Source organism: Arthrobacter sp. Y3221160 (genome assembly GCF_059092585.1).
The window spans coordinates 172,020-283,686 of record NZ_JBNHHU010000001.1; the positions used below are offsets into that span (position 1 = coordinate 172,020).

Annotated in this window: 107 protein-coding genes, 7 tRNA genes and 1 riboswitch (2 of these 115 only partly in view); of the genes, 72 read left to right on the forward strand and 42 right to left on the reverse strand. The window is 68.0% G+C overall.

Features of this window, described 5'->3' with window-relative positions:
- Nucleotides 1-158, forward strand: the 3' portion of a protein-coding gene (locus tag AC5RWG_RS00755; protein ID WP_494166230.1) for a DUF2867 domain-containing protein. Its footprint begins 361 nt before the window's first position; 158 of the gene's 519 nt are visible here — the last part of the coding sequence; its start codon lies beyond the left edge, outside the window; the stop codon is at nt 156-158.
- Between the two features lie 155 nt (nt 159-313).
- Here the strand turns inward: AC5RWG_RS00755 and AC5RWG_RS00760 are convergent, their stop codons facing one another.
- On the reverse strand, nt 314-580 hold the full coding sequence (locus tag AC5RWG_RS00760) for a hypothetical protein (protein ID WP_494166231.1): 267 nt from the start codon (nt 578-580) through the stop codon (nt 314-316).
- A 72-nt stretch (nt 581-652) separates the two neighbouring features.
- Between AC5RWG_RS00760 and AC5RWG_RS00765 the strand changes: the two genes are divergently transcribed.
- Nucleotides 653-1,123: a DUF2975 domain-containing protein gene (locus AC5RWG_RS00765; protein WP_494166232.1), complete on the forward strand. Its 471-nt coding sequence runs from the start codon at nt 653-655 to the stop codon at nt 1,121-1,123.
- A 116-nt stretch (nt 1,124-1,239) separates the two neighbouring features.
- Here the strand turns inward: AC5RWG_RS00765 and AC5RWG_RS00770 are convergent, their stop codons facing one another.
- Both AC5RWG_RS00770 and AC5RWG_RS00775 read right to left on the reverse strand, forming a co-directional pair.
- Complete coding sequence (locus AC5RWG_RS00770; RefSeq protein WP_494166233.1) at nt 1,240-3,363, reverse strand: 3-hydroxyacyl-CoA dehydrogenase NAD-binding domain-containing protein; 2,124 nt, start codon at nt 3,361-3,363, stop codon at nt 1,240-1,242.
- A complete protein-coding gene (locus AC5RWG_RS00775; protein ID WP_494166234.1) occupies nt 3,360-4,655 on the reverse strand; it encodes a thiolase family protein in 1,296 nt (431 codons plus the stop codon). Before AC5RWG_RS00775 ends, AC5RWG_RS00770 begins: the two co-directional genes overlap by 4 nt.
- A 151-nt stretch (nt 4,656-4,806) precedes the next feature.
- Between AC5RWG_RS00775 and AC5RWG_RS00780 the strand changes: the two genes are divergently transcribed.
- Nucleotides 4,807-5,835, forward strand: coding sequence for a DMT family transporter (locus tag AC5RWG_RS00780; protein WP_494166235.1), 1,029 nt, complete (start codon nt 4,807-4,809; stop codon nt 5,833-5,835).
- Here the strand turns inward: AC5RWG_RS00780 and AC5RWG_RS00785 are convergent.
- The 3 genes from AC5RWG_RS00785 to AC5RWG_RS00795 all read right to left on the reverse strand — a co-directional run bounded on the left by AC5RWG_RS00785 (nt 5,773) and on the right by AC5RWG_RS00795 (nt 8,688).
- Entirely contained in the window at nt 5,773-7,227 is a 1,455-nt protein-coding gene (locus AC5RWG_RS00785; RefSeq protein WP_494166236.1) for an HRDC domain-containing protein, read from the reverse strand. The genes AC5RWG_RS00780 and AC5RWG_RS00785 overlap by 63 nt on opposite strands.
- 380 nt (nt 7,228-7,607) lie before the next feature.
- A complete protein-coding gene (locus AC5RWG_RS00790; RefSeq protein ID WP_493999557.1) occupies nt 7,608-7,961 on the reverse strand; it encodes a hypothetical protein in 354 nt (117 codons plus the stop codon).
- Nucleotides 7,962-8,232: 271 nt separating this feature from the next.
- Entirely contained in the window at nt 8,233-8,688 is a 456-nt protein-coding gene (locus AC5RWG_RS00795) for a hypothetical protein (protein WP_493999558.1), read from the reverse strand.
- 361 nt (nt 8,689-9,049) lie between these two features.
- On the opposite strand from AC5RWG_RS00795, the gene AC5RWG_RS00800 reads away from it, so the two are divergent.
- From AC5RWG_RS00800 to AC5RWG_RS00815, 4 genes are all read left to right on the forward strand, one after another.
- On the forward strand, nt 9,050-10,477 hold the full coding sequence (locus AC5RWG_RS00800) for a sensor histidine kinase (RefSeq protein WP_494166237.1): 1,428 nt from the start codon (nt 9,050-9,052) through the stop codon (nt 10,475-10,477).
- Between the two features lie 19 nt (nt 10,478-10,496).
- Nucleotides 10,497-11,153, forward strand: coding sequence for a response regulator (locus tag AC5RWG_RS00805; RefSeq protein ID WP_493999560.1), 657 nt, complete (start codon nt 10,497-10,499; stop codon nt 11,151-11,153).
- Nucleotides 11,154-11,295: 142 nt separating this feature from the next.
- A complete protein-coding gene (locus AC5RWG_RS00810; protein ID WP_494166238.1) occupies nt 11,296-11,703 on the forward strand; it encodes a nucleoside/nucleotide kinase family protein in 408 nt (135 codons plus the stop codon).
- Between the two features lie 263 nt (nt 11,704-11,966).
- Nucleotides 11,967-12,470 (forward strand): class I SAM-dependent methyltransferase, encoded by a 504-nt coding sequence (locus AC5RWG_RS00815; protein WP_494166239.1) that lies wholly within the window; start codon nt 11,967-11,969, stop codon nt 12,468-12,470.
- A 225-nt stretch (nt 12,471-12,695) separates the two neighbouring features.
- Here the strand turns inward: AC5RWG_RS00815 and AC5RWG_RS00820 are convergent, their stop codons facing one another.
- The 6 genes from AC5RWG_RS00820 to AC5RWG_RS00845 all read right to left on the reverse strand — a co-directional run bounded on the left by AC5RWG_RS00820 (nt 12,696) and on the right by AC5RWG_RS00845 (nt 17,872).
- Complete coding sequence (locus tag AC5RWG_RS00820) at nt 12,696-13,286, reverse strand: DUF3000 domain-containing protein (protein WP_494001247.1); 591 nt, start codon at nt 13,284-13,286, stop codon at nt 12,696-12,698.
- A gap of 114 nt (nt 13,287-13,400) precedes the next feature.
- Nucleotides 13,401-14,468 (reverse strand): threonine aldolase family protein, encoded by a 1,068-nt coding sequence (locus tag AC5RWG_RS00825; protein WP_493999563.1) that lies wholly within the window; start codon nt 14,466-14,468, stop codon nt 13,401-13,403.
- Between the two features lie 49 nt (nt 14,469-14,517).
- Nucleotides 14,518-15,321 (reverse strand): SDR family NAD(P)-dependent oxidoreductase, encoded by an 804-nt coding sequence (locus tag AC5RWG_RS00830; protein WP_494023183.1) that lies wholly within the window; start codon nt 15,319-15,321, stop codon nt 14,518-14,520.
- Nucleotide 15,322: 1 nt separating this feature from the next.
- Complete coding sequence (locus tag AC5RWG_RS00835; RefSeq protein WP_494166240.1) at nt 15,323-16,702, reverse strand: DUF6421 family protein; 1,380 nt, start codon at nt 16,700-16,702, stop codon at nt 15,323-15,325.
- Nucleotides 16,703-16,931: 229 nt separating this feature from the next.
- Nucleotides 16,932-17,354, reverse strand: a complete 423-nt coding sequence (gene msrB, locus AC5RWG_RS00840; protein WP_494166241.1) for a peptide-methionine (R)-S-oxide reductase MsrB — start codon at nt 17,352-17,354, stop codon at nt 16,932-16,934.
- A 14-nt stretch (nt 17,355-17,368) separates the two neighbouring features.
- Complete coding sequence (locus AC5RWG_RS00845; protein ID WP_493999567.1) at nt 17,369-17,872, reverse strand: hypothetical protein; 504 nt, start codon at nt 17,870-17,872, stop codon at nt 17,369-17,371.
- Between the two features lie 100 nt (nt 17,873-17,972).
- Between AC5RWG_RS00845 and AC5RWG_RS00850 the strand changes: the two genes are divergently transcribed.
- Nucleotides 17,973-19,211 carry an alpha/beta hydrolase family protein gene (locus AC5RWG_RS00850; protein ID WP_494025837.1) on the forward strand — a complete coding sequence of 413 codons (1,239 nt, stop codon included), beginning with the start codon at nt 17,973-17,975 and terminating at the stop codon, nt 19,209-19,211.
- A gap of 56 nt (nt 19,212-19,267) precedes the next feature.
- Here AC5RWG_RS00850 and ybaK read toward each other — a convergent pair whose 3' ends face one another.
- The 3 genes from ybaK to AC5RWG_RS00865 form a co-directional block, all read right to left on the reverse strand.
- On the reverse strand, nt 19,268-19,759 hold the full coding sequence (gene ybaK / locus AC5RWG_RS00855) for a Cys-tRNA(Pro) deacylase (protein WP_494025838.1): 492 nt from the start codon (nt 19,757-19,759) through the stop codon (nt 19,268-19,270).
- Between the two features lie 2 nt (nt 19,760-19,761).
- The gene (locus AC5RWG_RS00860; protein ID WP_494166242.1) at nt 19,762-20,229 is read right to left on the reverse strand and encodes a SufE family protein; all 468 of its coding nucleotides are present in this window, start codon (nt 20,227-20,229) and stop codon (nt 19,762-19,764) included.
- Nucleotides 20,230-20,293: 64 nt separating this feature from the next.
- Nucleotides 20,294-21,199: a sulfurtransferase gene (locus AC5RWG_RS00865; RefSeq protein WP_494166243.1), complete on the reverse strand. Its 906-nt coding sequence runs from the start codon at nt 21,197-21,199 to the stop codon at nt 20,294-20,296.
- Between the two features lie 403 nt (nt 21,200-21,602).
- Between AC5RWG_RS00865 and zapE the strand changes: the two genes are divergently transcribed.
- A complete protein-coding gene (gene zapE, locus AC5RWG_RS00870) occupies nt 21,603-22,640 on the forward strand; it encodes a cell division protein ZapE (RefSeq protein ID WP_493999572.1) in 1,038 nt (345 codons plus the stop codon).
- 139 nt (nt 22,641-22,779) lie between these two features.
- Here the strand turns inward: zapE and AC5RWG_RS00875 are convergent, their stop codons facing one another.
- On the reverse strand, nt 22,780-23,436 hold the full coding sequence (locus AC5RWG_RS00875) for a hypothetical protein (protein WP_494025841.1): 657 nt from the start codon (nt 23,434-23,436) through the stop codon (nt 22,780-22,782).
- A gap of 120 nt (nt 23,437-23,556) precedes the next feature.
- On the opposite strand from AC5RWG_RS00875, the gene AC5RWG_RS00880 reads away from it, so the two are divergent.
- On the forward strand, nt 23,557-24,174 hold the full coding sequence (locus tag AC5RWG_RS00880) for a hypothetical protein (protein ID WP_494166244.1): 618 nt from the start codon (nt 23,557-23,559) through the stop codon (nt 24,172-24,174).
- A 148-nt stretch (nt 24,175-24,322) separates the two neighbouring features.
- Here the strand turns inward: AC5RWG_RS00880 and AC5RWG_RS00885 are convergent, their stop codons facing one another.
- The 6 genes from AC5RWG_RS00885 to AC5RWG_RS00910 all read right to left on the reverse strand — a co-directional run bounded on the left by AC5RWG_RS00885 (nt 24,323) and on the right by AC5RWG_RS00910 (nt 25,245).
- Nucleotides 24,323-24,571, reverse strand: a complete 249-nt coding sequence (locus AC5RWG_RS00885; RefSeq protein ID WP_494025843.1) for an antitoxin — start codon at nt 24,569-24,571, stop codon at nt 24,323-24,325.
- Between the two features lie 126 nt (nt 24,572-24,697).
- Nucleotides 24,698-24,772: transfer RNA gene (locus AC5RWG_RS00890), tRNA-Val, on the reverse strand.
- Nucleotides 24,773-24,816: 44 nt separating this feature from the next.
- Nucleotides 24,817-24,890 (reverse strand) — tRNA-Gly (locus AC5RWG_RS00895).
- 38 nt (nt 24,891-24,928) lie between these two features.
- A tRNA-Val gene (locus tag AC5RWG_RS00900) sits at nt 24,929-25,000 on the reverse strand.
- 39 nt (nt 25,001-25,039) lie between these two features.
- A tRNA-Cys gene (locus tag AC5RWG_RS00905) sits at nt 25,040-25,110 on the reverse strand.
- A 61-nt stretch (nt 25,111-25,171) separates the two neighbouring features.
- Nucleotides 25,172-25,245: transfer RNA gene (locus tag AC5RWG_RS00910), tRNA-Gly, on the reverse strand.
- 342 nt (nt 25,246-25,587) lie between these two features.
- Between AC5RWG_RS00910 and AC5RWG_RS00915 the strand changes: the two genes are divergently transcribed.
- From AC5RWG_RS00915 to hisF, 15 genes are all read left to right on the forward strand, one after another.
- A tRNA-Val gene (locus AC5RWG_RS00915) sits at nt 25,588-25,662 on the forward strand.
- A 135-nt stretch (nt 25,663-25,797) separates the two neighbouring features.
- Nucleotides 25,798-26,670 (forward strand): cytochrome, encoded by an 873-nt coding sequence (locus tag AC5RWG_RS00920; protein ID WP_494025844.1) that lies wholly within the window; start codon nt 25,798-25,800, stop codon nt 26,668-26,670.
- 58 nt (nt 26,671-26,728) lie between these two features.
- The gene (def, locus tag AC5RWG_RS00925; RefSeq protein WP_494025845.1) at nt 26,729-27,325 is read left to right on the forward strand and encodes a peptide deformylase; all 597 of its coding nucleotides are present in this window, start codon (nt 26,729-26,731) and stop codon (nt 27,323-27,325) included.
- Nucleotides 27,326-27,342: 17 nt separating this feature from the next.
- Nucleotides 27,343-28,272: a methionyl-tRNA formyltransferase gene (fmt, locus tag AC5RWG_RS00930; RefSeq protein ID WP_494026056.1), complete on the forward strand. Its 930-nt coding sequence runs from the start codon at nt 27,343-27,345 to the stop codon at nt 28,270-28,272.
- Complete coding sequence (locus tag AC5RWG_RS00935; RefSeq protein ID WP_494166245.1) at nt 28,269-29,819, forward strand: RsmB/NOP family class I SAM-dependent RNA methyltransferase; 1,551 nt, start codon at nt 28,269-28,271, stop codon at nt 29,817-29,819. The genes fmt and AC5RWG_RS00935 overlap by 4 nt, the downstream gene beginning before the upstream one ends.
- A gap of 59 nt (nt 29,820-29,878) precedes the next feature.
- The gene (gene rpe, locus AC5RWG_RS00940; protein ID WP_494166246.1) at nt 29,879-30,547 is read left to right on the forward strand and encodes a ribulose-phosphate 3-epimerase; all 669 of its coding nucleotides are present in this window, start codon (nt 29,879-29,881) and stop codon (nt 30,545-30,547) included.
- A gap of 83 nt (nt 30,548-30,630) precedes the next feature.
- Nucleotides 30,631-30,775, forward strand: a riboswitch (FMN riboswitch).
- A 108-nt stretch (nt 30,776-30,883) separates the two neighbouring features.
- Nucleotides 30,884-31,594, forward strand: a complete 711-nt coding sequence (gene pnuC, locus AC5RWG_RS00945) for a nicotinamide riboside transporter PnuC (protein WP_494076002.1) — start codon at nt 30,884-30,886, stop codon at nt 31,592-31,594.
- On the forward strand, nt 31,594-32,682 hold the full coding sequence (ribD, locus tag AC5RWG_RS00950) for a bifunctional diaminohydroxyphosphoribosylaminopyrimidine deaminase/5-amino-6-(5-phosphoribosylamino)uracil reductase RibD (protein WP_494166247.1): 1,089 nt from the start codon (nt 31,594-31,596) through the stop codon (nt 32,680-32,682). Before pnuC ends, ribD begins: the two co-directional genes overlap by 1 nt.
- Nucleotides 32,683-33,309 (forward strand): riboflavin synthase, encoded by a 627-nt coding sequence (locus tag AC5RWG_RS00955; protein WP_493999582.1) that lies wholly within the window; start codon nt 32,683-32,685, stop codon nt 33,307-33,309. It abuts the gene before it with no gap.
- Nucleotides 33,306-33,980 (forward strand): 3,4-dihydroxy-2-butanone-4-phosphate synthase, encoded by a 675-nt coding sequence (ribB, locus tag AC5RWG_RS00960; protein WP_493999583.1) that lies wholly within the window; start codon nt 33,306-33,308, stop codon nt 33,978-33,980. Before AC5RWG_RS00955 ends, ribB begins: the two co-directional genes overlap by 4 nt.
- Nucleotides 33,970-34,620: a GTP cyclohydrolase II gene (ribA, locus tag AC5RWG_RS00965; RefSeq protein WP_493999584.1), complete on the forward strand. Its 651-nt coding sequence runs from the start codon at nt 33,970-33,972 to the stop codon at nt 34,618-34,620. Before ribB ends, ribA begins: the two co-directional genes overlap by 11 nt.
- A gap of 57 nt (nt 34,621-34,677) precedes the next feature.
- The gene (gene ribH, locus AC5RWG_RS00970; RefSeq protein WP_493999585.1) at nt 34,678-35,163 is read left to right on the forward strand and encodes a 6,7-dimethyl-8-ribityllumazine synthase; all 486 of its coding nucleotides are present in this window, start codon (nt 34,678-34,680) and stop codon (nt 35,161-35,163) included.
- Between the two features lie 158 nt (nt 35,164-35,321).
- Nucleotides 35,322-35,585, forward strand: coding sequence for a phosphoribosyl-ATP diphosphatase (locus AC5RWG_RS00975; protein ID WP_493977843.1), 264 nt, complete (start codon nt 35,322-35,324; stop codon nt 35,583-35,585).
- A 98-nt stretch (nt 35,586-35,683) separates the two neighbouring features.
- Nucleotides 35,684-36,529 (forward strand): ATP phosphoribosyltransferase, encoded by an 846-nt coding sequence (gene hisG, locus AC5RWG_RS00980; protein ID WP_493999586.1) that lies wholly within the window; start codon nt 35,684-35,686, stop codon nt 36,527-36,529.
- Nucleotides 36,530-36,546: 17 nt separating this feature from the next.
- Nucleotides 36,547-37,317 (forward strand): imidazole glycerol phosphate synthase subunit HisF, encoded by a 771-nt coding sequence (gene hisF, locus AC5RWG_RS00985; RefSeq protein ID WP_493999587.1) that lies wholly within the window; start codon nt 36,547-36,549, stop codon nt 37,315-37,317.
- Nucleotides 37,318-37,343: 26 nt separating this feature from the next.
- Here the strand turns inward: hisF and AC5RWG_RS00990 are convergent, their stop codons facing one another.
- Nucleotides 37,344-37,988: a TIGR03085 family metal-binding protein gene (locus AC5RWG_RS00990; RefSeq protein WP_493999588.1), complete on the reverse strand. Its 645-nt coding sequence runs from the start codon at nt 37,986-37,988 to the stop codon at nt 37,344-37,346.
- A gap of 107 nt (nt 37,989-38,095) precedes the next feature.
- On the opposite strand from AC5RWG_RS00990, the gene hisI reads away from it, so the two are divergent.
- The 11 genes from hisI (at nt 38,096) to pyk (ending at nt 53,678) form a co-directional block, all read left to right on the forward strand.
- Nucleotides 38,096-38,536: a phosphoribosyl-AMP cyclohydrolase gene (gene hisI / locus AC5RWG_RS00995; RefSeq protein ID WP_494013880.1), complete on the forward strand. Its 441-nt coding sequence runs from the start codon at nt 38,096-38,098 to the stop codon at nt 38,534-38,536.
- 54 nt (nt 38,537-38,590) lie between these two features.
- On the forward strand, nt 38,591-40,162 hold the full coding sequence (locus AC5RWG_RS01000; RefSeq protein ID WP_494013881.1) for an anthranilate synthase component I: 1,572 nt from the start codon (nt 38,591-38,593) through the stop codon (nt 40,160-40,162).
- Nucleotides 40,159-40,803, forward strand: coding sequence for a Trp biosynthesis-associated membrane protein (locus tag AC5RWG_RS01005; protein ID WP_494013882.1), 645 nt, complete (start codon nt 40,159-40,161; stop codon nt 40,801-40,803). The genes AC5RWG_RS01000 and AC5RWG_RS01005 overlap by 4 nt, the downstream gene beginning before the upstream one ends.
- A gap of 120 nt (nt 40,804-40,923) precedes the next feature.
- Entirely contained in the window at nt 40,924-41,205 is a 282-nt protein-coding gene (locus tag AC5RWG_RS01010) for an HGxxPAAW family protein (protein WP_493999592.1), read from the forward strand.
- A 2-nt stretch (nt 41,206-41,207) separates the two neighbouring features.
- Nucleotides 41,208-42,026: an indole-3-glycerol phosphate synthase TrpC gene (gene trpC / locus AC5RWG_RS01015; RefSeq protein ID WP_494013883.1), complete on the forward strand. Its 819-nt coding sequence runs from the start codon at nt 41,208-41,210 to the stop codon at nt 42,024-42,026.
- Nucleotides 42,027-42,117: 91 nt separating this feature from the next.
- Nucleotides 42,118-43,446 (forward strand): tryptophan synthase subunit beta, encoded by a 1,329-nt coding sequence (gene trpB / locus AC5RWG_RS01020; protein WP_494023169.1) that lies wholly within the window; start codon nt 42,118-42,120, stop codon nt 43,444-43,446.
- Entirely contained in the window at nt 43,443-44,246 is an 804-nt protein-coding gene (gene trpA, locus AC5RWG_RS01025) for a tryptophan synthase subunit alpha (protein ID WP_494025854.1), read from the forward strand. The genes trpB and trpA overlap by 4 nt, the downstream gene beginning before the upstream one ends.
- 74 nt (nt 44,247-44,320) lie before the next feature.
- Nucleotides 44,321-45,571 carry a prolipoprotein diacylglyceryl transferase gene (gene lgt, locus AC5RWG_RS01030; RefSeq protein WP_494166248.1) on the forward strand — a complete coding sequence of 417 codons (1,251 nt, stop codon included), beginning with the start codon at nt 44,321-44,323 and terminating at the stop codon, nt 45,569-45,571.
- Nucleotides 45,572-46,062: 491 nt separating this feature from the next.
- Nucleotides 46,063-50,694 (forward strand): glutamate synthase large subunit, encoded by a 4,632-nt coding sequence (gene gltB, locus AC5RWG_RS01035; RefSeq protein ID WP_494166249.1) that lies wholly within the window; start codon nt 46,063-46,065, stop codon nt 50,692-50,694.
- A complete protein-coding gene (locus AC5RWG_RS01040; RefSeq protein WP_494139288.1) occupies nt 50,687-52,147 on the forward strand; it encodes a glutamate synthase subunit beta in 1,461 nt (486 codons plus the stop codon). The genes gltB and AC5RWG_RS01040 overlap by 8 nt, the downstream gene beginning before the upstream one ends.
- Before the next feature lie 46 nt (nt 52,148-52,193).
- Nucleotides 52,194-53,678 carry a pyruvate kinase gene (pyk, locus tag AC5RWG_RS01045; protein WP_494109193.1) on the forward strand — a complete coding sequence of 495 codons (1,485 nt, stop codon included), beginning with the start codon at nt 52,194-52,196 and terminating at the stop codon, nt 53,676-53,678.
- 105 nt (nt 53,679-53,783) lie between these two features.
- On the opposite strand, the gene AC5RWG_RS01050 is transcribed toward pyk, so the two are convergent.
- Complete coding sequence (locus tag AC5RWG_RS01050; protein ID WP_493977830.1) at nt 53,784-54,377, reverse strand: ANTAR domain-containing response regulator; 594 nt, start codon at nt 54,375-54,377, stop codon at nt 53,784-53,786.
- 137 nt (nt 54,378-54,514) lie between these two features.
- On the opposite strand from AC5RWG_RS01050, the gene AC5RWG_RS01055 reads away from it, so the two are divergent.
- Nucleotides 54,515-54,595: transfer RNA gene (locus AC5RWG_RS01055), tRNA-Leu, on the forward strand.
- A 265-nt stretch (nt 54,596-54,860) separates the two neighbouring features.
- On the opposite strand, the gene ligD (AC5RWG_RS01060) is transcribed toward AC5RWG_RS01055, so the two are convergent.
- On the reverse strand, nt 54,861-56,105 hold the full coding sequence (gene ligD / locus AC5RWG_RS01060; protein ID WP_494109194.1) for a non-homologous end-joining DNA ligase: 1,245 nt from the start codon (nt 56,103-56,105) through the stop codon (nt 54,861-54,863).
- 180 nt (nt 56,106-56,285) lie between these two features.
- Between ligD (AC5RWG_RS01060) and AC5RWG_RS01065 the strand changes: the two genes are divergently transcribed.
- Complete coding sequence (locus tag AC5RWG_RS01065) at nt 56,286-58,463, forward strand: elongation factor G-like protein EF-G2 (RefSeq protein ID WP_494139287.1); 2,178 nt, start codon at nt 56,286-56,288, stop codon at nt 58,461-58,463.
- Nucleotides 58,464-58,487: 24 nt separating this feature from the next.
- Here AC5RWG_RS01065 and AC5RWG_RS01070 read toward each other — a convergent pair whose 3' ends face one another.
- Nucleotides 58,488-58,940 (reverse strand): SRPBCC family protein, encoded by a 453-nt coding sequence (locus AC5RWG_RS01070; RefSeq protein ID WP_494013892.1) that lies wholly within the window; start codon nt 58,938-58,940, stop codon nt 58,488-58,490.
- Nucleotides 58,941-59,175: 235 nt separating this feature from the next.
- On the opposite strand from AC5RWG_RS01070, the gene AC5RWG_RS01075 reads away from it, so the two are divergent.
- A complete protein-coding gene (locus AC5RWG_RS01075; protein WP_494013893.1) occupies nt 59,176-59,607 on the forward strand; it encodes a YybH family protein in 432 nt (143 codons plus the stop codon).
- 75 nt (nt 59,608-59,682) lie between these two features.
- Here AC5RWG_RS01075 and AC5RWG_RS01080 read toward each other — a convergent pair whose 3' ends face one another.
- Nucleotides 59,683-60,357, reverse strand: coding sequence for an alpha/beta hydrolase family protein (locus AC5RWG_RS01080; RefSeq protein WP_494013894.1), 675 nt, complete (start codon nt 60,355-60,357; stop codon nt 59,683-59,685).
- A 50-nt stretch (nt 60,358-60,407) separates the two neighbouring features.
- Here AC5RWG_RS01080 and ligD (AC5RWG_RS01085) point away from each other — a divergent pair, with 50 nt between their 5' ends.
- Nucleotides 60,408-61,430, forward strand: a complete 1,023-nt coding sequence (gene ligD / locus AC5RWG_RS01085) for a non-homologous end-joining DNA ligase (protein ID WP_494013895.1) — start codon at nt 60,408-60,410, stop codon at nt 61,428-61,430.
- 52 nt (nt 61,431-61,482) lie between these two features.
- Here ligD (AC5RWG_RS01085) and AC5RWG_RS01090 read toward each other — a convergent pair whose 3' ends face one another.
- Nucleotides 61,483-62,103, reverse strand: a complete 621-nt coding sequence (locus AC5RWG_RS01090; protein WP_494109200.1) for an L-threonylcarbamoyladenylate synthase — start codon at nt 62,101-62,103, stop codon at nt 61,483-61,485.
- A gap of 65 nt (nt 62,104-62,168) precedes the next feature.
- Nucleotides 62,169-62,531, reverse strand: a complete 363-nt coding sequence (locus AC5RWG_RS01095) for a nuclear transport factor 2 family protein (RefSeq protein WP_494013897.1) — start codon at nt 62,529-62,531, stop codon at nt 62,169-62,171.
- 138 nt (nt 62,532-62,669) lie between these two features.
- Between AC5RWG_RS01095 and AC5RWG_RS01100 the strand changes: the two genes are divergently transcribed.
- Entirely contained in the window at nt 62,670-63,218 is a 549-nt protein-coding gene (locus tag AC5RWG_RS01100) for a dihydrofolate reductase family protein (RefSeq protein WP_494025862.1), read from the forward strand.
- A gap of 706 nt (nt 63,219-63,924) precedes the next feature.
- Nucleotides 63,925-65,505 carry an HNH endonuclease gene (locus AC5RWG_RS01105; protein ID WP_494109201.1) on the forward strand — a complete coding sequence of 527 codons (1,581 nt, stop codon included), beginning with the start codon at nt 63,925-63,927 and terminating at the stop codon, nt 65,503-65,505.
- 117 nt (nt 65,506-65,622) lie between these two features.
- On the opposite strand, the gene AC5RWG_RS01110 is transcribed toward AC5RWG_RS01105, so the two are convergent.
- Nucleotides 65,623-66,132 carry a hotdog fold thioesterase gene (locus AC5RWG_RS01110; RefSeq protein WP_493999610.1) on the reverse strand — a complete coding sequence of 170 codons (510 nt, stop codon included), beginning with the start codon at nt 66,130-66,132 and terminating at the stop codon, nt 65,623-65,625.
- Here AC5RWG_RS01110 and polA point away from each other — a divergent pair.
- From polA to AC5RWG_RS01130, 4 genes are all read left to right on the forward strand, one after another.
- Nucleotides 66,131-68,905 (forward strand): DNA polymerase I, encoded by a 2,775-nt coding sequence (gene polA / locus AC5RWG_RS01115; protein ID WP_494109202.1) that lies wholly within the window; start codon nt 66,131-66,133, stop codon nt 68,903-68,905. The two genes, AC5RWG_RS01110 and polA, sit on opposite strands and share 2 nt — an antisense overlap.
- 108 nt (nt 68,906-69,013) lie before the next feature.
- On the forward strand, nt 69,014-70,324 hold the full coding sequence (locus tag AC5RWG_RS01120) for a GNAT family N-acetyltransferase (protein ID WP_494166250.1): 1,311 nt from the start codon (nt 69,014-69,016) through the stop codon (nt 70,322-70,324).
- Between the two features lie 287 nt (nt 70,325-70,611).
- On the forward strand, nt 70,612-72,084 hold the full coding sequence (rpsA, locus tag AC5RWG_RS01125; protein WP_493980210.1) for a 30S ribosomal protein S1: 1,473 nt from the start codon (nt 70,612-70,614) through the stop codon (nt 72,082-72,084).
- Nucleotides 72,085-72,315: 231 nt separating this feature from the next.
- A complete protein-coding gene (locus tag AC5RWG_RS01130; RefSeq protein ID WP_494013903.1) occupies nt 72,316-72,624 on the forward strand; it encodes a PRC-barrel domain-containing protein in 309 nt (102 codons plus the stop codon).
- 54 nt (nt 72,625-72,678) lie between these two features.
- On the opposite strand, the gene AC5RWG_RS01135 is transcribed toward AC5RWG_RS01130, so the two are convergent.
- On the reverse strand, nt 72,679-73,812 hold the full coding sequence (locus AC5RWG_RS01135; RefSeq protein WP_494023154.1) for a class I SAM-dependent methyltransferase: 1,134 nt from the start codon (nt 73,810-73,812) through the stop codon (nt 72,679-72,681).
- Entirely contained in the window at nt 73,805-74,479 is a 675-nt protein-coding gene (locus tag AC5RWG_RS01140) for an IMPACT family protein (RefSeq protein WP_494023153.1), read from the reverse strand. The genes AC5RWG_RS01135 and AC5RWG_RS01140 overlap by 8 nt, the downstream gene beginning before the upstream one ends.
- Before the next feature lie 117 nt (nt 74,480-74,596).
- Here AC5RWG_RS01140 and AC5RWG_RS01145 point away from each other — a divergent pair, with 117 nt between their 5' ends.
- A complete protein-coding gene (locus AC5RWG_RS01145) occupies nt 74,597-74,830 on the forward strand; it encodes a DUF6480 family protein (protein ID WP_493999616.1) in 234 nt (77 codons plus the stop codon).
- Nucleotides 74,831-75,028: 198 nt separating this feature from the next.
- The gene (gene coaE / locus AC5RWG_RS01150; RefSeq protein WP_494166251.1) at nt 75,029-76,240 is read left to right on the forward strand and encodes a dephospho-CoA kinase; all 1,212 of its coding nucleotides are present in this window, start codon (nt 75,029-75,031) and stop codon (nt 76,238-76,240) included.
- A gap of 11 nt (nt 76,241-76,251) precedes the next feature.
- Here the strand turns inward: coaE and AC5RWG_RS01155 are convergent, their stop codons facing one another.
- On the reverse strand, nt 76,252-77,085 hold the full coding sequence (locus AC5RWG_RS01155) for a VOC family protein (protein WP_494023151.1): 834 nt from the start codon (nt 77,083-77,085) through the stop codon (nt 76,252-76,254).
- A gap of 162 nt (nt 77,086-77,247) precedes the next feature.
- On the opposite strand from AC5RWG_RS01155, the gene uvrB reads away from it, so the two are divergent.
- From uvrB to AC5RWG_RS01170, 3 genes are all read left to right on the forward strand, one after another.
- Complete coding sequence (uvrB, locus tag AC5RWG_RS01160; protein WP_494074523.1) at nt 77,248-79,344, forward strand: excinuclease ABC subunit UvrB; 2,097 nt, start codon at nt 77,248-77,250, stop codon at nt 79,342-79,344.
- 260 nt (nt 79,345-79,604) lie between these two features.
- A complete protein-coding gene (locus AC5RWG_RS01165; RefSeq protein WP_493999620.1) occupies nt 79,605-80,744 on the forward strand; it encodes a TerC/Alx family metal homeostasis membrane protein in 1,140 nt (379 codons plus the stop codon).
- A gap of 39 nt (nt 80,745-80,783) precedes the next feature.
- On the forward strand, nt 80,784-82,112 hold the full coding sequence (locus AC5RWG_RS01170) for an MFS transporter (protein WP_494074522.1): 1,329 nt from the start codon (nt 80,784-80,786) through the stop codon (nt 82,110-82,112).
- Nucleotides 82,113-82,166: 54 nt separating this feature from the next.
- Here AC5RWG_RS01170 and AC5RWG_RS01175 read toward each other — a convergent pair whose 3' ends face one another.
- The 4 genes from AC5RWG_RS01175 to AC5RWG_RS01190 form a co-directional block, all read right to left on the reverse strand.
- Nucleotides 82,167-83,423, reverse strand: a complete 1,257-nt coding sequence (locus AC5RWG_RS01175) for an alpha/beta fold hydrolase (protein WP_494001249.1) — start codon at nt 83,421-83,423, stop codon at nt 82,167-82,169.
- Between the two features lie 38 nt (nt 83,424-83,461).
- Complete coding sequence (locus AC5RWG_RS01180; RefSeq protein WP_493999622.1) at nt 83,462-83,956, reverse strand: GNAT family N-acetyltransferase; 495 nt, start codon at nt 83,954-83,956, stop codon at nt 83,462-83,464.
- Between the two features lie 29 nt (nt 83,957-83,985).
- Complete coding sequence (locus AC5RWG_RS01185) at nt 83,986-85,164, reverse strand: zinc-dependent alcohol dehydrogenase (RefSeq protein WP_493999623.1); 1,179 nt, start codon at nt 85,162-85,164, stop codon at nt 83,986-83,988.
- Between the two features lie 135 nt (nt 85,165-85,299).
- Nucleotides 85,300-87,849: a DEAD/DEAH box helicase gene (locus AC5RWG_RS01190; RefSeq protein WP_494074521.1), complete on the reverse strand. Its 2,550-nt coding sequence runs from the start codon at nt 87,847-87,849 to the stop codon at nt 85,300-85,302.
- 91 nt (nt 87,850-87,940) lie between these two features.
- Here AC5RWG_RS01190 and AC5RWG_RS01195 point away from each other — a divergent pair, with 91 nt between their 5' ends.
- Nucleotides 87,941-88,717, forward strand: coding sequence for a trans-aconitate 2-methyltransferase (locus tag AC5RWG_RS01195; RefSeq protein ID WP_493999625.1), 777 nt, complete (start codon nt 87,941-87,943; stop codon nt 88,715-88,717).
- Nucleotides 88,718-88,806: 89 nt separating this feature from the next.
- Here AC5RWG_RS01195 and AC5RWG_RS01200 read toward each other — a convergent pair whose 3' ends face one another.
- Nucleotides 88,807-89,700 (reverse strand): glucose 1-dehydrogenase, encoded by an 894-nt coding sequence (locus AC5RWG_RS01200; protein ID WP_493999626.1) that lies wholly within the window; start codon nt 89,698-89,700, stop codon nt 88,807-88,809.
- Between the two features lie 301 nt (nt 89,701-90,001).
- Between AC5RWG_RS01200 and AC5RWG_RS01205 the strand changes: the two genes are divergently transcribed.
- The 6 genes from AC5RWG_RS01205 (at nt 90,002) to AC5RWG_RS01230 (ending at nt 93,165) form a co-directional block, all read left to right on the forward strand.
- Nucleotides 90,002-90,220 carry a CsbD family protein gene (locus AC5RWG_RS01205; protein ID WP_493999627.1) on the forward strand — a complete coding sequence of 73 codons (219 nt, stop codon included), beginning with the start codon at nt 90,002-90,004 and terminating at the stop codon, nt 90,218-90,220.
- A gap of 195 nt (nt 90,221-90,415) precedes the next feature.
- Complete coding sequence (locus AC5RWG_RS01210; RefSeq protein WP_493999628.1) at nt 90,416-90,829, forward strand: CBS domain-containing protein; 414 nt, start codon at nt 90,416-90,418, stop codon at nt 90,827-90,829.
- Nucleotides 90,830-90,843: 14 nt separating this feature from the next.
- A complete protein-coding gene (locus AC5RWG_RS01215; protein ID WP_494166252.1) occupies nt 90,844-91,050 on the forward strand; it encodes a hypothetical protein in 207 nt (68 codons plus the stop codon).
- Nucleotides 91,051-91,340: 290 nt separating this feature from the next.
- Nucleotides 91,341-91,592: a hypothetical protein gene (locus tag AC5RWG_RS01220; RefSeq protein ID WP_493999630.1), complete on the forward strand. Its 252-nt coding sequence runs from the start codon at nt 91,341-91,343 to the stop codon at nt 91,590-91,592.
- 158 nt (nt 91,593-91,750) lie between these two features.
- Entirely contained in the window at nt 91,751-92,206 is a 456-nt protein-coding gene (locus tag AC5RWG_RS01225; protein ID WP_493999631.1) for a hypothetical protein, read from the forward strand.
- Nucleotides 92,207-92,238: 32 nt separating this feature from the next.
- A complete protein-coding gene (locus AC5RWG_RS01230; protein ID WP_494001250.1) occupies nt 92,239-93,165 on the forward strand; it encodes a DNA topoisomerase IB in 927 nt (308 codons plus the stop codon).
- 125 nt (nt 93,166-93,290) lie between these two features.
- Here AC5RWG_RS01230 and AC5RWG_RS01235 read toward each other — a convergent pair whose 3' ends face one another.
- Entirely contained in the window at nt 93,291-93,935 is a 645-nt protein-coding gene (locus AC5RWG_RS01235; protein WP_493999632.1) for an MBL fold metallo-hydrolase, read from the reverse strand.
- Nucleotides 93,936-94,044: 109 nt separating this feature from the next.
- Between AC5RWG_RS01235 and AC5RWG_RS01240 the strand changes: the two genes are divergently transcribed.
- The 14 genes from AC5RWG_RS01240 (at nt 94,045) to AC5RWG_RS01305 (ending at nt 108,388) form a co-directional block, all read left to right on the forward strand.
- Nucleotides 94,045-94,428: a GntR family transcriptional regulator gene (locus AC5RWG_RS01240; protein ID WP_493978542.1), complete on the forward strand. Its 384-nt coding sequence runs from the start codon at nt 94,045-94,047 to the stop codon at nt 94,426-94,428.
- Nucleotides 94,429-94,630: 202 nt separating this feature from the next.
- Nucleotides 94,631-97,477 carry an excinuclease ABC subunit UvrA gene (gene uvrA / locus AC5RWG_RS01245; protein ID WP_494001251.1) on the forward strand — a complete coding sequence of 949 codons (2,847 nt, stop codon included), beginning with the start codon at nt 94,631-94,633 and terminating at the stop codon, nt 97,475-97,477.
- A 77-nt stretch (nt 97,478-97,554) separates the two neighbouring features.
- Nucleotides 97,555-98,274, forward strand: a complete 720-nt coding sequence (locus tag AC5RWG_RS01250; protein WP_493999633.1) for an HAD hydrolase-like protein — start codon at nt 97,555-97,557, stop codon at nt 98,272-98,274.
- Nucleotides 98,271-98,936: a lysophospholipid acyltransferase family protein gene (locus AC5RWG_RS01255; protein WP_493999634.1), complete on the forward strand. Its 666-nt coding sequence runs from the start codon at nt 98,271-98,273 to the stop codon at nt 98,934-98,936. Before AC5RWG_RS01250 ends, AC5RWG_RS01255 begins: the two co-directional genes overlap by 4 nt.
- Before the next feature lie 48 nt (nt 98,937-98,984).
- Entirely contained in the window at nt 98,985-100,994 is a 2,010-nt protein-coding gene (gene uvrC / locus AC5RWG_RS01260) for an excinuclease ABC subunit UvrC (protein WP_493999635.1), read from the forward strand.
- A gap of 36 nt (nt 100,995-101,030) precedes the next feature.
- Nucleotides 101,031-101,945, forward strand: a complete 915-nt coding sequence (rapZ, locus tag AC5RWG_RS01265; RefSeq protein ID WP_493978538.1) for an RNase adapter RapZ — start codon at nt 101,031-101,033, stop codon at nt 101,943-101,945.
- Nucleotides 101,945-102,985: a gluconeogenesis factor YvcK family protein gene (locus AC5RWG_RS01270; protein WP_493999636.1), complete on the forward strand. Its 1,041-nt coding sequence runs from the start codon at nt 101,945-101,947 to the stop codon at nt 102,983-102,985. Before rapZ ends, AC5RWG_RS01270 begins: the two co-directional genes overlap by 1 nt.
- Before the next feature lie 15 nt (nt 102,986-103,000).
- Entirely contained in the window at nt 103,001-103,981 is a 981-nt protein-coding gene (whiA, locus tag AC5RWG_RS01275) for a DNA-binding protein WhiA (protein WP_493987300.1), read from the forward strand.
- A 27-nt stretch (nt 103,982-104,008) separates the two neighbouring features.
- Nucleotides 104,009-104,203, forward strand: a complete 195-nt coding sequence (locus tag AC5RWG_RS01280; RefSeq protein ID WP_494166253.1) for a hypothetical protein — start codon at nt 104,009-104,011, stop codon at nt 104,201-104,203.
- Between the two features lie 80 nt (nt 104,204-104,283).
- Entirely contained in the window at nt 104,284-105,294 is a 1,011-nt protein-coding gene (gap, locus tag AC5RWG_RS01285) for a type I glyceraldehyde-3-phosphate dehydrogenase (RefSeq protein WP_494127900.1), read from the forward strand.
- A gap of 35 nt (nt 105,295-105,329) precedes the next feature.
- Complete coding sequence (locus AC5RWG_RS01290; RefSeq protein WP_494166254.1) at nt 105,330-106,568, forward strand: phosphoglycerate kinase; 1,239 nt, start codon at nt 105,330-105,332, stop codon at nt 106,566-106,568.
- A gap of 143 nt (nt 106,569-106,711) precedes the next feature.
- A complete protein-coding gene (gene tpiA / locus AC5RWG_RS01295) occupies nt 106,712-107,527 on the forward strand; it encodes a triose-phosphate isomerase (protein WP_493999640.1) in 816 nt (271 codons plus the stop codon).
- Between the two features lie 46 nt (nt 107,528-107,573).
- On the forward strand, nt 107,574-107,825 hold the full coding sequence (secG, locus tag AC5RWG_RS01300) for a preprotein translocase subunit SecG (protein WP_127515609.1): 252 nt from the start codon (nt 107,574-107,576) through the stop codon (nt 107,823-107,825).
- A gap of 176 nt (nt 107,826-108,001) precedes the next feature.
- Nucleotides 108,002-108,388 (forward strand): RNA polymerase-binding protein RbpA, encoded by a 387-nt coding sequence (locus tag AC5RWG_RS01305; RefSeq protein ID WP_493999641.1) that lies wholly within the window; start codon nt 108,002-108,004, stop codon nt 108,386-108,388.
- Nucleotides 108,389-108,431: 43 nt separating this feature from the next.
- Here the strand turns inward: AC5RWG_RS01305 and pgl are convergent, their stop codons facing one another.
- The 3 genes in view from pgl to zwf are tightly spaced (at most 53 nt apart) and all read right to left on the reverse strand, a layout consistent with a single transcriptional unit that may run on beyond the window.
- Nucleotides 108,432-109,223 (reverse strand): 6-phosphogluconolactonase, encoded by a 792-nt coding sequence (gene pgl, locus AC5RWG_RS01310; protein WP_494025879.1) that lies wholly within the window; start codon nt 109,221-109,223, stop codon nt 108,432-108,434.
- The gene (locus tag AC5RWG_RS01315) at nt 109,213-110,097 is read right to left on the reverse strand and encodes a glucose-6-phosphate dehydrogenase assembly protein OpcA (RefSeq protein ID WP_494001252.1); all 885 of its coding nucleotides are present in this window, start codon (nt 110,095-110,097) and stop codon (nt 109,213-109,215) included. Before AC5RWG_RS01315 ends, pgl begins: the two co-directional genes overlap by 11 nt.
- Nucleotides 110,098-110,150: 53 nt before the next feature.
- Nucleotides 110,151-111,667, reverse strand: the 3' portion of a protein-coding gene (zwf, locus tag AC5RWG_RS01320) for a glucose-6-phosphate dehydrogenase (protein ID WP_494166255.1). 43 nt of this gene lie beyond the right edge of the window; 1,517 of the gene's 1,560 nt are visible here — the last part of the coding sequence; its start codon lies off the right edge, out of view; the stop codon is at nt 110,151-110,153.

Genomic DNA, 111,667 nt, shown 5'->3' on the forward strand with positions numbered 1-111,667 from the left:
ACAATTTCCAGATCACTACCGTCGTCCATTACCGCCGTTGGACGGGGCGGCTCTACTTCAACTTGATTTGGCCTTTTCACAACTTCATCATGCGCCGCATGATCACTGCAGCACTGGTGCATCCCCCGGGTTTTCTGAAGAACTTCCCAAGCCGATGACCGTCTAAATGCCAGGCAGGTGTATCGATACAGAATTCTCAACCGGAACATTCACGAGCGCACAACTGCATTTAGGCAATTGTTCTGCTATCGGCGTCCGCGGAGGCAGGGACGTAGGGTTGTAAACCCTGTTTGGGGTTCCCAACCTCGACCATTTAGCCTCCAGTCAACAGGGGAATCATGAGCGCAAGCAGCAAGAGCAGCAGCAATGCGCCGAGGGTAGACGGGATCCAGTACCACTTGGACATCTGTAGTCCGAATAGTGAGAACACCACGGCACCGGCTACGGCGACAACCACCAGCGCGTTGTCGGTGACGAAAAAGAGGACCAGCGAAACCAAAAGCACAACCGTCGCCGCTATTGGTCCGGCAGTAGGTAGCCGCTCTGGGGTAACGACTGCCGCCATGGCCTCACCTTTCATTTACTGGCATTATGCCTGTTCACTTGCGCCTAGCGCTTCCGCCATTCAGTCCACGTCGGTGATGATTGCCCTATGATCAGCCAGCGAGCCACACCCTTCCGCATCATCCTCGGAGCCCTTGCTGTTGGGGCACTGCTGGCTCAGCTGCTGATTGTTCCGCAGGTCGCCGCAGAGCACGCCGGCGCCTACCCCGAGGTTGCGTACCTGGCGCCCCCGTACGTCACGGCAATCGTGATTGCCATCGGCGGTTTCGAGGTGGCCTTGCTGGCGTCCTGGCAGCTGCTTTCGGCCGCGGTGGCGGGCAACGTGTCGACCAGTCGGTCAAAGCGATGGGCCACCGTCATGGCGGCTTCGCTATGCTTCATGTCGCTGATCTTTGCAGGCGTTTTTGTCCACGCTGGAAGCGTCGCAAACGTCGGCGGACCACCGATGTTGTTCGGACTGCTGGTCTCTCTCGCCCTTGTGCCCGTTGCGTTCAGTGTGAGAGCCAAGGCACTGGGGTTTCTAATGGGAAACGACGTCCACGAACGTGCTGTCGCGTGACTGGAATGCCCCGGGCCTGCGCTCCCGGGTAACGACGTCTTTTCCTCCGGTGAGCCGGCACCGCCGTCGTCCTGAAGGCGCGGTACGACGGCGGTGCGCGGCTTCGGCGGCTGCGGTTACCGCTCCGGGTGGAACTTTCGGCCGTTGACCCGTTCGGAGGCGCCGACCCGGTCCAGGTACGGGGTGATGCCGCCCAAATGCAGCGGCCACCCCGCACCCATGATCATGCACAGGTCGATGTCTTCCGGCGCGGCCACCACGCCCTCTTCCAGCATGAGTCCGATCTCCTCGGCCAGTGCGTCCTGGGTGCGCCGCAGCAGCTGCTCGGAGCTGCTGGGGGAGTCTCCGAACTCCAGCAGCGCCAGGGTCGACTCGGGAATCACCTGCCGGCCGTCGTCGTCGGTGATCCAGAGGGAGGTGATGCCGTTGTCGATGAGACGCTGCTGGTTGGCGGAGACCCGGAAGCGGTCGCCGAAGGCCGCATTCAGCGACTCGGTGACATGTTGGGCTACCGGGATGCCGACCATGGCCAGCAGGGTGAACGGGGTCATCGGCAGGCCCATGGGTTTGAGCGCGTTGTCGGCGATGTCGGCGGGCGTGCCCTCGTCGAAGGCGTTGGACACTTCCCCCATCAGCCGCAGCAGCACGCGGTTCACGACGAAGGCGGCGGCGTCCTGGACCAGCACGGTGGTCTTCTTGAGTGCCTTGCCCAGCACGAACGCGGTGGAGAGCACTTCGTCGCTGGTCTTCGGCGCCCGGACGATCTCCAGCAGGGGCATGACGGCCACCGGGTTGAAGAAGTGAAAGCCGACCACGCGTTCGGGATGCAGCAGGTCCGCTGCCATCTCCGTGACCGACAGGGATGAGGTGTTGGTGGCGAGGATGCAGTCCTCGGAGACCACTGCCTCGACCTCGGCGAAGACCTGCTTCTTGACCGCCAGTTCTTCGAACACGGCCTCGATCACAAAGTCGGCGTCCGAGAACGCTTCCTTGGAGACCGAGCCGGTGACCAGGGCCTTGGTGCGGTTGGCCGCGTCGGCCGAGATACGCTTCCTGGCCAGCAGCTTGTCCACTTCGGCGTGGACGTACCCCACGCCCTTGTCCACCCGGGCCTGGTCGATGTCCGTCAGGACGACCGGGACCTTCAGCTGGCGGGCGAACAGCAACGCCAGTTGGCTGGCCATCAGGCCGGCGCCGACCACGCCCACCTTGGTGACGGGCCGGGCGAGCTTGGGGTCCGGCGCGCCGGCCGGCCGCTTGGAACGCTTCTGCACCAGCTCCAGGAAGGCGTACACCGTGTCGCGGAAGTGCGGGGTCTGCATCAATTCCGCCAGCGCTTCGACTTCCAGCCCCGCAGATTCCGGCTGGCTCCTGCCCCGGCCGGCGTCCATCACGTCCAGCACCTTGGCGGGCGCGGGCGCGGCGTTGGACGTCTTGGCTTCCACGAACTTCCGACCGGCCGCGAGGGCCTTGTCCCAGTCCGCCTCGGTGGCGGCGGAGGTTCCGGCGCGGCGATCCGCGACCAGCCGGCGGGCCTCGTCGTCGGTGAGGATCCGCGCGGCCCAAACCAGCGACTGCTCCAGGAAATCGGCCGGTTCGAACAGGACGTCGGCGACGCCCAGCCGGTAGGCGGCCGCGCCGTCGAGCGCCTTGTTGTTGCTCAACGGGTTCTCGACCATGACCTTGACGGCATTCGCCGGGCCGATCAGGCGCGGGAGCCGGTAGACCCCGCCCCAGCCGGGGATCAGGCCCAAGAAGGCTTCCGGCAGCGAGATGGCGCCGGCGCCGGTGGAGATGGTGCGGTAGTCGGCGGCGAGCGCGATCTCCAGCCCGCCGCCCATCGCCGCTCCGTTGATGAAGGCGAACGTCGGGACGCCCAGGGAGGCGAGCGTGGCATAGGCATCGTGGCCCAGCCTGGCCATGGTCCGTCCGTCTTCGGGGCCGGTGAGCCTGCCCACGGCGCTCAAGTCGGCCCCGGCCACCAGGTAGTACGGCTTGCCGGTGATGGCGACGGCGGAGATCCTGCCCGCCGCGGCCCGCGCCTTGAGCCCTTCGAGTGCCGTGCCGAGTTCCACCAGGCTGTTGGGGCCCAGGGTGGTCGGCTTACGGTGGTCCAGGTCGTTGTCCAGGGTCAGCAGCGCCAAGGTGCCGGCACCGGGCAGTTCCACATCCTGCACGTAGGAATGGGTGACGGTCTCGTCCGGGAACTTCGCGGCCAGGGCCGTGTACTCGGCGTTCATGCGTGGTCCTCTCGTGCCTGTGCTGCCGCGGGGGCGGCGGTTCCGACAATTGCGGCGGCCGTATCGGCGGTGCCGCCCGAATAATCTGCATGGTGCGGATTCTCCCAGATCACCGTTCCTCCCATGCCCAGCCCGATGCACATCGTGGTCAGTCCGTAGCGGACCGACGGGTCGTCTTCGAATTGGCGGGCCAGTTGGGTCATGAGGCGCACGCCGGAGGCGGCCAGGGGATGGCCGACGGCGATGGCCCCGCCGTAGCGGTTGACGCGGGGATCGTCATCGGCGATCCCGTAGTAGTCCAGGAAGGACAGCACCTGCACGGCGAAGGCCTCGTTGATCTCGAACAAGCCGATGTCCGCGATGTCCAGGCCCGCCATCTTCAGGGCCTTTTCGGTGGCAGGGACGGGCCCGATGCCCATGACCTCGGGCTCGACTCCGGCGAAGGCGTAGGAGACCAGGCGCATCTTCACCGGCAGGCCAAGCTCGCCGGCTGCCTCCGCAGAGGCCAGCAGCGAGACGGTAGCGCCGTCGTTGAGGCCGGCGGCATTGCCGGCGGTGACCCGGCCGTGCGGGCGGAACGGGGTCCGCAGCCCGGCCAGGTCTTCCACGGTGGTGTCCGGCCGCGGGGGTTCGTCCGCACTGTGCAACGACCAGCCTTCGCTCGGTTTGCGGCCGGTCACCGGCACCAGGTCGGGCTGGATGCTGCCGTTCCGGTAGGCCGCGGCTAACTTGGCCTGGCTGGCCGCGGCATAGGCGTCCGCGCGTTCCCTGGTGATTGCGGGGAAGCGGTCGTGCAGGTTTTCGGCGGTGTTGCCCATGTTCAGCGCCGCAGGGTCCACCAGCCGCTCGCTGGCGAACCGCGGATTCGGATCCGCCCCCTGGCCCATCGGGTGGTTGCCCATGTGTTCCACGCCGCCGGCCACCACCACGTCGTACGCGCCGAAGGCGATGCCCCCGGCCGTCGTCGTCACGGCGGTCATGGCGCCTGCGCACATCCGGTCAATGGCGAAGCCGGGGACGGAACGGGGCAAGCCGGCAAGAAGCGCGGCGGTGCGGCCGATGGTCAGGCCCTGGTCGCCGGTTTGCGTGGTGGCGGCAATGGCCACGTCGTCGATGCGGCCGGGCGGCAGCGTCGGATTGCGGCGCAGGAGTTCCCGGATGCACTTGACCACCAGGTCGTCGGCCCGGGTGCCGGCGTGGATCCCCTTCTCACCCGCCTTCCCGAACGGGGTGCGCACGCCGTCAACGAAGACGACATCGCGCAGGGTGCGGGGCGGGGACGTGGGGCTCACCTGATACCTCCATGAGATGCGGAACACAGTGCTGACCATGATGTTACCCGCCGGTAACTTAAGCAGCAAGCACGCCGTAGTGGTGCCCCGGAACAATGCAGCGGGTGCGGTCCGGCGGCTACGCTGGGCGGCAGGCAAGCGGCGAGGAGACATGAAAGCGGAAGAACAGCGGTATCGTCCGGCGGAGGCCCCTGCCGGCGCCTTCCTGGTGCTGGCGGCGTCGGTGCTGTGGGGAACCACCGGAACGGCCGCCACCTTCGCGCCCGGCGTCGGACCGCTTGCCATCGGCGCGGTGGCCATGGGAGTGGGCGGGCTTTTTCAGGCGCTGACCGCGCTGTGGCCGATGAATCGTGCCCGGCCGCAACTGCGGGTGCAGTGGAAGCTGGTACTTCTGGGGGCGGGGGCCGTTGCCGTGTACCCGTTGGCCTTTTACAGTTCCATGCGCCTGGCCGGCGTTGCCGTCGGCACGGTGGTGAGCATCGGCTCCGCTCCCTTGGCCTCCGCGCTCATCGAACGGGCTGCCGACCGGCACATCCTGGGGGCCCGCTGGGCCGGCGCCGCCGTGCTGGGGCTCTCCGGAACCGCACTGCTGTGTTTCGCGGCCGCGGGCGGCGGCGGCAACGGTGCCGCGGACGGCGACGCTGCCGGGGGTGCGGGCGGCACGATTGCGGGCATTGCCCTGGGCCTGCTGGCGGGACTGACCTACGCCCTCTACTCCTGGGCGGCGCATCGGATCATCGGCGGCGGTGTGTCCGCCCGCGCCGCCATGGGCGCCATGTTCGGCCTGGGCGGACTGTTGCTGATGCCGGTGCTGCTGGCCACGGGCGCTCCGCTGCTGGCCTCGTGGGGCAACGCGGTCGTGGGGGCCTACATGGCACTGGTCCCGATGTTCGCCGGCTACGTGTTGTTCGGCCTCGGCCTCGCGCGGGTCCGCGCGAGCACGGCCACAACGCTTTCGCTGGCGGAGCCTGTCGTGGCCGCCGTGCTGGCCGTGCTGGTGGTGGGCGAGCGGCTGCCGCCCGCGGGCTGGATTGGCGTCGCCCTGGTCATCGCGAGCCTCGCCGTCCTGACGGTGCCCGGCCGCCGCCCGGCTCCCGCGCCGGCGCGGCAGGGGCGGTCAGGCAGGGGAATGCCGTTCACGCCGGCGCCGCCGGATGGAGCCGGACACCGCCCCCGCTGAAGAATCGGCGGGCCCTGCAACAGTTGCCGTGGAAGTCCGCCGGCGCGCGGAGGTGCCGACGGCGCCGCCGCCGGTGGCGGCCTCGGGCTCAGGGTTCTCCTTGAGTGCCAGCGGCTCCGGGTTGGCGTACGCTTCGGCAAGCAGCCCGGCCGTCAGTTTCCGCTGCCAGGGGCGGGCGCCGAGTTCGGCCAGGGCGGCGTCTACCGACTGTTCCGTGGCGGGTTCCGGCGGACGCCATGCGGTGCGGCGCAGGTAGTCGGGGGTGAGCAGGTTCTCCACCGGCATGTCCAACTGCTCGGCGAGGGTTGCCAGCCGGGGGCGTGCGGTCTGCAGCCGGGCCGCGGCGGCCGGGTCCTTGTCGGCCCAGGAGCGCGGCGGCGGGGGAGCGTTGGTGGGCAGGTGCAGGGGAGGCAGGTCCGTCTCGCCCCGGGCCGTGGCGACACAACGCAGCCAGCGCGGTGCTTCACGCTGCGCGGCCCGGCCGTGGAACCCGTGCGTCTCCAGCAGTTGCGGGACGGTGGCGGGCATTGCCTTGGCCGCGGCGACGATGGCCGAGTCCGGGATCAGCCGGCCCGGTGCAACATCGCGCTTGGCGGCCAGGGCTTCGCGTTCGTTCCAGAGTTCGCGCACGGCGGCCAGCTGCCGCCGGTCGCGGATCTGGTGCAGTCCGGAGGTGCGGCGCCAGGGGTCGATGCGCGGCGGCGAAGGCGGGGCGGCGCGCACCGCCTCGAATTCCTCCAGCGCGTACTCGAGCTTGCCCGCGTCGCGCAGCCTGTCGATCAGGGCCTCGCGGAGCTCGATGAGCACCTCGACGTCCAGTGCGGCGTAGCGCAGCCACGGCTCGGGCAGGGGACGCGTGGACCAGTCCGCCGCGGAGTGCTCCTTGGCCAACGTGAAGCCGAGCAGGGATTCGATCACGGCGGCCAGGCCCACCCGGGGCAGGCCGGCCAGCCGGGCCGCGAGTTCGGTGTCGAACAATTTGTCGGGCCACATGCCCAGCTCGGACAGGCAGGGCAAATCCTGGCTGGCGGCGTGCAGGATCCACTCGACGCCGCGCACGGAGTCATTGAGCAGCTTCAGGTCCTCAAACGGCTCGGGGTCGATCAGCCAGGTGCCGGCACCCTCGCGCCGCAACTGGACCAGGAAGGCGCGCTGCCCGTAGCGGAAGCCCGAGGCCCGCTCGGCGTCGATGGCGACCGGACCGGTGCCGGCCGCCAGCGCAGCGGCGGCCCGCTGCAACCCCGACTCGCTGGCGACGACCAGCGGAACGCCGTCGCGAGGCGCGTCGAGGTGGATCAGCTGGGGGGTCTGCTCCCGGTGTTCTGCGGCGTCGTTGGAAGTGCTCTGGTCAGGGCTGTTCTGCCCGGACGTGTCCGAAGTCAAGGAGCTCATGATCCGTTCAGTTTAGGCCAGCAGCATGCGCCCGGCCGAATGGGGGGACGCGCCATGCCGTAATCGGAGGCGATGAAGCGCCGCACGCCGACATCCTGGCAGCCCACAGCCATTTCTGATGCATCCGCAGCTCCCGGGTGATTACAAACTTGCAATTGACTTCGCTAGCGGATGGGTTCCTGCGGATGAGCCCTCATCTGGGTTGCGCCAGGACGACGGGGCAGGATGTGTTCGCACATTTCTCGGCCAGCGCCTCCAGCGGCGTCGTCGCAGGGATCTTGGTACTTGTTGCATCCTTGCCGGCCCGATGGACTTTCGGTCAGGCTATGTTCAGCCCGGCGCAGGAACGGATACTTTCGGTTGAAAGGGCCCGCTCTGCGTTATTGAGTGCTGGCCGGGTTCTGTTGCGCTGCACGGCACAACTGCTCTTCACGTTCTTCCGGGGAAAGCTCGTTCCATTTCGCTGTCTGGGCTTGGATCTGGGCTTCGGAGAAACCCAGAACCTTCATTTCTTCGGGGGAAATGATGACACTGTTCTCCGCGCCGATCATATTCTTCCGGTCCAGTTCTGCGCCTGCACCGTCCGCGTAGTCAGCTGAGCATTCGACGAAGGGCTGGTGGGCATCCGGCGTGTCAATTGCAGGGCTCTGGCTGGGAAGGGTGCTGATGCCAAGGATTAGGCCGGCAGTCAGAAAGAAGACTGTAGTCAACAGGATGGACGGTTTCTTAGCCATTTGTTCCCCCTCGCATCAACCCCGGTTTGTGCGAGCGGGGACGAATCGATTTTCGCCCAGCCTACCCGGTGCGGACGGTGTTGCCGGACACTTGGCCTAAGAGCGGTGTGCCCCAGTAGTAAGGTTCCCCAGCCATTAGCCTTGCATCAAAGTAATGGCGGGGAAGTTTGGCTAGGAAAAGCTTCCAAAGAGTGCGCAAGACAAGCGGCTAAGCCCTACCGGCTCCGCTGGCGCGGGCCGGAGGGTGGACCACTCCGAGCCTGTCGTTGCCTCATCTGGAACCGGAAATGATTTCGGTTACTAGTAGCAGGGTGGCCGCAAAGAAGGGGGCCGCGCCGAGTGTAAACCCGATCCACGGCCATCGTCCGTGTTCAGGTTCGGCTGTCATCCGTTGTGCCAGTGCAGTGCAAGTGACGATAAGTGTCACCGGGGCGTACATGTGAGGCACGTTGAAAACTCCTATGCCCAGGAGCGTCACGAGCCAAATGTCAGCCAGCATAATCAGCACCAAGATTCCGAGTGACCAGGCAGGGACGACGAGACGTTTGTTGGGGAAGTAGATCGTGACGAGGATCCCGAGCAATCCGAAACCTGCCAATGCAACCGCGCCCCATAGAACAGCGTCACCCACCTCGGCCCCAATTTCTTGGGAGGGGGTCTGGACAGCGTCCGAGGAGAGGTAGACAAAATGATGCAGGATGTGCACATACGCGGGAGGCAGGGCCAAGCCGATTAGCGTTCTCGCCCAGATGGATGACCACCAGGGAGAGTTGCCCCTTGAAATATCTGCTGCGGATGATTGCACGGTTTGGAAACCTACTTCTTTACCTGAGACTGAACCCACTTTGTGCGAGCACGCCAATGGCTCCGTCCATCTGTTCCTCGAAACACTACGGCCACCAGACTTCTGTACATAAAGGGTTCCCTTATGCTGGCTCTACGCTCCGGGAAGCGTTTGCATGCTTTCTGTGCAGACCAAGGATCATCATCGGGCTGTGCGGGTCGATCGGGGGGGGTCTGACCAGACCAGAAGTGCGGTGCGGACCAAATCTGGCTCAAAGAATGATTCATGCGGCTAATAGGTTGATTTGCAGCATTTCGGCGGGATCTGTGTGATTGCCGTGGATATGGTGACTGGCATGGAACCGGTTTTGAAATTTGTGCGGAATTGGGGCGCCCCTGTGGCGGCCGTCCTTTTCTTTACACTGTGGTGTATTGCGGAGGCAGGAAGGATGGGAGGATCCTGGCAGTCATGGCCAGGGAACTGGCCGCTGGTGCTGATGACACTGGCGGTTGCCACTGCCGCTTGGAAGCCTTTGGTCTCTCTTGGGTTCACGGTTGCACTTCTTACCGGACAGATAAGTCATATTTTGCCGCCGATGGAAGCCAATCACTGGGCCATTTACCTTGGCTCGTTTGTCGCTCTGGGCTTTATCGTGTGGATTGCCCCGGCCCGGCAGCGGTACATGGCTGTGGGCGTGAACGTGGCCGCCGCTGCCGTCATGGCGTTCCTGATGCTTTCGTGGCGATACGGCGACGGTGTCGGCTGGTTCCCCCCGGCGCAGGCCGGCGACCGGTGGATGCTGCAGGACTATGGCTGGCAGTTGTTCGCGCTCCTCCTGTTGATAGCCGGGGCGTGCGCCGCCGTCGGCGGACTGGCGGCGCTGTATCAGGAACGGGGAGGTTTGTTCCGGGCCCGCGAACTGGCGCAAAACAGTCTGCAGGAGACCGAGATCGACCTGATCGTGGAGCAGGAACGGACACGCATCGCCAGGGATTTGCACGACGTCCTCGCTCATTCGCTGGCAGTCGTCGCCGCGCAGGCCGATGGATCCCGCTACCTGAGCAAGGACCAGCCCCAAGCCGTCCTAAGCGCCCTGGACACGATCGCCCGATCCGCCCGGAGCGCCTTGGTGGATGCGCAACGCGTGATCGAGGGCGTCCACGATAACGGTATGGTGGCGCCCCAGCCGCTGCTGAGTGACATCCCGGAACTCATCGAAGGCATGCAGCGCGGAAGTTTGAAGATTCACCCGACCGAGTCCGGGACACCGGTGGAACTGTCTGCCGGGCAGGAGATGGCCGTCTTCCGAATCGTTCAGGAGTGCCTGACCAACGCCCTCAAACATGGCGGGCGCGGCACCGATGTGCAGCTCCACTTTGACTGGAGCGGGCCGGGCCTGACTCTGCACGTGGCCTCGTCCGGCGCCGCAACCGGCCAAGAAGATGCCGCGAATCCGGCCACATCCCGGGTGGGGAGGGGACTTCCCGGTATGCGCGAACGCGCCCATCTGGCCGGTGGCTGGCTGACGGCCGGGCCGGACGGCGAACACTTCCGGGTGACGGCCTTTATCCCCTACGGAACCATGGAAGCGACGACGGGGGACGATGCAGTCGGCGCCGAAGCCAGGGACACCTTCGGTGACGTTTCGAGTGCGGAAGTCCAGCCGGCTCTCGCCGCAGCGGGCCTTCCCGGGCAGGCAGGGGCCGCACGGGAAGCGGACCACCGTGGTTGAGGAGGGGACACGTATCACCGTGGCCCTGGTGGACGACCAGCCCTTGTTCCGGGCGGGTATCCGCATGCTGATAGAGAGCCAGGAGGATCTGGAATTCTTGGGAGAGGCCGGTGACGGGGAAGCATCGGTGGCCCTTGCAATCGAACGGCGTCCGGACGTGATGCTGATGGACCTGCGTATGCCGGTAATGGATGGCGTCGAAGCCACCCGGCGGATCGTGCAGCACGCCGCGGCGGCCGGCATCGATAAGCCGAAGATCATTGCGTTGACCACGTTCAACAGGGATCAGGCAGTGGTTCAGGTTGTGCAGGCCGGGGCGAGCGGGTATCTGCTCAAGAGCGCGGAACCGGAATTTCTACTGGCGGCGATCCGGACCGTTCATTCCGGCTACTCCGTCATCGCCCCGGGATCCATTCACTCTCTCTTCGAGCATGCAGCCCGCACCGTTCCCGCTATCGGCCCGGACTTGTCCGTACTTAATGTGTTGTCGGTGCGGGAGCGGGACGTCTTCCTGCTCGCGGCAAAAGGCCTGAGCAACGGTGAAATGGCGGAGAGTCTGTTCGTTTCTGAAGCCACCATCAAAACCCACCTGCGCAGCGTGCTGGACAAGCTCGAACTGCGCACCCGCCTCCAGTTGGTCGCCTTCGCCCACGAACGCCGCCTACTGGGCACCTGAACAGGCGACAGTTGCTCGATAACTGTTGCGGGCGCTGATTTGGTGCGTGCATCTCGGTTACCGGGCACTCTCGCGCACCGTTTACGCCGGCTGTCATGTCTCGAGTTTTGATCACCGGCATGCCAGGCATGGAAAGACAACGGTGCTGCACGAGTTGTCCCGGCGGGGCTACCGAACGATCGACACCGACTACGATGCCTGGGTGCTTCCTGACGGAACGTGGGATGAACCGCGGATGACGGCACTTCTGGCATCTCATTCGTCTCTGGTTGTCTCGGGGACTGTCGAGAATCAAGGTCGCTTCTATGACCGTTTCGCCGCTGTTGTTCTCCTGAGCGCACCCGTAGAAGTCCTCATCGAGCGAGTCTCGGTTCGTAAGAACAATCCCTACGGCAGCTCAGAGGCAGACCAGTCCGTGATCCGCCAATACGTTCTCGACGTCGAACCGTTGCTTCGGAAAGGGGCGTCCCACGAACTGGATGGTCGTCGACCGGTTCCGGAACTGGCGGATGAGGTTGAGCGTCTCATCTCGACGTGTGATGAGGCCTGACGCCCGATAAACGAACGGCCAGCAGGCACCTGGGAGTCATGTGGCGGGACGCAAAGAGTAAGGGGCCCGGCACGGCGTCCTTGACGCTAGCCGCCATGCTGGCGAAGTGCCCGGTTAAAGAGCGGCATAGAGGCGCAGGCCCATGTATCGTTCGGTGCTGTTCCCTGACCGCTACGCTCGTCAGCATGGGGAGTGAATCTATCCGAGCCGCATATAGGGCACGTGCCGCCGAGTACACGCGCATTCTTGGTTCCGTTGAGGACATGCACGAGCTGGATCGGCAACGCATCGGACGTTGGGCGACAAGTATTGACGGCTGCGTGATTGATGCCGGGTGTGGACCCGGCCATTGGACCGACTTCCTCTACCAATGCGGTGCCAATGTGCAAGGGATCGACCTTGTTCCCGAATTCATTGAAAGTGCCCGCGTACGCTTTCCCGATGTGCCTTTTCGCGTTGCCTCCTTACGTAATCTAGACGTACCAGATGGATCACTGGATGGTGTGCTGGCCTGGTACTCCCTCATCCACATGCCACCAGACGAGTTGTCCTTCGTGCTCAAGGAGATCGCTCGTGCCCTTGCCCAGGGCGGGCAACTACTCGTCGGATTCTTCGAGGGTTTTTCGGGCAAGCCTTTCCCACACGCTGTTACAACGGCGTACTACTGCTCCATCGAGCAGATGGGGCACTTGCTCAGCGAAGCAGGTTTCGATGTGCTCGACGTCGAGACGCGCAAGACCCCGGGAAGCGAGCCCATGCCGCCATAACGGCTTCCGTCCGGTAAAAAGAATGAGCAGGCCACTGTCAGCTACCTCATCGTGTACTCCTACGAGACCGCCGCCTGGGCAGGTCTACCCCTACGCCGCGCACGTTGCCGCGCTGACCCGGGAACTCGCCACGGCCCGCTGCCGGTCCGTAACGTGTGGCTCGTGCCCGGCCGAATGGCGGGACGCGCCGGCACACGGGCTGCCCTGCAGGCGGGCGTCGGCTGGTCAGTTGCGGCGGCGGTGCGGCAGGGCGGCAACACCTTCCGGCAGTGGCGGCAACCCGGCATAGGTGCACACCATGTCGCTCCACGCCTCCAGGTGGGAGCGGATGTCGGCGGAGGCAGGCGTCCAGGAGGCGCGAAGTTCGATGTCGATCGAGTCCTGCCGCCCGCTCAGCGTGCCGTAGCTTTCGGACAGGATGCGGGTCGCGGTGCCCCCGGCGTTGCGGTAAGGGGCGCCGTGGTTCTCCAAGGCTTCCACCAGCCAGTCCCACGCGACGGAGCCGAGCATGGTGTCGTTGCCCATGTCGGCGTCGAGCTCGGCGCGGATGTAGGTGACGATCCGGAAGGTTCCGTCCCAGACCGCCGAACCTTCCGGGTCGTGCAACAGGATGAAGCGGCCGGTGGCCAGTTCCGGGCCGTCGGCGGTCTGCAGGGCGGTGACCACCGGGCCGTGGAGCGGCCGGGGGCCCGGTTCGGCGATGACTTCCGCGCCGAGGGCCACGGCGAAGGGGGCCAGCCGGGAGGGCGCGGGAATTTCCTCCAGCCGCAGTTCATTCCGGCACTGCGCTTGGCGCAGGTCCGACAGCGCGCGCATGAACTCAGGCGGCACTGCAGAGAGATCAATCGCACTCACACAGCCAGATTAGGCCCTGATGCCGCAGGACGTCAGGCAGGCGCGCCGGGGAGCGGAGGGCATCCCGGCGCGGGACTAGGAGAGTTCGCTGCGGATGGCCGCGGCGAAGGCGTCGATGTCGTCTTCGGTGGTGTCGAAGGAGCACATCCAGCGGACCTCTCCGCGCGACGAATCCCAGTCGTAGAAGCGGAACTTTTGCCGCAGCCGGTCCGCCACCCCGGGCGGCAGCGCGGCGAACACGGCGTTGGACTGGGTCGGCTGGGTCAGGGACAGCCCCTCGACGCCCTCGACGGCGGCGCGCAGCCGCGCGGCCATCGCGTTGGCGTGGGAAGCGGAGCGCAGCCACAGGTCGCCGTCGTACAGGGCGATGAGCTGGGCGGAGATGAACCGCATCTTCGAGGCCAGCTGCATGTTCATCTTGCGCAGGTACTGCAGCCCGTGGGCTGCATCCGGGTTCAGCACCACCACGCATTCGCCGTAGAGCAGGCCGTTCTTGGTGCCGCCGAGCGACAGGATGTCCACCCCGGCGTCGGTGGTGAAGCTGCGCAGGTCGGTGCCCAGGGAGGCGGCCGCGTTGGACAGCCGGGCCCCGTCCATGTGCAGCTTCATGCCGCGTTCGTGCACGTGGTCGGCGATGGCGCGGACTTCCTCGATGCTGTACAGCGTGCCCAGCTCCGTGCTTTGCGTGATGGACACGGCCAGCGGCTGCGCGCGGTGTTCGTCCCCCCAGCCCCAGGCTTCCCGGTCGATCAGCTCCGGAGTGAGCTTGCCGTCGTCGGCCGGCACCGCCAGGAGCTTGATCCCGCCCACGCGTTCGGGCGCACCGTTTTCATCCACGTTGATGTGCGCGGTGGAGGTGCAGATGACGGCGCCCCACCGCGGCAACAGCGACTGCAGCGACAGCACGTTGGCGCCGGTCCCGTTGAACACCGGGAAAGCCTGGGCGGCGTCGCCGAAGTGTCCGGCGATCACCTGTTGCAGCCGCGCCGTGTAGGCGTCCTCGCCGTAGGCAACCTGGTGCCCGGTATTGGCGTGGGCCAGCGCGGTCAGGACCTCCGGATGGACGCCGGAGTAATTGTCCGAGGCGAAGCCGCGCAGGTCGGTGTCGTGCAGGGAACCGGAAAGCAGGGGGGAGTCAGTCACGTGTTTCAGTATTCCTTAATCAGTGGGTGCCGTCACAGCCGGACCCGGGTCAGGCCAGCCGGATGCGTTCCCCGTTGAGGCGGGCGGCGTCCAGCGTGAACAGGGAGGCGGCGGCGCGGCCCAGGTCTGCCACATCGGTAAAACCGGCAAATGCCTTCTCCGGATCGGCCCGGCGCATGGCGTCGTCAAGCAGGGCCTTGACGGCCAGGACGACGGCGGCAGAGCGCTGGGGGGCGGGATCCTCCTTGCGCCCGGACTGGGCCCGGCGGAAGGCGTCGGCCACCGAGAACATCCAGCTCTCGGCGGCGGCTTTGGCGGCAGCGTAGTTGGCGCCGGACGCGGTGGGGGTATCCGTTGCCGTGCTCGAGACGATGGCCACCCGGCCGGACGCCGAGGCCTCCAGCTGGGAAAAGAACGCGCGGGTGGTGTTCCGCAGCGTGCTGATCAGCTGCCGGTGCAAAAAGTCCCAGTCCTCGTCCGACTGCCCCGTCAGGCCCTGGCCGCCGCGCCAGCCGCCCACCAGGTGGATCAGTCCGTCGGCCCCGCCGTGCTCGGCGGCAACGGCGCCGGCCAGCTCTTCCACGGCCCGGCGGTCGGCGAGGTCGCACTGGTAGGAGGCCACGGCATCGTTCTCCGCATAGGCGGCGTCGAGCCGGTCCTTGCTACTGCCGACCGCCAGCACGGTGGCACCCGCGCCGGTCAGGGCAGCGGTGACGGCCTGGCCGGAGGCGCCGGATGCGCCGGCGACGACCACTGTGAGGCCGGCGAGGCGGCCGGGGCCGGGCGCGGCGGCCAGCAGCCGTTCGGCATCGGGCGGCCCGTCGCCGTTGCGCTGGTGTTCGGCGGCGGCCATGTCAGGCCGACTCTCCGGTGATCCCCGAGGTGGATTCGATCACCGGCTTCATCTTCCGCGCGAGGGCCTCGTAGAACATGGACAGCGGGAACTCGTCGTCCATGACCTGGTCGGTGACCTCGCGCGGCAGCCCCGTCAGCGGCAGCGCATCGGGGCCCTTGGCCCAGACCGAGGCCGGGTGCGGGGTCAGCGTCTTGGTCAGCATCTCGTAGGCGGCCAGCCAGTGGGCCACCTTGGGCCGGTCGATGGAGCGCCAGTACAGCTCCTCGATTTCCCCGCCCAGGGCGACGACGGCGTCCGCGACGTTGTCCCAGTCGATGGAAAGCTTGCCGTCCGTCCAGTGCAGCACACGGTGCTGGTGCAGCCAGGCGAACAGGAGCTGGCCGCCCAGGCCGTCGTAGTTGCGCACCCGGTTGCCGGTGATGGCGAAGCGGAAGATCCGGTCGAAGATCACCGCGTACTGCACCAGCCGGGCGTGCCTGCGGACCTCATCGGACGCGGTGGCGTCGTGGGCCAGGCGCACCGACTCGCGGAAGGCGGTCAGGTCACAGCGCAGTTCCTCCAGCGAGTACAGGAAGTACGGCATCCGCTGCTTGATCATGAACGGGTCGAAGGGCAGGTCGCCGCGCATGTGCGTGCGGTCGTGGATCAGGTCCCACATGACAAAAGTTTCCTGCGTCAACTGCTGGTCATCGAGCAGGGCCGCAGCTTCTTCCGGCAGGTCCAGCGAGGTGATGTCGGCCGCGGCGCGGACCACTTTGCGGAACCGGGCCGCCTCGCGGTCGGCGAAGATGGCGCCCCAGGTGAAGGCGGGGGTTTCCCGCACGGCCACGGTCTCCGGGAAGAGTACGGCCGAGTTGGTGTCGTAGCCGGCCGTGAAGTCCAGGAAGCGGATGGGCACGAACAGCTTGTTGGAGTAGGAGCCCGATTCCAGTTCGCCGATGAAGTCCGGCCAGATGACTTCGATCAGCACGGCTTCGACCAACCGGTCGCTGCTGCCGTTCTGCGTGTACATCGGGAAAACCACCAAGTGCCGCAGGCCGTTGATCCGGTGCTGCTGCGGCTGGAACGCCAGGAGCGAGTCCAGGAAGTCCGGGACGCCGAATCCGCCGTCGCGCCAGCGGCGGAAATCCACCACCAGTTTCTCCAGGTAGTCGGCGTCGTGTTCGAACAGCGGGGCCAGCTGGCCAATGGCGTCGATGATCACGTCGGTGTGCCCGACGGCAACGCGTTTGTTGCCGTCGTCCGGTACCGAGCCGTCGTGGACCTGGAGTCCGCGCAGTGCGGTGGCCGCCTCTTTCAGGCGCAGCCATGCCGGGTGCTGCGCCGGGTTGCCGTGCACGGCGGCACTGGAGTTGCTGCGGGTGGGGGTGATGGTCATCGTCGCCTCGCCTTTCCGTCGGGCCGGGTCTCCCGGCGCCTCACGTCGAATATGCAGCGAGCGTAGCAAGGCAACAGCACTACTTATGTCAAAAGCGGCCGGAAGTTAGGAAGTGTAATGCTCAGCCCCTCGGCAGGCGGGAATGATTAAGCCCGGCTCGTGCTGGCCGGGCTTGAATCAGATGAAACGTGGAAGCGCCGAAGGCGCCAAGGAGGCGCGGTACGAAAAGCTACTGCGTTTCCTTCAGCGTCAGGGACACCGAGTTGATGCAGTAGCGCTGGTCCGTGGGGGTCCCGTAGCCCTCGCCCTCGAACACGTGCCCGAGGTGCGAGTCGCAGCTGGCGCAGCGGACTTCGATCCGCTCCATCCCCATAGTCGAATCCCGCAGGTAGCGCACCGTGCCCTCGGCCAGCGGCGCCCAGAAGGACGGCCAGCCGCAGTGGGAGTCGAACTTCTCCTTGCTGGTGAACAATTCGGCTCCGCAGGCGCGGCAGCTGTAGACCCCCTCGGTATGGGTGTCCCAGTATTCGCCGGTGTAGGGCCGCTCCGTGCCGGCCTCGCGGAGCACATGGTATTCCTCCGGGCTCAGCTCCCGCCGCCATTCATCGTCGGTCTTGGTCACCGGGAACTGTCCGGCCTCTGTGTTGCTCATAGTCTCTCCAACGTTCACGAGTCGCCAATGTATCCCGAGCCCGAGTACAGGTGCAGGACCGGAATGCCCAGCTTGTCCTGCGCCCGGTTGGCCCAGTCGGTATGGAAGGTATCGGAAATGGAATGCGGCCGGGTGATGACTACGGCCCGGTCTGCCGGATGTTCCCCGACGTACTTGACCAGGGCGGACACGCCGTCGTCCTCGACGATGTCCACGGTGGCGTTGAAGCCAGCTTCCGCCAGCAGCCTGGCGGAGATGCGCCTGGCTTCGTCGGCCTCGTGCCGGGCCTCTTCCGGAGTCGGCTGGCCGTGCGCCAGCTCGCGGAACGCGGTGCCGACCTCCAGCAGGCTCAGCCGCTCGACGAAATCGAGCAGCAGGTTCCGCTTGGTGTCCTCGGGAATCAGCACCCGGAAGGTGGTCTGCCCGGCGGCGGTCTGCTCGCCGGCCAGCCAGCCGAAATTCTGTAGGTCGGCGTCGTTGAGCGGTTCCTCGGTCAGCACGACGATGGTTTCGGTCATGCGCCCAGCCTAATCAGCAGCACAAGCGGGGGACAACAACGCGGCGCGCCGACGGCGGCGCCGGTTAGCGGTCGGCACCGGCACCGGCAAGAATGGACCCATGGCTGTGTTCGAACGCTCAGACCGGTCCGGCCGGAACACCTCCGCCGGCGACGGCCAGCTGCCCCGTGCCCGCTGGCTGCTGCTCGGTGCCTTGGCGGGAGCCGGAGCCGGATCAGTCCTGGCCGGAGCGACGTCGGGACTGGCCTCCTATTTCGCCCGCCAGGTGCTCACCCCGGTCCGCGAGCACGTCCAGGACCTGGAAATCCTGGCCGTCGTCGGAACCGGCCCGCAGCAGGAAATCATCCTGCCGGCCACCCCGGACACCACGGCGCCGGGCGTCTACAGCGTCTATTACGACGGCGGACGATCCGTGGCGCGGGTGGGCGAGGTGACGTCCTACTCGCCGCGGGAAGGCACGGTCCAGCGCAGGGTCGAGCAGGTGTATGCCGGCGACCTCGCCGCCGCCACGCGCGGCTGGTGGGGTGGTGCGGCCTACCCGGACCCGGCCGCCGTCGGGCTGGCCAATGAGGAAGTCGACATCGAGGTGGAAGGCGGCATTGCGCCGGCCTGGCTGGTCCGTGCCGAGGCGGAGGCGAAAACCTGGGCCATCATGGTGCACGGCCGGGGTGCGTCCCGGGCCGAGGGCATCCGCGCCGTCCGGTCGGTCCGCGGGCTGGGCATGGCGTCGCTGCTGATCTCCTACCGGAACGACGGCGAAGCCCCCTCAGCCCCGGACCGCCGCTACGGGCTGGGCATGACCGAATGGCGCGACGTCGAGGCGGCGATCGGGTTCGCCCTGGCGAACGGGGCGGAGGATGTGGTGCTGTTCGGCTGGTCGATGGGCGGGGCAATCAGCCTGCAGGCAGCCGACCAGTCCCGCTACCGGAGCCGGATCCGTGCGTTGGTGCTGGACGCCCCGGTGATTGACTGGACCGACGTGCTGGCCCACCAGGCGAAGCTGAACCGGATCCCGGATGCCGTGGGGCAGTTCTCGCAGTGGCTGATCTCTAACAAGGCCGGACGGCTGCTGACCGGCCTCGCCGCCCCGCTGGACCTGAAGATGATGAACTGGGTGGCCCGGGCCGACGAGCTGCAGGTGCCGACGCTGATCGTGCACAGCGAGGACGACGACTTCGTGCCGCACGGCCCGTCCGCGGCGCTGGCCGAGAAGAACCCGCTGGTCACGTTCGAGCCCTTCAGCGGGGCCGGTCACACCCGCGAATGGAACGTGGACCCGGAACGCTGGGAGCGCGTCGTCACGTCCTGGTTGACCCGGGTGCTCCGTCCGGTGGGCTAGGGCCCTATCCCGCCTTCAGCGGGGCGAAGGACGCGCCCGTCAGCGCGGCCAGGGCCCTATCCCGCCTTCAGCGGGGCGAAGGACGCGCCCGTCAGCGCGGCCAGGTCCGCCGGGGCGATCTCGATATCCAGGCCGCGGCGGCCGCCCGAGACCAGGATGGCGCCGAAGTCCCGGGCGGTGGAATCCAGCACCGTGGGGCTGGCGTGTTTCTGCCCCAGCGGCGATATCCCGCCCAGCACATACCCGGTGCGCCGCCGGGCTACCTGCGGGTCTGCCATGGCCGCGCGCTTCCCGCCCAACGCCGCGGCCAGTTTCTTCAGGTCCAGGCTGGAACTGACGGGCACGACGGCGACCGCCAGCGATCCGTCCACGACGGCCATCAGGGTCTTGAACACGCGGGCGGGATCCATCCGCAGCGCCTCCGCGGCCTCGAGGCCGAAGCTGGGCGCCGCGGGGTCGTGGGCATAGGTGTGCAGCACGTGCGGAACCCCCGCCCGCTGCAGCAGCGTGGTGGCGGGGGTTCCGGCGGATGGTTTGTGCCTGGCCACCGTCAGGCCGAGGCGGCGCGCAGTTGCCGTGCCTCGGTGATCAGGCGCTTGATGCGGTAGAGCATGGCGGACATGCCGCGGATCCGCAGCGGGGTGATGGCGCGGGTCAGGCCCAGGTGCTCGGCGATATCGTCGGGAACGGCCAGGATCTGCTCTGCCGGCAGCCCGTTGAGCCCCTCGTGCAGCACGGAGGCGAAGCCGCGCGTGGTGGGGGCTTCCGGCGGAGCCGAAAAGTAGATCTGCACGTCCTGGTCCGGGTCATCGCCCAGCTCCAGGGTCAGGAAGAGAGGAGACTGGCATTCCACCACCTGCTCCAGCAGTTCCGGATGCCCGGCGAAGCGTTCCGGCAGCTCGGGCAGCTCCCGGGAGAAGTCCAGCAGCAGCTGCAGCCGCTCGGCCTCGCTGACCGCCTGGAAGTCGTCGATGATTTCTGCCAGCGGTTCGGGAATCGTCTGCTCGGTCACGGTCATACTTGCGCTCTCTCTTGCAGTTTCGGGCTCGTTACGTCAACGTTGCGTGCCCGCCGGCTATTCCTCAGCGGGCCGAGGCGGGGATCCCGCCGGGCTCGGCGCCCCTGACGATCGGCACGCGCACGGCATTGCCCCATTCCGTCCACGAGCCGTCGTAGTTGCGGACCGTGTCGAAGCCCAGCAGGTACTTGAGTACGAACCAGGTGTGGCTGGACCGTTCGCCGATGCGGCAGTATGCCACCACGTCGTCGCCCGGCTTCAGCCCGGCGTCGTCCAGGTAGATGGCCTCGAGCTCTTCGCGCGATCGGAACGTCCCGTCCTCGGCCGCCGCCCGCGCCCACGGCACGGACGCCGCCGTCGGAATGTGGCCCCCGCGCAGCGCCCCTTCCTCGGGGTAGGCGGGCATGGTGGTGCGCACGCCGGTGTATTCCTCCGGGGAGCGGACGTCCACCAGCGGCTTGCCGAAGTGGTCCAGCACGTCGGTGAGGAAGGCCCGGATGGGCGCGTCGTCGCGCTCGACCACGGGGTAGTCAACCGCCTCGGGCCGCGGCACCTCGGTGGTCAGTTCCCTGCCCTCCGCGATCCACTTGTCACGGCCGCCATCCAGCAACCGCACGTCTTCATGGCCAAACAGGGTGAAGACCCAGAGCGCGTAGGCCGCCCACCAGTTGCTCTTGTCCCCGTAGAGCACCACGGTGGTGTCCCGGCTGATGCCCTTGGAACCGAGCAGCGCGGCGAAGCCCTCGCCGTCCACGTAGTCGCGGGTGTCCGGATCATTCAGGTCGGTGTGCCAGTCGATCTTCACCGCGCCCGGAATGTGGCCGGTCTCGTATAGCAGGATGTCTTCGTCGGACTCCACGACCACCAGCCCGTCCGCGCGCAGGTTCTCAGCCAGCCACTGCGTGGAGACCAGGCGGTCGGGGTTGGCATAGGCGGCAAACTTCTCGTTGTGCTCGGCGGCAATGGGCATGGCAAACCTTTCCTTGACGTGCAGCTTTTAGCGTGCAGACGGCCGTGCAAAACGGCCGGGGGACTTCTGTTTAGCCTAACCACCGGAGCAGGCAAAAGCTTCCGGGGCCTCACCCCGCGTCACATCGTGGCCGGGCGGAGCGCCTGGGCCGGCCGGCCGGAGCCCCTGGGCCCGCCGGGCCGGAGCGCCTGGGCTTCCCCGGCGGAGCTCCTGGGCCCGCCGGCCGGAGCAGGCAAAAGCTTCCGTGGCCTCACCCCGCGTCACATCGGGGCCCGCCGGACCCGCTGTGGCCTGGCTTACACCGGCTGCCGCCGGCGGGCGGGGTAGCGTATCGTTTTGCTGGCGGCATTCCGGCCGCTGTGCATTCTCCGAGCCCATGTCAGGAAGGCAGCGGTTAGCCTACGTGCCCCAGATTGAACAGCTTTCACGCCGGACGCCGAAGGTGTCCGTGGACGAACTGCTGGCGGGCCTGCACCCGTCGCCGCGCTTCGGCGAAGTATCCTTCGCCAGCTACCGCCCGGACCCGGCCCAGCCGTCCCAGAGCGAGGCTGTGACTGCGCTGCAGCGTTTTGCGGTTGTGGTCGACCGGCCCAAGCCCAAGGGCTTGAAGAAGCTGTTTGGCGGCGGCAAGCCGGAGGGCCACTCCGGCATTTACCTCGACGGCGGGTTCGGCGTGGGCAAGACCCACCTGCTCGCCTCGCTGTGGCACGCCGTCGACGGCCCGAAGGCCTTCGGCACCTTTGTGGAGTACACCAACCTGGTCGGCGCGTTGTCGTTCCGCAAAACCGTGGAAGCGCTCAGCAGCTACCGCCTCGTGTGCATCGACGAGTTTGAACTGGATGATCCCGGCGACACCGTGCTGATGTCGCGGCTGATGCGCGAGCTCGCCGACGCCGGGGTCAAGCTTGCGGCAACCTCCAACACCCTGCCGGGTTCGCTGGGGGAGGGACGCTTTGCCGCCGTCGATTTCCAACGGGAAATCCAGGTGCTGTCCGACCAGTTCGAGGTCATCCGGGTGGACGGCGAGGATTACCGGCACCGGGGGCTTCCGGCCGCCCCCGAGCCGCTCAGCGACCACGAACTTAAGCGGCGGCTGCATGACTTCGATGGCAAGGTGGTGGCCGCCGACGAATTCTCCGATCTCGTCAACCACCTGGCCGGGGTGCATCCCAGCCGGTACAAGCAGTTTCTCGACGGCGTGGACGCGGTGGCCTGGCATAACGTGCACACGATCACCGAGCAGGCCGTGGCCCTGCGGTTCGTGGTGCTGGCCGACCGGCTCTACGACAAGGACGTGCCGATCATCGCCAGCGGCGTGCCGTTCGATGAGCTTTTCACCCCGGAAATGATGTCCGGCGGCTACATGAAGAAGTATTTCCGGGCGGTATCCCGCCTGACCGCGCTGGCCCGCGAGGGCCAGGCCGGCGAACCAGCGGCCTAGCTCCCGCAGCCGGGCGCGCACATGCCGCCACTGTGCAGGAGTAATGCCCTGCGCCTGATGACGATACGACCGGGCAACCGACGCGACCGACGCGGTGTTCAACTACGCGACCCCGCCGAATGGCCGAGACCGGGCGCCCCTACTCCGTGATGCCAAGCATGGTGCAGATGTTCGGCATGCTGTTGGCCGTGCACAGCCGGTACGTTCCGGGGCGAATGCTGTCCGGAATGATGAGGGTGTCTGGGCCAAGTCCCTCGACGCCAATATCCTTCCAGGTTTGGCCCTTGGGGTCGTTCGCAGGCCACCATGTTGGGGAACCAGAGCCGCCGTCGTCATCGGTCGTGGCAATGAGGTAGTAGCGGACAAGCCAGCTGTTGCCGTCCTGTTCTTCCAGAACCCAGGGGATTCCCCGGGAAGTTTCCTCGGGGAATCGGACCTTGATGGTCTGCCCCGGTTTAGTAGGAGAAGGCGAGACTTTGAGCAGTTCGGGATGCATCTGCGCGTCTGGATCGTTCACCCCTGCCGTGCCGGCTGGTTCTTGGACGGCGGTTCCTCCGGATGTTGAACTTCCACAGCCGGACAACGCCAGCAGTACGACAACCCCAGTCGTCAGTTTGGCTATCGCATGCATGCCCGCCCCTTGTTGTGATGTACAACGGTCTGCGTCACGGTAGCGGCGGAACAGCATGGAGAGGAAGGGGGGGCGCTGCGAAGCATAACTTCTTGTTGATGCGGCCAGATGACCAAAGCCTGGGCCGAGGCAGTGGATTTCTTGGAGACAGAGGATGTGGAGCATCTGGGGCTTGGTGAGAAGTAGGTGCAGGAGGCTCTGTGCGGTTCTGTGCCGGTCCTATGGTGGGACACTTACCTGACCGAGCTGGAGCGGACGAGGAATCAAAATCTCGAAAGGGAATTCATGAGATCCAATCAGCCCCTGCCAGATAACCCCTGGCCGCAGGACATGGTCATCTCTGTGAAAGTCGCGCCGAACCACCTTTCGCTCCTGCTCTTCATCCGTAGCGCTTGGAACATTGCCCCGGATGTCGCCATTCCCGAGTTGAACCCGGCACCGAAGCCCGGTGCCTCGAGACCGCCTGCCACTGCAGACAGGACTGAGTGGGGCGCCCGTTGGCAGCAGGCTTGGGAACGAGCTTGGGCCTGGTACGACACGGGGGACCAGAAGAACCAGCATCCAACGCCGGAAATCCGCTCCGATCAGGAGAGGCACGTGGCCTTCCCACCGGGCTGGACAACCGAATACGGCTGGGATGGCGTGGACATCGACGGCTTCAACCATTGGCAAATCCAGCTGCAGCCCAACCACATGCTCCCTCTTGAACTACACCCCGAACGCCGCTGTCTGCCGGCTCTGATTGCCGCTTGGAAAACAGGCTTGGACACCGTCCTGGTCATGCCTTATCAGGGGGACTACGCCAAGCGCATCAGCCCAAGGCATCTCGTCGTCTCGGCGCAGACCCATGACGATCCCGAGAGCTACACTCGCGCCTTGGCCTCCAGGCTCCCACCCGATTAGCTATCAGTTGCCGAGCAGCGGCGCAGGAATGGCACGGGCTGAGGGGTCCGCCGGACCGCAAGGCGCGCCCGGGCGAATAAGCGGCCTCACGACAAAGGGTGCCGGCTCGCCTCCCGGCGGTCCGGCACCCTCCTTGGCGTGCCCAGGACTAGGCGGACGGAGTGTTCCCGTCGGACGGTGCCTGGCCATCCCTGTCACCGAACGTGTCGACGAAACCGGATGCCTTGGCCTGCAGGCCGCCTACCTGCTTGGAATACTTACCGCCGGTCTTGGCGTCGATGTAGTCACCGGCGCTGCCGACGGCACCCTTGATCTTTCCAGAGTGTTCTCCCACCAGGCCGGCTGCCTTGTCCTTGAGTCCTCCGGCCCTGCCCTTGAGCTCGTCAAATACAGACACAGCCACCTCCTTTCCGACGGGGGGCCCTTCGCCCCTGCACATCCATCGTAGGCACCGCCCGGGAAGCCGCTCAACGGCTAAACATGGGCTTAAACAAAAAAGGCTCCCGCCGGGGGAGCCGTGGTGTGGTGGGCGATACTGGGATCGAACCAGTGACCTCTTCCGTGTCAGGGAAGCGCGCTACCGCTGCGCCAATCGCCCCGGTGTGCCCGAGGCGGGCCGCTGGAGAAAACGCTGAAAAAGAGAGCGGACGACGGGATTCGAACCCGCGACATCCACCTTGGCAAGGTGGTGCTCTAGCCAGCTGAGCTACGTCCGCGCGAAACGGTTTCCGGATCACTCCGGACTGCGTTCCAGTGGGCGATACTGGGATCGAACCAGTGACCTCTTCCGTGTCAGGGAAGCGCGCTACCGCTGCGCCAATCGCCCGTGATCTCTCACGAGATGTTTGCTGTGTCGCCGCAAACGAGGTGGGGACGGGATTCGAACCCGCGTATACGGCTTTGCAGGCCGCTGCCTCGCCTCTCGGCCACCCCACCGTGCCTATTCGCAGTTGCGCTAGGACCGGCCAGCGACGCTGGCACGTTACAGTGACTTGCGAGCGGACGACGGGATTCGAACCCGCGACATCCACCTTGGCAAGGTGGTGCTCTAGCCAGCTGAGCTACGTCCGCAAAAGTTTTCCATCACTTTTTCCGCGATCCTTCATCGAACGGCTCGCGGCGTCGCTGTGATTTCCAACGAGTAAAAACTCTATAGGACGATTCCCGCTTCGTCCAATCGACGCTGCGGCGGGTGAAACGACGCGGGCCGCTCGGCCCGGAGGCTCTGGACGCGGCGGCTGGCCCGGCGATCCGTTCCGTGGCCCACCCGCGGTCCCGTTCCTCGCCGGCCCCAAAGACCACACCCGTAACAAGTGGCCAGGCGCCATAGCCGGGCGATTTTTGTTTCAGCGCCTCGGTGAGCTAGCATTTCTAGACGTTGCAGGAAGCGCCCGCGCATCCGCAGCAAACCCGGGGCGATTGGCGCAGTGGTAGCGCGCTTCGTTCACACCGAAGAGGTCACTGGTTCGAACCCAGTATCGCCCACCACGGAAAACATCCCCGGCCAGGCAGCACCGCCTGGCCGGGGATGTTTTCGTTAACGGGCGCGGAGGCCGTCCGCCGTCGCGCCGGCGCTGTGCCTTGCGGACCGGAACGGTCAGTGGAACCTGAGAAGATTTCCTTATGACTGCACCACTTCTTGCGCATGCCACCGCCCACGGCCGCATGTACGCGCGCTCCACCTCGGAGCCGCCGTCGGTTCCCTCCATCACCACCGTGATCGCGCAGGAGCCCACCACGCTGGACGGTTGGTTCGCCCACATGGCAGCCACCTCCCTGGCCTCCGATGCCAGGCTGGCCGAGGCCGCCGGAGACCCGGGGCGGCTGCGGTCGCTGGCGAAGGAAGCGACCCTGGCCGCCGACCGCTACCGGGATGCCGCCGCGCTGCGCGGGGACCGCGTCCACGGTTACTGCGAACAGGTGGCACTGCGGGCGCTGGACAGGGAGCACGACGTGGCGGGTGCCCGGGAGGCGCTCAAGGCCAACGGCGAAGAGGCTTTCGCCGCCAGGTTCGACGAATGGTGGCAGCTCTACGGGGTGGAGCCCATCGCCCCGGAGATCACCGTCTGGAACCAGGAAGTCGGATACGCCGGCACGCTGGATCTCGTGGCCCGGATCGCGGGGCGCACCTGCCTGATTGACTTCAAGACCAAGGGCACGGACCGCAACGGCCAGGTCAAGGCGCTCAACGACAAGGTGGTCATGCAGTTGGTGGCGGGCATGAAGGCACAGGAGTCGCTGGTCGACGCCGCGACGGGGCGCTGGGAGCCGTGGGCCCACGGGGACGATCCGCTGCTGCTGGGAGTGGCGATCGGTGAGACGGAAGTCCGGCCGATGCGCGCCAACCCCGAGGTGCTTCGATGGCACTGGTACCGCTTCTGCTCGCTGCGCCGGGCGTGGGAGACGCATCTGCAGGTAGCCGAGGCGGGCCGGGCGCTGCTGCCGATCGCGCCGCCCCCTGCGGCCGCCCTGCAGGCGGTCCAGCAGGCCCACTAAACTGGACCGGAACCCAACGGCAGCGTACTGAAGCGGCAACAGTGAGGACAAGAACTACATGGCGATCCTGAGCATCCGGATTATCGGCGACCCCGTGCTGCGGACCAAGGCGGAAACGGTCACCGTGTTCGGGCCGGAGCTGGCCAAGCTGGTGGCGGACATGGATGAAACCATGGAGGACGTCGACGGCGCCGGGCTGGCCGCACCGCAGGTGGGCGTGAGCCTGCGCGTCTTCACCTTCCGCGTGGACGGCCGGCGCGGCCACGTGGTCAACCCGGTGCTCGAGCTCAGCGACGACTTCCAGGACGACGTCGCAGAAGGGTGCCTGTCCATACCCGCGCTGGGCTACCCGGTGCGCCGGCGCCGCTGGACGCGGGTAACCGGCCAGGACATGCTCGGCAACCCGGTGGAGTACGAGGGCGAAGGGATGCTGGCCCGCTGTTTCCAGCATGAGGCCGACCACCTGGACGGAATCCTCTACATCGACCACCTCACCGGCGAGAACCGGAAGAACGCGCTGCGCTCCATCCGCAACGCCGGATACAACGGTGTGGCCGGCGAAACCCAGGCCCAGCGCGCTGCCCACGTCGGCTCCGGCTTCAGCCGCGGGCCGGCCGCGGCGGGCACCGGTTCCTTCGGGCAGCCGCTGGCATGACGGACGGCGGCAGGCGCTTGCGGGTCCTCTTCGCCGGCACTCCCGGCGTGGCCGTGCCCTCCCTCGACCGGCTCGTCGAGGACGACTTCGAGATTGTGGCCGTGCTCACCCGGGAGGATGCGCCGGTAGGGCGTAAACGGGTCCTGACCGCCTCGCCGGTGGCGGCCCGCGCCGCGGAACTCGACGTGCCGGTGATCCGGGCCAACCGGATTGGTCCGGCCGCGGCCGATGCCATCCGGGCAGCCGCCCCGGATGTGGCGGCCATCGTGGCCTACGGCGGCCTCGTCCCGGAAGCCGCGCTCGGCATCCCCGAACACGGCTGGATCAACCTGCACTTCTCACTCCTGCCCGCGTGGCGCGGCGCCGCGCCGGTGCAGCACGCCATCATCAACGGCGACGACGTCGTCGGCGCCTCCACCTTCCAACTTCAGAAGGGGCTGGACACGGGCCCGGTGTACGGCACCCTGACCGAGGCGTTGCGCCCCGCGGACACCAGCGGCGAGGTGCTGGAGCGGCTCTCCCGCAGCGGCGCCGTGCTGCTGTCGCAAACCCTGGCGGCCGTTGGCGCGGGCACAGCGGTGGCGGTGGCGCAGTCCGGCGATGTCAGCCTCGCGCCCAAGCTGTCCCTGGAGGACGGTCACATTGATTGGCGGCAGCCGGCGCTGGCCATCCGCCGCCGCATTAACGGCGTTACTCCCGAGCCCGGTGCCTGGACCATGCTCGACGGCCAGCGCTTCAAGCTGGGCCCGGTACGCCTGCGGCCGGAGCACCGCGGGCTGCCGCCCGGGGCGGTGAGGCTGTCCGGCGGCTCGTCGGCCTCGGCGCTCGTGGGCACCGGCTCCCATGCCGTGGAGCTGGACAGGGTCCAGCCGGCGGGCAAGAAAATGATGGATGCAGCAGATTGGGCCCGCGGGCTCGGACAGCGTGAGGACGTGCACTTCGAATGAGCGGCCGGAATGAAGGCAGCCGGAACAGCGGACGCCAAGGCGGCGGCGGCCAGGGGGCCGGCCGCCGTGATGCTGCGGGGCGGGAGCGCAACCGCGGCGGCGCCAGGCAGTACTCCCGGTCGGCTCCGTCGCAGCGGACGCGGGCGGCCGACCCGGCCCGGCTGGCGGCCTTCGAGGTGCTCCGCGCCGTGGAACGGGACGACGCGTACGCGAACCTGGTGCTGCCGGCGAGCATCCGCAAACACCGGCTGGACAAGCGCGACGCCGGCTTCGCCACGGAGCTGGCCTACGGCGCCCTCCGCGGTTTGGGCACGTACGATGCCATCCTGGCCCGCTGCGTGGACCGGCCGCTGGACCAGCTGGACCCCGCGATCCTCGATGCGCTCCGCCTCGGGGCACACCAGCTGCTGGCCATGCGGGTGCCGGCCCACGCCGCCCTGGACCAGACCGTCGGCCTGGCCCGCGCGGTGATCGGCGCTGGCCCCGGCTCGCTGATCAATGCCGTCCTGCGCAAGGTCACCGCCCGCGACCTGCGCGGCTGGACCGCCGAGCTGACCGCCGGTGAGACCGACCCGGTCAAGGCGGCGGCTCTGGAACACAGCCATCCGGAATGGGTGGTGCGGGCCCTGCGGCAGTCCCTGGCGGGGCACGGACGCCGCGTGGACGAATTGGAAGACCTGCTGGCGGCCGACAACGCAGCGCCGGTCGTAAACTTGGTGGCGCTGCCCGGGCTGGGCTCGCTGGACGAGGCGATCGACGCCGGCGCGGAGCCCGGGGAACTGGTCGCTGGATCCGCCCTGTATGCGGGCGGAGACCTCGGCCGGCTGGCCAGCGTGCGGGCCGGAACCACCCGTGTCCAGGACGCCGGCTCCCAACTCGTAGCGCTGGCCTTGGCCGCCGCCGCGCCGGTGACGCCGGGCGAGCGCTGGCTGGATCTGTGCGCCGGCCCCGGCGGCAAAGCCGCCCTGCTGGGCGCGCTGGCCGCCGAGCGGGGCGCCACGCTGCTGGCCAACGAGGTGGCCGAACACCGTGCCGAACTGGTCCGGAAGGCCTTGGCGCCGGTACCGGTCGGGGTGTGGGAGATCCGCACCGGCGACGGCCGCGACGTGGGCGAGCTGTATGCCGGACGGTTCGACCGGATCATGGTGGACGCTCCCTGCACCGGGTTGGGGGCCCTGCGCCGCCGCCCTGAGTCGCGGTGGCGCCGGAAGCCCTCCGACGTGGCGCAGTTGGGGCCGCTGCAGCGCGAACTGCTCGGCGCGGCCGTGGCCGCCGCAAAGCCGGGCGGCCTGATCGCCTACGTGACGTGCTCCCCACACCCCGCGGAGACGACGGCGGTGGTCGCCGACCTGCTGCGCCGGAACCCCGGGGTGGAACTGCTGGACACCTCCTCCGTCCTCGACGGGGTCAGCCTCCCCGGGCACTTGGAAGCAGGGCAGCCCGGCGGCGACGCCGTGGGCCGGGCCGGCGGGACGACGGCGCAGCTGTGGCCGCACCGGCACGGCACCGATGCCATGTTCATGGCGCTGCTCCGCCGAACCAATTAGGTCAACACCGGTTCCCACATCCCTCGACACACACAGACAGACAGGCAGGCAAGCATCCGATGGCACAGTGCTGCATCAACCCCAGCATCCTCTCGGCCGATTTCGTCAACCTCGAAGCCGAACTGCGGCGCATCAGTACCGCCGATGCCGTGCACGTGGACGTGATGGACAACCATTTCGTGCCGAACCTGACCATCGGGCTGCCGGTGGTGCAGCGAATCCGGGAAGTCAGCACCCTGCCCCTGGACGCGCACCTGATGATCGCCGACCCGGACCGCTGGGCGCCGGCATATGCCGAGTCGGGGATCGAATCCGTGACCTTCCATGTGGAAGCGGCGGCCGCCCCGGTCCGGCTGGCCAGGGAGCTGAGGTCCCGCGGGGCCAAGGCGGGCATGGCGCTGAAGCCAGCCACCGCCGTCGAGCCCTATCTGGATTTGCTCCCGGAGATGGACCTCCTGCTGATCATGACGGTCGAGCCGGGCTTCGGCGGGCAGTCTTTCCTGGACGTCACGCTGCCCAAGATCCGCAAGGCCGCCCGCGCCGTGGCGGGTTCGGGGCTGCCCGTGGCGATCCAGGTGGACGGGGGCGTCACCGAAGAGACCATCGTGCGGGCCGCCGAGGCCGGCGCCACCGTCTTCGTCGCCGGATCCGCCGTGTACGGCAAGGCCGATCCGGAGCAGGCCATCGCCTCGCTCCGGGCCGCGGCCGGCCGGCAGTCCGATTCCTGAGGCTCCTGTGACCGGTGTTACAGGTTGTGACGGGAAAGGAACCTGCCCATGCGGCAGTTGTGAGAGCATAGTTACGCAAACACAACGTGCTCCGGGGTCGGTGTAAGTCCGAACCGGCGGTTATAGTCCGCGACCCGCTGCCGAGAGTTCCGCCCGGAACTTCACGCAGCGGTTGAACCGGTGGAATTCCGGTACCGACAGTTAAAGTCTGGATGGGAGAAGCACGTACAGGTGGCAGCCATGGGGCCACCGGGTACGGTCGATGACCGCGGCCCGGAGACCCCGGACCTTCCGCTCTGTCGTTCCCCGGAGCCGCCGCGGCTCGAAAGGAACGGCATGGATTTTCTGCGGTGGCTCTTTGAAGCCCAGATTCCCGTAGCCGGCAGCGCTCTGCTGCTGCGCGAAGTTCTGGGCAACGTCTTCGGCCTGCTCAGCGCGCTCGGCGGAATGCGCCGGAAGGTGTGGGCCTGGCCCGTCGGCATCATCGGCAACGTGCTGCTGCTGACCGTATTCCTCGGGTCGCTCTTCGGCTCCGCCAATACCGCCAACCTCCTGGGCCAGGCCGGCCGGCAGGTCATGTTCATCGCCGTGGCCGTCTACGGCTGGAGGCGTTGGCGCTCCGCACGCAGCGGCGAGGGCCACGCCATTACCCCGCAGTGGGCCGGCGGCAAGGCGCGCCTGGGCCTGGTCGCCGCCTTGCTCCTGGGCACCGTCGCCCTGACCCCGATCTTCGCGGCCCTCGGCTCCTACGAGCCGGTCTGGGCCGATGCCTGGACCTTCGTCGGTTCATTGCTGGCCACCTACGGCATGGCACGCGGCTGGGTCGAATTCTGGCTGATCTGGGTGGCCGTCGACATTGTGGGCGTGCCGCTGCTGTTTAGCGCCGGCTACTACGCCAGCGCCTTTATGTACCTCTTCTACGGAGGCTTCACGCTGGTTGGATTCTTCGTCTGGTGGCGGGCCAACGCGCAGGCCAAGCCCGGCGTCGAAACCCTGCATCCCGATCCGCGCATAGGGCGCCCGGCCGGCGAGCAGGTGCAGGCGTGATGGGCCAGGCGGCAGTCGGCGCGGCCAGGGATTTCGCGCCGGCCGAGCAGCGCGCCATGGAGCTTGCGCTGGATGCCGCGCGGCAGGGCGTGCGCGGAGCAAACCCCCTCGTGGGCGCCGCCATCATCGACCCGCGGGGCGAGGTGGTCAGCATCGGTTACCACCGGGGCGCCGGCACACCCCACGCCGAAGTCGATGCGCTGGCGAACGTGTCCCCGGAGCGCGCCGCGGACCTGGCGGACTGCACCATGCTGGTGACCCTGGAGCCGTGCAACCACCGCGGCCGCACCGGCCCCTGTTCCGGCGCCATCCTGGACGCGGGCATCGGCTCGCTGGTCTACGCCACGGCCGACCCCACCGAGGCGGCCGCCGGCGGGGCGCAGCGGCTGGCCGAGGCCGGCGTCGCCGTGCGCACGGGACTGCTGCGGGAGCAGGCGCTGGACCTGAACCATCGCTGGTTCGAGGCCCGGCGGGAAGCGCGGCCGTTCACCACCCTGCACGTCGCGCAGACCGTGGACGGCCTGATTGCCGCGGCAGACGGCACCAGCCAATGGATCACCGGGGAAGAGGCGCGGGCGGACAGCCACGGCATCCGCGCCCGCGCGGACGCCATCATCGCCGGCAACGGAACCATCGCGGCCGACAACCCGAGGCTCACCGCCCGCGACCGGGCCGGACTCGAAACTCCGGGCCAGCCGCTGCGCGTGGTGATGGGGCGCCGAAAGGTCGCGGCAGACGCCGCGGTCCGCGGCACCGATAGCCGCTTCCTGCAACTGGCGACCCACGACCCGGCCGAAGTCCTGGCCGAACTGGCACGGCGCGGCATCGGCCACGCGATGATCGAGGGCGGAGCGACCGTCGCCTCGGCTTTCCTTCGCGCCGACCTGGTCGACGAACTCGTGCTCTACCTGGCACCCCTGATGCTCGGCGCCGGCACCCGTGCGGTGGCCGACCTCGGCATCGGGACGCTGTCCGAGGCCGGCCGCTGGCGTTGGGACACGGCCGGCGGCAGCACCCGAATCCTGGGCGCGGACCTGCGCCTGCACCTGGAACCCCTGCCGTCCCACGGCACTCAGAAAGGCAAATGAATGTTTACCGGAATCATCGCGGAACAAGGGCGCGTTGAATCGCTGGACCTGAGTCCGGCCACTGACAGCGCAGTGCTGACCTTCACCGCACCCGAAACGGCTGCCGGGCTCGGGCTCGGCGGGTCGATCGCCGTCAACGGCGTGTGCCTGACCGCAGTCGCGCTGGACGGCAGCCGGGTCAGCGTGGACGTGATGGGGGAGACCCTCACACGCACCACCACCGGTTCGCTCCGTCCGGGGCAGCCGGTCAACCTGGAACGCTGCGTCCCGGCCGGCGGACGGCTGGACGGACATGTGGTCCAGGGGCACGTGGACGGTGTCGGCACGCTGGCCGAACGCGAGGACCTGGGCGACTGGGAGCGGCTGCGCTTCACCGTTCCCGTGGAGCTGGCCCGTTACATCGCAGAGAAGGGCTCCATCGCCGTCGACGGCGTCTCGCTGACGGTCACGAACGTCAGCGATGCCGGTGCCGCGACGCAGTTCTTCGAAGTCGGCCTGATTCCCACCACGCTGGCCGACACCGGCCTGGGCGCGAAACAACCCGGCGACAGCGTCAACCTGGAAGTGGACGTCCTCGCCAAGTACGCCGAACGGCTCCTGGCCTTCACCACCGGAGCCAGGGCATGAGCGCCGCGGTGGAGCCGCGGATCGCGCTCGACACGATCGAAGCCGCTGTGGCGGCGGTCGCCGCCGGCCGCCCCGTCGTCGTCGTTGATGACGAGGACCGGGAAAACGAAGGCGACATCATCTTCGCCGCCGACGCCGCGACCCCCGAACTGATGGGCTGGACCATCCGCTATACCTCGGGCGTCATCTGCGTGCCACTGCCGGCGGCGCGGGCCGACGAACTGGGGCTGCCGCCCATGGTCGAAGTCAACCAGGATGCCAAGGGAACGGCCTACACGGTTTCCTGCGACGCGGCCGACGGCGTGACCACCGGCATCAGTTCCGCCGACCGTGCGCGCACCGCCGTGGTGCTGGCGGCGGCGGACAGCACTGCCGCCGACCTGACCCGGCCCGGGCATGTCTTCCCGCTGCGGGCGGTCGACGGCGGCGTGCTCGCGCGGCGCGGACACACCGAAGCCGCCGTGGACCTGTGCCGACTGGGCGGGCGTGCGCCGGTGGGCGTCATCGCGGAACTGGTGCACGATGAAGGGGACATGATGCGCCTGCCGGCGCTGCGCGCCTTTGCTGACGAGCACGGCTGCCCGCTGGTTTCGATCGAAGACCTCGCGAACCACCTGGCCGGGAACGCGGACACCGCCGGCCTGCCGAAGGCGGCGAACCATGGACGGTAAGGACATCCGCGAAAAGACTCCGGCCGCCACGGTCGAGGGTGGGCCCGCGGTCCAGCTGCCCACGGCCTTCGGCAGCTTCACCGCCCAGGCGTGGACCGATGCCGCCACCGGCGTGGAGCACCTGAGCATCACCTCGCAGGTCAGTCCGGCGGCCGAACCTCTGGTCCGGCTGCACTCCGAATGCCTGACCGGCGACGTCTTCGCCTCCTACCGCTGCGACTGCGGCGAGCAATTGGAGCAGGCGCTGGCCATGATCGGAGAGCACGGCGGGACGGTCCTGTACCTGCGCGGGCAGGAGGGGCGCGGCATCGGGCTGGCCAACAAGATGCGGGCCTACGCGCTGCAGGAAGCCGGCGCCGATACGGTGGAGGCCAACGAGCAGCTGGGCCTGCCCGTGGACGCGCGGGACTACTCCGCCGCCGCCGCCATCCTGCGGGCGATGGGCATCGGCGCCATCCGGCTGCTGAGCAACAATCCTGCCAAGAGCAGCATGCTGGCGGCGCTGGGCATCGATGTGGTCGAGATGGTGGCCGCGGAGGTTCCCTTCCGGGAGCAGAACCGCCGCTACCTGGAGACCAAGCGGGACCGGATGGACCACCGGCTGGCCGTCCTGCAGACAACGCCCGTGCAGCAGAGCTGACGCCTGCGCGCAAGCACCCACCAACAACCACCGACGAGAGTTTCACGAAGGAAGAACATGAGCGGACACGGAGCACCCACCATCGACATCACCGGCCTGCAGGCGGAGACCGGCGCGCTAAAGCTCGCCATAGTCGCCGCCAGTTGGCACACCGAGATCATGGACGGGCTGGTCGACGGCGCGCTGCGGGCGGCAACCGAGGCGGGCATCGGGGAACCGGCCCTGGTCCGGGTGCCCGGGGCTTTCGAGCTGCCCGTCGCCGCCGCCCGGCTGGCGCCCCACTATGACGCCGTGGTGGCGCTCGGCGTTGTGATACGCGGCGGGACGCCGCACTTCGAGTACGTCTGCCAGGCCGCCACCGAGGGCCTGACCAGCGTCAGCGTGCAGACCGGCACGCCGGTGGGATTCGGGGTGCTTACCTGCGACACCGAGCAGCAAGGCCTGGACCGCGCCGGTTTGGCGGGCTCCAGCGAGGACAAGGGCCACGAAGCGGTGACCGCCGCCCTGGCGACCGCGGCCACGCTCCGAGGCCTCGGCGTCTAAGGCGGGCCGCGGCGCGGCGCGGCGCGGCGCGGCGTCCGAAGTGGACCGTCGCGCGGCGCCGCATCTGGAAGCGGCCCGCCGCGCGGCGCCGGAGGCATTCGTCACAATGGGAACGGCGGTTTGCCGCCCCCACGCGCTCCTGACGTAGTCTAAAGGGCGTGAAATCCTTCGAATCCCTGTTTGCGGAACTGAGCGAAAAGGCGCAGCAGCGCCCGGAGGGCTCCCGTACGGTAGCCGAGCTGGATTCCGGCATCCACGGAATCGGGAAGAAGGTCGTCGAAGAGGCCGCCGAAGTCTGGATGGCAGCCGAACACGAATCCGACGAAGCCGCCGCAGAGGAAATCTCCCAGCTCCTCTACCACCTGCAGGTCCTGATGATCGCCAAGGGCCTGCGGCTGGAAGACGTCTACAAGCATCTGTAGCGGGACGCCGCCCCTGCGCGGCGCCCCGCCCAGACCCAGGCCTATTCCACACTTGCGAGGCCCTGCTGCGGCCGAGACGATCCCAGAAAGACCCCCACATGCTGCGTGTAGCTGTTCCCAACAAAGGTTCCCTGTCCGAAGCCGCCTCCGCCATGCTGGGCGAGGCCGGCTACCTCCAGCGCCGCGACAGCCGCGAACTGGTCATGACCGATGCCGACAACGACATTGAGTTTTTCTTCCTCCGCCCGCGCGACATCGCCGTCTACGTAGGCTCCGGCACCCTTGACGTCGGGATCACCGGACGTGACCTGTTTTTGGACGCACAGGTGGACGCCGTCGAGCTGATGAACCTCGGCTTCGCGGCGTCCACGTTCCGGTTCGCCGGTCCGCTCGGCGAGTTCACCAGTGCCGCGCAACTGAACGGCAAGCGCCTGGCCACCAGCTATGACGGGCTGCTGCGCAGCTACCTGGCCGAGCACGGGATCGACGCCTCCGTCGTCCGGCTGGACGGCGCGGTGGAGTCCTCCGTGCGCCTCGGCGTTGCCGACGCGATTGCAGACGTTGTGGAGACCGGCAACACGCTCCGGGCCGCCGGGATGGAAATCTTCGGGGACCCCATCCTGAAGTCCGAGGCCGTGCTGATCGGCCGCGCGGGGGAGACCCCGGCCAATGGGCTGGACGTGCTGATGCGCCGGCTGCGCGGCGTGATTGTTGCCCGCGAGTACGTCATGATGGACTACGACATCCGCAAGGACCTCGTGGACGCCGCCGCGGCGCTGACCCCGGGGCTGGAGTCACCGACCATCTCGCCGCTGCGCGATACCGGCTGGGTGGCCGTGCGCTCGATGGTCCGCCGCACGCAGACCAACCGCATCATGGACGAGCTCTACGATCTCGGTGCCCGGGCCATCCTGGTCAGCACCATCCACGCCTGCCGCATCTGACTGCCCCGGAGTACGCCATGACTGTTGCCATCCGTGTGATCCCCTGCCTGGACGTCGACGCCGGACGCGTGGTCAAGGGAATTAATTTCGAAGGCCTGCGCGACGCCGGTGACCCGGTGGAACTGGCGCACCGGTACGACCGTGCCGGAGCCGACGAGTTGACCTTTCTGGACGTCACCGCCTCCTCCGGCAACCGCGAGACGACGTTCGACGTCGTGGCCCGCACCGCGGAGGAAGTCTTCATCCCGCTGACCGTGGGCGGCGGCGTGCGCGAGGTCGCCGACGTCGACAAACTGCTGCGCTTCGGGGCGGACAAGGCCGCCATCAACACCGCCGCGGTCGCCCGGCCCGATGTGATCGACGAAATCACCCGCCATTTCGGTTCCCAGGTGCTGGTGCTCTCGCTGGATGCCCGCCGGACCGATGACCCCTCGGTGGCCTCCGGATTCGAAGTCACCACGCACGGCGGCCGCAAGGGCACGGGGATCGACGCGGTGCAGTGGGCCCGCGAGGCGGCCGACCGGGGAGTGGGGGAGTTGTTGCTCAACTCCATCGATGCTGACGGAACGAAGGACGGGTTCGACCTGGAGATGATCCGGGCGGTACGGGCGGCGGTGAAGGTCCCGCTGATAGCTTCCGGCGGCGCCGGCAAGCCCGCGCATTTCCCGCCGGCCGTCGCCGCGGGGGCGGACGCGGTGCTGGCCGCCTCGGTCTTCCATTTCGGGCCCGACGACGCCATCGCGCAGGTCAAGCAGGCGATCCGGGACGCGGGCTACCCGGTCCGGTGAGTCCCGGAGCCGGGGGAGCGGAAGGGTCAGAGGCCGATTTCGGCGCTGTCCAGCAGGGCCACGGCATCGGCCTGGCCCTCGAAGGTGACCAGCGCATGCCTGGTCCGGCCGGACGCATGCATCAGCAGTTCGCCCGGTTCTCCGCCGATGGCCACCGAGACGGGTGCCCGCTTGGCCACGTGCCGCGGGCCGTCCGGACGCACGAGCACGATGCCCAGGTCCACTCCCCGGTACAGCAAGGCCGCCCGCTTAACCAGTTCGTCCCACAGTGCCGCCGAATAGTCCTCGTCCAGCGCCCGCGGCGCCCAGCGGTCGGTGGCCCGGCGGATGTCTTCGGTGTGGACGAAGAATTCCACCAGGTTGGCCACCGTGTCTACGGCCGGAACCCTGAACGGGGACCAGGCCGGCGGGCCCGCGCGGAAGGCTTCCACCAGCTTGGCGTAGCCGGCCGGTTCCCGGGCTGTGTCCGCCACCTTGCGGGTGGCCTCGTCCGAAACCCTGGCCAGCGGCTTGAAGGCCAGGCCGAGGGCGGCACCCACTCGATGTTCACGGATGTACAGATGGGCGGCCAGTTCTGCGGTCTTCCACCCCTCGCACAGGGTGGGTGAATCCGGCCCGGCAGCCAGCAAGGTCTCGGCCAGGACTTCACGGGACGGATTTACGTAATGCATCTCTCTGAACCTAGCACGAAGGAGGCGCTTGCGGGCCGATAAATGTGTACGTGCGCCCGCGCCGGCGCGGGCGGGGGCCTCCGGGACTTGGCACTAGACTTGTAGGGATGCCTTCCGAGTCTGATTACCCCACAACAGTGCCGTCCGGGGCCGGCGCAACGGCCCTCGACCCAGCCGTCGCCGGCCGGCTCAAGCGCGACTCCGCCGGCCTGGTCGCCGCGATCGTCCAGCAGTTCGACTCCGGTGAGGTGCTGATGCTGGGCTGGATGGATGACGAGGCGCTGCACCGCACCTTGACCAGCGGCCGCGTGACCTTCTACTCGCGCTCGCGCCGGGAGTACTGGCGCAAGGGCGACACCTCCGGCCACGTGCAGTTCGTCAAGTCGGTGGCCCTGGACTGCGACGGCGACGCCCTGTTGGTCCGGGTAGACCAGGTCGGCGCCGCCTGCCACACCGGCACCCGCACCTGCTTTGACGGCCGGGGCCTCGACGCCGTCGCCGGCCACAGCGCCGAACCGGACGCAAGCCAAGGAGCATCCGGCACCTGAACCGGCCCCCTGACCACCGCAGTATCAGCCACTGAAGCGAAAGACAGATAACGCATGCAGGACCTTGGCGTCATCAGCCCCAGCCTGGAGGAATTCCGCGCGCTGGCCCGCGACCGCAGGGTCATCCCGGTCTCCATCAAGGTGCTCGCCGATGACCAGACTCCCATTTCCATCTACCGCAGGCTGGCCGATTCCCGGCCGGGAACCTTCCTGTTGGAGTCGGCCGCCGTCGGCGGAGTCTGGTCCCGCTATTCCTTCATCGGTGCCAACTCGCGGGCCACGCTCACGACCAGGGACGGGCAGGCGCACTGGCTGGGGGAGCCGCCGGTGGGCGTGCCGCGCACCGGCAACCCGGTGGAGGCCCTGCGCGGCACGGTGGAGGCGCTGCGGACCGAACGGTTCGACTCGCTCCCGCCGCTGACGTCCGGGCTGGTGGGATTCGTCGGCTGGGAGGCCGTGCGGCACTGGGAAAAGCTGACGTCCCCGCCGGAAGACGACCTGAACCTGCCGGAACTGGCCATGAACCTTGTTACCGACCTCGCCGTGCACGACAACGCCGAAGGCACGGTCACGCTGATCGCCAACGCCATCAACTTCGACAACCGCGACGAGCGCGTGGACGAGGCATGGCTGGACGCCGTGAAACGCGCCAAACACCTGCTGGCGCAGCTCGCTGAACCGCTCGCGCAGCAGGTGTCGGTGCTGGAAGACGCCGCCCTGGAAACCGCCGACCTGATGAACAGCGTGACCCACCGCTGGGCCCGGGAGAAGTATTTGGCGGCCGTGGACCGCGGCAAGGAAGCAATCGTCGACGGCGAAGTGTTCCAGGTGGTAATCTCGCGCCGGTTCGAGGCCGAATGTTCTGCCGAGGCCCTCGACGTCTACCGCGTGCTGCGGAACCTGAATCCCAGCCCCTACATGTACCTGTTCAGCCTGGAAGACGCCGACGGCGTGGGCTACTCGATCGTGGGTTCCTCCCCGGAGGCACTGGTCACCCTGACCGGCGACGAGGTCATCACCCACCCGATCGCCGGATCCAGGCCCCGCGGACACAGCGTGGAGCATGACAAGGAACTGGCCGAGGAATTGCTCGCCGACCAGAAGGAACGGGCGGAGCACCTGATGCTCGTGGACCTGGCCCGCAACGACATCTCCAAGGTCTGCACGCCCGGCAGCGTCGACGTCACTCAGTTCATGGAGGTGGAGAAATTCAGCCACATCATGCATCTGGTCTCCACCGTGGTCGGCCGGCTGTCGCCGGACAAGACCGCCTACGACGTGCTGGCCGCGACGTTCCCGGCGGGCACGCTCTCCGGTGCGCCCAAACCCCGCGCCCTGAGGCTGTTGGACGAACTCGAACCGCACCGCCGGGGCATCTACGGCGGCGTGGTGGGCTACCTGGACTTTGCCGGGGACATGGATATGGCCATCGCCATCCGCTCGGCGCTGCTGCGCGGCGGCGTCGCCTACGTCCAGTCCGGCGGCGGGATCGTGGCCGACTCCCAGCCGGAGGCCGAGGCGCTGGAGACCGTGAACAAGGCGGCGGCGCCGCTGCGGGCAGTGACCCTGGCATCGCGGCTCCACCCGGCCAACCCGGCACACGTACCGGTCAAGGGGCAGCAATGAGCGAAGAGAACACCTCCCCGGCCCGGGACGCGGCACCGGCGCCACGGCCTGCCGCCGCGCGTTGGCGGCGCAAGGGCACGGTGGTGCTCGCCGCCGTCGTGATGTCGCTGGCCGCCTTTGGCACCACGACGCAAACCTGGCTCACGGCCCGGTTCCCGGGCACCCGGGTGCAGACCCCCGACGTGAGCGTGCCCGGCAGCGACGCCGCTACCGCGGTGACGGCCCTGGCGCTGGTGGCACTGGCCGCCGCCCTGGCGGCTTCCATCGCCGGCCGGATCGCCCGCATCGTGATCGCCGTGCTGCTGGCCGCGGCCGGCATCGGCATCTCTGCCGCCAGCCTCACGGTGATCGCCAACCCGGCCGGGGCCGCTTCGGCGGCCATCGGGGAGGCGACCGGGCAGATCGGGGGAGAAGCCGCCGTCGGCATCACGGTCTTCCCTTACCTGGGCGCCGCCGCCGGTGTCCTGCTGTTGCTGACGGCCGTCTGGCTGCTGGCGGCCGGGCGTTCCTGGGCCGCGTCGAAGAAGTACGTGCCGGCAACCGAGCGGCAGGCCGACGGCATGCCGTCCGACCGGGCCGGCAGCGTGGACGAAATCGACAGCTGGGACCAGCTCAGCCGGGGCAACGACCCGACCGACTGAACCGCCGGCCGCGCCGGCACCGGGCAGCAGGGCCGCCGGCAGCCGTGTCACACTGGCCTGCCGCGCCCGCAAACAATGGCAGAATGAAGTAGCAGAACCGTTTTTAGAGGGAGATACACCATGGGCAACCAGGCCACCGCCACCGAAACCGCGATGAAGACGGACCCGGCAGGCAGCATCCACGACGAGGTCATCGGCCACGGCAACAGCCCCGCCGCCTGGACCTGCGTGCTCATCATGATCTTGGGCTCCATCGTGGGCGGCATCGGCTTCGCCATGGCCTCGTCCCCGGTTTTCTGGGCCGGCGTGGCAATCATGTTCATCGGCCTGATCGTCGGCTGGATCATGAAGAAGGTCGGCTACGGCGTGGACGGCAGCAAGATCCAGGGCAGCGGACACTGAACGTGACCGTTCTCGACGACATTATCGTTGGAGTCCGCGAAGACCTCGAGTCCCGGCGCGCCCAGGTTCCGCTGGCGCAGATCCAGCGGCTGGCCGCGGCCGCGCCGGCCCCGCGTGATGCTTACGCGGCCCTGGGCGGCAACGATTCGCCGCGAACGGCGCTCAAGGTGATCGCCGAGGTCAAGCGCAAGAGCCCCTCCAAGGGCGATCTGGCCTCCATCGCCGATCCGGCCCAACTGGCCGCCGGTTACGAACGCGGCGGTGCCGCCGTGATCAGCGTGTTGACGGAGCAGCGCCGGTTCAACGGCTCGCTGGCCGACTTCGATGCGGTGCGCGCCGCGGTGGACGTTCCGCTGCTGCGCAAGGACTTCAACGTCGACGAGTACCAGATCTTCGAGGCACGCGCCCACGGCGCTGACCTGGTGCTGCTGATCGTCGCCGCATTGGACGACGAGCGGCTGAAGGCCTTGTTGGCGCTGACCCACGAACTGGGCATGGAGGCCCTGGTGGAGACGCATACCGCCGAAGAAATCGACCGCGCCGTCGCCGTGGACGCACGCATCATCGGCGTGAACGTCCGCAACCTGAAGACCCTGGACGTGGACCGCTCGGTGTTCGCCGGATTGGCGGGCCGGATCCCCGCCGGCGCCGTGGTGGTGGCCGAATCCGGAGTCCGCGGAGTGGACGACGTGCGTGACTACGCCAGGCAGGGCGCCGACGCCGTCCTGGTGGGCGAGGCGCTCGTCATCACGGGCGATCCGGGAGCCGCCGTGGCCGAGTTCGGCGCGGCGGGCGCCGAGGCCATTGCCGCGCGCGGCTGAACCAACGCGCCACACAACTTAAGAATCCCCCAGGGGCAGGCAGGGCCGGTTGCGGCTGGCCGTCCTGCCTCCAGTAACAGACAGGACGGCCATGACGCAGAGCCCCGATACCCCGGCGGAGCCCGGAAACACCCAGGAACCGGCCGATGCCTTCCTGGCCGGCGGCAGCCTCCGCCATGCCCCCGGCCCCTATTTCGGTGCCTTCGGCGGGCGCTGGATGCCGGAATCCCTGATTGCTGCGCTGGACGAACTGGAAGACACCTTCGACAAGGCCAAGGCAGACCCGGAGTTCATTGCCCAGGTCGCCGAGCTGAACAAGAACTATTCGGGCCGGCCCTCGCTGCTGACCGAAGCCAAGCGCTTCTCCCGGCATGCCGGCGGCGCCCGGATCTTCCTCAAGCGCGAGGACCTGAACCATACCGGCTCGCACAAGATCAACAACGTGCTGGGCCAGGCCCTGCTGGCCCAGCGCATGGGCAAGACGCGCATCATTGCGGAGACCGGTGCCGGCCAGCACGGCGTGGCCAGTGCCACCGCCGCCGCACTGCTCGGCATGGAGTGCGTGGTCTACATGGGCGCCGAAGACACCCGCCGGCAGGCCCTGAACGTGGCCCGGATGGAGCTCCTCGGAGCCACCGTCGTGCCCGTCACCGCCGGGTCGCAGACGCTCAAGGACGCCATCAACGAGGCCCTGCGCGATTGGGTGGCCAATGTGCACAACACCCACTACCTGCTGGGCACCGCCGCCGGCGCCCACCCCTTCCCGGCGCTCGTCCGCTATTTCCACGAAGTCATCGGCGAGGAAGCCCGCGCGCAGATCCTGGACCAGACCGGCCGGCTGCCGGACGCCGTCTGCGCCTGCATCGGGGGCGGTTCGAACGCCATCGGCATCTTCCACGGCTTCCTCGACGACCGGAACGTCGCGCTGTACGGCTTTGAGGCCGGCGGCGACGGCGTCGACACCGGCCGCCATGCCGCAACCATCACGCTGGGCCGGCCCGGCGTGCTGCACGGCGCGCGCTCCTACCTCATGCAGGATGAAGACGGCCAGACCATAGAGTCGCATTCGATCTCGGCCGGGCTGGACTATCCCGGTGTCGGGCCCGAGCACTCCTACCTGTCGGACATCGGCCGGGCCAGCTACGAGCCGGTCACCGACAGCGAGGCGATGGACGCTTTCCGGCTGCTCTGCCGCACCGAGGGCATCATCCCGGCCATCGAGTCGTCGCACGCCCTGGCCGGGGCGCTGCGGGTGGGCAAGCGCCTGACCGAGGGCAAGGATCATCCGCAGGACGTCATCATCGTCGTGAATCTTTCCGGCCGGGGCGACAAGGACGTCGCCACCGCGGCGGAATGGTTCGGCCTGCTGCCGGACGAATCGCCCGAGGCCGAAATCGGCTCCGAAGGAGAGCAGCTGTGAACAATACCGCCACCGCCAGCAAATCCGCCGCGGCCATCGACCGGGCCCTGGCCGACGGCCGGACCGCCCTGATCGGCTATCTGCCCGCCGGCTACCCCGACGTCCAGACCACCATCGACGCCGCCGTCGCGCTGGCGGAGAACGGCGTCGACGTCATTGAGATCGGCATCCCGTACTCCGACCCGGTGATGGACGGCGCCGTCATCCAGGCCGCCACCGTGCAGGCGCTGAAGGACGGCTTCCGGGTCAGCCAGGTGTTCGACATCGTCGCCGGCATCACCGCCCGCTGCGACGCCGCCGTGCTGGTGATGACGTACTGGAATCCGGTCCTGCGGATGGGCGTCGACGAGTTCTCCCGCCGGCTGGCCGAGGCCGGCGGCGCCGGGCTGATCACCCCGGACCTGATTCCGGACGAGGCGGCCGAATGGTTCGAGGCTTCGGACAAGTACGGGCTGGACCGCGTGTTCCTGGTCGCCCCGTCGTCCTCCCCGGAGCGGATGGCGATGACGGTCAAGGCCAGCCGCGGGTTTGTCTACGCGGTGTCGATCATGGGCGTCACCGGCGCCCGCGAGAGCGTTTCCGGCGCCGCCGAGCGCGTGGTGCGGTCGGCGCATGAGGCCGGAGCCGAACGGGTCTGCGTTGGCCTGGGCGTCTCCAGTCCCGAGCACGTACGCGAGATTGGCGCGTATGCCGAAGGCGCCATCGTGGGCACCGCGCTGGTGGCCGAACTCGGCAACGCCGGCGTGCCGGCACTGGGCAAGCTCGCGGCGCGGCTAAGCGAAGGCACAGCCCGGGCCTGACAGAATAACCGGTGGCCAGCGGTTTGCCGCGGGCCGCGCCCGACCCGCAACTTTCGGCCAAGAGGACTCACCTGGTGTACAGCACGACTATCGCAACGGCCGTACCGGCCTCCATCCCCAGCCCCGGCTGGTCCGGATTCAGCATCGGCCCGCTCACCATCCACGCGTACGCGCTGTGCATCCTGCTGGGCATCGTCGCGGCCATCTGGCTCACCCACCGCCGCTGGAAGGCCCGCGGCGGGCCGGAAGAATTCATCTGGGACGTGGCCATCTGGGCCATCCCGTTCGGCATTGTCGGCGGCCGTCTCTACCACGTGTTCTCCTCGCCCGACGCCTACTTCGGGCCGAACGGCGACCTCGGCCTGATCCCGCAGATTTGGCGCGGCGGGCTCGGAATCTGGGGAGCGGTGGCACTGGGCCTGGTCGGTGCCTGGATCGGGTGCCGCCGGGCCGGCTTCAAGCTGCCGGCCTTCATGGACGCCGCCGCACCCGGCGTGCTGCTGGCACAGGCGATCGGCCGCTGGGGCAACTGGTTTAACCAGGAACTCTTCGGCGCCCCCACCACGCTGCCCTGGGGCCTGGAGATCGACGCCGACAACCCCAACTTCCCGGCCGACGCGGAACCGGGCACGCTGTTCCACCCCACCTTCCTCTATGAGTCCCTGTGGAACCTGGCGGGCGTGGCGCTGCTGCTGCTCCTGGACCGGCGCTTCAAGTTCCGCCGCGGCATGCTGTTCTGGCTGTACGTCGCGTTCTATACCCTCGGCCGGGTCTGGATCGAAATGCTGCGCATCGACGATGCCGAAATGATCACGATCTTCGGCATCACCCAGCGGCTGAACGTCTGGACGTCGCTGCTGCTGCTGGTCGCCGCCGTCGTGATCTTCATCGTGCTGGCGCGCCGTCCGAGGACCGCGGAGACCGACTCCCTGTACCTGCCGGGCCGCGAGCCCTCGGCAGTCGCGGAAGGGGCCGAATCCGGCCAGGCCGCGGCTCGGCAGGAGAACGCCTCCAAGCACGACGGCGGACCCCGCGCCGGCGGGGCAGGATCCTCCGTGATCGCGGGGGAGAAGGCCGAAACCGCTGCCGGGAGGCCCGACGAGAAGGCCGGGGAGCCTGCCGCGGACGAAGCTCCTTCAGCCGAGGCCGCCGTCAAGCCCGCGGATGCGGCCAAGCCTGCAGCCGAGACCGCCGCCAAGCCCGCGAATGCTGCCAACCCCGCGGATGCTGCCAAGCCCGCCGATGCGGCCAAGGCCCCCAAAGCCGCCGATGCCGCGGCCGGGAACGACCCGCTCAGGGCGGACAACAACCGCAGCCAGAACTAGTTTCTTCCCCGCGCAGCCGCCGGAACGCAGCAATCCGACGTTCCGGCGGCTTCGTGCGCTCCGGACTGCCGCGGCAATCCGAAAAGCGGTCGGTAAAAAACCGGAAAAGCCTGTGTTGGGGGTCCCCGCCGTGCTATCGTCGCTCTACCGCAGAACAGACTCGCTCCGCGGCCGGTCCGCCCTCACCGTCGGTCCGAACCATCAGTACGCACCTCCCGGACCACCAACCGGGCGCAGGCATGCGGCGTACCGACCACACTGACGTGGATTCTCCGCCGGACAGGCGCACCACCCAGTGCGGTCCCGGCGGCCGTGGCCGATCGACCGCACAGTTCATCCTGGCGGCCCCCATCCGACCCCTGGACACCGAATGCGCTGTGCGGGGTGAGCTGGCCACAGAATCCATGGATCACGGGCCTGCTTGCTCGAGCGGGCCCGGGCGGGGCCAGCGCCGTCCCCTTCTCACCTACATCCAGGAGAAGGAAGTTCAGATGACTCCTCCGTTCAAGGGGTCGAGTACCCCGCGCAGCCTCGGCGGCGGACACGAACGCCGGCACACCACGGTGCCCTCGCCGTTCAGTCGTTTCGCCGCCTACCCGGAAAAAACCGGGCTGTACGACCCCGCCCACGAAAAGGACGCCTGCGGCTTGGCGGTGATTGCCACCCTGCGGGGCGGGCCGGGCCACCACATCGTCGACGCGGCGCTGACGGCGCTGCGCAATCTGGAACACCGCGGCGCGGTCGGCGCCGACGAAGGAACCGGCGACGGCGCCGGGTTGCTCACCCAGATCCCCGATGAATTCTTCCGCGCGGTGGTGGGCTTCGAACTGCCGGCGGCCGGCCGGTATGCCGCCGGAACCGCGTTCCTGCCCAGCGACGAGTCTGAGGCGGCGGTAGCGCGGGACGGCGTGGAGGGCATCGCCGCCTCCGAAGGCCTCACAGTCCTCGGCTGGCGCGACGTCCCGGTGGTGGCCGAACTGGTCGGCGCCATGGCGCGGTCCTGCATGCCCCACTTTGCTCAGGTGTTCCTGGGCCTCGACCCGGCCGCTGCCGGCAGCAGCGATGTGGATGCCCGCGTTTTCCGCGTCCGCAAGCGCGCCCAAAACAAGTTCGGCGTGTATTTCCCGTCGCTGTCGTCCAAGACCATCGTCTACAAGGGAATGCTGACCACCGCGCAGCTGGAACCCTTCTACCCGGACCTCTCCGACCCTCGCTTCAAGACGAAACTGGGTATCGTCCACTCCCGCTTCTCCACCAACACGTTCCCCTCGTGGCCGCTGGCCCAGCCGTTCCGCACCATCGCGCACAACGGCGAGATCAATACGGTCAAGGGCAACCGCAATTGGATGCGGGCCCGCCAGTCGCAGCTGAAGGGCCCCCTGCTGGGCGACACGCCGGAAGAGCTGTTCCCCATCTGCACGCCCGGCGCCTCCGACTCCGCCTCCTTTGACGAAGTCGCCGAATTGCTGATGCTCGCGGGCCGCCCGATTACGCAAGCGATCATGATGATGATTCCGGAGGCGTGGGAGAACCACGCCACGATGGACCCTGAGCGCCGCGCCTTCTACCAATACCACTCGATGCTCATGGAGCCGTGGGACGGCCCCGCGGCCGTTTCCTTCACCGACGGCCGGCTCGTTGGGGCCGTGCTCGACCGCAACGGCCTGCGCCCGGCCCGCTACTGGGTTACCGAGGACGGGTTGGTCGTGCTGGCCTCGGAGGTCGGCGTCGTCAACATCGATCCCGCCACGGTGGTCAGGAAGGGCCGGGTCTCACCGGGGAAGATGTTCCTGGTGGATACCGAGGCCGGCCGGCTGGTCGAGGACGAGGAGATCAAGGCCGACGTCGCGGCCGCCAACCCGTGGGGCGAATGGCTCAAGGACAACATGATCCGGCTGGAGGACCTGCCGGAACGCGAGCACGTGGTGCACACCGCCGCGTCGGTCAACCTCCGCCAGCGGACCTTCGGCTACACGCAGGAAGAACTGCGGATCCTGCTGGGCCCGATGGCCCGCACCGGCGCCGAACCGCTGGGGGCCATGGGCACCGACACCCCGATCGCGGTGTTGTCCAAGCGCCCTCGGCTGCTGTTCGACTACTTCGTGCAGTCCTTCGCCCAGGTGACCAACCCTCCGCTGGACGCCATCCGCGAAGAACTCGTGACCTCGCTGCGTTCGTCGATCGGCCCCGACGGCAACCTGCTGGCGACCGGCCAGGTGCGCACCACCCAGGTGGCGCTGAACTTCCCCGTGATCAACAACGACGAACTGGCCAAGATCGCCGCGATGGAAGACGAGGAGGGCAGCCGCCTCGCGCTGAAGGTGAGTGGCCTTTACCGGCCCGACGGCGGCGCCGCCGAGTTGGCCGCCCGGCTGCAGGAGATCTGCGAAAAGGTCTCCGGCGCCGTCAACCGCGGCGTGAAGTTCATCGTGCTCTCGGACCGGGACTCGAATGCCCAATGGGCGCCCATCCCGTCGCTGCTGCTGACGAGCGCCGTGCACCACCACCTGCTCAAGAGCGCCAACCGGACCAAGATCTCGCTGCTGGTGGAAGCCGGCGACGTGCGTGAGGTCCACCACGTGGCCGCCCTCATCGGGTACGGCGCTTCCGCCGTCAATCCTTATCTGGCGATGGAAAGCTGCGAGGAACTGGTGCGCAACGGCGACCTCCAGGGCGTCACCGCGTCCCAGGCCGTGCAGAACCTGATCAAGGGCCTGGGCAAGGGCGTCCTGAAGATTATGTCCAAGATGGGCATTTCCACCGTCCCCTCCTACTGCGGTGCCCAGACGTTCGAAGCGATCGGGCTCGCCCAATCCCTGGTCGACCAGTACTTTGCCGGCACCCAGTCGCAGCTCGGCGGCGTCGGCCTGGACGTCATCGCCGCCGAGGCGGCGGCGCGGCACGCCCAGGCCTACCCCGCCGATGGGATCGAAGACCCTCACCGGTCGCTTGAGAACGGCGGCGAGTATCAGTGGCGCCGTGAAGGACCGCCGCACCTGTTCAACCCGGAAACGGTGTTCCGGCTGCAGCATGCCACGCGTGAACGGCGCTACGACGTGTTCAAGGCGTATACCCGCGGCGTGGACGACCAGGCGAAGGACCTGATGACGCTCCGCGGCCTGTTGAAGTTCAAGGCCGGCGCCCGCCCGCCCGTGCCGCTGGAGGAGGTCGAACCGGTCTCCAGCATCGTCAAGCGTTTCTCCACGGGGGCCATGAGCTACGGCTCCATCTCGCAGGAGGCGCACGAAACGCTCGCCATCGCCATGAACCGGCTGGGCGGGAAATCGAACACCGGCGAGGGCGGCGAGGACGTGGACCGGCTGCTGGACCCGGAGCGCCGTTCGGCGATCAAGCAGGTGGCCTCCGGCCGGTTCGGCGTCACCAGCCTGTACCTGACCAACGCGGAGGACCTCCAGATCAAAATGGCCCAGGGAGCCAAGCCCGGCGAGGGCGGCCAACTGATGAGCCAGAAGGTCTACCCGTGGGTGGCCCGGACCAGGCATTCGACACCGGGCGTGGGCCTGATCTCGCCGCCGCCGCACCACGACATCTACTCGATCGAGGACCTGGCGCAGCTGATCTACGACCTGAAGCGCTCCAACCCCTCGGCGCGCGTGCATGTGAAGCTGGTGTCCGAAGTCGGGATCGGCACCGTGGCGGCCGGCGTGACCAAGGCGAAGGCCGACGTCGTCCTCGTCTCGGGGCACGACGGCGGCACCGGGGCGAGCCCGCTGAACTCGCTCAAACATGCCGGAGCGCCCTGGGAACTGGGGCTGGCCGAGACGCAACAGACGCTGATGCTCAACGGCCTGCGGGACCGGGTGGTCGTGCAGGTGGACGGGCAACTGAAGAGCGGCCGCGACGTGGTGATCGCGGCGCTGCTGGGCGGCGAGGAGTTCGGCTTCGCGACGGCGCCGCTGGTGGTCTCCGGCTGCATCATGATGCGCGTCTGCCACCTGGACACCTGCCCCGTGGGGGTTGCCACGCAGAACCCGGAACTCCGCCGCCGGTTCACCGGCAAGCCCGAGTTCGTGGTGAACTTCTTCGAGTTCATTGCGGAGGAAGTGCGCGAACTGCTGGCCGGACTGGGCTTCCGCAGCCTGGCCGAGGCCATCGGCCACGCGGAGCTGCTGGACACCCGCGAAGCACTCGACCACTGGAAGGCCGACGGCCTGGACCTGTCACCGATCCTGCGCGGCTACGGCACCGATTCCGACATCCCGCTGCGCAACATGACCACGCAGAACCACGAACTGGACAAGCACTTCGACAACCAGCTGATCGCCATGAGCTCCGACGCGCTGACCGACCGCGAACCGGTGCGGATCAGCCTGGACGTGATCAACACCGACCGGGCCGTGGGCACGATGCTCGGCCACGAAGTGACCAGGCGTTTCGGCATCGAAACCCTGGCGGACGATACCATCGACGTGACGCTGACCGGACAGGCCGGGCAGTCGCTGGGCGCCTTCCTGCCCGCCGGCATCACCCTGCGGCTGCTCGGCGACTCGAACGACTACGTCGGCAAGGGGCTCTCCGGCGGACGGATTATCGTCCGGCCGGACCGGGCCAACACGTTCGCGTCCGAACGCAACGTGATTGCGGGCAACGTCATCGGTTACGGCGCCACCAGCGGCGAGATGTTCCTGCGCGGCCAGGTGGGCGAGCGGTTCCTGGTCCGGAACTCGGGTGCCACCGCCGTCGTCGAAGGAATCGGCGACCACGGCTGCGAGTACATGACCGGGGGACTGGCCCTGGTCCTGGGCCGGACCGGCCGCAACTTCGGCGCCGGCATGTCCGGCGGCGTGGCCTACGTGCTGGACCTGGACCCCGGCATGCTGAACACGCAGAGCACCGGCACCGGCGAATTGCAGCTGCTGCGGCCGGACCCGGCGGACGAAGGGACCATCGCCACCCTGTTGAAGAAACATGCGGAGGAGACCGGTTCCCGGCTCGCCGGGCGCCTGCTCGAGGACCTCGACGGGACCCTGGCCCGCATCACCAAGGTGCTGCCGCGCGACTACGCGGCGGTGCTGCAAGCCCGGGCGAACGCCGAAGCCGAAGGGCTCGACCCCGACGGCGACGTTGTCTGGACCCGAATCCTGGAGGTAACCGGTGGCTGACCCACGCGGATTTATGAAAGTTCGAGAACGCCAGACCCAGCCCCGCCGTCCTGTTCCCGTGCGGATCATGGACTGGAAGGAAGTCTACGAGGCGCAGGAAAAGGGCGTGCTCCGCAGCCAAGCCGGCCGCTGCATGGACTGCGGCATCCCGTTCTGCCACCAGGGCTGCCCGCTGGCAAACCTGATCCCGGAGTGGAACGACCTGACCTGGCGCGGCAAGGACCAGGAAGCGATCGAGCGGCTGCACGCCACCAACAACTTCCCCGAATTCACCGGCCGGCTGTGCCCGGCGCCGTGCGAGGCGGCCTGCGTGCTGGGCATCAACCAACCGGCGGTGACCATCAAGCAGGTGGAAGTCTCCGTCATCGAGGAAGCCTTCGACCAGGGCTGGGTGACTCCGCACGCGCCGGAGCGGCTGACCGGTCACACGATCGCCGTCGTCGGATCCGGCCCCGCGGGGCTGGCCACGGCGCAGCAACTGACACGGGCCGGCCACACCGTGGCGGTGTACGAGCGCGACGACAAGGTAGGCGGTTTGCTGCGTTACGGCATTCCCGACTTCAAGATGGAGAAGCACTACCTGGACCGCCGGCTGGAGCAGATGCGGGCCGAGGGCACGCGGTTCCGCACCGGCATCGAGGCGGGCAAGGACATCAGCTGGGACCAGCTGCGCCGCCGCTACGACGCCGTGGTGATCGCGACCGGTGCCACCGTGCCACGGGACCTGCCGATCCCCGGTCGCGGGCTGTCCGGCGTGCACTTCGCCATGGACTACCTGGTGCAGGCCAACCGGGTGGTCGCCGGCGAATCGGTCCCGGACCAGATCGACGCCCGGGGCAAGCACGTGGTGATCCTGGGCGGCGGCGACACCGGCGCGGACTGCCTCGGCACCGCGCACCGGCAGCAGGCGGCCTCGGTCACCACCCTGGCCATCGGCAAGCAGCCGCCGGCCCAGCGTGCTTCGCACCAGCCGTGGCCGACGTTCCCCACGCTGTTCGAAGTGGCCAGCGCCCACGAGGAAGGCGGCGAGCGGACCTACCTCGCCTCCACCGTGGAGTTCGTGGGCGAGAACGGCGTGCTCACCGCGCTGAAGGTCGCCGAGACCGAGTTCGTGGACGGCAGGCGGGTGCCCAAGGCGGGAACGGAGCGGGAGATCCCGGCGGACCTGGTGTTCCTGTCCCTGGGCTTCACCGGTCCGGAGCATGCCGGGATCGATGCGCAGGTCAACGCGTCCTTCGACGAGCGCGGGAACGTCGCACGCGACGGCGGCTACATGACCGGCGCCGAGGGCATCTTCGTGGCCGGCGACGCCGGGCGAGGACAGTCCTTGATCGTGTGGGCGATCGCCGAGGGGCGCGCCTGCGCCGCCGCCGTCGACCGGTGGTTGACCGGTACCACGCGGCTGCCGGCACCGGTGGCCCCGGAAGACCGTGCGATCGCGGTGCTGCCCTAGCGGCGGCCCGCCTGCGCGATGGCCGCATTCTGATTAGGGTAGGTATATGAGACGCGCAAAAATCGTTGCAACCTTCGGCCCAGCCATCGCCAGTTACGAGAGCACCTTGGCCGTCCTCCAGGCGGGCGTGGACGTGGCCCGGATGAACATGAGCCACGGCGACTACCGCGTGCATCAGCAGACCTATGACAACGTCCGCAAGGCGTCGGCGGAACTGTCCAAGCCGGTGGGCATTTTCGCCGACCTGCAGGGACCCAAGATCCGCCTGGGGCGCTTCGTGAACGGCCCCCACCACCTCGCGGTGGGGGACCGCTTCACGATCACCACCGAGGACGTGGAGGGAACCGCCGAGCAATGCTCGACCACGCACAAGGGCCTGCCGGGCGACGTCAACGTGGGCGACTCCCTGCTGATCGACGACGGCAAGGTGGCGCTGAAGGCCATCGAGGTCGACGACGTCAAGGTGGTCACGGAAGTCACCGTGGCGGGTGCGGTGTCCAATAACAAGGGCATCAACCTGCCCGGCGTCGCGGTCAACGTCCCGGCCCTGAGCGAGAAGGACGAGGAAGACCTGCGCTGGGCGCTCAAGACCGGCGTCGACATGGTGGCGCTGTCCTTCGTGCGCAACGCCGGCGACGTCCGGCGGGTCCACGAGATCATGGACGAGGAGGGACGCCGCGCCCCGGTCATCGCCAAGATCGAGAAGCCGCAGGCCGTGGACGCCATCGAAGAGATCATCGACGCGTTCGACGCCATCATGATCGCCCGCGGCGACCTGGGCGTGGAGTTGCCGCTGGAGGACGTGCCGCTGGTGCAGAAGCGCGCCGTCGAACTCGCCCGCCGCTGGGCGAAACCGGTGATCGTGGCCACCCAGGTGCTCGAATCGATGATCGACAACCCCCGGCCCACCCGGGCCGAGGCGTCGGACTGCGCCAACGCCGTGCTCGACGGTGCGGACGCGGTCATGCTCTCGGGCGAAACCAGCGTGGGCAAGTACCCGCTGGAGACGGTCCGGACCATGGCCCGGATCATCGAGTCCACCGAGCAGCACGGGCTGGACCGCATCCAGCCGCTGGGCAGCCAGCCGAGGACCCGCGGCGGCGCCATCACGCGGGCGGCCGTGCAAATCGCCGACCAGCTCGACGCCAAGTACATCTGTACGTTCACCCAGTCGGGCGACTCGGCCCGCCGGCTCAGCCGGCTGCGCCCGGGGCGGCCGGTCTTCGCGTTCACCCCGCTCCAGTCCACCCTGAACGTGCTGTCGCTGACCTGGGGCATCCAGCCGCTGGTCGTGGAGTTCGTCGAGCACACGGATCATATGACCGCCCAGGTGGACCGGATCCTCTACGAGCGCGGGCTGGTGGAGATTGATGACCTGGTCGTCATCGCCGCCGGTTCGCCCCCGGGCAAGGCCGGTTCCACCAACTCCCTGAAGGTGCACCGGGTAGGCGACCTGGCGGATGCCGGCGAGCTGCTGGACGGCCAGCCGCACCCCCGGCCCGAGCGGGTCGGCCCCTGGCCGACGTCGTAGGCGAAGGGCCGGCGCAGTCCGCGGACAACAGAACGGCCTCCGGATCATTCCGGAGGCCGTTCCCGTAGTCTAGTTTCGCCAACTGGGTTGGCCGTTCGCGTTGCCTTAGTTCACCTGGTTGATGATGGTCTCGGCGACTTCGCGCATGCTCAGCCGGCGGTCCATCGACGTCTTCTGGATCCAGCGGAACGCTTCCGGCTCGGTCAGGCCCATCTTGGTGATGAGCAGGCTCTTGGCCCGCTCCACCAGCTTCCGGGTCTCGAACTGCTCCTGCAGGTCGGACACCTCGGACTCCAGGGCGGCGATCTCTTCGTGGCGGGAGAGCGCGATCTCGATGGCCGGGATCAGGTCCGCCGGCGTGAAGGGCTTCACCACGTACGCCATGGCACCGGCGTCGCGGGCGCGCTCCACGAGCTCTTTCTGGCTGAACGCGGTCAGCAGCACCACCGGGGCGATGCGTGCCTTGACGATCTGCTCCGCGGCCGAGATGCCGTCCATCACGGGCATCTTCACATCCATGAGGACCAGGTCCGGCTTCAGTTCCTGGGCGAGTTCCACGGCCTTTTCGCCGTTGTCGGCTTCGCCAACGACGTCGTAGCCCTCGCCCCTCAAAATTTCGACGATATCCAGGCGGATCAGTGTCTCGTCCTCCGCGACGACGACGCGGCGAGCGGGGACAGACTCGGTTTGTTCAGACACTGGCGCTCCTAGAGTGTTGCGTTGCCATTGGCATGGCGTCGGTTCCGTGAAATAGCCTATCGGCATGTAGAGTAGATTCGCGCACCGGGCAGCATGACGGTTTTCACAGTTGGAGACCGGCTTCGCGACCGATGCAGGCCCGAGTGGCGGAATGGCAGACGCACCGCACTCAAAATGCGGCGGGGAAACTCGTGTGGGTTCGAATCCCACCTCGGGCACGTTTTTACTGTGCGGAGGCATGTAGGCCTCTGGTAGTGGACAAATGTTGACTTGTGGGCCCCTTCGGGGGTCTTTCATTTGTCGGCCGTTGCCGGGGCAGCCGGCTCCTCGCTTGGTTTTGGCGCAGTGGCGCTGCAGATTGGTCATGGCGGAGCTGTTCCGCGTCGGAACTGCAAGACGTGACATTGGCTGGGGGACAAGCTGCACCTTGCAGACACCGGCTGTTCCGTTGGCTTTGTGCGCTTCCGGTTTTTGGTCAGTGGGTTAGGACCCCGGGCGCCCCGGCCAGTCCTTGCCGGCCCATGGGTCGTAGTCGCTGATGAGCTCCTCCTGCGGCGGCCGCTTCGTTACGGGGACGTGCTGCAAGTTCACTCGCACCCTGTACCAGAGCGAGCTTGATCCGCGCATTCCGTCGACGAGCACATCAGCCGGTTGCAGGGCCGGGACGACGTCCGCATGCCGAGTCTTCCACTCATCGAGCGCCGCGTACGCCTCGCGCTTGGTCTTGGTTCGGGCCACTTCAATGAGCGGCATCATCGACTTCCGGCGGCCGGAGCCGTCGCCGCCGCCCGGCGGTTTCTCGGCGGGGCCGAGCTCGGCCGCCAAGGCGAGGAGCCCGTCGAGGGTGCCGACCGCGTCATCGATGCCGGCGTGAGGGTCGCCCACGTCGGCGAAGCGCTCGAGCACCGAGCGCACAGTGAACTGTTCCGGCCGGGCGGAGGTGACCTCGTCCCATGTGAGCGGCGTCGAAACCCGGGCGTCGGGCAGGGGCCGGATCGAGTACGCGGAAGCCACGGTGCGGTCTTTGGCGTTCTGGTTGAAGTCGACGAACACACTCTCGCCGCGCTCCTCCTTCCACCACCGTGCGGTGGCGAGGCCGGGAGCGCGGTTCTCGACCTCGCGAGCGAGGGTCTCTGCGGCGAGCCGCACGTGGCGGTACGACCATTGAGGCGCGATGCGCACAAGGATGTGGAGTCCCCGCGACCCACTCGTCTTCGGCCAACCCACCAGTCCCACGTCGTTGAGCACCTCCCGTGCGACGCAGGCGACGTCGACGATCTGCGACCAGTCGACTCCCGGCATCGGATCGAGGTCGACCCGCAGCTCGTCGGGGTGCTCGAGGTCCTCGGCGCGCACGGGGTGCGGGTTGAGGTCCAGGCATCCAAGATTCACGACCCACGCTAGGCCCGCAGCATCCCTAAGGACGGCCTCTTCGGCTGATGTCCCCGACGCATAGTGCAGCGTTGTCGTGTGGATGAAGTCAGGGTGGTTTTCAGGCACGCGCTTCTGAAAGAATGGCTCAGCATCGATGCCCTTCGGGAAGCGCTTGAGCACCATTGGGCGGCCGCCGGCGCCGCGCAGTGCACCATCCGCGACGGCAAGGTAGTAGCGAACCAGGTCGAGCTTCGTCAGCCCGGGTTGTGGGAACACCACCTTGTCCGGACTCGAGATGCGAACCTCGCTGCCGGCAATGTTAAGGATCTCGGCTGGGGCCTTCGACGGGTTCATTCCGCCACGCTAGCAACGATCGGATGTCCCAACCAGACCAGCTGCGCGGCAGCCCGGCCTGGTCTTGTTTGCACAGGGAAGCGGTCCAACCCTTGCCGGTGTACCCCTTCTGGGTGTCGAATCTGTTAACAGCACGCGAGTGTGCAGGGACGAGGCTGCCTACGACGCCAGGAGGCGCTCATGTCGGGGAAATCGGCCAACGGGTTGGCGAAGGGTTCTGGACGGAGCGCGGATCTGCGCCGGGCGGAGGTCTCCGCCGCGGCAACGGTGTCCCGGCCGGAGCAGATCCGCAACGTGGCGTTGGTGGGCCACTCCGGTGCCGGGAAGACGATGCTCGCGGAGGCCCTCTTGCTGGCGGCGGGGGCCACGAACCGGATGGGTTCGATCATCGACGGCACCACCGTCAGCGACTCGGATCCCTCCGAGATCCGCCAGCAGCGTTCCGTCGTGCTCTCCGTCCTTCCCGTGATGTTCGACGACGTCAAAATCAACCTCTTGGACACTCCGGGCTATTCGGACTTCACCGGCGAGCTGCGGGCCGGTCTTCGTGCCGCCGACGCCGCCCTGTTCGTCGTGTCCGCCGTGGACGGGATCGATGCCGCGACCACCGCGCTGTGGGGCGAATGCGAGAGCGTCGGGATGCCGAGGGCGGTGGCCATCAGCCGGCTGGACCACCCGCGGGCCGACTTCGAAGCGGCGCTGGCCGGCTGCCGCCGCGCCTTCGGCGAGTCCGTGCAGCCGCTGTACCTGCCGGTGCGGAGCGGGGCGGACCTGACGGGGCTGCACGCACTGCTGTCCGGCATCGTATCGGACTACAGTGCCGGGGAACGAAAGCCCGATGTCCGTCCCGCGGGCGCCGGGGAGCTCGCGGGAGCCGAGGAGGCCCGCAGCGCCCTGATCGAAGGCATCATCGCCGAGAGCGAGGACGAGTCCCTGATGGACCGCTACCTCGGCGGCGAGGAAATCGGCCTCGATGTGCTGTTCTCCGACCTGGAGACCGCCGTCGCGCGCGGATCCTTCTACCCGGTGCTGGCCACCTCCTCGGAAACCGGGCTGGGCATCCCGGAGCTGCTGGACATGCTCCAGCGGGCATTCCCGTCCCCGCTCGAGCGCCCGATGCCGGCGGCGACGGGACTCTACGGTTCGCGCAGCACCCCGCTGCGCTGCGACCCCGACGGACCGCTCGCCGGCGAAGTGATCCGCACGACCACGGACCCGTTTTTGGGCCGGGTCTCCCTGGTCCGGATCTTTTCGGGCACCCTGCGGGACGACTCCGCCATCCACGTGTCCGGGCACGGGCTCGCCGACCGGGGCCACGCCGACCACGACAGCGACGAACGGGTCACGCATCTGCACGCCCCGCTCGCCTCGACCCTGCGGTCGGTGTCCCTGTGCATCGCCGGCGACATCTGCGCGTTGACGAAGATCGGCACGGCCGAGACCGGCGACACGGTGTCGTCGCGGGAGCAGCCGATGCTCATCCAACCCTGGGAGATGCCGGAACCGCTGTTGCCTGTCGCGGTGGAGGCGGCCACGCGCAACGACGAGGCCGCCCTGGCGAAAAGCCTGGCCAAGGTGGCCGCGGGCGACCCGACCCTGCGGGTGGAGCGGCACACTGAGACCCACCAACTCATCCTGTGGTGCATGGGCGAATCGCACGCCGAGGTGGTGCTCGACCGGCTGCGCGGGCAGGGCGTGAATGTGCAAACCGTCGACGTCGTCACGCCCCTGCGCGAAACGTTCGCGATAGGGGCCACCGGACGCGGACGCTACGTCAAGCAGTCCGGCGGGCACGGCCAATTCGCCATCTGCGAGATCGAGGTGGAACCGCTTCCGCGGGGCGCCGGGTTTGAATTCGTGGACAAGATCGTGGGCGGCATCATCCCGGGGCCGTACATCGCGTCCGTCGAGAAGGGTGTCCGGGCGCAGATGGAAAAAGGCGTCTCCGCCGGCTTCCCCGTCGTCGACATCCGCGTGACACTGGTCGGCGGCAAGACCCACAGCGTCGATTCCTCCGACGCGGCCTTCCAATCCGCGGGTGCCCTGGCCCTGCGGGAAGCCGCAGCGGCGGCGCGCATCCAGTTGCTCGAGCCGGTCTCCGCCGTGACGATCACGGTGCCCGACGACTACGTGGGAACTGTGATGAGCGACTTGTCCGCACGGCGCGGACGGCTGACCGGATCTGATTCGGCCGGCGGGGACCTCACCGAAATCAGTGCAGAAGTCCCGGACCAGGAATTGCTGCGCTACGCCATCGATCTTCGTGCGCTGACCGGCGGCACCGGGCGTTTCCGGCGGGCCTACCTGAGGCACGACCCGGTGCCTTCGGCGGCGGCGACGGGGGTCGGGCAGCGGTAAGGTCTTCGGCCGGGACGGGTCCGGTCACCCGCCGGAGCGGAGGACGCGGGCGAGTTTTCCCAGGGCGTCCGTCCAGCCGGCCCGGTGCAGGCCGAGACGTTCCTCGGTGGCGAACCCGCCCTGCCGGAGGGCGAGGCGGGTGCCGTCCTCCGAGGGTTTGAGGGAGAGCGTGACGACGGTTTCGCGGTCATCGGGCGCGGGCTCCTCCCACCGGAAGGTGTAGGCGAGGCGGCGCGGAGGGAAGAATTCGAGAAACTCACCGGCGAGGTGGAAGGGCGGGCCGTCGGGCGGTTTCATCGTCAGCCGGTAGGTGCCGCCCGGCCTGGCGTCGAGCACGGCGTCGGGTGTTGTGAAACCTTCGGGACCCCACCATGTGGCCAATTCACCCGCCTCCGTCAGCATGCGGAAAACCTTGTCGCACGGCGCGGCCAGGACCACCTTCAGCTCCAGCACGAAACCGCCGGGTTGCTCGTTCATCGGACGCGGCCCCTTCCGGCACCGACCCCGCAGTTGAAGGCGTGGGGGCCCCTTGTCCGACCATCGTAGTCCCGGCGTGCGGTCGCCGGCCCGGCCATCGTAGTCCCGCCGGCCGGCCCCGTGCAGGAGCCCGGGGTCGACACCGGTCATGGACATCCCCGGATGCCGGTGGGAGCATGGCTGTATTCGCGCCCCGGCCGCACGGCCCCGGCGGGAGGCAGCGGCTGGAGGAATCATGCCAGGGCCCGATCTCGAACTTGTTGCCGAGCGGTATCACCGAGCGCTGGACGCGTTCGTCCAGGGAAACCCCGCTTTGGCGAAGGACCTGTTTTCGCGGCAGGAGGAGGTCACGCTTGCCAATCCGTTGGGGCCGCCTGCCCGTGGCTGGGCGGAGGTCGAGGCGGCCATGGACCGGGCGGTATCGCATTTCAGGGAGGGCGAGCCGATCCGGTTTGAACGGATTTCGACCTACGTCGCGACCGATCTGGCCTACATCGTCGAAATCGAGCGGACCCGGGTGAAGGTCAGCGTGTCCGATTCGGCGTCCCCGATCTCGCTGCGGGTCACGACGATATTCCGGCTGGAGGACAGCAACTGGAAGATCATCCACCGTCACGCCGATCCCATCACCTCCCCGCGGACCATCGATTCGATCGTCGAGCAGTAGCCGGCAGCCGGCCGGCGGCAGGCGCCGCGGGCCCTCGACTCCATCGTCGGGCACTGGCCGGCAGCCGGCCGGCGGTCAGGCGCCGCTGACCCTCGAGCGGAGGAATTCGGCAGCAGGGCCGGCGAGCGATGCCCCAATCTCCGCCGCCCCTCTTCTCCCGCCCTTGACGTCGAAGGAATGGTCGCCGCCTTCCTGCCAGGCGAGCACGGCATTCGGGCCGATGCGTGCGACGACGGACTCGAGCAGTTCCGGGGTTGCGAAGGTATCGCGGGTGCCCTGCAGGAACAGCATGGGCAGCGTGAGGCCATACAGGTGCTCGTCGCGCAGCCTGTCCGGTTTCCCCGGCGGGTGCAACGGATAGCCGAGGTACACCAGGCCGGCGGCCGGCATTCCCTCCGCCACGGCCATCGACGCCATGCGGCCGCCGAAGGATTTGCCGGCCGCCCACAGCGGTTCACCTTCGGACCGCGCTGCCGCTTCCCGCATGGCCGAACGCCACGCCACGATGGCAGCCGGCGGGCGGTCCGGAAACTTCCTGCCGGCCTCCCGGTAGGGGAAGTTGAAGCGCAAGGTGGCTACGCCGTCGTCGTTCAAGGCGCGGGTGAAACCGGACAGGAACGGGTGGTCCATGCCCGCGCCGGCCCCGTGGGCCACCACCAGCGAAGCGAAGGGGGACTCGGGGCGGGCGTAGATACCGGAGACAGTGGTGTCGCCGACGTCGATGGTCACGGTGGACTCGGTGATAGGCATGCTCCCATCATGCCCTCGCCAGAAGCGAGTGTGTGTGTTTAGGTGTTCCCATGGCCAGCGAACAGACAACGCTGACGGTCGACGGACCGCACGGCGAGCGCGAGGTGCGCATTTCGAGCCCGAGCCGGGTGATGTGGCCCGAACTCGGGATCACCAAACTGGATCTGGCGCGCTACATCGCGGAGGTTGGCGAGGCCTTCGTCCGCGCCAACGGCGACCGGCCGGTGTCCTTGCAACGGTTCTCGAACGGGGTCGACGGCGAGCAGTTCTTCTCGAAGAATCCGCCCAAGGGTGCGCCCGAGTTCGTGCGGTCGGTGATGGTGGTGTATCCGAGCGCCCGGTCGCACCCGCAACTGGTCCTCGACGAGCCCGCCGCGGCGGTGTGGGCGGTGCAGATGAACACCGTGGTGTTCCACCCGTGGCCGTCGCGCGCGGGGAACTCCGACAACCCGGACCAGCTTCGCATCGACCTGGACCCGCAGCCGGGGACCTCGTTCGACGACGCCATCCCGGTGGCGATCGAACTGCGGTCGGTGCTGGCGGAGGCCGGACTCAACGCGTTCATCAAGACCTCCGGAAACCGCGGGCTGCACATGTTCGCGCCGATCGAGCCGACGCACGAATTCCTGGACGTGCGCCACGCCGTCATCGCCGCGGCGCGGGAGATCGAGCGGCGGATGCCGAAACAAGTGACGACGTCGTGGTGGAAGGAGGAGCGCGGGGAGCGGATCTTCGTGGACTTCAACCAGGCCAACCGCGACCGGACCATGGCGGGTGCCTACAGCCCGCGGGCCCTGCCGAACGCGGCGGTGTCCTGCCCCATCGCATGGGACGAACTCGAGACGGCCGATCCGAAGAACTTCACGATCGCCACGGTTCCGGACAGGCTGAAGACAACCGGCGACCCATGGGCCCGCATGCATGATGAGCCGGGCAAGATCGACGTCCTGCTCCAGTGGTGGGAACGCGACCTCGCCGCGGGCCTGGGGGAGATGCCCTTCCCGCCCGACTATCCGAAGATGCCGGGCGAGCCGCCGCGGGTGCAGCCCAGCCGGGCGCGCAAGAAGGACTAGCGGGCCCGCCAACCTGACGGATACCGCCCTCGGCGACCGCCGCCCCCGGCCCCTATTCGAACCGGGACGGGTCGCCGGCCCCGTAACGGACCACTTCGGCAGTGCCGCCGGAAAAGTCGACGACCGTGGAGGGCTCGGACCCGCAGTCGCCGCCATCCACCACGGCGTCCACCACATGGTCGAGCCGGTCCTTGATCTCCCAGCCCTGGGTCAGCGGTTCCTCCTCGCCCGGCAGCAGCAGCGTGCTGGAGAGCAGCGGCTCGCCCAGCTCCGCCAGGATCGCCTGCGCGACTTTGTTCGCCGGAATGCGGACGCCCACGGTCTTCTTCTTCGGATGCATTAGCCGGCGGGGAACCTCCGCGGTGGCCGGCAGAATGAAGGTGTAGCTTCCCGGCGTCACCGCCTTGATGCTGCGGAAAACCTTGTTGTCGACGTGCACGAACTGGCCCAGCTGGGCAAAGTCCTTGCAGACCAAGGTGAAATGGTGCTTGTTGTCGAGCCGGCGAATGGTCCGGATCCGTTCCAGGGCGTCCTTGTTGCCCAGCTGCGCGCCGAAGGCATAACAAGAGTCGGTCGGGTACACGATCAACGCGTCCGACTGGACAAGGCCAACAATCTGGCCGATCGACCGCGGCTGGGGATCCTGGGGGTGTACGTCGAAGTATCTCGCCATTCCCCGAGCTTACGGCCACGGGCGCGGTTGATGCATGAGCGGAGCATCCTGTGCGGGCGTCGGTCTCAGGAAGGGACCGACTGGTCCATCCACCACTCCGTGAAGTGGGTTGCCCGGCCTTCGCCGTTCAACCGGATCACCCACAAATTGCTGTAGGTGCGTCCGTCCCGGTGGTAGGCAGTCGTTCCCTCCACCACGGAGACGTCGTCGGTCACGGCGACTTCGTGCCACTCGAAGGTCGCCGCGCCGGGCTCATCCTTGCGGGCCAGCCACTGCTGGACGATGCTGTCCCGGCCACGCCACGGGTCCGTCCACGGCTCCGGCCGGTACTCGGCGTCGTCGGCAAACAGGGCTCCGATCTGATCCGGGTCATTGGTTTCCCACGCCTGCCGGTAAGCGGTGATCCACGCCGCCGTCTTCCCATCCATCCCACCGTTGTACTGCGGCGGCCGCGGGCCGACAACCCCGGCATCCCCACGGGCCGCGTGCGGACCGATAACCCCGTCTTTCCCGCGGGCCGCATGCCACGCTTCCGCTGGTTGAACCCGCTGGCTAGCATGGGGCCCATGGCCCGGACTATCTACTACGTCGGCAGCTCGGTGGATGGGTATATCGCCGACCGCAGCAACAAGCTCGACTGGCTCACGCAATTCAACGACGCCGCCGGCGTCCAGGACAGCTTCGAAACCTTCATGCAGCGCATCGGGTCCATCGTGATGGGCTCCGAGACGTACAAGTTCGTGCTGGAGCAGGCACCGGAGGAGTGGCCCTACGGCTCAACACCCACCTGGGTCTTCACGCATCACGAACTGCCAGGCATCCCCGGAGCGGACATCACGTTTGTGCGAGGCGACGTGGGTATCTTCCACGACGACATCTGCGCCGACGCCGGCGAGAAAGACGTGTGGCTGGTCGGCGGCGGTCAACTTGCCGCGCAGTATGCGTCGGCCGGCCTGCTGGACGAACTCATCCTGACGTTGGTGCCGGTAATGCTGGGCGGAGGACAACCGCTGCTACCGGTTACCAGCACGACGGCGCCCGCCCGGCTGCGCGGCAGCCGCACCTTGGGCGACTTGGTAGAGATGCACTACGACCTCAACCCGGTGGCGGTCTAGCCTCGCGCCTGGGCGGGGCCCCCGCGCGGTCCTGCTGCAACCACAACTACCGCCCTCCAGCTCAGCGGCGCGCCTTGCGCCGCTTTGTCCTTCAGCCTCCGCAGTCCGCCTTCAGTCTTCCAATGTTGACCAAGGACGCTCGGGCCTCCGCCTTCCCCCAATGTCGTCCTCCGGCGTCCCTGCACCGCCTGTGTCCCTGCTCGACTATCCAGACTCACGGCCCGATACCACTCATCCGCGGCTCTCAGCGGGGAATTTCCGCATCGCCCGAAACTGTCAGTGGCGGCGGATAGCCTGTTTTCAGTAGCAGTTGAGCACCATCGTTGGCCGCCGGGTAGTGGGTTTGCCGGCGGCGTCTGCGGATCCGTGCAGGGTTCGTGACCGTTCATAGTCGAAGCCATGCAGTATGCATGCTGAAGATTGAGACGCTGAGATGTTTGATCCGGCCGTACCCGATCCTCCCGCCGCAGCATCGCCTGCTGCAGGACCTGTCGGAGACCCGTCTGCCCCAGCCCGGTCTGCCGTAACGTCGTCTGCCGCAACCGGGGACGCCGCAGCATCTCCTGCCGAAACCCCGTCTGTCACAACCCCGGCCGCCCCGGTATCACCTGCCGGCAGCGGTTCGAGGCGGGAGCCCGGACCGGCCTCGGCACCGCTGGATTCTGCCGCTGTTCGGGCTGCGGCCGTTGCCCTCGAGGGCATCGACGTGGGTGCGTCGGAGCGGGAGTTGGTGGAGGAGCTGACGGCGTTGGAGGGTTTGAAGGCTGCCGCGGCGGCCGCGCAGGCCAGGGTGCAGGTCGCGTTGGAGGACTCGGTGCGTGCCCGCCGTGCCTGCGCCGGGATACCGAAAGACCGGCAGGGCGCCGGGGTGGCCGCCCAGATCGGGTTGGCCCGGCGCGAGTCCCCGCACCGTGCCGCGGTCCTGCTGAACCTCTCCCGGACCCTGGTCACACAGATGCCGCACACCCTGGCCGCCCTCGCCGCGGGGGACCTGAACGAATACCGGGCCGAGATCCTGGCCCAGGAGACCGGCTGCCTGTCCCGGGAGCACCGGGCCCGGGTGGACCGGGAACTGGCCGGGAACCGGGACCGGCTGCACGGGTTGGGGAACCGGGCGCTGCGGGCCGAAGCCAAGCGCCTGGCCTACCGGCTCGATCCCCGCTCGGTGGTGGGCCGGGCGGCGAAGGCCGAAGCGGACCGGCATGTGTCCTCCCGGCCTGAGCCGGACACGATGGTCTCGGTCCGGACCCTGCTGCCGGTCATCCAGGGGGTGGCGGTGATGGCTGCCCTGCACAAGGAAGCGGACCGGCTGCGCAGCACGGGGGACCCCCGGTCGCGGGGCCAGATGATGGCCGATACCGTGTTCGAACGGGTCACCGGCCGCAGCACCGCTGACCCGGCCCGGCTGGAAATCCAGTTGGTGATGACCGACCGTGCCCTGCTGCGGGGTGAGGCCGAGCCGGTTTGGCTGACCGGGCACGGCATCGTCCCGGCCGGTTACGCCCGCAACCTCACCGGCCCGCCGCAACCGCCGGCATCGGCGCCAGCACTGGCAGCAACCGGCGGCAGCCCGCGGGGCGGGGCCGGGCAGAAGGCGCCGCCGGCCGGGACCGAGCCGGGCTGGAAGACCGCCCGCGAGCAGGCCCAACGCACCAAGGTATTGAAACAGGCCACCGTGGAGGACGTCTGGGTCCGCCGCCTCTACACCGCGCCGGGGACCGGGCAACTGCTGGGGATGGACTCGGCCGCACGAAAATTCCCCGACGGGATGCGCCGGATGATCCACGCCCGCGACGCCGTCTGCGCAAGGCCCTGGTGCGACGCCCCGATCCGGCACATCGACCACATCGTGCCCTGGACGCAAGGCGGTGAAACGACCATGGCCAACGGCCAGGGACTGTGCGAACAATGCAACCAGTCAAAGGAAGCCGAAGGCTGGTCCAGCCGCACCCTCGACGGACCCCACCACACGGTGGAAACCATCACCCCCACCGGACACACCTACACCTCCACCCCGCCACCACTACCAGGCACCCCGCCAACCGGAGCGTCAGAGACCGATAAGGCCAGAACCGAGACGGTGCCGCCGGGCACAGTGATGTCGGCCGCAGGGACCGCCCAGCCATCCTTGGCATCGAGCGCAGAAATCATTCACGGCGCGTTGGCCGCTGCCGCGGCGAACAGCGATGACGACGCCGACGACGGTGCCCGGCGGAGCGCCTGCACTGCGGGCGGTTGGGCAGTAGTGAAAATTCCGAGGGACAAGCTCGCCCCGTCGGCCGCCTAAATTGCCAGCACAAGAGGGAGTGGCGCTGACCAGCGCAAGGGGGAGTGGCGCTGACGCCGATCCCAGCAGTGCGCCGATCTGGCCTCCGGGCTTGCGGGCCAGGGTTTCGAAGAGTGCCTACCCGTTGTCGCGGATCAAATTGGTGATCCGCGCGGTGGAGAGGCGCCGCCCGTCCTCATCGGTCATCACGACTTCGTGCACGGTCAGCGAACGCCCCAGCTGGATGGCCGTCGCAGTGCCGGTGACCAGTCCCGAGGAGACGGAGCGGTGATGGCTGGCGCCGACTTCGATGCCGACCGCGTGTCGGCCGGCGCCCGCGTGCAAAGACGCCGCGAAGGACCCCAGCGTTTCGGCCAGCACCACATGCGCGCCGCCATGCAGGATGCCCGCCACTTGGGTATTTCCTTCCACCGGCATCGTTGCCACCATGCGCTGCGGGGTCATCTCGCTGAAAACGATGCCCATCTTCACCACGAGCGATCCCACCCCGGTGTGTATCAGCCACCGGTGCAAGTGTTCCGGGACACCGGCGTCGACCAGTTCGGCGATCGTGGCCGCGGCCGTGGCCGGAAGCGCGCCCTGCGAGTGTCCCGCAGCACTGTCGCCGGGTGTGAATTTGTCGCTCATGGGAACTAGGCTGGCAGGTGTGAGTGAAACTAACAAACCGGCAGCAGCGACCGCGACAGTAGAGGCGGAGGGAGCCCCCGTTTCTGGCCCGGAGAGCGAAGCATCGGGGCCAAAGCGCCTGCTGCTGATCGATGGCCACTCGATGGCGTTCCGCGCGTTCTACGCCCTGCCGGTGGAAAACTTCTCCACGGATACCGGCCAGCACACGAATGCCGTCTACGGTTTCACCTCCATGCTGATCAAGATGATCGAGCAGCGCGAACCGACCCACATCGCCGTGGCGTTTGACCTGGACACTCCCACCTTCCGCACCGAGGAGTATTCCGAGTACAAGGGCGGCCGTAACAAAACGCCCGAGGAATTCCACGGCCAGGTGGACCTGATCGTCAAGGTGATGGAGGCGATGCAGATCCCCACCGTCACCTTGGACGGATACGAGGCCGACGACGTCATCGCCACCCTGAGTGAGCGGGCGGAGAAGTCCGGCTGGGAGGTTCTGGTGGTGTCCGGGGACCGGGACGCGTTCCAGCTCATCACGGACAAAGTCACCGTGCTGTACCCGAAGAAGGGCATCAGCGACATCCCGCCGATGGACGCCGACGCGGTCGAAGCCAAGTACTTCGTCCGGCCTGAACGGTACGCCGATCTCGCGGCGCTCGTCGGTGAGACCGCCGACAACCTTCCCGGCGTCCCCGGCGTCGGCCCAAAGACCGCGGCCAAGTGGATCAATCTCTACGGCGGCGTCGAAGGCATCCTGGAGAACCTGGATTCGATCGGCGGCAAGGTCGGCGAGGCGCTCCGGGCCAATGTCGATTCGGTCAAGCGCAACCGCCGGCTGAACCACCTGCTCCGGGACCTGGACCTGCCCGTGAAGCTGGAGCACATGGTGCTGCAGCACCCCGACCGGACTGCCATCGAGGAACTCTTCGATGCGCTCCAGTTCAACACCCTGCGCAAGCGGCTCTTCGACCTCTTCGGCGAGGAGGACGCCGTCCGCGAGACTGAGGTCAACGCCCCCGCCCACGCGGTGGTCACCGATGCCGCCGCCCTGAAGGAATGGCTGGAGGAGACCAACCAGCACAACGTTGCCCTGCAGCTGGTGGCCGAAACCGCGGAAGGCGGGGACGACGCCGTCGGGCTGGCCCTGGTGGCCCACGCCCAGGCCGCCTACGTGCCGCTGACTTCGCTGGACGCCGACGCCGAGCAGTTGCTGGCACACTGGCTGTCCGACCTTGACGCGCCGAAGGTCGTCCACGACTTCAAGTACGCCTACAAGGTTCTCTCGCGGCGCGGGTTCGAGCTGTTGGGCGTCGTCGACGACACCGCGATTTCGGCCTATCTCATCCAGCCGGACCGGCGCAGCTACGAACTGGCGGACCTGGCCCAGTACCACCTGAAGATGTCCGTGGCGGCCCCCGAAGCCGCGGCGAACGGGCAGTTGGAACTCGGCCTGTCCGAGGATGACAAGGCCGGACCGGCCGTCGTGCAGGCCTTCGCCGCGCTGCAGCTGAGCGAACACTTCGCCGGACAACTGGTGGACCGCGGCGCCAACCAGCTGCTGGGCGGGCTCGACCTGCCCCTGTCGCTGGTATTGGCGCGGATGGAATTGGACGGCATTGCCGTGGACGCCGGCGCGCTGGACCGGCTGGTGGACGACTTCACCGTGACCATCGACGCCGCCAGCTCGGCGGCCTTCGGCATCATCGGCAAGGAAATCAACCTGGGCTCGCCCAAGCAGTTGCAGACGGTGTTGTTCGAGGAGCTGGGGCTGCCGAAGACCAAGAAGATCAAGACTGGTTATTCGACCGACGCCGATGCGCTCAACGACCTGTTCGCCAAGACGGGCAACGAATTCCTGGTCCAATTGCTGGCCTATCGCGATGCTTCAAAGCTGCGGCAGACGGTGGAAGGCCTCCGCAAGACCGTGGCGGATGATGGGCGGATCCACACCACCTACGCGCAGACGGTGGCCGCCACCGGCAGGCTGTCCTCCATCAACCCGAACCTGCAGAACATCCCGGTCCGGTCGGAGGCCGGCCGGCGCATCCGGGAAGCGTTCGTCGTCGGCGAGGGCTACGAGCTGCTTCTGACCGCCGACTATTCGCAGATCGAAATGCGCATCATGGCCCACCTGTCCGGAGACGAAGGCCTGATCGAGGCATTCCGCTCGGGCGAGGACCTGCACCGGTTTGTCGGCGCGCACATCTTCGGGGTCGCGCCCGAGGACGTCACCAGCGAGATGCGCGCCAAGGTCAAGGCCATGTCCTACGGCCTGGTGTACGGGCTGAGTTCGTTCGGGCTGTCCAAGCAGCTGAACATCTCCGTGGACGAGGCGCGGACGCTGATGAAGGAATACTTCTCGCGGTTCGGCGCCGTCCGCGATTATCTGCGCGGAGTGGTGGACAAGGCCAGGGTGGACGGGTTCACCTCGACGATCGAAGGCCGCCGCCGTTACCTGCCGGACCTGGCCAGCGACAACCGCCAGCTGCGCGAGATGTCGGAGCGGGCCGCGCTGAACGCGCCCATCCAGGGATCGGCGGCGGACATCATCAAGAAGGCCATGCTCGGCGTCTCGGAGGAGCTGCGCCGCCAGGGACTGAAGTCCCGGATGCTGCTGCAGGTCCACGACGAACTCGTGCTCGAAGTAGCGGCGGGGGAGCGGGAACAGGTGGAGAAGTTGGTGCGCGCCCAAATGGGCGGCGCCGCGGAACTGACCGTGCCGTTGGACGTGTCCGTCGGCGTCGGCGCCAACTGGCAGGAAGCCGGACACTAGACACGTCCAGCCTCCAGTGTCCCGGCACGCGGAGGCGGTGACGGTTCTGTGCGATGGCTGCGGCTCCCTCTGGTGGACCGGGGGGAGGTGCCGCTAGGCTCGTAGATCGTGACCACGCGCACTCAGGAAACCCGCCAGGACATCCGCATCGACCGGTTTGCCGCCGGGCTCGACGGCGACCGGCCCGACGCCAGGACCCTCGGCTGGTTCGAAGCGGTCAGGTTCGGGTTCCACGACGGCAAGCCCGATGCCTCCGACATCGCCGCCTACGCCCGGGTCTACGGGATGGACCAGCGAATCCTGTGGGGTGCCTACGACGACACGCAGCGCCCTGGCGTGTGGGACCCCCAAGTACCTGTCGCTACTTACGCCACCATGGTCAACACCCTGAACGTGGGCGGCGGGCAGCTGCTGGACACCCACCTGATCACCGCGGTGACGGTCCGGGCGACGCATCGGCGCCGCGGCCTGCTGCGGCGGATGATCACCGACGACCTGAAGCAGGCGGCCGGCCGGGGACTCGCGATGGCGGCGCTCACCGCTTCCGAGGCCACCATCTACGGACGCTTCGGGTTTGGCGCGGCGACGTTCATTCGCGAAGTGGAAATCGATGCCCGCGAACGGTTCGGGCTGCGCGCCGCGGCGACGGGGACGATGGAGTTGGCCGACCCGGCTTCGCTCCAGGACCTGGCGCCGGAAATATTCAACGGGTTCCATACCCGGACCTCTGGCTCGATCGGGCGCCAGGCCAGTTACGCCTTCCGCGTCTCGGGCCGCTGGAGCGAGGACAAGGCGTCGGAAGACAAGTCGCTGCGGGCGGCCGTCCATTACGACGGCGACGGCCGGCCGGACGGCTATGTCAGCTACCGCTTTGCCGGCTGGGACAGCAAGCCCTACACCGTGAAAGTGGCTGACCTGGTTGCCGCCGGGCAGGATGCGTACCTGGAGTTGTGGCGTTACCTCGGGTCGCTGGACCTGGTGGAACGGATCAAGTTCCCGCTCGGGCCGGTGGAAGATCCGCTGGCGTGGGGACTGGCGGACAGCCGCGGCTACGAGGTGGCGGCGGTCGAAGATGTGTTGTGGCTGCGCGTGCTGGACCCGGTAGCGGCCCTCCAAGCCAGGCCGTACCTGCACGACGGCTCGTGCACCCTGCGGATCACCGATCCGCTGGACATCTGCTGCGGCGCCTACCGGCTGACCGTCAAGGACGGCCGGGGAGTGGTCGACGTGCTGCCGGAGGACGCGGACGTCGACGCCACAGTGCCCGTGGATTCCCTGGGCTCGCTCTATCTGGGCGGAGTCCGGGCGCGGACCCTGGCGGCGGGCGGCCACTTCTCCGGTACGTCAGCGGAGGCAGTGTCCAGGATGGACCGACTGTTCGCAACGGACACCGCTCCGTATTGCATCACGCATTTTTGACCCTTCCGGGAGAGGGGCCGCGGGCACAGTTTCGGCGTGCACCTGCGCCTTGACGGGGCGAGTCGCTTTGCCGGGATTGGCGCGACCAGTTAGACTTATTGGGCGCGTAATGCGTATGGAGAGCCCTTCGGTGAAGGGCAGGCTCCATGAGCTTCACCAAAACACATCAGTCCGTTTCCGTAAACGGCAATGCATCCCTTGTGCTGCAGCGGTTCAATGCTGCTGCGCGCCGGGAAGCAGGGCAGCAGCGGAACTCAGAAAACTATCCACATCGGAGCCCCTACTACATGACCATCACCTCCACCGAGAAGCCCGGTACCCCGCAGGTCGCCATCAACGACATCGGTACCGCTGAAGACTTCCTCGCAGCCGTCGACGCGACCATCAAGTACTTCAATGATGGCGATCTGGTCGAAGGCACTGTCGTCAAGGTTGACCGCGACGAAGTCCTGCTCGACATCGGTTACAAGACCGAAGGTGTCATCCCCTCCCGCGAGCTTTCCATCAAGCACGACGTCGACCCGGGCGAAGTTGTCTCCGTCGGCGACGAGGTCGAAGCCCTGGTGCTGACCAAGGAAGACAAGGAAGGCCGCCTGATCCTGTCCAAGAAGCGTGCTCAGTACGAGCGCGCCTGGGGCGACATCGAGAAGGTCAAGGAAGAGGACGGCGTTGTTACCGGCACCGTCATCGAGGTTGTTAAGGGTGGCCTGATCCTCGACATCGGCCTGCGCGGCTTCCTGCCCGCGTCCCTCGTCGAGATGCGCCGCGTGCGCGACCTGGCTCCGTACATCGGCCAGCAGATCGAAGCGAAGATCATCGAGCTGGACAAGAACCGCAACAACGTTGTGCTGTCCCGCCGTGCATGGCTTGAGCAGACCCAGTCCGAGGTCCGCTCCACCTTCCTCAACAAGCTCGAGAAGGGCCAGGTCCGTCCGGGCGTCGTCTCCTCGATCGTCAACTTCGGTGCCTTCGTGGACCTGGGCGGCGTCGACGGCCTCGTGCACGTCTCCGAGCTGTCCTGGAAGCACATCGACCACCCGTCCGAGGTCGTCGAGGTTGGCCAGGAAGTCACCGTCGAGGTGCTCGAGGTGGACCTGGACCGCGAGCGCGTGTCCCTGTCCCTGAAGGCCACCCAGGAAGACCCGTGGCAGACCTTCGCCCGCACCCATGCGCTGGGCCAGATCGTCCCGGGCAAGGTCACCAAGCTGGTTCCGTTCGGTGCGTTCGTCCGCGTCGAAGACGGCATCGAGGGCCTGGTCCACATCTCCGAGCTGGCCGTGCGCCACGTGGAGCTGGCCGAGCAGGTTGTCTCCGTCAACGACGAGGTCTTCGTCAAGGTCATCGACATCGACCTGGAACGCCGCCGCATCTCGCTGTCCCTGAAGCAGGCCAACGAGGGCGTCGATCCGGAGGGCTCCGAGTTCGACCCGGCCCTGTACGGCATGGCTGCCGAGTACGACGAGCAGGGCAACTACAAGTACCCGGAGGGCTTCGACCCGGAGACCAACGAGTGGCTCGAAGGCTACGAGGCGCAGCGCGCCGCGTGGGAGCAGCAGTACGCCGACGCCCAGGCGCGCTGGGAAGCCCACAAGAAGCAGGTTGCTGCCTCCATGGCAGAGGAAGCCGAGGCTCCGAGCGAGTCCGAGGCCGCACCGACCAGCTACTCCTCCGACGCCCCGGCGGCTCCGGCCTCCAGCGGCGGCACCCTGGCTTCCGACGAAGCCCTGGCTGCGCTGCGTGAGAAGCTGACCGGCCAGTAACAACGGCCCTCGGCGCCGGGGCAACCCGGCATCGCTGACTGAGGAACCCCCGCACCCCCAGGGCGCGGGGGTTCCGCCGTCTGCTGCGCCTTTCCTAAGCGCCGGAAGACCGTCGCTGCGCGGCCGGTGCTCGCCTCGGGGTTGCTGCGGTCCTTGCCCGGTACTGGCGTGGGATTTAGGGTGAGGAACGTACGCACACCCACGCAGGCCGTTGGCCGGAATGGAGAGAACATGGCAGAAAAAGTCGACATTCACGCCTTGCAGCGATCCACAGTGTGGGACAGCGAGCAGCAGAAACTGGGCGTGGTGGGGCAGGTCCACCAGGATCCGGAGACCGGAACCATCACCTGGCTCACGGTTGGCCTGGGCCTGGCCGACACCCGCGAAAAGTTCGTGCCGGTCGCCGGAGCCCGCATCGAGTCACGCGACGTGTATGTCGCCTACAGCCATGACACCATCAAGGACTCGCCCTCGCCGGACGCGTCCGACAGCCTCACCCCTGAGGAAGAGGCCGAGTTACGCAGGTACTACGGGACCTAGGGCAGCTCGGGCGGCGAAACGGCAGCAGACGCCCAGGCACGCGGGAGCCGCTCCTCAGCGCCGTGTGCTGACGGTGACCGTGAACTTGGAGTTCCTCGCCACCTGCCGGGTGGGACCCACGAGCCGGTTCAGCGCCGGCTTGTAGGCCAGGTGGCTGTTCCAGACAGTCCAGAGTTCCCCGGCCGGCCCCAGCACCCGCCCGGCGTCGGCGAAGAGCTTCAGCGCGATGCCCGCGTGCACGGCGTTGCCAATGTGGAACGGCGGGTTGAGCACAACCAGCTGCTCGGAGGCCGCCGGTAGTGTGGACAGCGCATCGTCCCGGCAAACCTGCACGCGGTCCGCCACGGCGTTTGCTTCCGCCGTTGCACGTGCCGACGCGACGGCGGAGGCCGACTGGTCGGTGGCCAGTACCCGCATGCCCGGGCGTGAGAGGGCCAGATAGGCCGCGATGGATCCGTTGCCGCAACCGAGGTCGACGGCGCGCTCCGCCTGCCGGGCGCCCGCCAACAAGGGCAGCAGGAACCGTGTCCCGGGATCCAGCTTGGGCCCGCCGAAGGTGCCGCCGAAGGCAAGCAGTCGCAACGGAACCGGCAGCCCGACGTCATGCTCTTCCGCCAGGGGAAAGCGCCCGCCCGTCGCCGGCAGCGGACCCGTGGCCGTGAGCACGCGTGCCTTCTGCCGCGCCAGCCCCGCGGTCACGGAAGAGAAGGAGGCGCCGAGCACGGAATTCATCGCGGTGGTCATGTGCTTGACGCGCCCGCCCGCCAGTACGGTGACGCCCGGCGAGGCGGCCGCCGCGATACAGCCGGCGATCTCCTCCAGCGCATCCAGCGCGCGGGGCAACTGCAGCAGCACGAGCCGTGCGTCGTCGAACGCCGCCGGTTCCAGCAGGAAATTCCGGTAGCCTGCCAGTCCCATCCGCGCGGCGTTGTTGGCCAGGGCCCGCTCGGAGCTGAGCGGGTCCTGAATCACGCGCATGCCCTGCTTGCCGGCTGCCGCGAGGGCCAGCGTCAGCGCCCCGTAGTGGTCGTTGACGACCGTGATCCGGCTGCCGTCCACGCCGTCCAACAGGGGCGCGGCGGTGTCCAGGAGCAACCTGTCCGCCGCGTCGTAGGCGAAGAGGTTGTCAGCCTCCACATCCGGCCAGCGCCGGAGCTCGGGATAATCGAACGCGGGCCGCTCAGTCAAGGTCCACCCATTTCGTGCCCAGCGGGTCCGCGCCCGAACCACCCGAGGTCAGCGCGGCAAGCTGCTCCTCGAACCGGGAAATGACCGCTGGCTCGTCGTCGATCGCCAGGCTGATCCGGACCCCGTCGGCTCCGTACTCGCTGCCAAGCACCACGGTGCCCGCCGCGCGCAGGTCATTTTCCAAACGCCCGGCGTGGGCATGCGCCGCCGGCACCGCGAACAGGCGCATCCGGCGCCGCCGGACCAGCGGCGCGGCCGCCACGGCCTGCGACACCGACTCCGAATAGGCCCGCACCAGTCCTCCGGCTCCCAGCAGGACGCCCCCGAAATAGCGGACGACGACGGCCGCGACGTCGCTGAGGTCCGTCACCCCGGGCGCCGTCTCGCGTTTGAGCAGGGCCTCCAGCATGGGCGCCCCGGCCGTGCCGGCGGGCTCGCCGTCGTCGTTGGAGCGCTGGACGCCCCGGTCCGGGCCCAGCAGGAAGGCACTGCAGTGGTGCCGGGCGTCGTGGAATTCGCGGCGCAGCTCCGCGACCAGGCCGCGGGCTTCTTGCTCCGTTTCCACCCGCCGCAGCACCGTGATGAACCTCGAGCGTTTGATTTCGATCTCGTGCCGGTGCTCGCCGGCTACCGTGGTGTAGCTGCTGCCGGGGGACGGGGGAACCATAGGATCCAGCCTAGTGCGCCCGCCCGGTCCCTTGTCCGGGGGGCTCACGCGTGCCTAGTGTGGGTGCACAGGGCCGCGCCCGCGGTGCGGCCGGAAAGCGCAACGAACGGCGGAACCATGGCGAAAAACCAACCGGAATTCGACCCCCGTGTTTCAGGCGGAAAGGGCCACGGCCCGGCCGCACCTGAGGGCGTCAACGAAGGCCGGGTATCGGCCGACCAAGGCGACTCGGCCAACCCCGATCCCGAGAGCCAGAACATCACCGGACTGGAACCCGGCGGTGGCGTTCCGCCCGGAGAAACGCCGCCCGCCGAAGACCAGATGAGCGCAGACCAAGGGCACGAGGAGTAGCGGGCCCGGGCACCAAAGCCCGGGGGAGGCAGGGCACCGAGGCTTGCGGAGGCAGGACGACGGCGGGCCAGTGCCCGGCAGGACGACGGCGGGCCCGGTGCGGAGGAAGGACGCGGGCGGGCCGGCGCCCGGACCGCCCGCAGCACGTTGGGCCCGCGGTGGCGCGTTGCCTGTCCGCGTGCTGGCTAGACTAAGGCCGTGCTCAGAATCGGACTCACCGGAGGCATCGCCGCCGGAAAATCGCTGGCTGCCCGGCGGCTGGCCGAGCTCGGCGCCACCCTCATCGACGCCGATGCCATCGCCCGGGAAGTGGTAGAGCCCGGCACCGACGGCCTGCGCGCCGTCGTCGACGCGTTCGGCCCCGGGATCCTCACGGCCGACGGCCGGCTTGACCGTCCGGCGCTCGGTGCCCTGGTCTTCAACGATCCCGAACACCGCGAGCGCCTGAACGGGATCGTGCACCCGCTGGTCCGCGCCACCGCTGCCGCGCGGGCGGCGGCGGCGGGCGAGGGCGCCATCCTGGTGCAGGACATCCCGCTGCTGGTGGAAACCGGGCAGAGCCCCTCCTTCCACCTGGTGCTGGTGATCGATGCGCCCGAAGCCGAGCGGCTGCGGCGCATGGTGGAGGACCGCGGCATGAGCGAAACCGACGCCCGCTCCCGCATCGCCGCCCAGGCCTCGGCGGCCGAACGCCGGGCCGCCGCCGACGTCGTGCTGGAAAACAACGGCAGCCGGGAGGAATTGTCAGCGGCGCTGGACGCGCTCTGGGCGGAACGCCTGATGCCCTTCAACCGCAACCTCTTGGCCGGGCGGCTGGCTCCGCGCACCGGCCCGCCGGTCTTGCTCGACCCCCAGCCACACTGGCCCACGCAGGCAGCCCTGCTCGCGGCGCGGATCAGCCGCGCCGACCCGCGCATCCTTGCCGTCGACCATGTTGGTTCGACCGCCGTTCCGGGGCTGCCGGCCAAGGACGTGCTGGACCTGCAGGTGACCGTGGGCAGCCTGGACGACGCCGACTCCGCCGCGGACGCACTCGCGGCCGCCGGCTTCCCGCGCTGGCCCGGCACCTGGCGTGACACCCCGAGACCACAGCACCCGGAGCCCGGGGACTGGCAGAAAAGACTGCACGGCAACGCCGACCCGGGCCGCGCCGTCAACGTCCACATCCGGGCAGCAGGTTCCCCGGGGTGGCGCTACGCCCTGCTGTTCCGCGACTGGCTGCGGGCCAACCCCCGCGCGGCTGCGGCCTATCTGGCCGAGAAGCGTCGGCTCGCCAGCCTGCATGCGTCCGACCCCTCCACCGGCGCCTACGCACGTGCGAAGGACGACTGGTTCAGCCGGACGGCCGATCCGCAGATGAACGAATGGGCCCGGGACACCGGGTGGAAACCGCCCGCCGTCGGCAGCTAGCGGCGCCGGCCTCACCCCGCGGACGGGGCGAACTGGCTGGCGGTGAACACGGCGCCCTGCGGGTCCCGGATCAGGGCATCCCGGGTCCAGTCGGACGTGGTTTGGCCAAGCACCGTCCCGCCCCGGCGTTCAGCCTCGGCGGCGGTCTCGTCGCGGTCGGCGACCGTGAACGCCACGTGCCAGTGTGCCGTCTCGCCGGGCTGCAGGCCCGTGAGCCACCCGATGGCATCGGCGAATCCCGGCGGGACGTTGATGCCCGACTGGCGCTCGCGGATGCCGGGATCACTGGTCGCCTGCAGGTGGTCGCCATAGCCGGGGACGCGAATCATGCTGCCGAAACCGACGTCGTCGAAGCGCCAGCCGAAGACCTCTCCGTAGAAGGCCGACGCTGCGGCGGGATCGGCGGCGTGCAGGTCGCTGAAGTTCCAGGCGCCCGGCATATTGACCGCCTGGGCACCCGGCCGGTTCCGCGCCTGCCAGAGCCGGAACGGGACGCCGGCCGGATCCGCACACAGCGTCGCCCGGCCGCCGTCACCTGCGTCGGCCGGGCCGGAGAGCACCTGACCGCCCGCGGAGCGGATCCTCTCCGCCGCCGCTTCCGAATCCAAGACGGCGACGTACGTGTTCCACGCGGGGGTGGCGCCCGCTGTGCCCTCGCCGAGGCCGGCAACGTCCCGGCCGTCGAGCCTGGCGATCACATAGCGCGGAGATACCCCCGGCGGAGTGGCCTCGGCGAAGGTCCAGCCAAAGATCCCGCCGTAGAAGTCCTTGGCCGCCTCAAGGTCACGGTGTTCGACGTCGATCCACGACGTCACACCCTCGGGATAGGTCCGGACGAGGTCCATGGCGTGCCTTCCGTTCATCGTCGGCTGCACCCACAGATTTACCGCACGCGGCGGCTACCGGGCAATGGTCAGCGGGCAAGGCACGCGCGGATCCGCTGCCCGGGTTAGGCCCAGAGCGATTCCGGACCCAGCCTGACCGCAATCGGGTCTACCGTTAACGTCATGAGTCTTGCGCAGGACATCAAACGCGTTGTGGCGCCCTTCGAAGTCGTCAGCGAATTCCAGCCCGCCGGCGACCAGCCGGCCGCCATCGCAGAACTGACCGAACGGATCCAGGCGGGCGAGAAGGACATCGTGCTGCTCGGTGCCACCGGCACCGGCAAGTCCGCGACCACCGCCTGGCTGGTGGAAAAGGTGCAGCGGCCCACCCTGGTGCTGGTGCAAAACAAGACCCTGGCCGCGCAGCTGGCCAACGAGTTCCGTGAGCTGCTGCCCAACAACGCCGTGGAGTACTTCGTCTCCTATTACGACTACTACCAGCCGGAAGCCTACGTGGCACAGACGGATACTTTCATCGAGAAGGACTCCTCCATCAATGAGGAAGTCGAACGTTTGCGCCACTCTGCCACCAACGCGCTGCTGACCCGGCGCGACGTCATCGTGGTGGCCACCGTGTCCTGCATCTACGGTCTGGGCACGCCGGAAGAATACATCGCCGGCATGGTCACGCTCCGTAAGGGCGCGGAAATGAACCGGGATGACATGCTGCGCCGGTTCGTCGCCATGCAATATGCCCGCAACGACATCGACTTCCACCGGGGCACGTTCCGGGTCCGGGGCGACACCGTGGAGATCATTCCGATGTACGAGGAACTGGCCGTGCGGATCGAGTTCTTCGGGGACGAAATCGAGAACATCCAGACGCTGCATCCCGTTACCGGGGAGATCATCCGCGAAGAGACTGAAATGTACGTCTTCCCGGCATCGCATTATGTGGCCGGTGAGGACCGGATGAGCCGGGCGATCAGGGACATCGAGGACGAACTGCGCGACCGGCTGCAGGTCCTGGAGTCGCAGAACAAGCTGGTGGAGGCGCAGCGGCTGCGGATGCGCACCACCTATGACCTCGAAATGATGCAGCAGATGGGGTTCTGCAACGGCATCGAGAACTACTCGCGGCATATCGACGGCCGCGGTCCGGGCACCGCGCCGCACTGCCTGCTGGATTACTTCCCGGACGATTTCCTGCTGGTGATCGACGAATCGCACGTTACTGTGCCGCAGATCGGCGCGATGTACGAGGGCGACATGTCCCGCAAGCGCAATCTGGTGGACTACGGTTTCCGCCTGCCGTCCGCGATGGACAACCGGCCGCTGAAGTGGGACGAGTTCCTGGAACGGATCGGCCAGACCGTCTACCTCTCCGCCACGCCGGGCAAGTACGAGCTGTCCAAGTCCGACGGCTATGTCCAGCAGATCATCCGGCCCACGGGCCTGGTGGACCCCGAGGTCATCGTCAAGCCGACCAAGGGCCAGATCGACGACCTGCTGGGCGAGATCAATGCGCGCGTGGAGCGTAACGAACGCGTCCTGGTCACCACGTTGACCAAGCGGATGGCCGAGGACCTCACCGACTACCTGAACGAGCACGGCGTGAAGGTCCAGTACCTGCACTCCGACGTGGACACCCTTCGCCGGGTCGAACTGCTCCGCGAGCTGCGGATGGGCACATTCGACGTGCTGGTGGGCATCAACCTGCTGCGCGAGGGCCTGGACCTGCCGGAGGTCTCGCTGGTCGCCATCCTGGACGCAGACAAGGAAGGCTTCCTGCGCAGCAGCACCTCGCTGATCCAGACCATCGGCCGTGCCGCCCGCAACGTGTCGGGGCAGGTGCACATGTACGCGGACAAGATCACCGACTCGATGGCCAAGGCGATCGAGGAGACGAACCGCCGCCGGGAGATCCAGGTCGCGCACAACAAGAAACACGGGGTGGACCCGCAGCCCCTGCGGAAGCGGATCGCCGACATCACCGACCAGCTGGCCCGCGAGGACGCCGACACCGAGCAACTTCTCAAGGAGTTCGACTACGGCAAGGGCAAGCGGGGGTTGTCCGCCGCCGTGCCCAAGGACAAGATCCGCCGCGACGGCCTGGCTGCGGCACCGGCCGAGGATTTGGGCGAGCTGATCGCCCAGATGACGGAGCAGATGCACGCCGCCGCGGCGGAGCTGCAGTTTGAGCTGGCTGCCCGGCTGCGCGACGAGGTCTCCGACCTGAAGAAGGACCTCCGGCAGATGCGCGCCGCGGGCCACGCCTAGGCCCTCAACAGCCTGCCGCCCGCACTTCCGGCGGTGAAACGACGACGGCGGTGCGCACCCGCCGTCGTCACGCGCACCTGCGCTACACTTGACCGAGCGTAGGGGAGTATCCCGAACACTGTGGACGTCAACACGCGGGGCATCGACGCCCCGCCGGGCGCAGTGGCCTGGCCGCAGAGCGGCAGGCGGAGAGACTTGCGGCGAACACTCGCACCCGCGCACCGCACCCGCGCGGCATCTTCTGTGAAAGGCAAGGTTCCGTGTCGGACCAATTATCGCTGTCCTTTGAGATCACGTCCTTCGTGGTCCTGGGCGCCATCCTGCTGTTCGACCTGCTGTACGTGGTCAAGCGGCCGCACGAGCCGTCCATGAAGGAAGCCGGCCTCTGGGTCGGTTTCTACGTCACCCTGGCGCTGATCTTCGCGGGCATGCTGTTTTGGCAGGCCGGACCCGACTACGGCCAGGAATTCGTGGCGGGCTGGATCACCGAGTACAGCCTCAGCGTGGACAACCTGTTTGTCTTCATCATCATCATGGCCAGGTTCTCCGTGCCGAGGAAGTACCAGCAGGAAGTGCTGATGTTCGGCATCATCATCGCGCTGATCCTGCGGGGCATCTTCATCTTGCTGGGCGCGACGCTGATCGCCCAGTTCAGCTGGGTCTTCTACATCTTCGGGGCGTTCCTGCTCTGGACCGCCTGGAAGCAGGCAACAGACTCGGGCGAGGACGAGGAAGAGGGCTCCGAGTCCGGGCTGATCTCCCGGCTGACCAAGAAGCTGCCGGTCAGCGAGCACTACGACGGCAACAAGCTGCGCACCACGGTCGACGGCAAGCGCCTGTTCACCCCCATGGTCATGGTCTTCATTACCATCGGTATGACCGACCTGCTGTTCGCTGTAGACTCCATCCCGGCGATCTTCGGCCTCACCCAGAGCGCGTTCATCGTCTTCACGGCGAACATCTTCGCGCTGATGGGTCTGCGCCAGCTTTACTTCCTGTTGGGCGGCCTGATGGACCGCCTGGTCTACCTCAAGCACGGGCTGTCGGTCATCCTGGCCTTCATCGGCGTGAAGCTGATCTTCCACGCGCTGCACGAGAACGAGTTGCCGTTCATCAACGGCGGCCAGCACGTCGAGTGGGTCCCGGAGATCAGCACCCAGCTGTCGCTCGGAGTGATCATCGGCACCCTGGTGGTCGCCACGGTGGCCAGCCTGCTCAGCCCGGCCGGCCGTCAGGCAGCCATCGATGCGCGGCTGGCGAAGGACGCCGAGCGCGCAAGGGCCGACAGCGAGGCCGCAAGGGCCGACAGCGAGGCCGCCCGGGCCGACGCCGAGCCGGCCCGGTCCAACGCTGAGCGCGTCCAGTCGGAGGCCGAGCGCGCCAAGTCCGACACCGAGTAACGGCGGTTTAATCGGTTGCAGGTCGACTAGGATCGGCGTGTGACCCAGCAACCAGACGCGGCGCTGAACGCAGACCCTCGCACGAGGGCCGTTCAGCGCCGCGTCGTTGTTTCCCTGTCCCTGGCCCAGCTGTTCAGCGGCTTGGGCCACGGCGCCGGGCTGGCCATCGGCTCGCTGCTGGCCGTGGAGCTCACCGGCAGCGAGGCCCTGGCGGGAACGTCCACGATGGCGATAGCACTGGCGGGCGCGCTGGCGGCGCTGCCGTTGGCCGGTGTCGCCGCCCGTTCCGGACGCCGGCGGGCGCTGGTCACCGGTCTGCTGCTGGCCCTGCTGGGTTCGGCGTTGATGGCGCTGGCACCGGTCACCGGATCCTTTGCGGTGCTGCTGGCCGGCTCCGCCCTCTTGGGGGTCGGCAACGCGGCCAACCTGCAGGCCCGTTTCGCGGCGGTGGACCTGGCCGTGCCACAGCATCGCGGCCGGGACCTGGCCTTCGTGGTCTGGTCCATCACGGTCGGTGCCGTGGCCGGCCCCAACCTGATCCGCCCGGGCGCCGAATTGGGCGCTGCGCTCGGGTTGCCCGAATCCTCCGGACCATTCCTGTTCTCGATGGCGGGCATGGCCATCGGCGCGGCGCTGCTGCTGGTGGGCCTGCGGCCGGACCCGTTGGGCTATGCGCGCGCACGCGGCGGCGGGGAAGCCCTACCGGTCAACCGCCGCGGAACCCTGCGGACGGGCGTGGCGGCGATCCGGCACCATCCCATGGCCGCGCTCGGATTGGCGTGCGTGGTGGGCGCCCAGCTGGTGATGGTAGCGGTGATGTCCATGACGCCCGTGCACCTGCAGGCGCTGGACCATGCCGGCGGGCACCAGCACAGCCAGACAGACACGTTCGCCATCATCGGCTTCACGATCTCGCTGCACCTGGCCGGCATGTACGCACTCTCGCCGCTGATGGGCTGGCTGACCGACCGGCTGGGACGAACCCGCACCATAGCGGCCGGGCAACTGGTCCTCCTGGCCGCGACGGCGCTGGCCGGGTTGGGACAGCAGGACACGTGGCTGGTGGGTGCCGGTCTGGTGTTGCTGGGCCTGGGGTGGTCGGCCTCGGTGATTGCCGGCTCCACGCTGTTGGCCGAGTCGGTGCCGGAGTCCGGCCGCGTGCCGGCCCAAGGCCTGTCCGACACGCTGATGGGCGCCGCCGGGGCCATGGGGGCAGCCCTGTCCGGCCCGCTGCTGGCCGCCCTGGGGTTCGGCGGCCTGAACGCGGCGGCCGCCGTCGTTGCCTGCGTCTTGCTGGCGATGGCTTTCGCCGCCCGCAGCCGGGGCATCCCGGCAGGCGTGGGTGTCGGCGACAGGAGCCCATCGTGAGCCATCGGGTAAAAGCGCATTCGGGCACGTTTGCCGGGCCGTGAGGGACGGCAGTCAGCCCCGGACCATGCCGAGCAGGCGCCGGAAGACGGCCTCGCCGTCGTCCGCAATGCCGTCGTGATGGAACTCACCGGTTTCCCAGACCTGCAGCCCCTTCACCCGCGCGGCCGTTTCCAGGGACAGGCCGCGCTCCACGTAAATGTCGTCGCGATAGACGGCCGCGGCGGCGGGGACGTCGTTCCCGGCCAGCCGGTCGGCGTCGTAGAGCGCCGGCCAGTCCGACTTCGCCGCCAGCAGCTCGGCCACCTCCCGCAGCGGCACCAGGGCCGGGTCCTGCTCGAAGTACCAGGGATAGACCATCTCGCCGGTGAGCAGCGGCTCGTCCGCCTCCGGGGCGAACTGCGGGAACTCCCGGAGCACGCGCCACGCCGCCCACCCGGTCGCTTCGCCCTGAGCATAGATGGATTCGTGCATCAGGGCATAGAGGGGGTTGGAAGCACGGCCCGCCAGCGCGGAGACCTGCTCAAGGAAGGTATCCGAGAGCCGCCGGCCGGACGGCGTCGGGACAAAGGCGTCCTCCAGCAGGTAGTGCAGGGCGTCGATCCGGGTGTTGCCGCCCAAAAACGACCCGGCCATCTGAAACCGGCCGGTGGTCAGTCGCTCGCCGGACGGCAGGTACTCGGGCACCGATTCCAGGTGTCGTGCGACGGCGGTGACCCGGGCCCGGTCTTCCGGGTAGCGGGCGAAGTATTCCCGGTTGCGTGCTTCCACCCGGGGAAACGTGGCCCGGTAGACCTGCTCGGCTCCTCCCGCCAGCGGGGCCAGGCCGCCGGTGATCAGCACTTCCCGCAGCCCCTCGGGTGCGAGGGAGAGGTAGGTCAGCGCACAGAAGCCGCCGTAGCTCTGCCCGAAGATGCTCCACGGTCCGCTGCCGAGCTCCTGCCGGATCAGCTCGGCGTCACGCACGATCGAGTCCGCACGGAAATGGCACAGGAAGGCCGCCTGCGCCGCCGCGTCGCCGCGCAACGGCAGCGTCTGCCGGTTCACGGGGGAGGAGAGGCCGGTGCCGCGCTGGTCCAGCATGAGGATGCGGAAGGTCTTGGCCGCCTCCTTCATCCAGCCGGACAACGACGTCACCCGGTTGCCTCGGCCGCCGGGCCCGCCCTGCAGGAACAGCAGCCACGGCAGACGCGCCGCGGCGCCGTCGTCGTGTTCCAGGGATGAATACTCGCGGGCGAAGATCTCGAGGGTTTCGCCGTCCGGATCCGCATGGTCGAGCGGCACGTCAAAGAAATACCCGGCCGTCCGCATGCCGCGGATGCGGTGCGTTCCGGTCACTCGGTGTCCGGTCACGGGTGCACCCGGCCGGCGCCCGAGCCGAACGAGGCGAGGGCGTCGCCGGCCAGCCGGAACGTCGACCATTCCTCCTGCATCCGGGCGCCGAGGCTGCGGTAGAAGTCGATGGACGGGCGGTTCCAGTTCAGTACCGCCCACTCCACCCGGGCGTACCCCGACGCCACCGCGTGGCTGGCCAACGTCTGCAGCAGGGCCTTGCCGTAGCCGCGTCCGCGGGCCTCGGGCCGTACATACAGGTCCTCCAAATAGATGCCGTGCACACCCTCCCACGTGGAAAAGTTCCGGAACCAGAGGGCGAAACCCTGCACACCGCCGTCGTCTTCCGCCACGTGCGCGAAGACCGACGGCCGGGCCGAAAACAGGGCGTGCCGCAGCTGTTCGGGCGTGGTTTTGACCGCGTCCGGTTCCTTCTCGTACACGGCCAGGTCGCGGATCAGGTCGAGGATAACGGGGACATCGGCTTCGTCGGCCGGGCGGATCACAGACATGACAAAAGCCTAGCGTCCCGGAGCGGGCGCTACGGCTTGAGCACCACCTTGATGCAGCCGTCGTCCTTCTTCTGGAATTTCTCGTACATTTCCGGGGCCTGAGCCAGCGGGGCCGTGTGCGTGACCAGGTCGCCGACGCCGAGCGGATCCGCCGGATCAGCCGCCAGCGGCAGCACATCGTCGATCCAGCGCCGGACGTTGCACTGGCCCATCCGCAGCGTGACCTGCTTGTCGAAGAGCGTCAGCATCGGCATGGGGTCGGCCTGGCCGGCGTAGACGCCGGACAGCGAGATGGTGCCGCCGCGGGCCACGGCGTCGATCGCGGCGTGCAGGACGGAGAGGCGGTCCAGCCCTGCCGTCGACATCAGCTTCCTGGCCACGGGGTCGGGGAGGAGTCCGACGGCGAATTGCGCGGTGGCCGCCGCGGTCGCGCCGTGCGCCTCCATGCCGACGGCGTCGACCACCGACTCCGGACCGCGGCCCCGGGTCGCGTCGCGCAGTTCGTCGGCGATCTTTGGTCCCCACATCAGGGTCTCGATGCCGTGCCTGCGGGCCATTTCCAGCCGCTCCGGAACAAGGTCGATCCCGATCACGCGGTGGCCCAGATGGCGGCCGATGCGGGCGGCGAACTGGCCGACCGGCCCGAGCCCGAAAACCGCCAGCGTGCCGCCGTCGGGAACCTGGGCGTAGGCCACCGCCTGCCACGCGGTCGGGAGGATGTCGGAGAGGAACAGGTATTGCTCGTCCGGCGCCTGGCTGTCCTCGATCTTGATGGGGCCGTAGTCCGCGTGCGGGACGCGCAGGAACTCGGCCTGCCCGCCCGGAACCGAGCCGTAGAGCTCGGTGTAGCCGAACAGTGCGGCACCTGAACCCTTGTCCTTGACCTGCGTGGTTTCGCACTGCGACTGCAACCCCCGGCTGCACATGTGGCAGCGCCCGCACGCGATGTTGAAGGGAACCACCACCCGGTCGCCGGGCTTGAGCCCCGGCACGGCGCTTCCGGTCTCCTCGACGATCCCCATGGGTTCATGGCCCAGGACGTCGCCGGGCGACAGGAACGGGCCAAACAGCTCGTAGAGGTGCAGATCGGATCCGCAGATGGCGGTGGAGGTCACCCTGATGATGGCGTCCGTGGGTTCCCGCAGCACCGGGTCCGGAACCTGCTCGACGCTCAGCTTCCGTTTGCCTTGCCAGGTCAGTGCTTTCACGCTTGTCCCCCTGTCGCGCCGCCCGGGGGAGCGCAGGCCGCGCCCCCCGGAAGGTAAGTGTGCTTACCACCCTAGGGTCGCCGCCAACCGCCTGCAAGCGGAAGCCGCCGGCCGGCCCGGGCCGACCCGCCGACCTCAGCCGCCGGCCGGTCCGACGTCGAGAATCCGGATCGCGGCCGCTCCCGTCTCGTTGCTGGCGGCAAGGTCCACCTCGGCGCTGATGCCCCAGTCCCGGTTGCCGGCCGGGTCATCAAAGATCTGCCGCACCTTCCAGACGGCCGGCTGCTCCTCGATGATCAGCAGCGCCGGTCCGCGCGCATCCGGCCCGATGCCGAGGTCGTCGTACTCCTCGTAGTAGGCGTCCATCGCGTCCGCCCAGCGGTCGGCGTCCCAGCCCGCATCGGCATCCAGGGCACCGAGCTCCTCTTCCTGCTCCTCGGCGAACAGTTCCACCCGGCGGAACAACTCGTTGCGCACCATCACGCGGAAGGCCCGGATGTTATCCGTCAGCTTCGGCGGCTCCTGCGTGAACACCGACTCGGCGGCGTGCTCGGCCGCCAGATCTGCGGCGCCCTTGCCCGCGGCGAGTTCTTCCCACTCGTCCAGCAGGCTGGAGTCGACCTGCCGCACCAGCTCGCCCAGCCAGGCGATGATGTCGGCCAGGTCCTCGCGCAGGGCCTCGGCCGGCACGGTCTGCCGCAGTGCCTTGTAGCCGTCGGTCAGGTAGCGGAGCACTATGCCCTCGCTGCGGGCCAGCCCGTAGAACTGCACGAACTCGCCGAAATTCATCGCCCGTTCGTACATGTCACGGATCACCGACTTCGGCGCCAGTTCAAAATCGCCCAGCCAGGGCGCACCGTGGCGGTAGGTCTCGAAGGCGGCCTCGAGCAGCTCGGCCAGCGGCTGCGGGTAGGTGACCTCGTCCAGCAGGGCCATCCGCTGGTCGTATTCGATGCCGTCGGCCTTCATCGCAGCCACGGCTTCGCCGCGTGCCTTCTTCTCCTGCGCGGACAGGATCTGGCGGGGCTTCTCCAGCGTGGCCTCGATGATGGAGACCACGTCCAGTGCATAGCCGCCGTCCTCGGGGTCCAGCAGGTCCAGGCTGGCCACGGCGAACGGGGAAAGCGGTTGGTTCAGCGCGAAATTCGGCTGCAGCTCCACCTTCAGCCGGACGAGGTGCCCGTGCTCGTCCGGCGCGTCGAGGCGTTCCACCAGGCCGGAAACCACCAGCTCCCGGTAAATGCCCAGTGCCTTCTTGATCAGCTTCAGCTGGGACGCGCGTGTTTCGTGGTTGCGTGTCAGCAGCCGTTTGGCGGCGGCGAACGGGTCCCCGGGGCGCTCGAGAATGTTCAGCAGCATCGCGTGGCTGATGGAAAAGCTGGACGTCAGCGGTTCGGGGTCGCTCTCCACCAGCTTGTGGAAGGTCGGTTCGCCCCAGCTCACGAAGCCGGTCGGCGGCTTCTTCTTCACCACCTGGCGAAGTTTTTTCTGGTCGTCGCCGAACTTGGCCACCGCCTTGGCCATCGCCTTGGTGTTCTCCACCACGTGTTCCGGGGCCTGCACGACGACGGTGCCCGCCGTGTCATAGCCGGCCCGGCCCGCCCGCCCGGCGATCTGATGGAATTCGCGCGCGTTGAGCAGGCGGGTGCGCACGCCGTCGTACTTGCTCAAGGCGGTCAGCAGCACGGTGCGGATGGGCACGTTGATGCCCACCCCCAGGGTGTCGGTGCCGCAGATGACCTTCAGCAGCCCGGCCTGCGCCAACTGCTCCACGAGCCGGCGGTACTTGGGCAGCATGCCCGCGTGATGGACGCCAATGCCGTGCCGGACCAGGCGGTTGAGGGTCTTGCCGAAGCCGGCCGCGAACCGGAAACCGGAGATCAGTTCCGCGATGCGGTCCTTCTCCTCCCGGGTGCAGACGTTGATGCTCATGAGGTTCTGTGCGCGCTCAATGGCTTCCAGCTGGCTGAAGTGCACCACGTAGACGGGTACCTGCCTGGTGGAGAGCAGTTCCTCCAGCGACTCCTGCACGCTGGTCTGCACATAGTAGTAATGCAGCGGAATGGGGCGTTCGGCCGAACTGACGGTGACCGTCGCCCTGCCGGTGAGGTCGGTGAGTTCCTTCTCGAATCGGGTCACGTCGCCCAGCGTCGCGGACATCAGCAGGAACTGCGCCTGCGGCAGTTCCAGCAGCGGCACCTGCCAGGCCCAGCCGCGCTGCGGGTCGGAGTAGTAGTGGAACTCGTCCATGACCACCGTGCCAAGGTCCGCGGCGGAGCCCTCACGCAACGCGATGTTGGCCAGTATCTCGGCGGTGCAGCAGATGATCGGGGCGTCCTGGTTGACCGACGAGTCGCCGGTGACCATGCCGACGTTCTCCGGGCCGAAGATGTCGCACAGGGCGAAGAACTTCTCCGACACGAGCGCCTTGATGGGTGCCGTGTAATAGCTGACGGTCCCGGCGGACATGGCGTGGAAGTGGGCCGCGATCGCGACCAACGACTTCCCCGACCCGGTGGGGGTAGCCAGGATGACGTTGTTGCCGGTGACCAGCTCCATGACGGCCTCGTCCTGGGCAGGGTAGAGCGACATTCCACGGGATTCGACCCACTCGGTGAACCAGGTGTAGACGTCGTCGGGATCTGAGGCAGTGCCGGTACCCGGCAGGAGCTGGAGAAGATTCATGTTGTTTCCAGCTTATGCGGTGGTCGCGCCGCGCCATGCGGGCACCCGGCGGTGCGCCGCCCCGGCGGGGGCGTGGCGTAACGTACTGCCCATGCACTGGGACCCGCAGAAGTATGTGGAATTCGCCGGCCACCGCGACCGGCCGTTTTTTGACCTGACCGGAAGGATCGCCGCCGACGACCCCGCAGTGGTGGTGGATCTGGGCTGCGGCCCGGGCGGCCTGACGGCGGCGCTCGCCGACCGCTGGCCCGCCGCCAGCATCACCGGAGTGGATTCCTCGCCCGAGATGATCCGGCAGGCGCAGCAGCGGCACACCTCGGCCAGGTTATCGTTCGCGGCCGGGGATATCCGGACCTGGACCCCTCCGGCGGAGCTGGACGTGCTGGTGTCCAACGCCGCGCTGCAGTGGGTGCCCGGGCACCAGGACCTCATGCGTTCCTGGCTGCGCGCCATGAAGCCCGGCAGTTGGCTCGCCGTGCAGGTACCCGGCAACTTCGCCGCGCCGTCGCACGCGCTCATGCGGGCGCTCGCCGGCTCGCCGCGGTGGCATCGCCGGCTGGACGGGGTGCTTCGCCACGAGGACGCGGTCTCCGAACCCGAGGACTACCTCATGCTGCTACGGGACGAAGGCTGTGACGCCGACGTCTGGGAAACGACCTACCAGCAGTTGCTCCAGGGGCCGGATCCGGTGCTGGAGTGGGTCAGGGGGACCGGCTTGCGCCCCGTCCTGGCCGCCCTGCCGGCGGCAGAAGCGGCCAAGTTCGAATCAGAGTACGCCACGCTGCTGCGCGACGCCTACCCGGCCGGCGAGCACGGAACCGTGTTCGGATTCCGCCGGATCTTCGCGGTGGGGCGCAAGCTCGGCTGAGTCTTCTGTTCTCCGCTTTCCTCCGGACGACCGCCCCGCGACCCGGTGTGCGGCGCAGGGGCGGTCCTCGAAGGCCGGGCGTTTCGCTTCTACGGCGTGGGCGTTCCGCCGTTGACGTTCAGCGTCTCGCCGGAAACGTAGCTCGACTCCGGCGAGGCCAGATAGACGTAGGCCGGCGCCAGTTCGGTGGGCTGCCCGGCACGGCCGAGGGGAACGTTTTTGCCAAACTCCGGCAGCTTTTCCTTCGGCTGTCCCGCGCTGACCTGCAACGGGGTCCAGAAGGGGCCGGGGGCCACGGCGTTGACCCGGATCCCGCGGCTTGCCAGCTGCTGCGCAAGACCCTTGGTGAAGTTGTTGATGGCCGCCTTGGTGGAGGCGTAGTCCAGCAGGACCGGCGAGGGATTGTAGGCCTGGACCGAGGTCGTGTTGATGATCGTCGAGCCCGGCGGCATGTGCGGCACGGCGGCCTTGGTGATCCAAAACATGGCAAAAACATTTGTGCGGAACGTGTCCTCGAACTGTTCGTCGCTGATGTCTTCGATTTTCTCGACGGCGATTTGGCGCCCTGCGTTGTTGACCAGGATGTCCAGCCCGCCCAACTGTTCCACCGCCTTGGCGACCAGCTCGCGGGACGCCTCGGCATCGGAAATATCGCCCGGAAGCAGCACCGCCTTCCGGCCATCCTGCTCGATGACCGAAGCGACGTGCCGGGCATCGGATTCCTCCGCCGGAAGGTAGGAGAGGGCGACGTCGGCTCCCTCGCGGGCGAACCCGATGGCGACGGCGGCGCCGATGCCGGAGTCAGCTCCCGTGATCAGGGCCTTGCGGCCGGTCAGCCGGCCGGTGCCGCGGTACGACTCTTCGCCGCGGTCGGTCTCGGGCTCCAGCTCTTTGTCCAGCCCGGGCTCCGGCTGGCTCTGTTTGGGCGGCGAGATGCTGGGAAAACGGTCTACCGGATTCTGGAAGGTGTACTGATCCGTCATGTCTGGCTCCCTTCTAACGGCCGCTGCGAAGGCTCCGCCGGCACCGTTGGTGCTCCACTGGAGTGGAAGGCGTGGCCGGGGAGCGGCCGGTATGGTCAGTATGCTGATCGTGATGCCACCCTACGCTGTCGTGCATCGGGTCGTACAGCCGGGTAGCGGCCTGCCCTCCCGTAAGGATCCGGAAGCGCGAAGGGTCGGCCCCGGGCGAACCGGCCCGAAGGTCAGCAAGCTTTCTACTTGGCCCGCGGCGCGATACTCTGGCTAAACCTGTAGGAAAACCTGAACCGAAAGAGGTGCTGATATGGGTATGGGCGACAAGTTCGATGCTGCGAAGGACAAGGTGACCGGCAAGGTCAACGAAGCCGTCGGCGAGGCGAGGGATGACAAGTCCCAGCAGCTGAAGGGCAAGGGCCAGCAGGTCGAGGGCGAGGCCAAGGACAAGATCGCCGACGCCAAGGCCCACCTGAACGAGGACGCCGACCGTGTTGCCGACGACACCGAAGGCGGCGCCAGGCGCTGATCCGGTTCCTTTGTCACTGAGCCCCCGTGAGCCGCTGGTTCACGGGGGCTCCGTGGCTTAAGGCGCGGGCCGCCCTTCAATTCCCCCGCGCCCTGTGGTAATTGTAAGTAACCTTATAAATCAGCTTGGCGTGCTCGTCCCCGCTGGCCGGACGGTGCGCGAAGCGGCTCGAACTACCTGAAGGGACTGATATCCGTGACAACCGCAAGGGAAATCATGACCGGTGGTGTTGAATGCATTGGCGAGAACGAGACGCTGGAGCTGGCCGCGCAAAAAATGCGGGACCTCGACGTGGGGTCGTTGCCCATTTGCGGTGAGGACAACAGGCTCAAGGGCATGGTCACCGACCGCGACATTGTGGTCAAGTGCCTGGCCGACGGGCGGGACCCGCGCGAGGTGAAAGCGGGCGAACTGGGCCAAGGCAAGCCGGTGACCATCGGCGCGGACGACAGCATCGAAGAGGCCATCAGAACCATGCAGGACCATCAGGTGCGCCGGCTGCCGGTCATCGATGGACACGACCTGGTCGGAATACTCAGCCAGGCTGACGTCGCCCGCAACTATCCGGAGGACCGGGTGGGTGAACTGGTCGAGTTCATCTCCTACTGATCCCGGCGGCCATGATGTCGGAGCAGTTGCCGGAGGCGTATGCCAGGTACCTGGCCGGATGTGAGCCGACCCAGGCCGACGCGATCCTGCCGGTGCTGAAGCAATCGGCCGCCGAAGGCGATCGCGGCGTGCTGGTCCGCTTCCTCCCCAACGAAGTGCAAGCCATGGCGGCCGAGGAGGTCCCGTTCGGAACCATCCGGGAAGAACGCTACGACGAATGATCATCCCGCCGTCCCCGGCGGACGGGTGCCCGGGATGCCCACGGCATCCCGGGCTGCCGCCTGTCAAGACCAAGGCGTAAAATTAACCGCGCCGGCGCGATAATACAGTCATTCGTTGCCGGAGGGGGGAAGCGCTTGTAAGCTCGCAGCAGTTGGAGCCGAATCGGCTCCCGGGCTATCTGGAGGCTGCGCATGGACAGGTCCGATGCCGGTCGGTATGCAGGGGGTTTCATCGGTTTGGGGCGGGACTGATGCGGCACCGCCATCTGTCACCCGCCGACGAATTTCCCATGGATCTGGCCCCCCTCGGGGACCCCGAACTGCTGGCACTGTACGGCAGGGCCATGCGCCAGCTCGAGCGGGAAAGCATCCAGTTCGGCGCGGCCGACCCCGAGACCGAGTTTCGCTTGGAGGAACTGCGCGTTGAACTGGACCGGCGCGACAGCAGGGACGCGCTGCAGGCCAGCAAGCGGCGGGTCCGTGGCCTGTACGGCAAACCAGGGGGCGAACCGCCGGACTCGCTGTATGACGGCACCAGCTAGGTCCGCCCGGGGCTGCTTTCGTGGCGGCTGATCCAAGCGGCCCGTGCCGCGGGCGGCCGTACACCCTTTCGGGGGCGCCGCCGCGGCGCCTATGCTGCTTTTCCAACCTCAGTATGATGGGTTACAAACAGTATACTTATCATTAGTTGGATTGCAGATTGGAAGGGCAGAAGATCATGATTGCCAATGACAGTTCAAGTGCCCATGCCGGCCAGGACCGGGAACCGGGAAGCGCGTTGCCCGATCCCTCGTGCTCTGCCTGCAGCACCGACGAGTACCTGGTCTTCGATGCCGTAACGCTGCTGCCGCCGCAGGCCGGGGCGCCCGCACTGCCGCGATGGGACGTCAGCTATTGGTGCAGCCGCTGCGACGCTTACTACGGGCACGAAACCTTCAAGGTGCCGGCCACGGAATCCGAGAGCGTCGGTATCGATTTCGGCGCCGAGGGCTACATGCACTGCGGGGAGCCCATGCAGCCGGTGGAACGCATCGACCACTCCATCGTTGATCCCGTGGATGCAGGCTCCCCGGAAACCGGGCCGCTACCTACCGTGCGGGTCGACGTCGAAATCCTTCGCTGCAGCTGCGGATTTAAGATGGAGGTGCCCGTCTGAGGCTAAGGCGCAGCAACGTCCGTGCACCCGGCATCACCCGCCGGCGCCACGGGACGGGGTTCTCCTACCGCAACCCCGACGGTTCGAGGCCTGCCGGGGACGAGCTCCGAAGGATCAAGGCGTTGGCGGTCCCGCCGGCGTGGTCGGATGTGTGGATCTGCCCGGCACCCAACGGGCACATCCAGGCCGCGGGAACCGACGATGCCGGGCGGCGGCAATACATCTACCATGCCCGTTGGCGGGAACTGAGGGATCGCGAAAAGTTTGACCGCTCCCTGGCGTTCGGAGCCACCCTGACCACCGCGCGCCGCAAGGTGACGAGGCTGCTGAGGTCCGGCGAACGAACCCGCCCGGTGGCCTGTGCCGTTGCCTTCCGCCTGCTGGACAGCGCGTCGTTGCGGATCGGTTCGGAAGTCTACGCCGAAGACAACGGATCCTACGGGGTTACGACGTTGTTGGTTCGCCACGTGCAGGTGCGGGAAGATACCGTCCGGCTGCATTTTCCCGGGAAGAGCGGACTGCAGTGGGACGTGGAACTGAAGGATCCGGATATCGCCGTCCAGCTGGCGGCGGTGCGGACCCTGAAGGCCGACGATCCGGCCATCGGTTACCGCAACGGCACCGGAGACTGGTCGGGGCTCGCCGCGTCGGAGTTGAACGAGTTTATCCACGAACTCTGCGGGCCGGAGTTCAGTGCCAAGGATTTCCGGACGTGGCAGGGAACGGTAACGGCCGCCGTGGCACTGGCCGGCTACACCGGCAAGCCGAATCTCACCGGACGGCGCAAGGCCGTGGTCGCAGCCATGCACGCCGTCTCGGAGCGGCTGGGCAATACGCCCGCCGTCGCCCGCAAGTCGTACGTGGATCCGCGGCTCGTGGACCGCTTTATGGCGGGACAGATCCCGGACGCCGCCACGTACTCCGCGGCGGAACGCAGCCTGCCGTCCTTCCTGGCCTGACAGGGGCAGCCTGCCATCCTTCCTCGGGTGGCAAGGGAGCGAAAGCAGCCCGCGGCGCTAGAATTAGAGAGCCCCGGCAGGCGGGATTCCCCCCAACGTCCACGTCTGTCGGGGTTGAATGCGCCCTACCAGCCGCGCGATTTCCACTCGTCCAGATGAGGCCGTTCTGCCCCGAGGGTGGTGCCGGCGCCATGGCCCGGATGGACCACCGTGTCGTCGGGCAGGTAGTTGAACACCCGTTCGGCCACATCGTTGAAGAGGGTTGAAAACCGTTCCGGGTCCTGCTGCGTGTTGCCCAGCCCGCCCGGAAACAGGGAATCTCCGGTGAACAGGTGCGGCGGACCCTCGGGTGCGCGGTAGAGCAGCGCCACGGAACCCGGCGTGTGCCCGCGCAGCTTGATGGCTTCCAACGAGAATCCGTCGAAGCGGCCGACGTCCTGATGCTCGAGCGCAACATCGGTCCGCACCTCGATCTGCGGAATATCCTCCACCCCGGCCGCCGTTTTGGCGCCGGTAGCGGCCACCGCCTCCGGCAGGGCCCGGACATGGTCCCAGTGGCTGTGCGTGGTCACGATCAGGGCAACCTCGGCCGGCCGCCCGGCATCCGCGGCGCCCTCGCGCAGCAGTTGCTGGATGGCCGGAAAGTCATCGGCGGCGTCGATCAACACCTGGGTGCCGGAAGCCTTGGCCGTCAGCAGATAGACGTTGTTGTCCATCTCGGAAACGGAAATACCGCGGATGGTGACTGCAGGATCTTCGTGAAGCAACATGCTTCCCAGCCTACCGACAGTCGACCCGGACGGCTCAGGATGTCATTCTGGTTGTAGCAGCGGACAGGCAGCGCGATGCTGGGGACACGACGAGGAGCGGGCGCAGACGATGGAAGCGAGCGAGTTTGACTGGCGGATGAACCGCGACAGCGCCGTGCCGCTCTTCGAGCAGTTGAGGCTGCGGATCATCGAAGCGGCCGATGCCGGCGAACTCCCGGTAGGCACGAAGCTGCCGCCCGTCAGGCGGTTGGCCGACCATCTGGGTGTGGTCCCGAATACCGTGGCACGCGCCTACCGGGAGCTTGAAACTGCCGGGCGGGTGGAAACCCACGGCCGGGCCGGCACCGTGGTCAGCGCCGGAGCCGGCAAGGCCCGGCAACAACTGGGCGATGCCGCCGAAGCATTCGCCCGCGCCGTTCACGGCCAAGGGATCGGCGGCAAGGAAGCACTCGCCGCCGCCAAGGCCGCGTTGGAGCGCCACGGCATCAAGTAGGCGGCATCAGGCGTCGTCTGGCGCCGGCCGGGGAGCCGACGATTGCGGACGCTCTCTGTCCGCAGGTGCCGTCCGCCGTGACCGATGTAATACAAGTTCGAACGAATTTTCGATTAGAGTAGATACCGTGCTAAAAGCAAGCGAAGCGTCCGTCCCGGCGACCGATTCCGAGTCTGCCACCTCCGTTTCCCGCTCCGCGGATATGTCCCGGCTGGTCGTCAAGGGCGCCCGCGAGCATAATCTGCAGAACGTCAGCGTGGACCTGCCCCGCGACGCCATGATCGTCTTCACGGGCCTGTCCGGCTCGGGCAAGTCGTCGTTGGCCTTCGATACGATCTTCGCCGAGGGCCAGCGCCGGTACGTGGAATCGCTCTCTTCCTATGCGCGGATGTTCTTGGGGCAGGTGGACAAGCCGGATGTGGACTTCATCGAGGGCCTGTCGCCGGCGGTCTCGATCGACCAGAAATCGACCAGCCGCAACCCGCGCTCCACCGTGGGAACAATCACCGAGATCTACGACTACCTGCGCCTGCTGTGGGCCCGCGTCGGCCGCCCCTTTTGCCCGCAGTGCGGTGAACCGGTGGAAAAGCAGACCCCGCAGCAAATCGTGGACCAGCTGCAAGAGCTTCCCGAAGGGACCCGGTTCCAGATCCTGGCCCCGGTAGTGCGCGGGCGCAAGGGCGAGTTCGTCGACCTGTTCAAGGAACTGAGCACCAAGGGCTTTTCCCGCGCAAAGGTGGACGGCAAGCAGGTGCAGCTAAGCGAACCGCCGAAGCTGGGGAAGCAGTACAAGCACACCATTGAGGTGGTGGTGGACCGGCTGGTGGCCAAGGAAGGCATCCACCAGCGCCTGACCGACTCGGTGGAAACCGCCCTGGCCCTCGCGGAGGGCCGCGTGCTGGCCGATTTCGTCGACATTGACGAGGACGACCCGGGCCGTACGCGTAGCTTCTCCGAGCACCTGGCCTGCCCGAACGAACACCCGCTCGCCATCGACGAGATCGAGCCGCGCTCGTTCTCGTTCAACAATCCGTTCGGCGCCTGTCCGGCCTGTACCGGTATCGGCAGCAAGCTCGAAGTAGATGTGGACCTGGTGGTCCCGGATCCCGACCGGAGCCTGTCCGAGGGCGCCATTGCCCCGTGGTCCTTGGGCAAAGCCACCCAGGAGTACTGGACGCGGTTGCTCGAAGGGCTCTCGCATGAGCTGGGGTTCTCCATGGACGAGCCATGGAAGAACCTGCCGAAGAAGGTCCGGGAGGCCGTACTGCACGGCAAGGACTTCAAGGTCGTGGTGCAGTACCGCAACCGCTTCGGCCGGGAACGGAAATACAGCACCGGATTCGAGGGCGCGTTCCAGTACATCCACCGAAAGCACGAGGAAACCGAGTCCGAGTGGGCGAGGGACCGTTACAAGGAGTACATGCGCGAGGTCCCGTGCCCGGAGTGCAACGGCGCGCGGCTGAACCCCGCGTCGCTGTCCGTGCTGATCAACGGCAAGTCCATCGCGGATGTGTCTGCCCTGCCGCTGCGCGAGGCGAGTTCGTTCCTCGCGGGCCTGGAGCTCTCGGCCCGCGAAACCCAGATCGCCCACCAGGTACTCATCGAGATCCAGGCGCGGCTGCGGTTCCTCCTGGACGTGGGCCTGGAATACCTGAACCTGGAGCGCGCCGCCGGCACGTTGTCCGGCGGGGAGGCCCAGCGCATCCGGCTGGCCACGCAGATCGGCTCCGGCCTGGTCGGCGTGCTCTACGTGCTCGACGAGCCCTCCATCGGCCTGCACCAGCGGGACAACCGCCGTTTGATCGAGACCCTCACACGGCTGCGCGACCTCGGCAACACCCTGATAGTGGTGGAACACGACGAGGACACCATCGCCGAGGCCGACTGGATAGTGGACATCGGACCGGGCGCCGGCGAGCACGGCGGCGAAGTGGTGCACTCCGGCTCGCTGCAGGAACTGCTGGACAACACGCGTTCCATCACCGGTGACTACCTGTCCGGCCGGCGCCGCATCGAACTGCCGGCCAAGCGCCGGAAGATGGACAAGAAGCGCCAGATCAAGGTGGTGGGTGCCCGGGAAAACAATCTCCGCGGCATCGATGCCTCGTTCCCGCTGGGAATCTTCACCGCGGTCACCGGCGTCAGCGGCTCCGGAAAATCGACCCTGGTCAACGACATTCTCTACAAGGTGCTGGCGAACAAGCTCAACGGAGCCAAGCATGTCGCCGGCCGGCACACCAGGGTGGAAGGCGTGGACCAGCTGGACAAGGTCATCCACGTCGACCAGAGCCCGATCGGCCGCACGCCACGCTCCAACCCCGCCACCTACACCGGAGTCTTCGACAACATCCGCAAACTGTTCGCCGAGACCAACGAGGCGAAGCTCCGGGGCTACCTGCCCGGCCGGTTCTCGTTCAACGTCAAGGGCGGGCGCTGCGAGGCCTGCTCCGGCGACGGCACGCTGAAGATCGAGATGAACTTCCTGCCGGACGTCTACGTTCCGTGCGAGGTCTGCCACGGCGCGCGGTACAACCGCGAGACGCTGGAAGTCCACTACAAGGGCAAGACGATTGCCGAAGTCCTGGACATGCCGATCGAGGAAGCAGCGGAATTCTTTGCCGCGTTCACCCCGATCGCCCGCCACTTGCGGACCCTGGTGGACGTCGGGCTGGGGTACGTCCGGCTCGGACAGCCCGCCACCACGCTGTCGGGCGGGGAAGCCCAGCGCGTCAAGCTCGCCAGCGAACTGCAGCGCCGCTCGAACGGGCGAAGCATCTACGTGCTGGATGAGCCGACCACCGGCCTGCACTTTGAAGACATCCGCAAGCTCCTGCAGGTGCTGCAGGGGCTGGTGGACAAGGGCAACACGGTGATCACCATCGAGCACAACCTCGACGTGATCAAGAGCGCCGACTGGGTTGTGGACATGGGGCCCGAGGGCGGTTCCGGCGGCGGCCAGATCATCGCCAGCGGCACTCCCGAGCAGGTGGCGGCAGTCGAGGGCAGCCACACCGGGCGCTTCCTGGCGGAGGCGCTCGGCCAGCAGTGAGCCTGCCGGAGGGAAGAAGGTATTCCCGAGCAGGAATGGATTCCGGCGGATCCGCGGATCTGTGGGAAAATGCCCGGGTGACTCAATTGCCTGCGCTGGTACTTTTCGACCTCGACGGAACCCTGGTTGACCCCGCAGGTGCCATCACCACCGGAATAGCCGGCGCCCTCGCGGCGGCCGGCCTGCCGGTCCCGCCGCAGGAAGAACTCGAATCCCTGGTCGGGCCGCCGCTGGGTGAATCTCTGCGCGGCGCCGGCGTCCCGGAGCACCGGCTCGGCGAGGTGATCGCCTTGTACAGGGCGGGCTACCGCCGGTCCGGCATGGCGGCCAGCCGCGTGTACCCGGGCATCACCGGCCTGCTGGAGCGGCTCCTCTCCACCGGCGCTATCCTCGCCGTCGCCACGCAGAAGCCGACCGGGTTGGCGCGGGAGCTGCTGCGGCTGCAGGGCCTGGAGCAGTACTTTGCGGGAATTTACGGAGCCGAGGGTGACGATCCCGCCCCGGCGGAACCCGGGCTGGGCAAGGTGCCGATCCTGCAGGCCGCGCTGGACGCTTTCAGCGACGCGTGCGGCCCGGTGGTCATGGTGGGCGACCGGCTCTACGACGCGGCCGCTGCGCTCCGGCTCGGCATCCCCGCCGTCGGGGTCGGCTGGGGCTTCGCAGCCCCCGGGGAGCTGGAAGCCGCCGGCGCCGTCGTCGTCGTGGATACCGCCGAAGAACTTGAGGCCGCTATTGGGCGGCTGACCGCCGCCGAGCCCGAGGGCGCCCTGGCCGGACGCCCCGGACCGGCCGCATGAGGACGTTCGAAGCGACCCGCGCCTCGTTCCGGGCCGGGTTGCGGCTCAGCTGCCGGCCGACGATTGAAGGCATCGCGAACTTTCCCGCGACCGGCCCGGTGATTGTGGCACCGAACCACCTGTCCTTCCTCGACAGCGTCATCATCCAGGCGATGATGCCGCGGAAGGTGGCCTTTTTCGCCAAAGCCGAATACTTCACCACCCGCGGTCCCAAGGGTGCTGCGATGCGGTGGTTTTTTCACAGCGTCGGCTCGATACCGGTGGAGCGGGGCGAACAGGCCGCCAGCGTGGCCGCGCTGCAGAGCGCCCTGGACGTACTGGACCGCAACGAGGCTTTCGGGATTTATCCTGAAGGAACACGGTCCCGTGACGGCAAGCTCTACCGGGGCCGCACCGGCGTGGGGTGGCTGGCCCTCACGACCGGGGCGCCGGTGCTGCCGGTCGGGCTGATCGGCACCGAACAGCTGCAGCCCGCCGGGAGGATGATGATCCGGCCGAGCCATTTCACGGTCCGGATCGGCAAGCCGCTGTACTTCAAGCGGACCGGGCCGGAGCACTCGTTGCCGGCGCGCCGGTCGGCCACCGACCAGATCATGGACGCGATCGCCGACCTGACCGGCCAGGAACGCTCGAACAGCTACAACAAGACGCCGTCGGCTTGACCGGCCGGACGGCACCCAGGGCCCAGGCGAGGAAGGGAGTGACCGGCCATGGCTAATCCTGCTTCCTACCGTCCGCGGACGGGGGAGATCCCGACCAATCCCGGCGTCTACCGCTTCCGGGACGAGCACCGGCGGGTGATCTACGTCGGCAAGGCGAAGAACCTGCGGTCCCGGCTCAACAGTTACTTCGCCAGCCCCAAGAACCTGCCGCCCAAGACCCATGCGATGGTGCACACGGCGGCTTCGGTGGAGTGGACGATCGTGGGCAGCGAACTGGAGGCCATCCAGCTCGAGTACACGTGGATCAAAGAGTTCACACCGCGCTTCAACATCATGTTCCGGGACGACAAGTCCTATCCCTACCTGGCCGTGACCATGGGGGAGAAGTTCCCGCGCGTGCAGGTGATGCGCGGCGAGCGGCGCAAGGGCGTGAAGTACTTCGGTCCGTACTACCCGGCCAAAGCGATCCGCGAGACCGTGGACACCCTGCTGCGGGTTTTCCCGGTCCGCACCTGCAGCACCGGCGTCTTCAACCGGGCCCAGCGCACCGGCCGGCCGTGCCTGCTGGGCTACATCGACAAGTGCTCGGCGCCTTGTGTGGGACGGATTTCGCCCGAGGACCACAAGGCCCTGGCCGCCGAGTTTTGCGCGTTCATGGGCGGGGAAGCCGACCGGTTTATCCGGGACCTCGAAAAGAAGATGGCCGCGGCGGTGGCCGAACTCGACTACGAGACGGCGGCGCGTCACCGGGACGACATCGCCGCGCTGCGCCGGGTCTTCGAACGCAATGCCGTGGTGCTCACTGAAGACACCGACGCCGACGTGTTCGCCCTGGCCCAGGACGAACTGGAGGCGGCCGTCCAGGTGTTCCACGTCCGCGGCGGCAGGATCCGCGGCCAGCGCGGCTGGGTGGTGGAAAAGGTCGAGGACCAGAGCGACGCCGACCTGGCCGAACACCTGTTGCAGCAGGTTTACGGGGACGCCGACGGGCCGGACCGGATCCCGCGCCAGGTCATGCTGCCGCAGGAACCGGAGAATGCCGCCGAACTGCAGGCCTGGCTCAGCGCACTCCGCGGCAGCAGGGTGCAGATCCACGTGCCGAAACGCGGTGACAAGGCTGCCCTGCTGGCCACCGTGAGGGAGAACGCCGAGCAGGCCCTGGCCCTGCACAAGAGCCGGCGCGCCGGCGACATTACCACGCGCTCGGCCGGCCTCCAGCAGTTGCAGGAGGCACTGGATCTGCCCGTGGCGCTGCTGCGGATCGAATGCTACGACATCTCCCACGTGCAGGGCACCAACGTGGTGGCCTCCATGGTGGTGGTGGAAGACGGGCTGCCCAAGAAGTCCGACTACCGCCGCTTCGCGATCACCGGCGAGGCCGCCCGGGACGACACCTCGGCGATGTATGACGTGATCAGCCGGCGCTTCCGGAACTATCTGGCGGAACAAGGCCACCAGGGCATCCCGGCGGCCGCCGATGCAGGCGAAACCCCTGCCGGGGACGGCGCGGACACCGCCGTCGTGCTTGAAGAGACGCTCACGCCGGCGCCCAAAACCAAGTTCGCCTATCCGCCCAACCTGGTGGTGGTGGACGGCGGGCCGCCCCAGGTGGCCGCCGCTTCCCGCGCGCTGTCGGACCTGGGTATTACCGACGTGTTCGTGGTCGGCCTGGCCAAGCGGCTGGAGGAAGTTTGGCTGCCCGACGACGATTTCCCCGTGATCCTGCCGCGTTCGTCCGAGGGCCTGTTCCTGCTGCAGCGGATCCGCGACGAGGCCCACCGTTTCGCGATTGCCTACCACCGGCAGAAGCGCGGCAAGGCCATGACCGTCTCGGTGCTGGACGGCATCCAGGGCCTCGGGCCGGCGAAACGCAAGGCGCTGCTGAAACATTTCGGCTCGGCCAAGAAACTCAAGGCGGCCAGCGCCGAAGAGCTGCAGCAGGTTCCGGGCATCGGCCCGGCGCTGGCGGCTTCCTTGAAGCGCCAGCTGGCTGCCGGTGCCGCGGAGGAGCCCGCGCCGGCGGTAAATATGGCGACCGGCGAAATCATCGAATCTTAGTTAGGCTAGAGCTTGAATCGAGGAGCGGGGGTCGGGATGGATGGAATGACGATGACGGTGGATGAGGACTTGACGCCGGAAAAGCCGGTGGAATCCGAACTCCTGGTGGTCACCGGCATGTCCGGGGCCGGCCGGACCACGGCGGCGCATGCCCTCGAAGACCACGGCTGGTACGTGGTGGACAACCTGCCGCCGCAGATGCTGGGCACGTTGGCCGAACTGGTTTCGCGGATGCCGCAGTCGCTGCCCAAGCTTGCCGTGGTCGTAGACGTGCGCAGCCAGAGCCTCTTCCGCGACATCCGTGAGGCGCTGCATGCCCTGGCGGCCAGCGGCATCCACTACCGGGTGCTGTTCCTGGACGCCTCCGGGGACGTCCTGGTCCGCCGCTTCGAACAGGGCCGCCGGCCGCACCCGCTGCAGGGTGACGGCCGCATATCCGACGGCATCACCGCCGAACGGGAACTGTTGAGCAGCCTCAAGGACTCGGCCGACCTGGTGGTGGATACCACCGAGATGAACGTCCACGCCCTGGCCACTGCCATCACGGAACTCTTCACCGAATCCGGTCCGATCGTGCTGCGCATCAACGTGGTCAGCTTCGGCTTCAAATACGGGCTGCCGGTGGACGCCAACTTCGTCGCCGACGCCCGCTTCATTCCCAACCCGCACTGGGTCCCCGCGCTGCGCCCGCACACCGGGCTGGACGAGAAGGTCCGCGACTACGTGCTGGTGGACTCCGGGGCTGATGAATTCGTCAACCGCTATGTGGACGCGCTGGAGCCGGTGCTGGAGGGCTACCGCCGCGAGAACAAGCACTACGGCACCATCGCCATCGGGTGTACCGGCGGCAAGCACCGCTCCGTGGCGGTCGCCGAGGAAATCGGGAAGCGGCTGGCCCAGCTGCCGAGCGTCAAAGTCACCGTCCAGCACCGGGACCTGGGGCGCGAATAGTGGCGATCCTGACCGGACCGATGCCGCTGGTTCCCGCCCCGGGGACCTCCCGCAGCCGGACCGGGAAGAGCGGTGCGCCTCCCTCCGTGGTGGCTTTGGGCGGCGGGCACGGGCTCTCTGCCTCGCTGGGCGCGCTGCGGCTGCTCACTACGGAACTGACGGCCATCGTCACGGTGGCTGACGACGGCGGATCCTCCGGCCGCCTGCGCAAGGAGTTCGGCGTCCTCCCGCCGGGAGATTTGCGGATGGCCCTCGCGGCGCTGTGCGATGACACCGACTGGGGGCGGACCTGGCGCGATGTGATGCAGCATCGCTTCAAGTCATCCCCGGGCGCCGAGCCGTCGCTGGACAACCACGCCCTCGGAAACCTGCTGATTGTGACCCTGTGGGAGCTGCTCGGCGACCCCGTTGCCGGCCTGAAGTGGGCCGGCGCCCTGCTGGGGGCCCGCGGGGAGGTGCTGCCGATGGCCACCGTGCCGCTGACCATCGAGGGCGACGTGCTGGTGGAGGGCGAGGACGGGCGGCTGCGCACCGCGCTGATCTCCGGCCAGTCGCGGTTGGCGGCGGCCGGACGCAACAGCCACGTCCACGACGTGCGCCTGCTGCCCGACGACGCCCCGGCCTGCGTCGAGGCACTGAACGCCGTCGAATATGCCGACTGGGTGATCCTCGGGCCCGGCTCCTGGTACACCTCGGTGTTGCCGCACCTGATGCTGAAGGAGATGCGCGAGGCGCTCTGCGACACCCCGGCGCGCCGCTGCCTGACCATGAACCTGTCGGTGGACACCAAGGAAACGTCCGGGATGACGGCCTCGGACCACCTGGCCGCGGTGAGGCGCTGCGCCCCCGGGATGCGTTTCGACGTGGTCTTGGCCGATCCGGCCGTGATTGACGACAAGGGGCGTTTCGAGGATGCCGCGGCCGCGCTGGGAGCACGCGTGGTCTTCGGTAGAGTAGGAAGTTCAGGCGGACGCCCCGTACACGATCCGTTGAGACTGGCGAGTGCCTACCACGACATTTTCGAAGGCCACAAGGATTAGGTAAGGACAAGGTGCATGGCGCTGACCGCAGCAGTCAAGGATGAGCTCGCTCGCCTTGACATCAAGAAGTCCCAGGTCCGGAAGGCGGAGGTCTCGTCGACGCTCCGTTTCGCCGGCGGACTCCACATCATTTCCGGCCGCATCGTCATCGAGGCCGAAGTTGATCTGGCTGCGACCGCCCGGCGGCTGCGCACCGCCATCTCGGAAGTGTACGGCCACAGCGGCGACATCATCGTGGTCTCCGGCGGTGCGCTGCGCCGCGGGAACCGCTACGTCGTGCGCGTGGTGAAGGACGGGGAGTCCCTCGCCCGGCAGACCGGCCTGCTGGACGGCCGCGGCCGGCCGGTCCGCGGCCTGCCCTCCGTGGTCGTCAACGGTTCGGCGGCCGATGCCGAGGCGGTCTGGCGCGGAGCCTTCCTGGCGCACGGTTCGCTGACCGAACCCGGCCGCTCTTCCGCCCTGGAGGTCACCTGTCCCGGCCCGGAAGCGGCGCTGGCGCTGGTGGGCGCGGCCCGCCGGCTCGGGATCGCGGCCAAGGCCCGGGAGGTGCGCGGCGTGGACCGGGTTGTCATCCGCGACGGCGACAGCATCGCGGCGCTCTTGACCCGGATGGGCGCCCATGACGCGCTGATGGTGTGGGAAGAACGCCGGATGCGCAAGGAAGTACGGGCTACCGCGAACCGGCTGGCCAATTTCGACGACGCCAACCTGCGGCGCTCGGCCCAGGCCGCCGTCGCGGCGGGCGCGCGCGTGGAGCGTGCCCTCGAGATCCTCGACGACGAGGTGCCGGAGCACCTGCGCTACGCCGGTGAACTCCGGGTGGCGCACAAGCAGGCCTCCCTGGACGAGCTCGGGCGCCTGGCGGACCCGCCGATGACCAAGGACGCCATCGCCGGCCGGATCCGCCGCCTGCTGGCCATGGCGGACAAGCGGGCGCTGGAGCTGCGCATCCCGGGGACCGAAGCCAACGTGACGCCGGAGATGCTGGACGACTAGGCACGGCACGTCAGTTTGGAGGGAACCATGGGCACGCACGAACTGCACCCCGGCCACGGTTGCGCGGCCTTGGAACCGCGCGTCCGGGCGAGGATCATGGAACTGAACGACTTCATGCATGCCAGCTACGGGGCCGGCGCGGCGGACCCCGCGCCGGTACCGTCCACCGGGCCGACGTCGCCGCCCGCTTCGCCGCCGCCCGCACCGGCGCTTCCGCGCTAACCACCCGGCCGGCAGGCCAACAACATGGCACGGATCGGGGGAGCCCTTCCGGTCACGGCCCATCCACGAGGTAGAGGCTCATGACTACTCGAGTTGGAATCAACGGATTCGGCCGGATCGGCCGCAGCTACTTCCGCGCCGTTCTGGCGCAAGACACGGATCTGGAGGTCGTGGCGGTCAACGACCTGACCGATGCGCATACCCTGGCCCACCTGCTCAAATACGACAGCGTGCTCGGCGTGCTGGCAGAAACGGTCGAGGTGGATGCCGGCAACCTGATCGTCGGCGGCCGGAAGGTCAGCGTCCTGTCCGAAAAGGAACCCGCCGCGCTGCCGTGGAGCGACCTCGGCGTCGACATCGTGATCGAATCCACCGGCAGGTTCAACAAGGGCGGCGGCGCCCGGAAGCACCTTGACGCCGGGGCGAAGAAAGTCCTGATCTCGGCTCCGGCCAAGGACGAGGACATCACCATCGTGATGGGCGTCAATGACGGCGAGTACGACGCCGGTTCCCACCACCTGATTTCGAACGCCTCCTGCACCACGAACTGCCTCGCGCCCATGGCGAAGGTGCTGCACGAGAAGTTCGGCATCGAGCACGGCCTCATGACCACCATCCACGCCTACACCGCCGATCAGAACCTGCAGGACGGGCCGCACCGGGACTTGCGGCGCGCCCGGGCGGCGGCCATCAACCTGGTGCCGACATCAACCGGCGCGGCGAAGGCCATCGGGCAGGTCCTGCCGGAACTGCAGGGCAAGTTGGACGGTTTCGCGGTGCGTGTGCCGGTGCCGACGGGCTCGATGACCGACCTGACCGTCACCGTGTCCCGCGAAACCGACGTGGAAGAGGTTAACGCGGCGTTCAAGGAGGCCGCCGGCGACCCGCACTGGGCCGGGATCATCACGTACACGGAGGACCCCATCGTATCCTCCGATATCGTCACAGACCCGGCGTCTTCGATCTTCGACTCGGGACTGACTAAGGTAATGGGTAATCAGGTGAAAGTTGTTGGCTGGTACGACAACGAGTGGGGCTACTCCAACCGCCTGGTGGACCTGACGGCTCTGATTGCGTCAAAGCTGGCCTAGGTCCCGCCCGTCCCGTCCTCCGCACGAAGGAAGAAATGACTGCACATTCTCTTGATGCCCTGCTGGCCGCCGGGGTCCGCGGACGCCACGTGTTGGTCCGCTCGGACCTGAATGTCCCCCTGGAGGGCGAACTCCCGGACCTGGCGGTCTCCGACGACGGGCGGATCCGGGCGTCCCTGCCGGTCATCGTCAAGCTCGCGGAAGCCGGGGCGCGGGTGGTCGTGACGGCCCATCTAGGCCGCCCCAAGGGCGCACCCGAAGAGAAGTTCTCGCTGCGCCCCGCCGTCGCCCGGCTGAAGGAACTGGCACCGGTCACGGTCAAGTTCGCCGCGGACACGGTGGGCCCGGCCGCCCGGGAGGCGGCCGCGGGGCTGCAGGACGGGGAAGTGCTGGTGGTGGAGAACGTGAGGTTCGACCCCCGGGAAACCAGCAAGGACGACGCCGACCGGGAGGCCTTCGCCGCCGAACTCGCCGCCCTGACCGGCGCCGACGGAGCCTACGTGGACGACGCCTTCGGTGCCGTCCACCGCAAGCATGCTTCGGTCTTCGACATTGCCCGCCGGCTTCCGGCCTACCAGGGCGACCTCGTGCGAACGGAGCTCCAGGTCCTGAACAAGCTCACCGAGGCGCCGCAGCGGCCGTATGTGGTGGTCCTGGGCGGTTCCAAGGTCTCGGACAAGCTGGCCGTGATCGAGAATCTGTTGGGCAAGGCCGACTACCTGCTGGTCGGCGGCGGCATGGTCTTCACCTTCCTGGCGGCCCAGGGCTACAAGGTCGGCTCCAGCCTGCTGGAGCAGGACCAACTGGACACCGTGCGCGGCTACCTCGCACGCGCCAAGGAACTGGGTTGCACGTTCATCCTGCCGACCGACATCGTGGTCGCCGAGAAGTTCGCCGCCGATGCGGCCTGGGAAGTGGTCCCGGCAAACAGCATCGAGTCGGCATCCTTTGGCTCCGCCGGCATCGGCCTGGACATCGGCCCGGAGTCGGCCGAGGCCTTCGCCCACCAGATCCACTCGGCGAACACCGTTTTCTGGAACGGACCGATGGGCGTGTTCGAGTTCGCCGCCTTCGCCAACGGCACCCGCACGGTCGCCAAGGCCCTCACCGGCAGCGACGGCTTCACCGTCGTCGGCGGAGGCGATTCCGCCGCCGCCGTGCGTGCCCTCGGCTTTGACGACGGCGCCTTCGGACACATTTCCACCGGCGGCGGCGCCAGCCTCGAATACCTCGAGGGCAAGACCCTGCCCGGCCTGGCGGCACTGGAGAACTGATCGAGCGGCATCTCCTGCCGCCCCGGGCGGCAGGAGATGCCGGCATCGCCCAGGCCCGCGCCGCCGCGCGGCGCCTCCGGATTGCCCCGCCACACCGCTCAGCACGGCGTCCACCGCGGCGCCCCCGACAGATGGAGACCTCAGTGACCAGCTCGACCAACGGAAAGTTTGACCGCACCCCGCTGATCGCCGGCAACTGGAAGATGAACATGGACCATGTCCAGGGCATCACCCTCTTGCAGAAACTGGCGTGGACGCTCAGCGATGCCCGGCACGACTATGCCCGGGTCGAGGTCGCCGTGTTCCCGCCGTTCACCGATCTGCGCGGCGTGCAGACGCTGGTCAATGGCGACGATCTGAAGCTGGTTTACGGCGCCCAGGACCTCTCGCCGCACGACGCCGGCGCCTACACCGGTGACATCTCCGGGCAGTTCCTGGCCAAGCTGGGCTGCCGGTACGTGCTGGTCGGGCATTCCGAGCGGCGCGAGATCCACGGCGAGGACGACACGTTGCTCAACGGGAAGCTGAAGGCGGCCTACCGGCACAAGCTGACCCCGGTGCTGTGCGTCGGCGAAGGCCTCGCGGTGCGCCAGGCCGGGAACCATGTGGAGCACACGCTGGGTCAGTTGCGGGCCGATGTGGCAGGCCTGGACGCCGGTCAGGCCGCCCGACTGGTCATCGCCTACGAACCGGTGTGGGCGATCGGCACCGGGGAAGTGGCCGGTCCCGAGGACGCCCAGGAGATGTGCGCCGCCATCCGCGCGGAGATGGCCGTCCTCTTCGATGACAGCGTGGCGGCCGGGGTGCGGTTGCTCTACGGCGGCTCCGTGAAGGCGGCGAACGCGGCCGCGATCCTGAACGAGCGCGACGTGGACGGCGTGTTGGTCGGTGGCGCCAGCCTGGACGCAGGCGAATTTGCTAATATTGTCAGGTTCGAACAACACCTGCTGACAAAGTGATGTCTGCCCGCCACTGGGATATCCCGACAGCTGACGAAAGGCCACTGTGGAAGCTCTGAAGATCACGCTGCAAATCCTGCTCGGCATCACGAGCCTGCTGCTGACCCTGCTCATCCTGCTCCACAAGGGGCGCGGCGGCGGCATGTCCGACATGTTCGGCGGCGGCATGACCACCAGCCTGGGATCGTCCGGCGTCGCGGAGCGCAACCTCAACCGGTTCACGGTGGTCCTCGGGCTGGTCTGGGGCACGGTCATCGTGGCCCTGGGCCTCATGATGCGTTTCAGCGCGGAATCCTGACCGACGCTTCCGGGGCCCGGCGCCGCTCCCGGCTCCGCTCCCGGCTCCGCTCCCGGCTCCGCTGTCCGGGACCGGCGGGCCGACGACTTGGCCCAACCCCTTAACCCTTCGCTGTTCGACCCGTAGACTGGTGCCCGATGCAGGGGGCATCGATTCTTCTCAGCGGGGGAGCAAACATGGTTGATCCGTCGAATTCTTTCCGCGCGGTCCGGGTGGGCTCCGAATCGGGTGCCGGGCTCGCAGGCTGGCAGGCTGTGACCGGGCGGACGGTAGTTCCGGTGACCAAGGTTCCCGTCACGTATTGGTGTCCGAAGGGACACGAGACCACGCCGGTCTTCGCCAATCTGAGCGAAGCCGACATCCCGCCGTCCTGGGACTGCCCGCACTGCGGCCAGACGGCGGCCAGGGAACCGGGCGCGTACGTCACCGACGCCCGCAGCAGCGACGAGCCCTACAAGAGCCATCTGGAGTATGCGAAGGAACGGCGCAGCCCTGACGAGGCGGAGGCCGTGGTTGAACAGGCGCTCGAGAAGTTGCGGCGCCGGCGCCGGGAGGCGCGCTAGCGGTCGAACCCGCCGGCCCGGCCGCCGCCCGGAGCAACTGCTGTCAGCCGTCGCCTCTCTCGGCCGCGGACAGCAGTGCGTCGGGCAGCTTGGACGCGGCGTCCCGGTCCAGCAGCCACACGGTGCGTTTGCGCCCGCGGGCACCGGCGGCGGGAACCTGCACCGGGTTGGCGCCGGCGAGGGCGAGTCCCACGGCGCCGGCCTTGTCCTGGCCGCCCACCACCAGCCAGACTTCGTCCGCGGAGTTGATCGTCGGGAGCGTCAGGGACACGCGCTCCGGAGGTGGTTTCGGCGCATCGGTCTCGCCGATCACGGACCGCTCTTCCTCGCGGATGCCGCCCATCTCGGGGAACAACGAGGCGATGTGCGCATCCGGCCCGACGCCCAGCAGCAGCACGTCGAACCTCGGCACCGGGCCGCTGGTGCCCTCCTCGGCCGCGGCCTGGCGCAGCGCCGCGGAATAGGCCACGGCGGCCGCGTGGGGGTCGGCGTGTTCTCCGGCGGCCCCGAAGGGGTGCACCCGGGCCGGGTCCAGGGGGAGCGCGTCCAGCAGCGCTTCGCGTGCCTGCCGTTCGTTGCGGTCGCGGCTGTCCTTGGGGACGAACCGCTCGTCGCCCCACCAGATGTTCACCTTGGACCAATCGAAGCCGGCGGGGGTATCGACGGCGGCTACCGCCTTCAAGGTGTTGATGCCCAGGCTGCCGCCGGTGAGCACCACCGTGGCGTCGCCGCGGGCGGCTTGGGCCGCCGCCAGGCGCTCCACCAGCCTCCGGGCCACCGAGCCGGCGACGGCGGCGGTGTCGGGGTGGACGATGACGTGTGGTTCAGCGGTCACTGCGGCGCACGCTCCTCAAATTGGTTCGGGGCAATCCGTGTATCAGCACCTCGCCGAACACTTCGTCCGGGTCCAGCCGGCGCAGTTCCTCGGCCAGGCATTCCTCCAGCGGGCGGCGCGGCAGCGTAATACGCTGCACCGGCAGGCCGGGCATGATCAGTTCGGCCACGGACGGGCCGGGACGCAGGATCCGGATGTCGCCGGTCGTCCGTGAAATGCGCACGCCCCTGATGCCGGTCCCCGCCGTGTCCTCCACGATGGTCACCGGCGCGTTCAGTGCCAGCGTCAGCCACGCCGCCAAGAGGACGGTGCTGGGGGAGTCCGAGGCGCCCTCCACGGCAACCGAGGTGACCGGGGCAGGTTCCAGCTGGTCAAAGACGGCGGCCAGCTGCACGCGCCAACTGGTCAGCCGCGTCCAGGCCAGGTCCGTGTCGCCGGCGGTATAAGTCTCGCGCAGGCTGAACAGCGCCTGCTGCGGGTCCGGCTCCTTGTCTGAATCCGTGATGCGGCGGTGCGCAATCCGGCCGATGGACGTGCGCGAAGCATCCTTCGGCATGCCGTGCGGCCACCAGGCGACGATCGGGGCGTCGGGCAGCAGCAGCGCGGCCACGAGGGACTCGCTCTCGGCTGCCAGCTGGCCGTAGCCGTACAGCACCACCACCTCGGCCGCTCCGGCGTCGCCGCCGACCCGGATTTGGGCATCCAGCTTGGTCTCCGCCTCCGACCCGGCGTCGACCAGGGCGATGATCCGGCAGGGATGTTCCCGGCTCGCGGCGTTGGCGGCGAAGATGGCCTCTTCTTCGTACCCGAGCGAGGTCACGACCACCAGGGTCAGCACGCGCCCCAGGGCCACAACGCCGCCTTGTTCCCGCATGGCCACGATTTCCTTGGAGACCTTCGATGTGGTGGTGTCCTTGAGCTCTTTGATCACGGCCTTCTCCAAGTGCGTCCGTCGCGGGCCAGCAGCTCATCGGCCGACGCCGGTCCCCAGCTGCCGGGGGAGTAGGGTTCCGGCCGGGTACGGCTGTTGGCCCAGTACTCCTCGAACGGGTCCAGGATCTTCCAGGACAGCTCGACTTCCTGGTGGCGGGGGAACAGCGGCGGCTCGCCGAGCAGGACGTCCAGGATCAGCCGTTCGTAGGCCTCCGGACTGGACTCGGTGAACGCGTGCCCGTAGCCGAAGTCCATGGTGACGTCCCGGACCTCCATTTGCGTGCCGGGCACCTTGGACCCGAAGCGCATGGTGACGCCCTCGTCCGGCTGGACACGGATCACCACCGCGTTCTGGCCGAAGTCGTCCTCGTGGTGGTTCGGGAACAGCAGGTTCGGCGCGCGCTTGAACACCACCGCAATCTCCGTGACCCGGCGGCCCAGGCGCTTGCCGGCACGCAGGTAGAACGGCACGCCGGCCCAGCGCCGGGTGTGGATGTCCAGCCGCAGCGCGGCATAGGTCTCGGTGACCGAGTCCGGGTTGAAGCCTTCTTCTTCCAGGTACCCGGCCACTCTCTCACCGCCCTGCCACCCGCCGGTGTACTGGCCGCGGGCCGAATGGGCCGACAGGTCCTCGGGGAGCTTGACGGCGGCCAGCACCTTTTCCTTTTCCGTCCGCAGGTCCTCGGCGTTGAAGGAAATGGGTTCCTCCATGGCGGTCAGGGCGAGCAACTGCAGCAGGTGGTTCTGGATGACGTCGCGCGCCGCCCCGACGCCGTCGTAATAGCCTGCGCGGCCGCCGATGCCGATGTCTTCCGCCATGGTGATCTGCACGTGGTCCACGTAGTTCGCGTTCCAGAGCGGCTCGAACAGCTGGTTGGCGAAGCGCAGGGCCAGGATGTTCTGGACCGTCTCCTTGCCCAGATAGTGGTCGATCCTGAACACCGCGTCCGGCGGGAAGACCGATTCGACGATGTTGTTCAGTTCGCGTGCGGACTGAAGGTCATGCCCGAAGGGCTTCTCGATGACAACCCGCCGCCAGGGCATGCCGTCGACTTCCTCCGGTGCCTGGGCCAGGCCGTGCGAGGAGAGCATCTTGCACACCTGCTCGAAGGCCTTGGGCGGAATCGAGAGGTAGAAGGCGTGGTTGCCCTGCGTCCCGCGCTGCTCGTCCAGCTCTTCCAGGGTGCCGCGGAGCTGCTCAAAGGCATCCTCGTCGTCGAAGGCGCCCTGGACGAACCGGATGCCCGCCGCCAGGTGCGTCCAGATGTCCTCGCGGAACGGGGTGCGGGCATGCCGCTGCACGGATTCCTTCACCTGAGCCGCGAACTCGTCGTCGTCCCACGGCCTGCGGGCAAAACCGACCAGCGCGAAGCTCGGCGGCAGCAGCCCGCGGTTCGCCAGGTCGTACACCGCCGGCATGAGCTTCTTGCGGGCAAGGTCTCCGGTGACCCCGAACAGCACCAGGGAACAGGGGCCGGCAATGCGGTCGAGCCGGCGGTCGCGCGGGTCCC

Bases quoted from the DNA above. Each gene is read 5' to 3' on its own strand.
- AC5RWG_RS00845 (WP_493999567.1), bottom strand. From the start codon at position 17,872: ATGACCGAAACCATCGTCGTGCTGACCGAGGAACCGCTCAACGACGCC.
- AC5RWG_RS00780 (WP_494166235.1), top strand. From the start codon at position 4,807: ATGAAAGCGGAAGAACAGCGGTATCGTCCGGCGGAGGCCCCTGCCGGC.
- AC5RWG_RS00765 (WP_494166232.1), top strand. From the start codon at position 653: ATGATCAGCCAGCGAGCCACACCCTTCCGCATCATCCTCGGAGCCCTT.
- AC5RWG_RS01005 (WP_494013882.1), top strand. From the start codon at position 40,159: ATGAGCGAAGAGAACACCTCCCCGGCCCGGGACGCGGCACCGGCGCCA.
- ribD (WP_494166247.1), top strand. From the start codon at position 31,594: ATGGGCCAGGCGGCAGTCGGCGCGGCCAGGGATTTCGCGCCGGCCGAG.
- ribA (WP_493999584.1), top strand. From the start codon at position 33,970: ATGGACGGTAAGGACATCCGCGAAAAGACTCCGGCCGCCACGGTCGAG.
- AC5RWG_RS01100 (WP_494025862.1), top strand. From the start codon at position 62,670: ATGGCCCGGACTATCTACTACGTCGGCAGCTCGGTGGATGGGTATATC.
- AC5RWG_RS00850 (WP_494025837.1), top strand. From the start codon at position 17,973: ATGGCTGTGTTCGAACGCTCAGACCGGTCCGGCCGGAACACCTCCGCC.
- AC5RWG_RS01140 (WP_494023153.1), bottom strand. From the start codon at position 74,479: ATGGTTCCCCCGTCCCCCGGCAGCAGCTACACCACGGTAGCCGGCGAG.
- AC5RWG_RS00990 (WP_493999588.1), bottom strand. From the start codon at position 37,988: ATGCATTACGTAAATCCGTCCCGTGAAGTCCTGGCCGAGACCTTGCTG.
- AC5RWG_RS01315 (WP_494001252.1), bottom strand. From the start codon at position 110,097: ATGCGGGAACAAGGCGGCGTTGTGGCCCTGGGGCGCGTGCTGACCCTG.
- AC5RWG_RS00920 (WP_494025844.1), top strand. From the start codon at position 25,798: ATGACTGCACCACTTCTTGCGCATGCCACCGCCCACGGCCGCATGTAC.
- ribB (WP_493999583.1), top strand. From the start codon at position 33,306: ATGAGCGCCGCGGTGGAGCCGCGGATCGCGCTCGACACGATCGAAGCC.
- pnuC (WP_494076002.1), top strand. From the start codon at position 30,884: ATGGATTTTCTGCGGTGGCTCTTTGAAGCCCAGATTCCCGTAGCCGGC.
- AC5RWG_RS01145 (WP_493999616.1), top strand. From the start codon at position 74,597: ATGGCGAAAAACCAACCGGAATTCGACCCCCGTGTTTCAGGCGGAAAG.
- polA (WP_494109202.1), top strand. From the start codon at position 66,131: ATGGGAACTAGGCTGGCAGGTGTGAGTGAAACTAACAAACCGGCAGCA.
- AC5RWG_RS01075 (WP_494013893.1), top strand. From the start codon at position 59,176: ATGCCAGGGCCCGATCTCGAACTTGTTGCCGAGCGGTATCACCGAGCG.
- AC5RWG_RS01090 (WP_494109200.1), bottom strand. From the start codon at position 62,103: ATGGCGAGATACTTCGACGTACACCCCCAGGATCCCCAGCCGCGGTCG.
- AC5RWG_RS00865 (WP_494166243.1), bottom strand. From the start codon at position 21,199: ATGCCCATTGCCGCCGAGCACAACGAGAAGTTTGCCGCCTATGCCAAC.
- AC5RWG_RS00790 (WP_493999557.1), bottom strand. From the start codon at position 7,961: ATGGCTAAGAAACCGTCCATCCTGTTGACTACAGTCTTCTTTCTGACT.
- AC5RWG_RS01180 (WP_493999622.1), bottom strand. From the start codon at position 83,956: ATGTCTGTGATCCGCCCGGCCGACGAAGCCGATGTCCCCGTTATCCTC.
- AC5RWG_RS01130 (WP_494013903.1), top strand. From the start codon at position 72,316: ATGGCAGAAAAAGTCGACATTCACGCCTTGCAGCGATCCACAGTGTGG.
- rapZ (WP_493978538.1), top strand. From the start codon at position 101,031: ATGGATGGAATGACGATGACGGTGGATGAGGACTTGACGCCGGAAAAG.
- AC5RWG_RS01010 (WP_493999592.1), top strand. From the start codon at position 40,924: ATGGGCAACCAGGCCACCGCCACCGAAACCGCGATGAAGACGGACCCG.
- whiA (WP_493987300.1), top strand. From the start codon at position 103,001: ATGGCGCTGACCGCAGCAGTCAAGGATGAGCTCGCTCGCCTTGACATC.
- AC5RWG_RS01070 (WP_494013892.1), bottom strand. From the start codon at position 58,940: ATGAACGAGCAACCCGGCGGTTTCGTGCTGGAGCTGAAGGTGGTCCTG.
- AC5RWG_RS00820 (WP_494001247.1), bottom strand. From the start codon at position 13,286: ATGCGCGCGCTGTCGGACCTGCGCCAAGCGCAGTGCCGGAATGAACTG.
- ligD (WP_494013895.1), top strand. From the start codon at position 60,408: ATGGCCAGCGAACAGACAACGCTGACGGTCGACGGACCGCACGGCGAG.
- pyk (WP_494109193.1), top strand. From the start codon at position 52,194: ATGAGACGCGCAAAAATCGTTGCAACCTTCGGCCCAGCCATCGCCAGT.
- uvrC (WP_493999635.1), top strand. From the start codon at position 98,985: ATGGCTAATCCTGCTTCCTACCGTCCGCGGACGGGGGAGATCCCGACC.
- AC5RWG_RS01215 (WP_494166252.1), top strand. From the start codon at position 90,844: ATGTCGGAGCAGTTGCCGGAGGCGTATGCCAGGTACCTGGCCGGATGT.
- def (WP_494025845.1), top strand. From the start codon at position 26,729: ATGGCGATCCTGAGCATCCGGATTATCGGCGACCCCGTGCTGCGGACC.
- AC5RWG_RS01155 (WP_494023151.1), bottom strand. From the start codon at position 77,085: ATGGACCTCGTCCGGACCTATCCCGAGGGTGTGACGTCGTGGATCGAC.
- AC5RWG_RS01110 (WP_493999610.1), bottom strand. From the start codon at position 66,132: ATGAGCGACAAATTCACACCCGGCGACAGTGCTGCGGGACACTCGCAG.
- AC5RWG_RS00770 (WP_494166233.1), bottom strand. From the start codon at position 3,363: ATGAACGCCGAGTACACGGCCCTGGCCGCGAAGTTCCCGGACGAGACC.
- rpe (WP_494166246.1), top strand. From the start codon at position 29,879: ATGGCACAGTGCTGCATCAACCCCAGCATCCTCTCGGCCGATTTCGTC.
- AC5RWG_RS01235 (WP_493999632.1), bottom strand. From the start codon at position 93,935: ATGTTGCTTCACGAAGATCCTGCAGTCACCATCCGCGGTATTTCCGTT.
- hisF (WP_493999587.1), top strand. From the start codon at position 36,547: ATGACTGTTGCCATCCGTGTGATCCCCTGCCTGGACGTCGACGCCGGA.
- ligD (WP_494109194.1), bottom strand. From the start codon at position 56,105: ATGAACCCGTCGAAGGCCCCAGCCGAGATCCTTAACATTGCCGGCAGC.
- AC5RWG_RS01190 (WP_494074521.1), bottom strand. From the start codon at position 87,849: ATGAATCTTCTCCAGCTCCTGCCGGGTACCGGCACTGCCTCAGATCCC.
- AC5RWG_RS01240 (WP_493978542.1), top strand. From the start codon at position 94,045: ATGGAAGCGAGCGAGTTTGACTGGCGGATGAACCGCGACAGCGCCGTG.
- AC5RWG_RS01280 (WP_494166253.1), top strand. From the start codon at position 104,009: ATGGGCACGCACGAACTGCACCCCGGCCACGGTTGCGCGGCCTTGGAA.
- uvrB (WP_494074523.1), top strand. From the start codon at position 77,248: ATGAGTCTTGCGCAGGACATCAAACGCGTTGTGGCGCCCTTCGAAGTC.
- AC5RWG_RS01175 (WP_494001249.1), bottom strand. From the start codon at position 83,423: ATGCGGACGGCCGGGTATTTCTTTGACGTGCCGCTCGACCATGCGGAT.
- AC5RWG_RS01200 (WP_493999626.1), bottom strand. From the start codon at position 89,700: ATGACGGATCAGTACACCTTCCAGAATCCGGTAGACCGTTTTCCCAGC.
- gap (WP_494127900.1), top strand. From the start codon at position 104,284: ATGACTACTCGAGTTGGAATCAACGGATTCGGCCGGATCGGCCGCAGC.
- AC5RWG_RS01080 (WP_494013894.1), bottom strand. From the start codon at position 60,357: ATGCCTATCACCGAGTCCACCGTGACCATCGACGTCGGCGACACCACT.
- msrB (WP_494166241.1), bottom strand. From the start codon at position 17,354: ATGAGCAACACAGAGGCCGGACAGTTCCCGGTGACCAAGACCGACGAT.
- rpsA (WP_493980210.1), top strand. From the start codon at position 70,612: ATGACCATCACCTCCACCGAGAAGCCCGGTACCCCGCAGGTCGCCATC.
- AC5RWG_RS00875 (WP_494025841.1), bottom strand. From the start codon at position 23,436: ATGCTCCACATCCTCTGTCTCCAAGAAATCCACTGCCTCGGCCCAGGC.
- AC5RWG_RS01220 (WP_493999630.1), top strand. From the start codon at position 91,341: ATGGATCTGGCCCCCCTCGGGGACCCCGAACTGCTGGCACTGTACGGC.
- AC5RWG_RS00760 (WP_494166231.1), bottom strand. From the start codon at position 580: ATGAAAGGTGAGGCCATGGCGGCAGTCGTTACCCCAGAGCGGCTACCT.
- AC5RWG_RS00955 (WP_493999582.1), top strand. From the start codon at position 32,683: ATGTTTACCGGAATCATCGCGGAACAAGGGCGCGTTGAATCGCTGGAC.
- AC5RWG_RS00785 (WP_494166236.1), bottom strand. From the start codon at position 7,227: ATGAGCTCCTTGACTTCGGACACGTCCGGGCAGAACAGCCCTGACCAG.
- AC5RWG_RS01065 (WP_494139287.1), top strand. From the start codon at position 56,286: ATGTCGGGGAAATCGGCCAACGGGTTGGCGAAGGGTTCTGGACGGAGC.
- AC5RWG_RS01195 (WP_493999625.1), top strand. From the start codon at position 87,941: ATGCACTGGGACCCGCAGAAGTATGTGGAATTCGCCGGCCACCGCGAC.
- ribH (WP_493999585.1), top strand. From the start codon at position 34,678: ATGAGCGGACACGGAGCACCCACCATCGACATCACCGGCCTGCAGGCG.
- AC5RWG_RS00835 (WP_494166240.1), bottom strand. From the start codon at position 16,702: ATGACCATCACCCCCACCCGCAGCAACTCCAGTGCCGCCGTGCACGGC.
- AC5RWG_RS00860 (WP_494166242.1), bottom strand. From the start codon at position 20,229: ATGACCGTGACCGAGCAGACGATTCCCGAACCGCTGGCAGAAATCATC.
- AC5RWG_RS00880 (WP_494166244.1), top strand. From the start codon at position 23,557: ATGAGATCCAATCAGCCCCTGCCAGATAACCCCTGGCCGCAGGACATG.
- AC5RWG_RS01305 (WP_493999641.1), top strand. From the start codon at position 108,002: ATGGTTGATCCGTCGAATTCTTTCCGCGCGGTCCGGGTGGGCTCCGAA.
- AC5RWG_RS01000 (WP_494013881.1), top strand. From the start codon at position 38,591: ATGCAGGACCTTGGCGTCATCAGCCCCAGCCTGGAGGAATTCCGCGCG.
- uvrA (WP_494001251.1), top strand. From the start codon at position 94,631: ATGTCCCGGCTGGTCGTCAAGGGCGCCCGCGAGCATAATCTGCAGAAC.
- AC5RWG_RS01255 (WP_493999634.1), top strand. From the start codon at position 98,271: ATGAGGACGTTCGAAGCGACCCGCGCCTCGTTCCGGGCCGGGTTGCGG.
- hisI (WP_494013880.1), top strand. From the start codon at position 38,096: ATGCCTTCCGAGTCTGATTACCCCACAACAGTGCCGTCCGGGGCCGGC.
- AC5RWG_RS01095 (WP_494013897.1), bottom strand. From the start codon at position 62,531: ATGGATGGGAAGACGGCGGCGTGGATCACCGCTTACCGGCAGGCGTGG.
- gltB (WP_494166249.1), top strand. From the start codon at position 46,063: ATGACTCCTCCGTTCAAGGGGTCGAGTACCCCGCGCAGCCTCGGCGGC.
- AC5RWG_RS00830 (WP_494023183.1), bottom strand. From the start codon at position 15,321: ATGGCCGCCGCCGAACACCAGCGCAACGGCGACGGGCCGCCCGATGCC.
- hisG (WP_493999586.1), top strand. From the start codon at position 35,684: ATGCTGCGTGTAGCTGTTCCCAACAAAGGTTCCCTGTCCGAAGCCGCC.
- AC5RWG_RS00935 (WP_494166245.1), top strand. From the start codon at position 28,269: ATGAGCGGCCGGAATGAAGGCAGCCGGAACAGCGGACGCCAAGGCGGC.
- AC5RWG_RS01205 (WP_493999627.1), top strand. From the start codon at position 90,002: ATGGGTATGGGCGACAAGTTCGATGCTGCGAAGGACAAGGTGACCGGC.
- AC5RWG_RS01290 (WP_494166254.1), top strand. From the start codon at position 105,330: ATGACTGCACATTCTCTTGATGCCCTGCTGGCCGCCGGGGTCCGCGGA.
- trpB (WP_494023169.1), top strand. From the start codon at position 42,118: ATGACGCAGAGCCCCGATACCCCGGCGGAGCCCGGAAACACCCAGGAA.
- AC5RWG_RS00815 (WP_494166239.1), top strand. From the start codon at position 11,967: ATGCACGAGCTGGATCGGCAACGCATCGGACGTTGGGCGACAAGTATT.